Origin of the sequence: Luteibacter mycovicinus (assembly GCF_000745235.1) — a bacterium.
In the GTDB taxonomy this organism is placed as follows: Bacteria; Pseudomonadota; Gammaproteobacteria; order Xanthomonadales; family Rhodanobacteraceae; genus Luteibacter; species Luteibacter mycovicinus.
In genome coordinates this window covers 4168453-4283795 of record NZ_JQNL01000001.1, presented here as the reverse complement: position 1 = coordinate 4283795, position 115343 = coordinate 4168453, and the positions used below count along the sequence as shown (strand labels likewise).

Genomic DNA, 115343 nt, shown 5'->3' with positions numbered 1-115343 from the left:
CTCGCCCGGAACTCACCCGGCGCATCGGCCGCGATGGCGTGAACTGGCTCGATCGCATCCGCGGGCAAGCCACCCACCCCCTGGCCGCCTGGCAGCCACCCGCCAACTTCCAGCAGAGGATCGAGTTCGACAGCGAACTGGATGGCAGTCAGCCCCTGCTCTTTCCATTGCGCCGCCTCACCCGTGCACTGGCCAATCTGCTCGCGGCACGGGATGGCGGCGTACAGCGTTTCACCCTGACGCTCGAGCATGCACGCGGTGCCACGACACGCGTCGTCGTCGCCATGGCCGCGCCGCAACGCGACGCCGAACGCCTGTTCGACCTGGCCCGCACGCGCCTCGAGCGCACCGTGTTACCCGCACCGGCGCGCGCCATCGAACTGGATGCCGAAGAACTGCCGGTATTCCGTCCACCGGTACGCGACCTGTTCGAACCGGTCCGCGGCGATGGTCTCGACTGGCCCACCCTCGACGAACGTTTGCGGGCACGACTGGGCGACGCCGCGCTTCGGCAGATCGCGCTCGTGGCCGACCATCGGCCCGAACGCGCCATGCGTTACGGCACACCGGACAGCACGGTTCCACTGCCACGCCGACGTCGTCCCTTATGGCTCCTGCCGCGCCCTCTGCCGATGCGCCCCGAGCCCACCGCCGTACTGGCCGGCCCCGAACGGATCGAAAGCGGCTGGTGGGACGGCGAAGACACGCGACGCGATTACTACATCGTGCGCACCGCAAACGGACAGCAAGCCTGGGCCTACCTGCCGCCCGGTACACTCGACGGCTGGATGCTGCACGGCTGGTTCGCGTAGGTCCCGCTGTGCTGCCTCTCGTACTTACACTGCCCGCCAACGATGGGGATGTCGACGTCCCGGCGTATGCGGAGTTGCATGCGCTGAGCGATTTCAGTTTCCAGCGCGGGGCATCGAGCGCACGCGAGCTCTTCGAGCGAGCCAGGGAAATCGGCTACACCGCACTGGCGATCACCGACGAATGCTCGCTCTCAGGCATCGTTCGAGGTCTCGAGGCCTCACTCGAAGTCGGTTTACCGATGATCGTCGGCAGCGAATTCCGACTCTCCGACGGCACCGTCATCGTTCTCCTCGTCGAAAACCAGGACGGCTATACCGAGCTGTGCCGGCTGATCACGCTGGGTCGGCGACGTGCGACCAAGGGCCATTACGAACTGCATCGTGCCGATCTGGAGAATCTCGCCGACGGACTGTGCCTGCTCTGGGCGCCCGGCCCGCTGGCGGCCACCGGCATGGCGACACACGAGAGCCGGGCGGCATGGGTGGCAACGCACTTCAAAAGCCGCGCGTGGCTGGCCGTCGAACTGCACCGGTCCCAGCACGACGAGGCCGAACTGGACGCGTTGCGCGACCTTGCCGCGCGCCACGCCCTGCCCTGTGTCGCGGCAGGCGATGTACACATGCACCTGCGTCGCCGGCGCGCCCTGCAGGACGTCATGACAGCGATCCGTCTCAACCGCACGGTGGCCGAGGCGGGCCACGATCTGTTTCCCAACGGAGAACGCCATCTGCGCCGGCGCGAGACGCTCGACCGCATCTACCCGCGCGACATGCTGGACGAGACCGCCGTCGTCGCCGCGCGCTGCATCGGTTTCGACATTCGCAAGATCAACTATGTCTACCCCAGGGAACTGGTTCCCGAAGGCAAGGACCCCGCCGCCTGGCTGCGCCAGCTCACCTACGAAGGCGCGGCGTTGCGCTGGCCCGATGGCGTCGCATCCGCGCTGGTCGAGCGCATCGAGAAGGAACTGGACCTCATCGCCCGACAGCGCTACGAGGCCTTCTTCCTGACCGTGCAGGACATCGTGCGCTTTGCGCGTTCACGCGGAATCCTCTGCCAGGGACGCGGTTCGGCGGCGAACTCGGTGGTCTGTTTCTGCCTGCACATCACCGAAGTGAATCCCGACCAGATCACCACCCTGTTCGAACGATTCATCTCCCTGGAACGCGACGAGCCGCCGGATATCGACGTCGATTTCGAACACGAGCGTCGCGAAGAAGTCCTGCAGTACGTGTTCGACAAGTACAGCCGTGAGCGCGCCGCCCTTGCCGCCACGGTGATCAGCTACCAGCCCAAGAGCGCCGCACGCGATGTGGGTCGTGCGCTCGGTCTTTCGGAAGACCAGCTCGACCAGCTCAGTCATGCGTATTCCCATGCGCATGGCGAGGTCTCCATCATCCAGCGCCTGCAGGAGCGTGGCTTCGATATCGCCAGTCGCACCATCCGGCAGCTGGTGGTACTGGTGCAGGAACTCAGCGGCATGCCACGTCACCTGTCGCAGCACGTGGGCGGTTTCGTTATCTCCGATACGCCGTTGCATTACCTCGTGCCTGTCGAGAACGCGGCGATGGATAACCGCACCATCATCCAGTGGGACAAGGACGACCTGGAGACGATGAAGCTGCTCAAGGTGGATTGCCTGGCGCTGGGCATGCTCACCTGCATGCGCAAGGCGATCGACATGCTGCGTACGCATCGCGGTATCGACTACCGGCGCCTGGCCGACATCCCCATGGACGACGGTCCGACCTACGCGATGATCCAGCGGGCCGATACCGTCGGCGTGTTCCAGATCGAATCGCGCGCGCAGATGTCGATGCTGCCGCGTCTGAAGCCGGCCTGCTATTACGATCTGGTGATCCAGGTGGCGATCGTTCGCCCGGGTCCGATCCAGGGTGGCATGGTGCATCCGTACCTGCAGCGGCGACAGATGCCGTCCGGGGAGATCCACTACGAACACGGCGTACGGCCGGTGCTGGAGCGTACGCTGGGCGTACCGATTTTTCAGGAACAGGTGATGGCGATCCTGCAGGTGGTGGCGGATTTCTCGCCTGGCGAATCCGACGACCTGCGCCGTTCGATGGCCGCCTGGAAACGACGCGGGGGGCTGCAGAAATTCGAGCCGAAGATCCGCCGGAACATGGCGAAGAACAACTACACGCCGGAGTTCACCCAGCAGATCATCGACCAGATCCAGGGCTTCGGCAGCTATGGCTTTCCCGAATCGCACGCGGCCGGCTTCGCCCTGATCGCTTACGCCTCGTCCTACCTGAAATGTCACCATCCGGAGATCTTCTGCTGCGCCCTGCTCAACAGCCAGCCGATGGGGTTCTACGCGCCCGCGCAACTCGTCGCGGACCTGCGCCGCCACGGGTTTGAAGTACGGCCGCCCGATGTGACCACCAGCCACTGGGACTGCACGCTCGAGCCATGGAAGGACGATCGCTTCGCCCTGCGCCTGGGCCTGCGCCAGATCGCCGGCCTGTCGGCCGATCTGGGCGCGCGCATCGTCAGTGCACGCGAGGTCTCGCCGCTGCGCGATCTCGCGGATCTGGCCCGCCGTGCGGGTCTCAACCGTTTCGAACGCGAACGCCTCGCCGATGCCGGCGCACTCCGTGTGCTCAGTGGTCACAGACACCGCGCCCGCTGGGAAAGCTCAGGCATCGAACGGACATTGCCCTTGCTGGATACGGTTGCCGAGGAACATGCCACGCTGCGCCCTCCAACGACTGCCGAAAATGTTTTCGCCGATTACGCCACGGTCGGCCTTTCACTCACCGCTCATCCGTTAGGGTTGATTCGCAAGAACTTGCAGGCGCGTCGGGTCCGGCGGGCGCGCGACCTCGAAGGCGAACGCAACGGCATCTGGCTGCGACACGCCGGTCTCGTCACCGTGCGTCAGCGCCCCCAGACGGCCAGTGGCATCACCTTCGTCACGCTCGAGGACGAGACCGGACAGGTGAATGTGATCGTGCGGCCCAGGGTGGCCGAAGCCTGCCGTCAGGCCTTGCTGGACGCGGTATTGCTGGCGGTCGACGGCCAGTGGCAGTCGATCGAGGGCGTGCGCCATCTCGTTGCCAGCCGCCTGCATGACTTCAGCGACCTGCTTCCGCAACTGGGCTCCGTCTCCCGCGATTTTCACTGACACCCCCCTCACGCCCTACGACCCTTGCCGTCACTTAATGCACGCTAATTTTCGGCTGAACGGTTCCCCGAGAAATTGCTGCTTTGCAGGAGCAACGTTCAGTGAAAACGCGATAGCGTTTGCTAACCCCATCAGGTCCGGTCTACCGGTGAGCGATGCGCATGCGCCGCGCGTCGCAATGTTTCCCCAAGGCGCCATAAGTTCCAGGAGATTTCGTCATGCGCAACACGAAACTGATCGTCGCGATGCTGGCTGGCTGTATGGCTTTCGGCGGTACCGCCATGGCTCAGGACGCCGCTTCGAAGCCCGCGCCCACGCCGGCCTCCACCGCCGGGTCGCAGACGCATACCAGCAACGATTCCATGAAAATGGACAGCAACAGCTCGATGAGCGGCGACTCCAAGGCTGCCGATTCCAGTGGTGCGATGAAGTCGACCCACAAGAAGCACAAGAAGGCCACCACCACGACCGGCACCGAGCCGGCCAAGTCGTCCAGCTCGGGCATGTAATTCGCTTGCTGGAACGCAAAAACCCGGGGCCTCACGGCCCCGGGTTTTTTCATGCATGCGACAAAAACGTCAGTCGATTTCGGGCAGGACGCTGATCTCGTCACTGCCGATCGTCACCACCTGCCCGGCACGCACCTTGTAGGTCTTGCGCATCTCCGTCACCCCGTCCACGGCAACCAGACCGTCGGCGACCCGATGCTTGCCCTCGCCACCGCTGGCGACGATGCCGGTGAGCTTGAGTAGCAGGTTGAGTTCGACATAGTCGCCTTCGAGGCGGAATTCATGGAACGGCATGACGGTGGCTTCGCTTCAGTATCGGTGCGCCATTAGAACACTCCCGGCCACCCGGAAACGCAATCGCCCGATCTCCCAGGTCAATCCCGCGGCACGACCCTGTCGAGGAAACGGCGGATCTCCGCACCGATCTCCGCGCCATGTGTCTCCAGCGCGAAGTGGCCCGTGTCGTAGAACCTGACCTCGGCCCGGGGCAGATCGCGCTTGAACGCCTCCGCACCCGGCGGCAGGAAGAAGGGATCGTTCTTTCCCCACACGGCAAGCAGAGGCGGCTGGTATTTCCGGAAATAGGCCTGGAACGACGGATACTTCGCCACGTTGTTCCTGTAGTCCAGAAACAGGTCGAGCTGGATATCCGCATTGCCCCTGCGGGATACCTGCGAGAAATCCAGCGCATAGGTTTCCGGCGCGACCAGCGTCGGATCGGCGACGCCATGGGTGTACTGCCACTTGATGGCATCCAGCGTCAGGAACTCGCGCAAGGCCTGTCGGTGAGCGTCCGTCGGCTCCTTCCAGTAGGTCTGGATCGGATTCCAGCCGGTGCTAAGGCCCTCCTCGTAGGCATTGCCGTTCTGCGTAACGATCGCCGTGATTCGCTCGGGATGAGCGGCCGCGAGGCGCCAGCCCACCGGTGCGCCGTAGTCGAAGACCTCGATGGCATAGCGCTTCAGGCCCAGCGTCTGGGTGAAAGCATCCACGGTGGTGGCGAGACGATCGAACGTATACGTGTAACGCGCACCGTCGGGCACCTCGGTCAGTCCGAAGCCCGGCAGATCGGGCGCGATCACATGGTAGCGATCGGCGAGGAGAGGGATCAGATTGCGGTACATGAATGACGAGGTGGGAAAGCCGTGAAGCAGCAGGACCGTGGGAGCCCTCGGGTCGCCGGCTTCGCGGTAGAAGACCCTGACCCCGTCCGCCTCGGCGAAACGGTAGTGAACGGTGGTATCGACCGTCGACGGTGACGGCGCCGCGGTCGCCCCGCCGACGGCGGCGACGGACAGGATGCTGCTGGCTAGCAGGGATCTGAAGTGCATGGGAATTCTCCGGGCAGGCGGTCGTGAGGCAAGGATGTAACTGGTTAGTTGCGTTTTTGAAGGTTACTCAGCTATGAGTAACTGGTCAATAGATACTTTACAAGTTACACTGCATACCACGCCACGCGGACTCATTCATGAAGACCCCGACCGACCACAACTCGCCCGCGCCTCACTTCGTCGGCGACGACCTGGCACTGGATTTCATCAACAGCAGCTATGGCGTCGGGGAAGCGCGGCACGACCATTTTCAAACCGTGCAGGGTTTGTACGACTGGCTCTCCGCCGCCGGATTGCCGACATCACCCCTTACAGGGGAAGAGCCGGATACGCTGCTGGCGTCCGCCCGCGTCCTTCGTGACAACGCCCGCGATCTGGTCGCTCTGCGCAAACGCGGAGAGCATGGCAATGCCGAGCCGCTGAACGCGGTTCTCGCGCAGAGCAGTGCCTATCGTCAGCTCGACTGGTCGACCGGCGAAGCGCCCGCGCTTATCGATCGCCAGCGCGCGGACGGCCCCGTGGCCGCCCTGTTGCCCGTTGCCGAGGCGATCGCGTCCCTCCTGGTGAAGGCCGATTTCAACCTGGTCCGCCAGTGCGAGAGCGACGATTGCACGCTGTGGTTTCACGACCGCACGAAGTCACACCACCGCCGCTGGTGCAGTCAGGCAATGTGCGGCAATCGGATGAAAGTCGCCGCTTTCCGCGCCCGCAAACGCGGCTGAGCCCCGTCTCGCGACGGAGCTCAGAGCGAAAACTCAGAGCGACGTGCGTCCGCCGATCGGCAGCAGCATGAAGTCGTCCGCGGACAGGCCCGACTGCGTCAGCGCCTCGCCGAGCAATCGCGGCGGCTCGTCCAGCGGATCGTCCGCCAGTTCGAAAACGCCCCAGTGAATGGCGATGGAGCGCCGCACCCCGATCTCGCGATGTAACTGCACGGCCTGGGCCGGATCCACGTGCTGGCCACGCATGAACCATCGCGGTGCGTAGGCTCCGATGGGAATGGCCGCCAGATCGATCGGCCCGGCGCGACGGCCGATCTCGGCCAGCTTGTCCGAGTAGCCCGTGTCGCCGGCGAACCAGAAACGAAAGCCCTCATGAGCCATCACCCAGCCACCCCATAGTGAGCGGTTGCGATCCCACAAGGTTCTCGCGCTCCAGTGCCGCGCGGGGACGAAGGTAAACGTTGCGCCACGCACGTCGGTGGTCGCCCACCAGTCCAGTTCCCGTACGTTGCCGATACGCTGACGATCGAACCAGCGCTTGAGGCCGAGCGGCACCAGGAAGACGGCATCGGGAAAGCGCCGCGAGAGCGCGTGCACGGTCGCCTTGTCGAGATGGTCGTAGTGATTGTGAGAGATCACCACCACATCGATCGCCGGCAGCGATGCGACATCCACCGGGGCCAAGGTGCGGCGCGCTGGCCCGAGAAACGACAGCGGCGACGCGCGGCGGCTGAGCACCGGATCGGTCAGGACCGTAAGCCCCGCCTTGCGCACGAGGACCGTGGCATGACCCAGCCACCACGCCGCATCGGCGTCACCTGACACATCCGCAGCCTGCCACCAGCGGCGTGAGAACGACTCGTAACCGCCCTCGGGCGGCTTGGGCAGGCCTTGCTCCTTGCGTTCCCTTCGCCAACGCCTGAGGCCATCCGGTGGACGCGTTTCCGGTTCGAGGTTACGGAATCCCTCCGCGGTGTGATGAGGCTTCGAGGGATCGTGAAACGGATTGGTCCATGCCATGCGTGGCGTGCTCGGAAACGGGTCGCAGAAAGACCTGCGGCCCGTTTCGCCTCGTTCAAGGCCTAGTCCACCTCGACGCGCCGGACCTGGGCGAGCCAGTCCTCGAGGTTGTAGTAGTTGCTCACGCGGGTGATCCGGCCGTTCGCGACATCGAAGAAGGCACCACCCGGCAGAACGTAAGACTGGCCCTGAGCAAAGGGCAACCCTTCGTCGGTCGCCTTGTACTCACCGTGGACGATGTACTCGGCGGCCGCACGCGTACCCTCCGCGTTCGCCATCACGACGATGTTCTTCAGCTGCTCGCTGTAGCTCACGTTCATGCGCTCCAGGAAAGCCGCGAAGCGGGCGCGGCCGGATTCCCGGCCGCCCTGATTGATATCGTGTGCCACATGCTCGTCGAGCAGATCGAGCATCGCGGTCCAGTCGGCACGATTGAAGGCGTCGTAATAGCGGCGGATCAGGTCGAGAGTTTCGTTCATCGGCTTTTTTCAGAAAAGAATGACGGAGCGGATGGCCTTGCCCTCATGCATGAGGTCGAAGGCACGGTTGATGTCTTCCAGCCCCATCGTATACGTGATCATCGGATCGATCTTGATCTCGCCACCCATGTAACGGTCTACATAGCCGGGCAACTGACTACGCCCCTTCACGCCGCCGAACGCGGAACCACGCCACACACGACCCGTCACCAGCTGGAAAGGCCGGGTTCGGATCTCCTGACCGGCACCGGCGACGCCGATGATGATCGACTCGCCCCAGCCCTTATGGCAGCACTCGAGCGCGGCGCGCATGACATCGACGCTGCCGATGCATTCGAACGAATAGTCCACGCCACCGTCGGTCAGGTCCACGATCACCTGCTGGATCGGCGTATCCGGGTAGTCGCGCGGATTGATGCAGTCGGTCGCGCCCAGCATCTTCGCCATCTCGAACTTCGAGGGGTTCGTATCGACCACGACGATCCGGCTGGCCTTCGCCATGACCGCGCCCTGCACCACCGAGAGACCGATGCCGCCCATGCCGAAGACCGCGACGGTCGAACCCGGCTCCACCCTGGCGGTGTTCAGCACAGCGCCGATGCCGGTGGTGATGCCGCAGCCGAGCAGGCAGACCTTGTCCAGCGGCGCATCCTTGTTGATCTTCGCCAGCGAGATCTCCGGCAGGACCGTGTATTCGCTGAAGGTGCTGGTGCCCATGTAGTGCAGCAGCTGCTTACCACCCAGCGAGAAACGTGAGGTGCCGTCCGGCATCAGCCCTTTGCCCTGCGTCACGCGAATCTTTTGGCAGAGGTTGGTCTTGCCCGACAGACAGAACTTGCACTCGCCACATTCCGGCGTGTACAGCGGGATCACGTGATCGCCGGGCTTCAGCGAGGTAACGCCCTCGCCGACCTCTTCCACGATGCCGCCACCTTCGTGCCCGAGAATCACCGGGAAGGCGCCTTCCGGGTCGTCGCCTGACAACGTGTAGGCATCCGTATGGCACACGCCCGTGGCGACGATGCGGACCAGCACCTCGCCCGCCTTCGGGCCCTGGACGTCGATTTCTTCGATGGACAGCGGCTTTCCTGCTTCCCAGGCAACGGCGGCACGAGACTTCATGGTCGGATCTTCCTCTTACAATGACGATGGACCCGGCGCCAGCGCCGGTGAATCGGGGATTTTAGTCATGCCGCGCCCGATCGATTAGCCATCCGGCACGTGAAGCATTTTTACCTGAGAGCAAAGATCAATGCGCGCATGGGATGGGATGGACGCCTTTGTCGAGGTCGTGCGGCTGGGCAGCTTCTCGGCTGCCGCCCGCAGCCTCGACCTCTCGACGGCTTTCATCAGCCGGGCGGTCAGCGCGCTGGAGCAGCGGCTGGGCACCCAGTTGCTGCACCGGACCACCCGCAAACTCCGCCTCACCGACGCCGGCCGTCTTTACTACGAGCACGCCCGACACCTCCTCGAAGGGTTCGATGCCGCCGATCAGGCGATTGTCGACTTTCAGGACGGGTTGCGCGGCAACCTCCGGATCAGCCTGGCGACCACCTACGGCGAACGCTACGTTGCCCCGCTGGTCAATGAATTCCTTGCCGCACACCCGCAGCTGGGCGTGGACATGGATTTCTCGAACCGGACGGTCGACCTGATCGAGGAGGGCTACGACCTGACGGTACGCACCGGGTTGCTGCCCGACTCGAACCTGGTGGCGCGCCGTCTTGGCGAGCGTCGGCTCTTCGTGGTCGCCTCGCCCGCGTATCTCGCCAGCCATCCCGCACCGGCAACCCCTGATGATCTGACGAGTCATATCTTGCTGCTCGGGTCGGCAAGCCACTGGATCTTCGCCGAGCACGGACAGCCCCGACAGCGGCCTGTGCGTGGCCGATATCACGCCAGTTCCGGGCAGGCCCTGCTCGACGCCGTCCGTCGCGGACTTGGGATCGCGCAGCTGCCCGACTTCTACGTCGAGCAAGCCCTGACGGACGGCTCACTGGTGTCCGTGCTCGACAGCTGGCGCTATGACCATGGCTCCGTCTGGCTGGTTTATCCCCAGAGCCGCCACCTGTCGCCCAAGGTGCGCCAGCTTGCCGACTTCCTTGTTGAACGGCTGGCAACACCCCCGTGGCGTCAAACACCCGTTTGAGTTAAACTAGGGTTAACGGATACGGCTGAAACGGCGAACGAAAGCCGCAGGTAAGGGTTCGAAAGAGGTCCTCGGTCGGCTCGACCGGAAAATCGTTTGAACCTTTTCCTTACAAGCGCTGTCCAACGATTCGATGCCTGAGACCCCTTGTAATGTCCCAGGGCGCCCATAGAAAGGGCGTGTACTAAACTCGTTAGTTCAGAAATTAAGCCGATATGGCGATGACGAAAGACTAACGAACCGATTGTTCACCAAACGAAACGGACCAGCGATATCAGCGGGTCCACACCGCGCCAAAGACCGGCGGCGCAGGTGCCCACGCTTTCGATATCCGGTCACTGACGACTGGGAGAAACGACTATGAACGAACTTCGCAACGATTACGGCATCACCACTTTCGAATACTCGACGGGCTTCCAGGCCGGCGACAGCAGCACCGGTCTCGACCTCTTCGGCGGTGAAATGGACGGCTACGACTGGCTCGGCGAAGTCGCCAGCCGTCTGAGCGGCGACTCGGTCTAAGGCGCCTGCGCCACCTGGCCGGTCGGGCATAAGCAGAAGGCCTGCCACGCGGCGGGCCTTCTTGCGTCAGGGCGTCTTACGCGCCCGTGTCTTCGCTGCTTTCTTCGCGGCGGTTTTCCTTCCCGTAGCACCTTTGGTGCGAGCGGCTTTCTTCGCGGCGGTCGAGCGGCTTGTGGCCGTCCGCTTCGACGCACTTTTTCTCGCCTGCACTGACAGCGCCCGCTCAGACGCAGCGGACTTACCCTCGCGCTTGAGCGCCTTGCTGCTTGCCCGGGAACGGGCGGCGGAGGTCTCTTTCACGACTGAAGTCTTCTTCGGCGCCGCTTTCCGGGCAGCCGGGAGTTTCGCCGGCGCCTTCGTTGTGGCGGATTTTTTAGCGGACGCCCTGGTGTCCTGCGCAGCCTTCTTCTTCGTCGCCTTACTCGCCGTCCTGGCGGGTTTCGCTTTGATACCAGCGCGCCGCGCCTTGGACAGCCCGATCGCAATGGCTTGCTTTGCCGACCGGGCGCCGTGCCTGCCCTCGCGAATGTGCTCTATTTCCTCGTGAACGAATTCGCCCGCCTGGGTCGACGCGGACTTACCTTCGCGCTTGTCCTTTTTTGCCCTGGCGAGTGTTTTTTTCTCAGGCATGGCGTGTCTCCTCCGGCAGTCGCTTCAGGGAATTCGGATCGCCAACGCTTCCGGCGCCTCAGGCGGCGGGGCATCGCCCTCGGGGTCATCTGGATGGGGCGGCGTTTCCGGCGTTTCCTGCGGTCGATCCGAGCCGGGGTTGCCGCCGGGCATTTCCGGTCGAGGAGTCACCGGAGCCTCTTCAGGTATCACTGGCGAGCGACCAGGGGTTTCGGGAATGTAAGGGCTTTGCATGGTGGCGTGTCCATCGGCGGCGGCGTCCAGCGAGACTGCCCCGCCCCGCGTGATCCGATCGTCATTCCCACGTCATGCACGCGGGAACGACGCTCGTTACACGGACGCCTGCCCAACGTTCCTGGACCTGTCCACGGAGCACGCGCATGACACTGAAAGCCCTCGGCCTGAACTGCACGCTCAGTGCCTCGCCCAAGCCATCATCAAGTCAGAAGCTGCTGGATCAGTTGCTCGACGGCCTGAAAAAGTACGACGTTGAGACCGAAAGCGTACGGGTCGTCGATCTGAACATCAAACCCGGTGTCAGCCACGATGAGGGCGAGGGTGATGAGTGGCCGGCGCTGCGCCAGCGCATCATGGCGGCGGATATTCTTGTCATCGCCACACCGATCTGGATGGGTCAGCCTTCGAGCGTCAGCAAACGCGTGCTCGAACGCATGGATGCAATCCTCGGCGATATCGGTGATGACGGACGGTATCCCACGTTCGGGAAGGTCGGTCTGGTCGGTGTCGTCGGTAACGAGGACGGCGCGCACCACGTGACCGCGGAGATCTACCAGGCGCTCGCCGATGTCGGCTTCACGATTCCCGCAGGTAGCTCGGCCTACTGGGTAGGCGAAGCGATGTCCGACACCAATTACATCGATCTGAAGAAGACCCCGGAAAAGGTGGCCAAAACGATCGCAACGCTGACGACCAACGCCGCGCATCTCGCCACGCTTCTCAAGGCGTCGAACTATCCTGCACCCTGAACACGGTGAATTCGACGAAACGCACGCTTCACAGGTCACTCATGGGGAGAGGGCGTAAACAGGTCACGCTGCGAATGACGCAGAGCCTGAAGAGGAATGCACCATGGATAAGAATCGCACCGAAGGCATGAAGCACGAGATCAAGGGCGCCGTGAAGGAAGGCGTCGGCAAGGTTACGGGCAATCACGCGAAAGAAGCGGCGGGCAACATCGAAAAGAATGCCGGCAAGGTCCAGAAAGAAGTAGGCAAGGCTGCGGACCAGGTACGCGACGAAAGCCGCAAGCACTGAGTGCTTTGCGTCGGGGGATCCGCTCAGGATCCCCCGCGCCTTTCAGCCGGCGTCAGCGCCGGTACTACCTGGCCGCACCACGCAGTCTCGTAGCCATCGGTTCAGATCTCGTAACTCGCCCGCCCGGCAGCCGACCCCTTCCGGACCGTGCACGGCCCGATTCCGGCGAGGCAAGCATGAGGGCGGTCGCCGCGCGGATCAGTATCCGCATGTGGCTGTAGCGCAGCGCATGCCCCCCCCCGAGAAAATCATCACTTCCAGCGGCATCAAACCTATGACCGTGAGAGACGGACGAACTCTCCATCACGGCGCGGCAAGAGGAAACCTCCGCGGAACGCGATGATGGGAGACCACTAGCAGGATGCTGGTGCCGCGCAGCATGTCAATGCCGGGGCTACGTGGGAGGATCGAACGGGACATGCCGGCTTCCAAGGCGAAGCCGAGAGCATGTGGTCTTGCGGAAACGTCGAAACGTAGGACAGGGTCGAGGTAGGACAGCGGTAGCGCACCGTTTGAGGGCACGCTACCGCATGGCGTCGATCAGGTGCAGCCGCGTACCAGGAAGATCAGCAGCAGCACGGGGATCGGCACGCCCAGCAACCACAGCAGAATGTAGCCGATGCCACCCTTCTGCTTTTCCGGAACCACACTCTTTTCCTCATCCATCGAACGTCCCTCCGCATTGTGTCAGGGCGCAAGCGTCTATCGGGGCGCGTGCAACGGGTGTGATTTCGTCGCCACCGCCGTTTTCGCAACGACACCGTCTTCGCACGTCGTGCATTATTCGTGACGGGTACCCGCCTCAAGGATTTACGATGAATCTGCTCCGTCCCACCCTGCTCGCTCTTGCTCTGGTCGCCGCGTGCCCTGCCGCCGGTGCGGCCACGGTGATCCGGGGCGCGCGTCTCCTCGACGGCACCGGCGGCCCCGCGCGGGAGGATGTCACGATGGTCATCGACGGCGACCGGATCACGATGCTGGGCGCCGGTCTCCGGGTGAAGATGCCGAAGGACACCACGGTCGTCGACTACACTGGCAAGACGATCATACCGGGACTGATTTCCGACCACGGTCACATCGGCTCGGTCGACGGGACTCGCAGTGGTACGCCGGATCTGTACACGCGCGACAACGCCTTGCGCCAGCTGAAGCAGTGGCGTGCCTACGGCGTCACCACGGTCACCTCGCTCGGGGTCAACAACCCCGACGTGTTCTACCCGCTGCGTGCCGACCTGCATGCGGGTAAAGCGGACGGCGCCGATCTCTTCGGTGCGGATCGCGGGATCGGCGTGCCCAACGGTGCGCCGCCGGCAAAGATGATGCAGGTCGGCCCGAATCAGCTGGACCGCCCCTCCACCCCCGACGAGGCACGCGCCGCCGTCGACGCCGCAGCGGAACGCGGCACCGACATCGTCAAGATCTGGGTGGACGACTTCAACGGCAGCCTGCCCGTCAAGATGAAACCGGAGATCTGGCACGCGGTCATCGATGAGGCGCACGCCAGACATCTGCGCGTCGCGGCGCACGTCTATTACCTCGACGATGCACGCCAGCTGGTGGATGCGGGCGTCGACATACTCGCTCACGGTGTACGCGACCGACCGGTGGACAGCGCCTTCGTCCAGGCGATGAAGCAGCACGGGACCTGGTATATCGCCACGCTCGATCTCAACGAGGCCGCTTATATCTATGCCCGTCATCCGGCGTGGATGGACCAGCCCTTCTTCACCCACGCAGTGCAGCCCGCCCTGGCCAGGCAGTTCGCCGATACCGCGTGGCGCGATCGCGTGCAGAACGACGGCTCCACCAGGACCAACGAAGAAGCGCTGCAAACCAATCTGAAGAACCTGAAGACGCTTTACGACGCAGGTGTGAGGATCGGCTTCGGCACCGATGCCGGTGCGATGCCGCTGCGCATTCCCGGTTTTGCCGAGCACCGTGAGCTCGCCCTCATGGTCGATGCGGGCCTCACGCCGATGCAGGCGATTCAGATCGCAACCCAGCGTGCCGCCGAACTGCTGGGTCTTGACGACCGCGGCGTCCTGGCCAGGGGCAAGCGGGCCGACTTCATCGTTCTCGACGCCGATCCGTCGGGCGATATCGAAGCGACCACGAAAATTTCCGCGGTGTGGCAGCGCGGCCGCCAGGTCAGCGGTAAGGTCGACGCGTTCACGCCCTGATGCCCAACCCACCCACATCGAGCCCGTCGAGTGTCACGGTGCGGCCAGCGTGTGCTGCTCGTCGAAGACAAAGCCATGCTCCGCTCGCTGGCCCCCATTTGCTGGGGCCGACGGCGCCTTAGCGTCAGGCCGTTTCAGGTTCCGCAGGTCGCTCGGCATCGTGCGCCTGCGCCGCGCGCTGCATGGCCACCAGAAAATCGGTGCCGTAGCGCATCACGAAAGGTGCCACCGTTCCCGGGACGAACCCGTCGGGCAAAGAAGCGATGTCGGTATCGATGTCGGGCAAAAGCGTGGATCGACGTGCCATGGCCTTGAAGGCCCCCTTTTCTGGTATTCCCCCATCGCTCTTACTAAGGCAAAAACCGGGCCACGTCAATCCTTGAGCCGAAAAAATCTGCGACAAAAAGGCGCACCCGACTGATTTTCGCGGAGGACATCCCGGCGGAGGCCTAAAATCCACTCACGCGCCGCTTCCGGCGCGCGGGAGGTCCCATCGTGTACCAGGCCCAGGCCGTCGCCAGTCAGTCCGTCGCCCGCCGTCCGTCGGTGTACTGCAATGCGTCGTGTCGTTACGCCGCCGTCTGCGAAGCAACACGTGGCGGCGATCCCGAGCTGCTCGACATGCGTGACGTCGTCGAACGCGTCGGTCCGTTTTCCGAAGGCGACCGGCTCGTGCAGCCCGATGCCCCGCATCGCGCGGCCTTCGCCGTCGTCAGTGGCATGGCCAAGACGGTCGGCGACGGCCGGGTGGTCGCGTTCCATCTGCCGGGCGAACTCTTCGCGCTGGACGTCGCCAGAACCGGCGCACACAACGCGTCCGTCGTGGCCGTCGGCAAGACGTGGTTCTGCCGCTTTCCGCGCGCCGCGACCGACGAACTCTGCGAGCACAATGACGCGCTGACCCGACACCTGCGCTCGCTGCGCCGGCGTGAACGAGTCAGTGCGGCCCACGCGGCGGACGGGCTGGCCGCGTCACGCGTTCGCTCTTTCCTGGTCGACCTGCTCGACCGGCGGCGTCGTTTCGAAGGGGCCAGCCCTTTCGTTCCCCTGCCCATGTCCCGCGACGATATCGGCTCCTACCTCCGGATGAGCTCGGCCACCGTTACGCGCATGCTGGGGAAGCTCCGCGCCGAGGGTGCCATCGCCATCCTTCCAAATGGTATCGAGGTCACCGACGAGGCCGCTCTGCGCGGCTAGCGATCGATCCGCCCGCGTCATGCACGGGGCGGCCCGGACCTCAGGGGATCGAGCAGGCGACGCAGACCGTTATGGTCGAGCTCCAGCATGATCGCCAGCAGGCGTCCGAGTTCGCCGGGAGGAAAGCCCTCCCGGGCAAACCACGCGAGATAGTTGCCCGGCAGATCGGCGATCGCCCTTCCCTTGAACTTACCGAAGGGCATGATCGCGGTGGCGAGCTTGGCGAGGTCCTGACGAAAAGCGTCGTTCGGATCGGTCATGCCGAAATTCCAGCCCTACTCGTCGCCGGGATCGAAGCCTTCGCGTTCCTTCATCAACGTGCGCGCCGCCGCGACACCAAGGGTCATGCCCTCCGCGCACGCGTCTTCTTCATTCTCGTGGAGGGTAACGCAGAGCTTCTCGGCGATCTCGTCGCCGTCCTCGCTGATGACGTATTTACCGCGCCAGCGGCCGGGCTTGGCAACGTAGCACGTGCCTTCCACGTCGAAGTAACCAATCTTTCGATGCGTCATGGGTGGGATGTTCCTCCTTCTTCCCTCCATCGTATGCATCGCGGATCAACGTGACGTGCAGCCGTGCTATTGCAGACCGGCGACGGGCCGCTTGGCGTTGGATTCGAATTCCCGCCAGATACCGTCCGCGCCTTCCACGGAGACGAGCACCTGCAGGCCGCTTTGCACGCCGAGCAGCTTGGACTGCTGCACGGCGTACGCTATCGCGGCGACGCGAGTTTCGAAGTTTTCCATCGGCACGCCATTCATCTGGACGTGCCACAAGCCCGCGAGGTCGGGGCTGAACGGAATGTCGTAGATCACCAGGGCCATGAAGAAATGCGTAACCTCGTGCATTCCGCAGACGCCTTCGCGTATCGCGAGAAAGGTCGGCTGCGGAGATGGATGCGCAAGGTTATCCGTTCGCACGTGTCCCCACAATGGAAGAAATGCCCGAAAATCCTTCACATAGCGGTCACGACGCAACTCACTTCGGCGCGTCGTAGGTGCCCGGACTCTCCGACGTCGCCCGCCATTCGGGACGCCGCTCGCGCGTCGCATCGAGCAGAGCCTGCCGCACCCCTTCGAGGTCGAGGTCGGTGCCATAAACCGGACTGGCCGGCTGCTGCCGCCAGGACTCCGCGAGCGTGCCCGCATCCACTCCATCGAAACCCAGCTCGTCGACGAGCTTCAGGATCGCGGCCTTGGCGTTGGAATCGTCCCCAGCCACCGGAAGGGCGATGCGCTTATCCGCCGTGGAGGGCTTGCCGTGAGTGCGCAGATGTTCGGCGTAAATATTGTTGAACGCCTTTATCACGGGCCTGCCGAGCTGATCGGCTACCCACTGGCTTTCCGGGACACCCTCCTCGATGGGTGCGATACGACCGTCCCGCTCGCGGGGGTAGTAGTTGCCGGTGTCGACGACCACGGTCTCCGGCGAGACGCCGGCAAAGAGGTCCGAGGGGAGGCCGGGAATGCGCGATTCCGGGATCGTGACGATAACGACCTCGCCACCGCGCGCCGCCTCGTGGGCCGTGACGGCTACCGCACCCGTCTCTTTCGCCAGGCCGGAAAGCGTTTCCGGGCCGCGCGAATTTGCGATCAGCACCTCGTGACCGATTTCGCGAAACCGCCGGGTCAGAGCCTGCCCGATATTGCCAGCGCCGATAATGCCGATTTTCATAGCGAAGGAACTCCAGTCCGGGGAAGACGTCCATGTTCGTGATCCGCCGTGAATGGCGGGCGAGCACCTGGTGATTGCCCAGCTGTGCCGACCGACACTCGTCCGTTCATCGTCTTCCCTTTAGCCTTCTCGCCCATGACCCCGACCCGCACCCTCGCCCTGCTCGGCTCCCTCCTCCTGGCGATGGCGCCCGCCCTCGCCCAGACGACCCTGCCGGCGCCTGCCTCGTCCGTGCCCACGCTGGAGGCGGTGACCGTCAGTGGCGTGCAGCCGGGCCCGGGACTCTGGAAGGTGACGCGAGGGGAGCACACGTTGCTGATTCTCGGCACGCTGACCCCGTTGCCAAAGAACATGAGCTGGCAGACCGCCGAGATCGACGATGCTCTGAGCCATACCGATGCCCTGATCCTCCCGCCGAAAGTCGAGATCAAGCCGAACACCGGATTCTTCGGCCGCCTGGCCCTGCTGCCGTCCCTGATCGGCGTACGCAATTCGCCCGACGGCAAGACGCTGCAGGAATCCGTTCCCCCGGACGTCTACGCGCGGTGGCTGACCGTCAAGGCGAAGTACATCGGCGACGACCGCAAGGTCGAGCGTTACCGGCCCATTTTTGCCGTGCTGGAACTGTACAAGTCGGCTGTGCGCCAGAGCGGACTGGCGAGGTCAGGGGGCGTCACCCGCACGGTCATGGACCTGGCGACCAAACATGGCGTAAAGCAGGTGCCGGTCGAATACACCCTGCTGGTCGACGACCCCCGTGCGGCGGTGAAGTCGTTCAAGAAATCGACCCTGGACGATGTCTCCTGCTTCGCCCAGAGCATCGACAACATCGATGCTCAGCTGGCCGACATGACCGCACGCGCCAACGCCTGGGCCACGGGCGACATCGCCGCGCTCCAGGACGACCGCACGGCGAAGCAGCGGATCACCTGCATGAACGCGGCCACCGACAGCGGCGTAGCGCAGCAGATCGGCCTGACCGACGTACCCAGGGCCGTGCGCGAACGCTGGCTCGCCGCCGTGGATGCCGCGATGGCGAGCAATACGCAGACCATCGCCATCGTGGCGCTCGACGACCTGCTCGGCGGCAATGGCTACCTCAGCGCACTGAAGGCGAAGGGTTACAGCGTGCTCGCACCCGATGAGGGCGACTGAGCGGGTGGTACGCCAACCCGGATCGCGGCGGAGAAATCATCCCCCTGCTCCGTCGCTCGCGCACGGTCGGTGATGCGCCCGAGCCGACGCCACTCTTCCACGCTCAGACGCCGGTCGAGCGTACCGTTGTCCATCAGATATTCCGGCAGATAGCCGGTAAGCAACAGTCGGGGATCGAGCGGCAGACCACGGTCGATGCGCCGCGCCATCCGGTACACGATGGTCGTGCAGTTGGACGTCACGGTGTTGTAGAACCGGGGCTGCCTGACCAGCTGATTCGCTGCCTCCACGTAGGAAACGAATAACGAACGCATCGCCTCGCGCGGCATGCGCAGCGGGAAGATGTAATCGTCCTCGCCACGCACATTGGTGCGGACGCGCACGATGTCCCGCTCGTCGGCCGCCAGCAGGATCAGTTCGAACTGCTTGAAGAAGCCGCCGATTTCGGAAAAGGCCTCTCCGCGCTCACGCCGGATCTCGACCGAGAACACCACGTGGCGGCCATCGTCGAATCCGAACGACAGCATGGCGTGCGCGATGGCTTCGCTGGACCAGTAAGACAGGATCGCGTCGGCATCGGTCAGGTGGTCGAGGTCGTACTCGCGGGTTTCCCAGTGCTGGTCGTAGTCGGTCTCGGTACGCCAGCTGAAATCACGCACGTTGTGTAACGTGACCCGTGACCCGCTCACCTCACCTGACAGCAACCGGTTCACATCGTCGGCCCAGACACGGTCATGAGTGGGCCGGACCGTCGTCCACCATCCCAGCAGAGCGATCAAGGCGACCAGCATGGCCAGCGGCGCCCACCACACACGCCAGCCGAACAGCGCGGCGGCCAGCCCCAGCCACAGGACACTCCACACGCAGGCGCCCGCGATCCTTGCGGCCTGCGGCCCCGGCAACTGGTAAACCAGGGCGATGGCACCCCAGGCACCGGAAAGAAACAGCAGCAGCCCCGCGAACGCGCCGGCCAGGCCACGGGCAAACATCCGGCGTCTTCTCATGGAGGCTCATGGACTCGAAGGACAGATCGCATAAGCGTCGCCCGCCACGACCGCGAACGCAAACACCACGACATCGTTTGCCCGTTCGGTCTATGGCATCGCATCGAAAACCGCGTTATTTTCGTGACGTTACCGGGCGTCGCGCCCGGTCCGGCCGATTTCGGGGGTGGCATGGTCCGTTTTCCGGCGATACCGCAGGCGATCGTCTTCGATCTGGACGGCGTCCTGTTCGATACCGAGGCGCTCTACCGCGATGCCCTTCTCGCAGCGGCCGAGGAGGCAGGCATCCATCTGCCCCTGTCACTTTGCCAGCGCATGGTCGGACTGCACGGCCACGCGGCGCGCATGCTGTTGCGCGAGCACGTCGGCGACGAACTCGACCTCGATACCGTCTGGCACAGTGCCTCGCGGCGCTACCACGCCATGATGGACACCGACCTGCGTCTGAAACCCGGTGTCACCGCGCTGCTCGATACACTCGATGAGCTCAGCCTGCCCCGCGCCATCGCTACATCGTCCCCGCACCGGACCGCGATTCATCACCTCGAAGCGTTCGGCCTGCGTGACCGCTTCGACGCGCTCGTCGCGGCCGGCGACTGCGAGCGGTGCAAACCCTTCCCCGATCCCTACCTCCGTGCGGCCCGCATCCTCAACAAGGCCGCCGGCGTCTGCCTCGCGCTGGAGGACTCCCAGGCCGGCGTACGTTCCGCGGTCGCCGCGGGCATGCCAACCATCATGGTGCCCGACCTGCAGCAGCCCTCGGCCGAGCTGCGGCGGCTGTGCGCGACCGTGGTCACCGGTCTCGACGACGTCAATCTTTGGCTGCGCGAGGTCTGTGGCGCGAGTCCCAGCGAGGCACCGGCCCACTGATCGTCCTCGCACGCCGCGATCACGCCCCCATACGGTGGCGTCCCGTGCAGGCTTCATGCACCGCGTCCTCCAGTTCCCTGAGGCTATAGGGCTTGGATACCAGCGGTGCGCGGTATCTCCCGGGGATATCCACCGGCAGGGTACCGGTGGCGAGCACGTAGGGAATACCGCGGCGCTTCAGCTCGTCGAGCGCGGGATACGCCATCACGCCTTGCAGGTCGAGGTCGACCACCGCCACATCGCAGTGTTCGACATGGGCGAGCCGGATGGCCTCTTCGATGCACGATGCCGATGCGGCGACCGCGTAGCCCAGCCGCTCCTCGAGCAGGTCGGCGAGGGCAGCCGCCAGACCGGGGTGATCTTCGAAGACAAGCGCCCGCCCTGTGACGTGAGTACGACTCATGGTCCCCTCGAGCTCAAGCGAAAAAACTCGCGGTCCGACGCTACTCCGCTTTGACTCAGCCGGCCATACATCGTTCGACCGGCTTCGTGCCGCGCGCCGCTACGGGGACGCCGTCGCGTCGGACGATTCGACGATAAACGGTGGCGCGCCGCCGTCGCCCTTGCCCTGTGAGCCGAGGTCATCGCCCACCCTGGCCAGCCGCTGCGCGATGTGGCCGCTATCGCGGCGCAACGGGTCACCCGGCCTTCCCGCCTGCGCGCTGGCGATCATCGCGGCCTGCGCCTGCTTCAGCCGGACGACGCCCATGTTGTACAGCGCACGCGCGTGATCCGGCTTGATCTGGATCGCCCTCCCGTAGGCGGCGACGGCGTCATCGGGCCGTTGCAGCCGAAAACGCGCATTTCCCAGTCGGAACCAGGCATCGGCATCATCAGGCAGCACCTGCACGATCGCCTCGTACAGATCGGCCGCATGCTGGATGTCGCCCTGCGCATACGCCCGGTCGGCCTCGAGCTTCCGCTGCTGCACATCCGGCATGCGGGGCGGTTCGGGGAGGGTTCCGTGCGCGGCGCAACCCGCCAGCGCGAGCAGGCCCGCCATGAGGGGAACCCGCATTGTCGAAATCACCATCGCCTGCTCCTGTCACATCACCGTGCCGGACAGCTTGTCGCCTATGACGCGACCGCGTCAAATCAACGGGCGAGCCACTGTGCCGCCAGGGCGAGCCCGGCGGGCAAGGCCTGCACGTACAGAATGCGGCGGCTGGCGGTAAAGCCGCCCCAGAGGCCCGCGACCACGACGCAGCCCAGACCGTAAAACACGAACGCCGATGCGAACGGTTCGGGCAGGAGCACGCCAAGCAGCAGCGCGGCCACCAGGAACCCGTTATAAAGCCCCTGATTGGACGCCAGGGTCGCGCTCTGGTCGGCAAACTGCGGGGTGATCCCGAAAACGCGCGGACCGCGCGATCGCCACAGCACCATCTCCAGTATGACGATGTAGATATGTATCAGGATCACCAGGACGGTGAGTACGATGGCGACGAGGTGCATGGACGATCCTTCCCGATGCGGAGGGCGGCAAGGATAGCCGCAAAGACCTCCATTCCGCACCGGATGGTTTCGTTGCCCCGCAAGGATCGTCGCCGCACCGGACGGCGTCTACCGAAAAACTACTGCAAGGCGAAAAACGCCCGAAACGTCGTGGAATCCCGTGCATCCGATAGGCCGGAAGTCAGATTGCACGAAGGCCGGCATGACGGTTTCATTAGCGTCATGCGGAACGTCATGGCAGCGCAGGAGATCTCCCTGGAAGCTCTCGGGCTGCTTCAGGCACTACTGCATCGTGATTACGACGAGGCGCAGTTCAGGGCCAGCCATGTCGCCCGACATGCCCTTCGCCACGAACACCTCTCCGTGGCCGACGCGGCCGAGCGGATCGAAGCACTCCTGCAACACGGCTGCCCTGACAGCGTCGCCCTACGCCGCGCTCTGCGTTTGCTGACCGCCTCGGTCGATCACATGCAGGTCGTCGCACTGAACCGGGCCGGCCGCATCCTCTGAGTCCGGCCCGGCGGCCAGCGACAAATGACGGCACGCGCGTCCTCCGCCGCGCCCTTCCACCTGGGTTAGGATCGGACGGACCTGCACGGAATATCTATCCATGAGTCCCACCGACGGCATCGACCCCACGGCAAAACCCAGCGGCGCCGGATGCGCTGAATGCATCGCCAACGACACCTGGTGGTTCCACCTTCGTCGCTGCGCGCAGTGCGGACACATCGGCTGCTGCGACGATTCACTGCACAAGCACGCCTCGAAACACGCGCACGCCACCGGACATCCGATCATCCAGAGCTTCGAGCCCGGCGAAGACTGGTTCTACGACTACCGCACGGACTCGGAAGTCGACGGGCCGTCGCTCGCGCCGCCTCATAGCCATCCGTCGGACCAGCCGACGCCGGGGCCGGCGGGCAAGGTGCCGCGCAACTGGCAGCGTGTTCTGAGCGAGGGCTGATCCGATCCATGAAACACGTGCTTTTCGACATGGACGGCGTGCTCGTCGATTACGAACCCGGCATCCGCGTCGCCCACCTGGCGGCGGCGCTCGACCGCTCACCTGACTCCGTACACGCGGCCATTTACGATTCGGGCATCGAGGACGACTCGGATGCCGGGCGCATCGATGCCGATGAATACCTTCGTCGCCTCGGTGCGGCGCTCGACACCTCGGTCTCCTGCGCTCAGTGGACAGCAGCGCGCAGGGAAGCGACCCGGGTACGTCCCTGGGCCATCGCGCTGGCTTCTTCACTCCCGCCTCGCGCCGACGCAGCGATTCTGACGAACAACGGTGAGATACTCGCCCGGCAACTGCCCACCATCGCTCCGGCACTGGCCGCATGGTTCGGCGCTCGCGCGCTTGTGGCCGGCCAGTTCGGCGCGGCCAAGCCGGACCCCGCCGTTTTCGAGTCGGCCGCGCGGCATCTCGGCTGGCGACCGGCCGATACGTTATTCATCGACGACACCGCCGGTCACGTCGAAGGCGCGAAGCGGGTCGGCATGCACGGGCACCACTTCCGGTCGGAAGCCCTGCTCCGCGATGAGATCCAGCGATTCCTAACCAGGTAACCTTCATGAAAGCCATCACCTTCGATCAGTTCGGCGACGCGGACGTCCTGCACCTCACCGACGTCGATCAGCCCGTGGCTCGCGACGACGACCTGCTGGTGCGTGTACACGCCGCGGGCGTCAATCGTGCGGACATCATCCAGCGCAATGGCGGCTACAAGGGCGAAAGCTACGGCGACTCCGAGATCATGGGCCTGGAGATCGCCGGCGAGATCATCGCGATCGGCCGCAACGTGCACGGCCATGCGGTCGGCGACCGCGTCATGGGAATCGTCGGCGGCGGGGCTTACGCGGAGGTCGCGCGCATCGACCATCGCATGGCGATGACCATTCCCGACCGCCTCGGCTACGTGGAAGCCGCCGCCATCCCCGAAGCCTTCGTCACCGCGCACGAGGCGGCCTTCCATCTCGGCCGCGTCGAATCGATGGACAGCATCCTCATCCATGCCGGTGCCAGCGGCGTTGGCTCGGCCGCCATCCAGCTCGCCCGTGCGGCGGGTGCCAGGGTGTTCGCCACCGCGAGCGGTGGCAAGCTCGACCGCGTGCGTGGTTTTGGCGCCGGGATCGCCATCGACTACCGCAGCGACGATTTCGCCGAGGTGGTCGCACGGGAAACGGACAAGCGAGGGGTCGATGTCATCGTCGACTTCATCGGCGCGCCGTATTTCGAGCGCAACCTTGCCTCACTCAATCACGGCGGCCGGCTCGTGCAGGTTGGCCTGCTCGGTGGCAGCAATGGAGCGACGCTGCCCCTCGACCAGTTGTTGTACCGGCACCTGCAGATCATCGGCACCGTCATGAAATCGCGCCCCGCCGCGGTGAAGCAGGCCATGACACGACGCTTCCGCGAGCGCTGGCTGCACCGCTTCGCCGACGGCACGCTCAGCCCGGTGGTCGACAGCGAATACCCGCTCAGCCAGGCCGCCGAGGCGCACCGGCACATGGAATCGGGCCAGAGCACGGGCAAAATCATTCTGACGATGTGACCCGGGGTAACCCCATCCGGTGACTGTCGGCGACTACGTAGACAGACCCACAGGATCGGGACCATGTACGCCATCGCTCCGGAACATCACCTCAACGCGCTTGTGCTCGCGCTGACAGCCGGCTTCAAGGATCCGACGCCCTCGGTGCCGGATGACGACACTACGCTCATGCACCGCTACCGGCATGGCGATGTCGATGCGTTCCGCGAACTGTACGGGCGCTATCACAAGCGACTTCATCGTTATTTGTTACGACTTGCCAACCGCGCCGCGGATGCCGAAGAAGTATTCCAGGACGTCTGGGCCGCCGTCATTCGCGGCCGCAGCGACTTTCGCGCCCAGACATCATTTGCCAGCTGGCTCTTCGCGATCGCCCATCGACGCGCGGCAGACCGGTTTCGCCTGCTGGACCGCCATGCGCCCGAATGGCGTAGCGATAGCGAAGATGAGGCTGGCATCGACGACCTGGTGGCCACCGATGCCATCGCTCCGGAGCGCGTCGCTCACAGCGAAGCGCTAGGAGTTGCTTTGCTCGAGGCGATCGCGGCGCTGCCGCCGCTTCAACGCGAGGCCTTCTTGTTGAAAGCGGAAGGCGAACTAACGCTCGACCAGATTGCCTCTATCACCGGGACATCGCGCGAGACGGTCAAAAGCCGACTTCGTTATGCCCAGGTCCGACTTCGTAAAGCGCTCGAGGCCTGGCAGTGAACGACCTCGACCAGCTCGCGTTTCTTTATCGACGGCACGCGCACGAAGCGCCGGCAAAGCGGACGAATGACGCCATGCTGGCACTCGCCGCTCGTTCGGCCGCGAGGCAGCGTTCGCGGCAAGCGGGGGGCTGGCTTGCGCTCGCATTGGCCGCTTCGGCAGCCCTCTGGCTCGGCATGCATGGCACCTCCCCGCCGCCTCAGAATGTGCCAACCGGCATGGCATCCGCCCTGCCCGCAGGTTACGAGGAAGGACGCACCAACGCGTTCCTGCGCAGCATGGATATCGATCCGCCGCCATCCGCTGCCACTCGCACCCTGCGCGACCCGACGCGTACCCCGTAGAACCCGTCTTATCCCTTCGAAGGACATTGCCCGTGAAAATGCGCCTGCTCGCTTCCCTCGCCGCACTGGCCCTTACATCCGTCGCGAACGCGGCGACACTCCCTAACGGCTGGCACGTGGCGGGCTCCTCGCCCAGGGACTACGACATGGGCACAGCGCAGGCACCCAACCTCCGCGACGGCTGGCAGGCGTTCATCCACGCCAGGCCCGGTGCGAATGGTTTCGGTACCCTCATGCAGACCATCGATGCCACCGCCTATCGCGGCAAGCGGGTACGCCTGACCGGCGCGCTACGCACTCAGAACGCCGACAAGGCGCAGATGTGGATGCGCATCGATGGCACATCGAGCAAGCTGCTGGGCTTCGACAACATGGACCGCCACCCCTTGCGGGGTACCTCGGACTGGACGCCGTGCAGCATCGTGCTCGACGTGCCGGATGCGGCGACGGCAATCGCGTTCGGATTCCTGCTGGACGGCAAGGGCGGCGTGGACGCCCGTCCGTTCAAGCTGGACGTCGTCGGCAACGACGTGCCCACGACAGGCATGGACCACCCCAACCTTCCACCAGCACCGGTCAATCTGGGCTTTGAGCCTTGAAGAACTGCGGCTGCACCTCGACGGCAAGCAGTTCGTGCAGATGCACGGCCGTTTCGCCCGCGGAGCGAATCTCGTAAGGGATGTAGATGAAGCGGGCGAAACCGTCGCCCTCGATATGCACGCGGATGCCCTTCTCCACCTGAGCGTCAAGGTTTTCAGGAATGTCGACCTGGGCAACCAGAGCGACGCCTTCGACGCCACCCGCGGCGCCGATACGCACCAGCTGAGCCGAAATCGACTCATATACGTCGCGCGGTTGCGGATTTTCTTCTCCACCGACATCGCCACTCACCGCGGCGATCTTTCCATCCGCCGAGATCGTGGCACCGAACGGATAGAAATCACCACTTTCGGACAGCATCTCCTGCGCGAACCGGGCGGTGAACCTGAAGAGGTTTTCAATCTGGTCGTCGGTCTGGGCCATCGGTCGTTCCCCGCATGTCGTGAAACGGCATCCTAATGCACAGCGGGCGGCGTTGCGACTTTACGCCACCGCCCGGTTCGCCCGCGACAACTGATCGGCTGCGACGGGCACACCCAGCAGGTAGCCCTGCAGCGCGTTGCAACCCAGTCGCGTCAGCAGTTCCTGTTGCTCGACGGTCTCCACGCCCTCGGCCACGATCTTCAGACCCAGCGTCTTGCCCAGCGCGATGATCGCCGAAACGATCGCCTCGTCGTCATTGCCCTGGGTCAGTTCGGTGATGAAACCACGGTCGATCTTCAGCTCATCGGCCGGCAGCTGCTTGAGGTAAAGCAGGCTCGAATAGCCGGTGCCGAAGTCGTCGATGGATATGCCTACGCCCAGCGCGGCCAGCTGATTGAGAATCGCGAGGCTAGCCTCCGCATCGCGCATCGCGGTCGACTCGGTGACCTCGAGCACGAGATGGCGCGGCTCGATACCGTGACGTTCGAGGGCATCCCTGAGCACGTCGACCAGACCGACATGGGTCAGCTGCACGGTCGACAGATTGACCGCGACCGTCCAGTCGTCGTGCCCCTCATCCTGCCAGGCGCGCATCTGCCGGCAAGCCTCGTCGATCACCCAGTTGCCGATCGGCACGATCAGCCCCGTGCGCTCGGCGACCGAGAGGAACTCATCGGGTGGCACGAGTCCCACATCGGGCTTCTGCCACCGCAGCAATGCTTCGACGCCGACCATCGGGCCATTCGGCGAGACGAGCTTTGGCTGGTAGTGCAGCAGGAACTCACCCCGATCCACCGCCCGGCGCAGATCCTGCTGGAGCTGCAGTTGCTGGTGAACGTTGGCGTTCATCGCACTTTCGAAGAAGCAGTAACCGTTGCGGCCCTGTTCTTTCGCGTGGTACATCGCCGCATCGGCGTTGACCATGAGCTCGTGCGTGGTCCGGCCATTCTCGGGATAGATCGCGATACCGATGCTCGCCGCGACGTGCACGGTGTTGTCGTCGATGCTGTACACCGCACCCAGCTGGTCGACCACCGTTTGAGCGAGCACGGCGGCATCTTCGGGCGTACCGATGTCCAGCACCACTACGAATTCGTCGCCGCCCAGGCGCGCTACCGTGTCCTGCTCGCGCTTGATCGCGAGGATACGGTGCGACACCGCCTTGAGCAGAAGATCGCCGACGTGATGTCCGAACACGTCATTGACCGCTTTGAACCCATCGAGATCGATGAACAACACCGCCAGTTGCCGCTTTTCGCGCGCTGCCGTGTGAATCGCCTGCTCCATGCGATCGCCAAGCAGGACGCGGTTGGGCAGCCTGGTCAGGTTGTCATGGAGCGCCAGCTGCACGAGTTCGCTGTTCGCCCGGTCGAGCGAGGTGGCCAACGCATCGGCGCGCACGTCGAGCATCGCGATGATCAGGGCGATGGCGAAGACCATCAGGCTGATCAGAATCACGACGACCGCGAGCCATTTCGCATCGAGGCCGGAGTTGGCCGCACCACACCAGCTGCCCAGCGGGAACTGAGAGGCGGCCATGCCGGTGTAGTGCATCCCGACGATCGCGCAACCCATCACCAGCGATGCACCTACGCGCGGAAGCACGACACGCTCGGCGTCGCGACGAAGTCGGAAAGCGATCCAGAGCGCCGCACCCGAAGCGAGCACCGCGATGGCGATCGACGCGGCGAACAGCCAGGGCTCATAGATCACCCCCGGCTCCATCTTCATGGCGGCCATGCCGGTGTAATGCATCGCGGCGATGCCTGCACCGAGGAGCAGCGCACCAGCACAAAGGCGGCGCCCCGGTAGTTCTTCGAGACAGACCAGCCATAGCGCGAACGCCGACGAGCCCACCGCGATCGCCAGCGACAGCGTCGTCAGACCCAGGTCGTAACCGATGGCGATCGGCAGACGGAAGGCCAGCATGCCTATGAAATGCATGGACCAGATGCCGAAACCCATGGCCACCGAGCCGCCGATCAGCCATAACCTGGATGCGAGCCCACGCGTGCTCGCGACGCGGCCAGCCATGTTGAGCGCCGTGTAAGACGCCAGGACCGCGACGATCAGCGAGAAGAAAACGAGGATGCCGCTGTAACTGCTTGCGAGCATGAGGGAATCTGCCAAGCCTGCTATGGCCATCGAACACGGCCGTCGAGGATGTGTCGGCAAATTTACCGAATTCTTGAGCGGGGGATGATGCGGAAACTCTGCATCTGCTCAGAACTGCTGCCGCCGCTGATCGGGATCGAATCGCAGACACAAAAAAACCCGCTTCCGCGGGTTTGATTGCGATCCGGTTGAGGTACTCCGGATCTTGCGTTGGTGCCCAAGGGGGGACTCGAACCCCCACAGCCTAAGCCGCTACCACCTCAAGGTAGTGCGTCTACCAATTCCGCCACCTGGGCATAACTTTTACAGCGTGTTGCGTGTGTCGCTGATTACTTCTTGGCCGGTTCGGCGGGAGCCTGGGTGGCTTCCTGCTTCGCAGCCGGAACATCGTTGGTCGCTGCCGGCGCCGTGGCGGCCGGGGTGTCACCGTTGGCGGCGGGTGCCTGCGGCACATCCGACGCGACCGGCTTCACCGGAGCGTTGTTGGCGGGAGCGGCCGGCGTGGTAACGCCAGACATCACACCAAGATCCGCGGCCGGCTGGGGAGCACCCGTGCGGCCGAGGTAGATACCCATACCCAGGCTAAGCACGAAGAACAGTGCCGCCAGGATCGCGGTAGCTCGCGTCATGAAGCTCGACGAACCACGCGCACCGAACACGGTTGCGGACGCGCCGCCACCGAAACCCGAACCTGCATCCGCACCGGCGCCGCGCTGCATGAGGATCAGCACGATCATCGCCGCGGCGATCAGGATATAGAAAACGCTGAAGAGGATGAACATATCTTCTTGTTTGCCGTGTCGCGATTATCGCGCCGCGGCGCATATATCCAGGAAATCGGACGCTACGAGAGCCGCACCGCCGATGAGTCCCCCGTCTACATCAGGCTGGGCGAAAAGTTCGGCCGCATTGGCCGGCTTGACGCTTCCACCGTAAAGCACCCGGGTCAGGAGCGAGATATTAACATCCTTTTTTGCCAGTTGGCTACGGATGAAGGCATGAATTTTTTGCACCTTGTCCGGAGTGGCCGTCAGACCCGTCCCGATAGCCCAGACAGGCTCGTACGCGATGACCGCCTGACGGAACGGTTCGATGCCCACGTGTACCAACACGGCCTCTAGCTGGCGACCGATTACGGCCTCGGCCTGCCCGGCCTCGTGCTCCTCACGGGTCTCACCGACACAAAGGATGGGAGTCAGCCCCGCGCCGAGGGCGGCCTCGACTTTTCCGGCCACGACCGCGTCGGACTCGTGCTGATACTGACGACGTTCCGAATGGCCGACCAGCACCCACGTCGCGCCCACGTCCCGCAGCATGCTGCCCGACACCTCACCGGTGAAAGCACCCGACGCCGAGTGCTCACTCAGGTCCTGGGCACCGAAGCGCAGCCCCCGCTCGCGGTACTTGTGCGTCAGCTCCTGCAGGAACACATCGGGCGGGAAGACCACGAGGTCGGGACCGTCCGGCCGGTTCTCCACCAACTCGCGAACGAGGTCGTCCGCCATCTTGCGGGAGCCATGCATCTTCCAGTTGCCGGCGACGAGCTTCGTGCGCATGGGTCAGGATTCCGTGCGGGGTAAAGGGGCGGCAGGATAGCGGCGGGCCGCCCGGCGGCAAAGCTGCATTGCCGCACGGAGGGCGCGCACGCGCCATTCACCGAGGGTAATGCATGAATCGGGCATTTGCCTTGATCCGGCCTGTCTTATGATCCCCGTATGCGCACCCTGAGAATTCTCTTTATCGCCCTGCTCGTCTTCACGAGCGGCCTGGCCTTTGCCCAGACCGACGACGCCACGACCACACCGGCGCAGCAGATCGACGATCTGCGCGGCCAGCTCGACCAGGTCGAGAAGTCCATGAAGGACGAGCAGATCACCGACGGCAAGATCGACGACCTGCGCGGCAAGGCGACGGACATCGTCTCCAACGCACAGAAGGTGTCGAGCGCCCTGCAGTCCAGCCGGGACGCGGCCAAGGCCCGCCTCGACCAGATGGGCCCCGCGCCCGCCAACGGGACGAAAGAAGCACCGGAGCTCGCTGCGTCCCGCAAGGACGCCACCAAGGCGTTCAACGCGGTCGATGCTCAGATCAAGCAGGCGGACGGCATCGCGCTCGAGGCGCAGCAGACCTCCGGACAGCTGGCGGATCTGCGGCGCATCCGCTTCCAGCAGACCATCTCCCAGCGGACCAACTCCCCCGTGTCCCGCGCGTTCTGGTCCGATCCGGCGGACGCCTTTCCCCGTGACCTGGCCAATCTTCGCGATTTCGGAAACCAGGCCAGAACCGACCTTGCCGCCAGCTGGACCCAGGGCAACCGGGTCGCGCTGATCGTCTGCGTGTTCTTCGGCCTGCTTCTGATGACGGGCGTTCGCTTCTATATCGAACATCGCGTGCGCCACCTCACGGCCAACCGCATGCCGCCAGGCCGCCTTCGCCGCTCGGCACTGATCCTGGGCATCGCGCTGACCTCGACACTCACCACCGGGCTTGGCACCCAGCTCCTTTATCTCGGCATCAACTGGAACGACACGCTCAGCCACGACACCGACGAGATCGCGAAGCACATCGTCGGACTGGTGTTCTTCGGTGCGTTCGTCGCCGGACTGGGCCGCGCACTGATCTCCGCCAAGAAGCCCTCGTGGCGACTGCCCGCACTCTCGGACGAGACCGCCCTCCAGCTGCGGCGTTTTCCGATGCTGTTCTCGCTGGCGATCGTGCTGTTCCGCTTTCTCGACCTGCTGAACCGGACGATCGGCACGAGCCTCGCGGCAACGGTCATGACCAGCAGCGTGCAAGCGGTGGCACTGACCATCCTCGCCGCCCTCGCCCTGATCCGCCTCAGCCGTACACACAAGACGGAGGCAGACGCCGACAGCGACGATGCCGGGCAAGCCACGGCCGCCCGTCCGATCTGGGCCAGCCTGCTGATCGCGGCGGCGTGGATCGCCATCATCGCTTCCTGGGTCGGTCTGCTTCTGGGCTATGTATCGTTCGCCGCCTTCATGGCCGGACGCGTGGTCTGGATCACCATCGTGATCGCCGCGACATATCTTGCGATGCGTCTGGTCGACGACCTCTTCGAGACGCTGCTGTCGGAAAAGGGGCCGATGAGCGCCCGGGCGCAGGCGGTCTTCGGCACGCATCCCAAGATGCTGGACCAGGCGGGCGTATTGCTCTCCGGCGTCGTGCGGCTGGGTCTGTTCCTGCTCGGTCTCTCCGCCGCGGCAGCCGGTGCCGGTGGCAGTGTTCCGGACCTGCTGGAACTCGGCGGCAAACTGCAGTCGCTGAAAATCTACAACGTCGAGCTGAAACCCGACCAGATCCTCACGGCGATCGGCCTGTTCTTCGTCGGCCTGATGGCGGTGCGCGTAGCGAAGAACTGGCTGTCCGACCAGTACCTGCCGCGAACCAGCCTCGACCCGGGCATGCGCAGTTCGCTGACCACACTGCTCGGCTACGTCGGCGTCGTCATCGTCGTCGCCATCGCGCTGCTGGCGATGGGTCTCTCGGTACAGAACGTGGCGTGGGTCGCCTCGGCGCTGTCGGTGGGTATCGGTTTCGGCCTGCAGGCGATCGTGCAGAACTTCATTTCAGGCCTCATCCTGCTGGCCGAGCGACCGGTCAAGGTCGGCGACTGGGTCGTGCTGGACGATGCCGAGGGTGACATCCGCCGGATCAATGTCCGTGCCACCGAAATCCAGGTAGGCGACCGCTCGACCATCATCGTGCCGAACTCGTCGTTCATCACCAAACCGGTGCGGAACATGACGATGGCCAATCCGCAGGGGCGCGTGCAGATCAAGCTGCCGATGCCGCTGGACAGCGACCCGGTGCACGTGCGCGATCACATGCTGGAAGCGATGACCGCGCATAGCGCCGTGCAGGATACGCCCGCGCCGTCTGTGACGCTGGACAGCATCGACCGCACCGCGATGATGTTCGTGGCGACGTGCTATGTGGGTAGCCCGCGCGACGTCGGCGGGGTCAAGAGCGATCTGTTGTTCGACATCATCGCCCGGTTGCGCGGGGCGGATATTCCGCTGCTCCGACCGCAGGATCTGGTGTTGCGCTCGGGAGGGAATACGCCGGAGATGCCAGGGCCGACGGGTGCGGCTGCGCCGAAGGCGTCCACGGACGATCCTTCGTCGTAGGAGCGCGCCCTGCGCGCGATGCTCTTCACATCGCGCGCAAGGCGCTCCTGTAAGTCTTATTTCTCGACCGGCACCAGGCGCAGATCCTGGAAGTCGAAGCTGAAGTCGGTCAACGGTGAGACGGGCTCCATCCGCACTTCGCGGACCTTGCCATCCGGATCCAGCGAGAAGTTGACGAATGCATCGCCGTTGAGCGACCGATCCGTCCAGTGAGCGATGAAGGTATCGTGCTGCCACGGCTCCAGCGTGCCGCTGAGCTGCGCGGTCTTGCTGAAGGTCATGGACAGCTTGCCGCCCTGCTTCGACACCTTGACGTCGCCGTACCACGGATCGCGATACGTACCCACATAACCATCGAGCGGCAGCGACGGCTTCGCACCCTTCATGCGCGCCGCCTCATGCTTCTTCATGCTGTCGTCGGCGTTGCCTTCCGCTTTTTTGACGCCGGCGGCGTATGCGGCGATCCAGTCGGTCTTCGGCGCATCGGTGAATGCGTCCAGCGCACGCATGGTCACCGCCTGGAACGCGGCGCCGCTCTCCTGATTGGTCAGCACCACGATACCCAGCTTGAGGTCGGGAACCATCGTGACGCGCGAGACCATGCCGGGCCAGCCGCCGGTGTGCCAGACCAGCTTGTGACCGCGATAGTCGGAGACGAACCAGCCTTCGCCGTAGCCGGAGAAGTTCGGTCTGGCCGATTTGAGTTCGGGCACGGTGGGCTCAGGGATACGGATCGGCGTGATCAACGACCACATCTCGGCCTGACGCTTCTCGCTGAAAAGACGTTGCTCTTTGCCGCTGCCGTCCTTGTACGTGCCGCCATCGAGCTGCATGGTCAGCCACTTCGACAGGTCGTGCACGCTCGAGTAGATGCCGCCCGCAGAAGGATTGTTGTTCCACGACATCGGCGCGACCGGCTTCAGGTCCTTGAAGTCGAATTTGGCGTGACCGGTAGCGATGTCGTCGTTCGGGCCGATGCTTTCCGGCGCATGCGTCTGCGACTCGGTCATGCCCAGCGGAACGAAGATGCGATCGTGCACGAAGTCGGCCCAGGGCTTGCCCGAGACCTGCTCGATCACCAGGCCCGCCACCGCGAAGAGAATGTTGTCGTATGCATACTCCGCACGGAAGCTGTTGGTCACCGGCACGTAGCGCAGACGCTGCACCACTTCCTTCGTGGTGTACGTCGTCGCGGGCCAGTACAACAGGTCGCCCGCGCCAAGGCTCAGGCCGCTGCGATGCGCAAGCAGATCGCGCACGCGCATCTCGCGGGTCACGTAGGGATCCGACATCTGGAACCAGGGCAGCCGGTCGACCACCCGGTCGTTCATGTCCAGCTTGTTCTCGTCGGAGAGGATGGCCAGCGACGCCGCGGTAAACGCCTTGGTGTTCGACGCGATGGCGAACTGCGTATGCGCGTCGACCTTCGCCGGCTCGCCTAGCTTGCGCACGCCCGAGCCCATCTCGAGGACGATCTTGCCGTCCTTGACGATCGCCACGGCGATACCTGGCACGTCGAACTGCTTGCGCGTCGCATCGACATAGGCGTCGAAGTCGGCCAGCGCCGCCGGGCGGGATGCCGTGGCGGCGGACGGGGACGGCGGCCCCGCGTCCTGCCCCTGCGCGGCGAGCGCGAACGCGAAGCTGGTGACGCCGAAGGCGAGGAGATAACGAAGACGCGACATGGAAAGCCCCTGCAGGCAAAACGGTGTGGGGACTATTCCACGCATCGCCGTCCGGCGAAAGACTTCTCTCAGGCCTTGCTTTTCTGGCTGAAAAGCACGCTGCCGAGAATGATCGCGCCGGCGAGCGCCATGGTCGGTGTCAGCGCCTCGCCGAGGAACATCCAGGCCCAGGCCACGCCGAACAGGGGCACCAGATAGGTCGCCGTGGCGGCGCGCGGCGCACCGATACGCTGGATGAGGCGAAAGTAGAACGCGTAGGCCAGACCGGTGGAAAGCACACCCAGCGCCGTGACGGCGACCCACGACCTCACGGGAATGGGCGCGTCGGGCCAGGTCAGCACGGCCAGCGGCGCGGTCAGAAGGGTCGCACCGAGCAGGCACCCGGCCGCTACTGCCGTGGGCGCGATATCGGACAGGTAGCGCTTGATCAGATTGCCGGCAAGTCCGTAGCAGAATGACGCCGCGGCGCCCGCCAGGGCGGCCGGTGCCACGTTGTCACCCGCGGTGCGACCGCTGGCGAGAATCACCACGCCGATAAAGCCGGCGACCAGGGCGATGGCCTTGCGCGTGCCGATCTTGTCACCGAAGCCGACGAAGGCGACGAGGGCCGCGAAGAGGACCGTCATGCTGTTGGCGATGGCGCCAATGCCAGCCGGCGCGCGTTCCGCGCCCCAGGCAAACAGGGTGAACGGGACGGCCGCGCTCAATGCGCCGAGCACCAGCATCTTCCACAGATGCGAAAAGCGCAGGGTGCCGCGGGCGCGCCACAACAGCGGCAGCAGGATCACCGAACCGAACAGCAGGCGCGTCGCCACCATCGGGAACGGGCCGAAGTCTTTCGCGGCCACGCGCATGAAGAGAAACGAGCCGCCCCAGATGGCGCCCAGGGCCACCAGCTCGACCGGTGTACGCCAGTCCCGCGTGGCGGTCGGCGTGATCGAATCGACGGGGGCATCGGTGGCAGCGGACATACGAACCTCACTTGTGTCTGGCCCTCATTGTCGCCGGAACCACGGGGCCGACAAGCGCGTTCTTTGCAACGCTGCCTATCGCCCGATTCATGCCTGCCATGCGCCCCTCCCCGTCCCTTGCGTTCACTGAGCGGGCGGAGCGGGAAACCCTGGAGCCTGGGAGGCCGCCCTACTCCACCCCGACGAAGCCACCGGTCTGATGCGCCCACAAGCGCGCATAAAGGCCGCCACGCGCAATCAGCTCCGAATGCGTGCCGGTCTCCACGATGGCCCCGTGCTCCATCACGACGAGACGATCCATCTTCGCGATGGTCGACAGGCGGTGGGCGATCGCGATAACGGTCTTGCCGCGCATCAGCGTCTCGAGGCTCTCCTGGATCGCTGCCTCCGCTTCGGAATCCAGCGCCGAGGTGGCTTCGTCCAGAACCAGAATGGGCGCATCTTTCAGCAGGACGCGCGCAATGGCGATACGCTGCCGCTGGCCACCCGATAGCTTCACGCCACGCTCGCCGGCGTGGGCGTCGTAACCCGTGCGACCTTCGCCATCCGACAGCAGCGGGATGAACTCATCCGCACGAGCTTGCCGGACGGCCTCGGCCATCTCCGCGTCGGTCGCATCCGGACGCCCGTAAAGCAGGTTGTCCCGGATCGATCGATGCAGCAGCGAAGTATCCTGCGTCACCACGCCGATCTTCGAGCGCAGCGATTCCTGGGTGACCTTCGCGACATCCTGCCCATCGATGTAAATGTGCCCGTCCTCGAGGTCGTAGAGACGCAGCAGCACGTTCACCATCGTGGACTTGCCGGCACCCGACGGCCCGACCAGTCCGATCTTCTCACCCGCACGCACGACCAGATCGAGGCCGCCGATGATGCCGCCGGCCTTGCCGTAATGGAAATGAATATCGTCGAAGCGGACCTCGCCCTTCGACACCACCAGCGGCACGGCGTCGGCCCGATCGACCACCGTACGTTCCTGCGAGAGCGTGGTGATGCCATCCTGGACGGTACCGACATCCTCGAAGATGCCGTTGACCACCCACATGATCCAGCCGGACATGTTGTTGATACGGATGACCAGGCCCACGGCGAGCGCCACCTGACCCGTCGTCACCGTGCCACGCGACCAAAGCCACAACGCCAGTGCGCTGGTGAAGCCGATCAGCAGGCCGTTGAGCGTCGTGATGGAGACATCCATCGTCGTGACCATGCGGCTCGACGACCGCACCTTCTCGGTCTGCTCGACGATGGCTTCACGCGCATAGGCTTCCTCGCGATTCGTATGGGCGAAGAGTTTCAGCGTCATCACGTTGCTGTAGCCGTCGACGATGCGCCCCATCAGCTTCGAGCGGGCCTCCGACGCCTTCCACGAACGCTCCTTCACCCGCGGCACGAAGAACACGAGCATGCCGATATAGCCAGCGATCCAGCAGATCAGCGGAACGGCCAGCCAGATGTCCGCTTTGGCGAACAGGTAGATCGAGGTACCGGCATAGACGGTGACGTACCAGAGGGCGTCAACCACCTGCACGGCCGACTGCCGCAGCGAGGGCGCCGTCTGCATGATGCGATTGGCGATGCGCCCGGCGAAGTCGTTCTGGAAAAAGGACAGGCTCTGCTTGAGCACATAGCGATGATGCTGCCAGCGCATCATGCTGGTCATGCCGGGATTGAGTGTCTGGTTGACCAGGAGATCGTGAATCCCGATCGAGAGGGGACGCAGGACGACCACGACGAACGCCATCCACGCGAGCGTGCCGGCGTGCGTCTGGAAGAAAGTCGCCGCCGGCGTCTTCTGCGCCATGTCGACCAGGCGCCCCAGAAAGTCGAACATGGCGACTTCGATCAGGGCGACGGCCAGCCCCACCACGAGGGCTGCGACGAAGATCTTCCATACCTGACGCAGGTAATGGGCATAGAAGCGGACGACACTCTTCGGCGGGGTCCGATCAGGGACCTCGCGGAAAATGTCGATCAGGGATTCGAACCATCGGAATATCATGCCGGCATTGTAGACCGGTATCGAGTCACGCCGACGTCGTAGGGCACCGGGGGATACGTGGTCCACGTATCCCCCGGCCAGGGCTCCGATCAGGAGAGCGTTTCACGCTCCCAGTGCCGTCCCGCGGCCAGCGCCTGCACGAAGCCCCTCGCGAACCCATCGCTGGCCTTTCCGCCTGTGACGACCACGCCGTGCTCGCTGCGGACGTCCTTTTTTTCGCCGACGGCGACACCGCCGGGCAGACCGACGAGAAGCTCGGCGCCTTCACCGCTGGCAGCGATGGCCTTGCAATGGCGCCAGCTGTCCTTGATGAAGTCCGCGACATCCGGCACGCGCTTCAGCAGATCGACGCTACCCCGGCCGCCCGGCACGTAGATCGCATCGAACAGCACCGAATTGCTCGTGAGGAAGCTGAAGTCGGCCTCGACGGCATCGCCGTTCGAGCGAATCGAACCAAGCTGAGGTGCGACGAACTTGACCTGTACCCCACTCTGCTCGAGGGCCTTGCGTACCGCAGCGACGTCATCAGCCGCGAAGCCATCGGCCAGCAGCACCGCTACCTTGCGCGTCGCCAGGGTGTCGCCTGGCCGGTGGCGCATGCTGAGCGCCGGGGAGACCGGCACGTCACGCGCCGGCGTCGGTTGATAACTCTTCGGATCCGCGTCGGCTGGCACGCTTCGGTTGAGCGGCCCGTCGCTCTTCTTCGGGACGGGAATGCCGAGCGCCTGCGCCACGCTCGCCGCAAGGTCCGTGTCGACCTGAGCCAGCATGAACAGCATGCGTTGCCGTACCGTCGGCTCCTGTACCTTGCCCAGCTCGAAGCGCAGCGCGCTGACGATATGGTTGTACTCGGCCTCGGACTGGCTGTGCAGGAACATGCGCGCCTGCGTGAAGTGATCGAGGAACGTTTCACTACGCGCACGTACCTTCCGCGCGTCGATGCGCTCGTTCACCGACGTGAATCCGCCATCCTTCCAGGAGGCCTGGAACGGACACCCGCCGCCCAGCGAGTTGGGCTCATACGCGACGCGCCCCTTGTCGATCGTGTGCCGCATGTGGGCATCGCGCTGGTGATTGCGGACCGGAACCACGGCACGATTGATCGGCAGCTCGTGGAAGTTAGGGCTGCCCAGGCGCGAGAGCTGCGTGTCCGTATACGAGAACAGGCGTCCCTGCAGCAGGGGATCGTTGCTGAAATCGATACCCGGCACGACGTGTCCGGGATGGAACGCGACCTGTTCGGTCTCGGCAAAATAATTATCCGGGTTGCGGTCCAGCACCATGCGGCCGATGAGGCGCACGGGCACTACCTCTTCCGGAATCAGCTTGGTCGGATCGAGCAGATCGAAATCGAACTTGTGCTCGTCTTCCTCGTCGACCAGCTGTACACCGAGCTCCCACTCCGGGAAATCGCCCGCCGTGATGGCATCGGCCAGATCGCGCCGATGGAAGTCGGGGTCGTTGCCGGAGATCTTCAGCGCTTCGTCCCAGGCCACGCTGTGCAGACCGAGCTTCGGCTTCCAGTGGAATTTGACGAAGGTCGACTTGCCCGCCGCATTGACGAAACGGAACGTGTGGACGCCGAACCCTTCCATCATCCGGTAGCTGCGCGGAATCGCACGGTCCGACATCGCCCACATGATCATGTGCATCGACTCGGGCATCAGGGAGATGAAATCCCAGAAGGTGTCGTGTGCGCTGGCGGCCTGCGGAATCTCGTTATGCGGCTCGGGTTTCACCGCATGGATCAGATCGGGAAACTTGATCGCGTCCTGAATGAAGAACACCGGGATGTTATTGCCGACGAGATCGTAATTGCCTTCTTCGGTGTAGAACTTCACCGAGAACCCACGCACGTCGCGGGCGAGATCCGTAGAGCCACGCGATCCCGCTACGGTGGAGAAGCGGACGAAAACGGGCGTCCGCTTGCCTTTCTGTGAAAGAAAGGACGCGCGCGTGACCGATGCCAGCGAATCGTAGGCCTCGAAATAGCCATGCGCCGCGGCACCGCGCGCATGGACGATACGTTCCGGGATGCGCTCGTGATCGAAATGGGTGATCTTTTCGCGGAGGATGAAATCCTCCAGCAGCGTCGCGCCGCGCTCGCCGGCCTTCAGCGAGTTCTGGTCGTCAGCGATGCGCGTTCCCTGATCCGTGGTCATCGTCGCGCCGGTGGCATCGACGGTGTCCCTCGCCAGATCGGCGCGCTTGGGATCGTCGTGGACGGCGGAGGAGTGCTTGCGTGAATCGTCGGCTGGGGCTTTGGGCGCCTTGCTCATGATGTACCTCGCGTGTTCTCAACGGGAGGTATATGGCAGCGGCCCCGTGAATCGCGGGTCAAGCCAGTGCAAAGGCCACACTTCTACGTAGGTATCAGGCGTGGCGCGCCAGCGCCTTGTCGAGGGCGACGAGCGCGAGGCCCAGACCGAGAAACAGAGCCCCCACGAGAAGGCTGTTGAGCAGCACCGCGACGTAACCCAGGTGAGCCACGTCCATGAACGGATAGGGATACTCATGCACCACGGCGCCCCGACCCAGCGTCCATACCAGGAAAGCCAGCGGAAACACCATCCAGCGCAACGCGTCACCCCAAACCAGTGCGCCATGCGGGAGCAACGCAAGCCACCACACGACGAACAGAAACGGCACGACGTAATGCAGCGAACGATCGGCGACCAGCTGCGGCCCCATCGGGTGCCAGAGCGACTGCAGGAGCACCGCGTAAATCAGACAGGTCACCGAAATGGACAAGGCCGCCAGCCCGCGCACGCGCGGGCCACGCCATATCCGCAGGGGCGCCCATTCACCACCCGTCGCCGACGAGGTGGCGACCAGCGCGACCAGAAGGTTCGACAGGATCGTGAAGAAGCTGAAGAAACGCAGCGTCACTTCCAGTACCGGCCCCGACCAGAGCATCAGCCAGTACTGGAGCATCAGCGTCGGCCAGGCGACCGCTGCGACGATAATCGCGAAAAGATTTGAGACAGCGGCAACCCGGGGCGACATGGTCAGTGCGGCCAGACGTTGTTCGAGCGGTCGCGATCGGGAAGCGCGTGATCCGGATCGATCACGGCGCCCACGATCTTCTTCTGGCCCGGGACGGTCACGTCGAAGGCCGTGTGCTGCTGCCAGGTCTCCACCGGGATGCGGATATCGCGCGTGGTCTTGTCCTCGAAGGTCACCCGCAGGGTCGCAGGCATCACCAGCCGATCCAGATTGGCGATGGTCACCTTCGCACCATCCACTTTCGTCACCGCAAGGTCCAGCTGCCAGTTGTTGGCATACCAGCCGCGCCAGAACCAGCCGAGGTCCTCGCCGGTTTCGCTCTCCATCAGGCGAAAGAAGTCCGACGGTGTCGGATGCTTATAGGCCCAGGTGGCGATGTATTTGCGGAACGCCGGATCGAAACGCTCGGGACCGACGATCTGCTCGCGCAACAGCACCAGGCCGAGGGCCGCCTTGAAGTACGTCGCCGGGTGCCGGTATTTCTCTTTGACCATGTCGGCACCGATCAGCAGATTCGGCGCTTCCGGGTCTGCCAGCAGCGGCAGGATTTCGTCGACCGGATTGCCACCTTTGGGCGAGTACTCACTGTCGCGCTTCGGCGCGAATTCGCCCCGGTTGAACGCGTCCGCCTCATACACGTCGATGAAGGTGTTGAAGCCCTCGTCCATCCAGGCGTTACGACGCTCGTCGGAGCCGACGATCATCGGAAACCAGGTGTGACCGATCTCGTGCGCGGTCACCATGTGGAGATCCTTCGGCGACGCCTTCATCGGATCGAAGACGATACCCGGGTATTCCATACCACTGGCCGCATCGCCGGCTTCGTTGATCGCAACGGGGTACGGGTACGGGTACCACTTTGTCGAGAAGTGCTCGACAGAAGCCTTCAGGTATTCCGTCGAACGACCCCACTGCGCGTCACCGACGCTCTCCACCGGGTACACCGACATGGCCAGGGCTTTCTTGCCTTCGGGCAGATTGATCCGCGCCGCGTCCCACACGTAGCTGGTCGACGCGCCGAACGCGACGTCACGCGTGTTCTTCATCTGGAATTTCCAGGTGAGCGTGCCGCCCTTCTTCGGCCGGCTGGCCGGATCGGTCACTTCCGCGGGCGTGCGGATCATCACCGTCTTGTCGCTCTCGCGTGCTTTGGCCAGCCTGTCTCGCTGCGCGGCCGTGAGCACGTCGTCCGGGTTGACCAGTTCACCGGAGCCGGCGACGATCATGTCCGAGGGTACGGTGATCGCGTAGTTGAAATCGCCGTACTCGAGGTAGAACTCGCTGTTGAGATAGGGCGCGGTGTCCCAGCCACGTTGATCGTCGTACACGCACATGCGCGGGTACCACTGCGCCATCTCGTAGATGTTCCCGTTCTTCGACGGTGCGAATCCCGTCCGACCGCCGAAATCGCCAGGCAGATCGTAAGAATATTCGATCGTCACCGAGACCTTGCCGCCTTTCGCGGAAACCGCCTCGGGCAGGCGGATCTGCATCCGTGTATCGCTGACCACGTAAGCCGCCCGCGCCGTCCTGCCACCCTGCTCGACGCTGACACTCGCGATACGGTAACCATCGGTGTGCTGCTTGTCCGCAGGCTGCCGTCCGCCGGTGAAATTGCCGCGGGCCTCGCGGGTGAAACGGTTCTCGTCCATCTGCAGCCAGAGCACGTCGAGCGCATCGGGACTGTTATTGGTGTAGTGAATCGTGGTCTTGCCGACCAGCGTATTCCTCACCGGGTCGAGCGTGGCGGACAGGTCGTAGTCCGCCCGGTTCTGCCAGAACAACGGGCCGGGCGTACCGCTGCCGGAGCGATAAGCCGTTGCCGGCTGGGGATAATCGAACGGAGCGAACGCTTCGCGCGGATCGAAGGTCGCGGCCGCGGCGCCGAGCGAACCCGCAAGGGCGACACTGGCGAGCGACAGACGGGCAACGTTTTTCATCGGGGACACCCTGGGAACGACCCCTGAGCGTAACCGGCAAACGAAGCCCGCCTCTACCGTGCCAGAAGTCAGGTCAACGGACGTCGATCTTGCGATTCTCGCCAAGGTCGGGCGTCTTTCCCGAGAGGCGCGCCTTCAGATAGTCGAACGCGACGACCATCTTCGACGAGGGCGCATCCCAGTATTCGGCGGTGTCGACGTCGACACGGATCAGCGCGATGTCCGGGTCGTCCTTGCCATTCGGGAACCAGGTTTTGATCCACTCGTTCCAGTGGGCATCGATGGAAGCGCGGTCGTCGACCACGACAGCGGCGCCCGACAGCGAAACATAGCTGTTGTCGGAGGAACTGGCATAGGCGACGTTGACCTGGCGATGCGCCTCCACCTCGGCCACCTTCGGCGAACTCTTGCGGGTGAAAAACCAGAGGCTGCCATCGAAGGCCTTCTGCGAGGCGACCATGGGGCGGCTGTAGAGCCGGCCGTCGCGCTCGCTGGTCAGCATGGCGACGCGGGCGTCCTTGATCAGCGACCAGATCTTCTCGTTGTCCTGCTGGCGTGCGTCGGTCATGAGAGGCTCCTTTGAAGGTAATGGAAAGCCGCACCCTCCCACTGAGCCACTGAAGAACCCGTCAAGCATCTCCCCCGAGGGACAGACATCGCCCTCACATGACGGAATTTTCTCTCCCCCTGCGCTATCAAGGCGTTTTACCACCGAGGATGACGCCCATGGGGCTGCTCGTCGAAGGCACCTGGACCACCGCGGGATACGACACCGGCAAGAGTGGGGGCCGCTTCGAGCGCGAGCCGACGCGTTTCCGGAACTGGATTACCCCGGATGGCTCGGCGGGTCCGACCGGCGAAGGCGGCTTTACCGCCGAAGCCGGGCGCTACCACCTGTATATCGCACGGGCGTGCCCATGGGCACACCGCACGGCAATTTTCCGGGCCATCAAAGGCCTCGACGAGATGATCGGCCTCTCCGTGACACATTGGCTCATGGGCGACGAGGGCTGGACCTTCGAGCCCGCCGAAGGCGTCGTGCCCGATGACGTCAACGGGGTACGCCGGGTCTTCGAGCTGTACAAACTGGCCGATCCAGCAGTCTCGGGCCGGGCCTCCGTCCCCGTGCTGTGGGACAAACAGAGGCGCACCATCGTCAGCAACGAGTCGGCCGACATCATCCGCATGTTCAACGACGCCTTCGATGGCGTCGGCGCCCGACGCGGCGACTATTATCCGCAAGACCTGCGCGCGGAGATCGACGGGTACAATGCGCGGATCTACGACACGTTGAATAATGGTGTGTACAAGGCCGGCTTTGCCGGCAGCCAGGACGCTTACGAGGAAGCCATCGTCCCGCTGTTCGACACGCTGGACTGGCTGGAGATGCACCTCTCGGACCGTCGCTACCTGTGTGGCGACCGCCTGACCGAAGCCGACTGGCGACTGTTCACCACCCTGCTCCGCTTCGACCCGGTGTACCACGGACATTTCAAATGCAACCTGCGCCGCCTGATCGACTATCCCGCGCTTTGGGCGTATACGCGCGCGCTGTATCAGGAGCCGGGCATTCGCGAAACGGTCGACTTCGGGCACATCAAAAAGCACTATTACCTGAGCCACCCCTGGCTGGACCCGACCGGGATCGTTCCCGCCGGACCGGATATCGACTTCGAGGCACCGCTTTGAGTGCCTGACACGTTGATATGCCTTGCATCCTGACCGGGTAGCCACATATTCCCCCGATAAACACACGAGGACCCCACGCATGAAAATCGGTTTGATCGGTCTGGGCAAGATGGGCGGCAACATCGCCCGTCGCCTGATGAGGGACGGTCACCAGACCGTTGTCTATGACAACAACGCCGACGCGCGTGCCACGCTGGCGAAGGACGGCGGCGAAGCCGTCGAGTCGCTCGAGGCCCTGGTCCAGGCCCTGCCCTCGCCCAAGGTCGTCTGGGTCATGCTGCCGGCAGGCGAGATCACCGAGACCACGATCGCCAAGATCAGTGGCCTGCTGGGCAAGGACGACATCATCATCGACGGTGGCAACACCTTCTACAAGGACGATGCCCGCCGTGCCGAAGAGCTCGCCGCCAAGGGTCAGCACTACGTCGACGTCGGTACCTCCGGCGGTGTGTGGGGCCTGGATCGCGGTTACTGCATGATGATCGGCGGCGACAAGCCCACCGTCGACTTCCTCGACCCGATCTTCAAGACCCTCGCGCCGGGCGCCGGCGACATCCCGCGCACCGAGAGCCGTGAAGGCCGTGACCCGCGCGTCGAGAACGGCTACATGCACGCCGGTCCCGCCGGTGCCGGCCACTTCGTCAAGATGATCCACAACGGCATCGAGTACGGCATGATGCAGGCCTTCGCGGAAGGCTTCGACATCCTGAAGAACCGTAACGGCACGCAGCTGCCCGAGCGCGAGCGCTACAACCTCGACATGGCCGACATCGCCGAAGTCTGGCGCCGCGGCAGCGTCGTGTCCTCGTGGCTGCTCGATCTCACGGCCAGCGCGCTGGCCAAGGGTCCGGAGCTGGACAACTACTCCGGCTACGTCGACGACTCCGGCGAAGGCCGCTGGACGGTGAACGCCGCGATCGAAGAAGCCGTCCCTGCCGAAGTACTCACCTCCGCCCTGTTCGCCCGTTTCCGCTCGCGTCAGGACCACACCTATGCGGAGCGCCTGCTGTCGGCGATGCGCATGGGCTTCGGTGGTCACATCGAAGGTCGCGGGAAGCCGCCGAAAGAAGGCGATCATTCCTGAAAGGCATGAAAAATCCCGCTTCGGCGGGATTTTTTTTGGTCGCGCGATCTGTGTCGGGTCGTGCGATTTTCTGTAGGAGCCCGCCCTGCGGGCGATGGGCGCCAGTAGCACCCTCCAAATCGCGCGCAAGGCGCGCTCCTACCTGCCGTCCAGCTCGTTCAGGCGTTCCCGCCACCGTTCGGGCGTCTGCGGCTTGATGAACAACGCCACGATCGGCAGCTTCGCCTCTTTCGTCCGCCGCTCGATCTCGCGCACGCATTCCTCGATCTGCACCGTCGTCAACGCATCGTCGAACGCCGCGGATAGCGCCACCAGCACGTGGTCGGGGCCGACCTGCACCGTCAGCACGCCATTGACCGCCTCGATGCCGGGTACCTCGCCCGCGATATTGCACACCTGCGCCAGAAGCTTCGGCTGCGCGGGCTCACCGATCAACAGCTCCTTGCTCTCGCGAGCCAGCGCGATCGCCGCCAGCGCCAGCACGACCGAAATACCCACCGAGGCCCAGCCATCGATGCGCGGATCGTTGAACGCGTGCGACAGATAGATACCGATGGCCGCGATGCCCAGACCGAGCAACGCCGCGGTGTCTTCGAACAGCACCGAGTAAGTGGTCGGGTCCTTGCTTCGACGGAACGCCTCGAAGTACCCGAGCCGGCCCTTCTTCCGCTGCACACTCTTGAGCGACAGCCACCACGATGAGCCTTCGAACAGCACGCTCACGGCGAGGACGATGTAAGCGGTCTTCGGATCCTCGAGCGGCTCCGGCGTCAGGATGTGGTTGACGCCCTCGTACAAGGAGAAGCCGGCACCGAGCGACAGCACCAGCAGCGCGACGATGAAACTCCAGAAGTAGAGTTCACGACCGAAACCCAGCGGGTGCTGGCGGTCCGGACGTCGCTGGGAGCGCTTGAGCCCATAGAGCAGCAGGATCTCGTTGATGCTGTCGACGAGGGAGTGCACGCCCTCGGACAGCATCGCGGAGCTGCCGGTGATCGCCGCGGCGACGAACTTGGCGACAGCGATCGCGACATTGGACGCGAGCGCGACGTATACGACGAGTTTTGAACCTTCGGCCATGGGGTCATCGTCGCGGACAGGGTGTGTTCCGCAAGTAAAGCATGAGCAAGCCTCGCCCGCAGGGCAGCTCACCCGTAGGAGCCCGCCCTGCGGGCGAAAAGCCAACGATGCGCGGACGCGGAAACTCCACCCATGCGACGAGGTAAAACATAAAAAAAGCCGCCCCAACCGGAGCGGCTCTTTCCCAAACGCAAAACCCGTCGCGAATTACTTCGCGAACAGATGCTCCACGCCAGCGCGCTCTTCGCGCAGTTCCTTTTCGGTCGCGTCGATACGCGCCTGCGAGAACGCGTTGATCTCCAGACCCTGGACGATGGCGTACTTGCCGTCCTTGACCGTCACCGGATAACCGAAGATCACGCCCGGCTCCACACCGTACGAGCCATCCGACGGGATACCCATCGAGACCCAGTCACCCTCGGCCGTACCGAGCGTCCAGTCACGCATATGATCGACGGCGGCCGAAGCGGCCGAGGCGGCCGACGATGCGCCACGCGCCTTGATGATCGCCGCGCCGCGCTGCTGCACGGTCGGGATGAACTCGCCCTCGTACCAGGCCTGGTCGACCTGATCGAGCGCCGGCTTGCCCTTGACGGTGGTCGTGTGCAGGTCCGGATACTGGGTCGAGCTGTGGTTGCCCCAGATCGTCAGCTTCTTGATGTCGGTGGAGTGCGTACCGGTCTTCTCGGCCAGCTGCGACAGCGCGCGGTTGTGGTCGAGACGAACCATCGCGGTGAAGCACTTCGGATCGAGATCCGGAGCGTTCTGCTGCGCGATCAGCGCATTGGTGTTGGCCGGATTGCCGACGACCAGCACGCGCACGTCGCGCTTGGCGTGGTCGTTCAGCGCCTTGCCCTGCGGGCCGAAGATGGCGCCGTTGGCTTCCAGAAGGTCCTTGCGCTCCATGCCGGGGCCACGCGGACGCGCGCCGACCAGCAGTGCGTAATCGACGTCCTTGAAGGCGACGTTGAGGTCATCGGTGGCGACAACGCCCGCGAGAGTCGGGAAGGCGCAATCGTTGAGCTCCATCACCACGCCCTGCAGCGTGGGCAGCGCCGGGGTGATTTCGAGCAGGTGCAGGATCACCGGCTGGTCGGGACCGAGCATGTCGCCGGCGGCGATACGGAACAGGAGGGCATAACCGATCTGGCCGGCTGCGCCGGTGACGGCAACGCGAACGGGTGCTTTCATCTTTCGACTCCTCAGGGATATCGCGGGGGACTGACGATCAGCTCAGCTCGGCGAAGAACTCGACGATGCGGGCCATGCCCTTGTCGAGTGCCTCGTCCGGGCACGAATAGGAAATACGCAGGGCGCGCGGCTCGCCGAAGGCCGAACCCGGCACGCAGGCCACGCCCTTGGCATCGAGCAGCACGGCGCAGAAGTCGACGTCGGAGGTGATCTCCACGCCGTTGTGCTTCTTGCCAAAGGCCACGGAGATGTCCGGGAACGCGTAGAACGCGCCCTGCGGACGTGGGCAGACCACGCCCGGAATGGACACCAGCGCGTTGTAGACGCGGTCGCGCTTCCCGGCGAACTCGACGCACTTCTGCGCGGGGACGTCCTGCGGACCGGCCAGCGCGGCGACGGCGGCGGCGGTGACCACTTCCGGCAGGCTGGTGATGTGATTGGAGTTGAGCGTGGTGACCGCCTTGGCGACGGTTTCCGGCGCGGCGATGAAGCCCACGCGCCAGCCGGGCATGCCGTAGGTCTTCGACAGCGAATCGACGAAGATCGTGCGGTCTTTCAGCTCCGGACGGACGTGCACGAAGTTGTGGTAACCCACGCCGTCGAACACCATCGTGTTGTAGATGTCGTCGGTGATGATCCAGGTATCCGGATACTTCGCGATGACGTCGGCCAGCGCGGCGATTTCATCGCGCGTATAGACCATGCCCGTCGGGTTGGAGGGGTTGTTGAACAGGAACACACGCGGCTTGCGCGCCAGCGCTTCGTCCAGTTGCGCGGGCGTGAGCTTGTAGTGCTGCTCGGGCGGGCACGGCAGGATGTTGATCTTTGCCCCGACGATCTCGGCGATGTCGAGGTAGCTGGTCCAGTACGGGGCCGGGAAAGCGATTTCGTCGCCTTCGTCCAGCAGCGCTTCGGCCAGGTTGTAGAGGATCTGTTTGGCACCGACGCCGGTGGAGACGTTTTCGCGCTTGTAGCCGGTGAGACCCAGAGCGTCGATGTGGACCAGGAAGGCATCGACCAGCGCATCGGCGCCACGGTTGCTGCCGTACTGGCCGGAGTCCTTCGACAACGCCTCGCGGGCGGCGGCATAGACGTGCTCACCGGGAAGGAAGTTGGGGACACCGATCGAGAAGCTGACGATGTCGCGGCCTTCAGCCTTGAGGCGCTTGGCTTTCTCGGCAATGACCATGATCGCACTGGGTTTGGCGCGACCCATTCGCGTGGCGAGCTGCGGCATCGTTTCCTCGTCGGGGGTGGGGCAAAGTGCGGCATTTTAACACGCCCCAAAAAGAAAACGCCGCCCGGGGGCGGCGTTTCAAACGCTTTGACGCCGGACGGGCGCTCAGCGGTTGTCGAGCACCTCGTTCCACTTCGCGACCTGGGCGGCCTGCTTTTCGAGCAGCGCGTCCACGTCGCCTTCGACGGTCACCGTCTCGATGGTGTCGTCGCCGACGATCTTGTTGACCACGGCCTGGTCGTCCGGGCCGACCACTTCGCCGAAGACGCTGTGCTTGCCGTCGAGCCAGGGGGTGGCGCCGTGGGTGATGAAGAACTGCGAGCCATTGGTGCCCGGGCCGGCGTTGGCCATGGACAGGATGCCCGGCTTGTCGTGCTTGAGGCTGGCGTCGAACTCGTCACCGAACTTGTAGCCCGGACCGCCACGGCCCGAACCCTCGGGGCAACCGCCCTGGATCATGAAGTCGGGGATGACGCGGTGGAACGTCTTGCCATCGTAGTAGCCACGCTTGGCCAGGTTGACGAAGTTGGCCACGGTAACCGGGGTCTTGTCGTCGTGCAGGCGGAGGTGGATATCGCCCTTGTTGGTCTTCATGGTGACGGTAATGGTCATCGCAATTCCTGTAACTCGTTGAAAATCGGACTATCCACTGCGAGCGGCCGGTCCGGTGGGCTGCAAAGGCTAACGAAGATGGCGCCACCTGCCCAACAGTTCAAGCGGTAAAGCGTGATGGTGCGTTCAGGTCCGCGGCAGGGCCAGCGCTTCGGCGGTCAGGGAACCTGCCCCGCGAGGGCGGGCATCGCGCACGGCGGCATCCTCAGGCAGCGCCCTGCCCTCCTTGAGGTGCGCCCAGGCCCGATCCAGCGCCGCGTAGCCGTAAGGCAGCAGCGGCACGTGGCCGTCTCCGAAGTCCGGGAAGGCCAGGAAGGAATCGAAGTGCTGGGCGTACGGCACCTTCCAGAACACGGGCGATCGGCCGGAAGCGCGCAGCCACTTTACGTAGGGCTCCGAGGTGAAGGCCACGGGGATCAGACCGTCCTGCGCCCCGTGCACGATGAGGATCGGGAGCGCGGCGCGTGGCAGCGTCGCCGCTGTGGCCGCTACACCAGCGCGCAGGCCGACACCGTCCTCGCCCTGCCCTGTCCACAAGTCACGCAGACTCAGATGGCCAGGCAGGGTCGGGTCGAGCGAGAAGTCGGTGCCGCAGGCAAGGATGACCCCGGCGCCCGGGGGTACCCCGGAACCCTCAGCCCACCAGGCGGCCCGGATGATCGCCTCCGCCGGACCGGCCAGGCCGCCGGCATGCTGCGCGCGATAAGAAAACCCGCATGGCATCGAGCCCGCCGGGCGTCGCAGGTAGGCGGAGGCATAGGCCGCGGTAACCGCGCGCCAGAGATCCAGCGAGGTCGACGACGCGCCCACCTTGAGGGCGTCGTCGTCCCAGCCTGACGCCCGCAGCATGGCCAGCGCTTCGTCGGCCTGCGGGCCCGGCATGAAAGCCTTCAGCCGTCCATGCGCACGAAGCGCGGCACCTCGCAAAGCCCAGGCCGGGGGCGAGACCGCACCGACCCGCGCGAATGGCACGCCGTCGAACTCACGCGCCGCCAGGGCGGCAGGCAACAGCAGGGCCGCCTCGGTCGCATAGTCGTAGAACGGCCGCCCATGCCCTTCGACGTGGATGTTGGGCTCAAGGGCGACGACCGCCGCGAGGATGCCCTCAGCGTCATCGCCGGCGGCACGCAGCACGGCGCCGCCGCCGTTCGAGAGACCGGTAGCGATGATGCACGTGTTCTCTGGTGTGAACGGCGCCTCGTCCGGAAACGCACGATCGAGCATGGCGAGGCCGAAACGCGCCGCCTGCAAAACGTGTCGACCCCAGTCCGCTTCCGGGTTGTCGCCCGAGTGCGCGTGCTTCACCGCGATACCCGCGTCGTGCGGCGCGTCCTGAGCTTCGAATTCGAGTGACGCCTCCCCCGCCTTCGCCCGGGTTCCGTCGAGCGCCACACCCGTTCTATCGGCGGTATCGAAATACCCCGCGCCCGCGCCTTTGTCCGTGTACGCCACCGCGCAGCCTCGCGACAGACCCCAGCCTCCGGCGAGGGCGATCGCACCATAGATGCCACGCGATCCCGACGAGGCGGTGACGACCAGGCAGCGCTGCGCGTGATCGAAATCATCGGGGATCTGCGCCAGCACACGATGTGACGCACGTGCACCGGACAGCGTGGCGAACGCGGTGTACTCGCGCCCTGGTACATCCGGCACCTGTCCGTAAAGCGTGCCGAAGCCGCCGAGCGGACCCAGATCGGCTATGCCTTTCCAACTGCTCTGGATAGCCCGTCGGCGGAGCTCCGCAGGCGTCGGCGACGTTGGCTGCGCGAACGCCGTGGACGTGCCCGTCAGTCCGCGCAAGCCGAGACCGGCACTGAGCAGATCGTCGCCATCCCGATGGGTGGTGACGCGGACATCGCCGAAGGTGTCGGGTGCTGACATGACGCGCTATCTCGTGGGGAACGCCGGGATGCCGAGCATACCGGTCAGCGGCGCTGGCTGAGCTTGCCGATGCGACGGGCGTTCCAGCGTAACCGCCTCTCGGTCGCCAGCCAGACGATCCCCCGCCCGCACTTCTCCACCATCTGGCTACTACCTGTCGTGCCCTGCCAGGCCTGCCTGACGCCGGAGCCGCTCATCCACGATGCGCTGTTCGATCTCACCAATGATGTTCAACTCGTCCGGGCTGAACTCGTCTCGCCACATGTCAGCGACGCTCTGTCCGGCCTTGCATACCGCATTCAGATTGATCGCGCACAGCCACGCCGTACGAGGACCATCGGGGCCACATTCTCCCGTTTCGCCACATCGGAGGTCTTCCAGCGCGATGTGCTGGTACACGTGCGCCTTCTTCTCGTATGCCGTTCCCTCGACAAGATCCATGGCGAATGGCCAGGGCTCCGCATCCGCTTCCAACAAGCCCGATATCAGATCGGCGTCTTCGAGGTTGGGCGAGTCGAGCACGATCTCATAAGGAACGGCGTGATCCTCGTCGAAAGTGCTCCAGTCCGGATGACGCGCGATCATGCCGGCCAGGCGACTCGCCTCATAAACACCGCGTTCGACCGTCGTCACACGCCCCTGGCAGAAGCGCTCTTTCCAGTCGAGGAATATCCTGGCTCTCGGATCTGACGACACGCGCCCACGCCACCCCGGCAGCGGCGCTTGCGCACACGCTGCTGCGGCATCGTAGAGCACGAGAAGCGCCGAACTGTCCGTGGCGGCACGCGGCGCGAGCCGGGCAACGACGGTCTCGTAAGTGTCGCCTGGCAGTACGTATGCCCCTGCCGCTACAGGAACGGAAGCGCCCCTGGTCGCTGGCCCGGCGCCGGTTCGACGAGGGCCCGAAAAAGTGCGCTGGACCGCCTCGCCGGGATCTGGACCCGCAGCGACAGCGCTTATACCGCTGCCCTCGGCACCTTCGGCCGAAAGGTTGCGAAACAACACGCCCGTCGCGACCAGCGAGGCCGTCATCAGCCAGATCAATAAACGCGGGCCGCGCTTCTCGTTCCTGTCCATGGATCTCCCCGATCGCCAGTAGCGACAGCCCGAAGTCTGAGGGAATCTCCGCCTGCCGCCAATAGCTGCGAACATCGTCTCCACAGGACGCCACCCCACCAGCCGAAACGGACAAGTCATAGCGAGCACGTTTCTTTGGAGGCAACAGCACGTCGATTATGCGCAAGTTCTCGCGAAATATCGCAGCGCGCCAAGGTATGCTCCGGATCCCGGCAGGAGCCGGAAGAACCCAAGGGGATACTGAGCAATGACTGCCCGTCGTAACGTCCTGCTGTCCGCCGCGATCGTCGCGGGTCTGGGACTGGCTGCCTGCCACAAGAAAGACGAAGCACCCGCCGCCGATCCGAAGGCCGTTGCCGCCGCGCAGGCCGTCATCGCTTCGCCCGCATGGTTACGTCAGCACCTGCCCGCCCAGACCGTCGCGTATCTGCGAATTCCTTCGCCGTGGGGCATGCTCGGCGCGGTCCCGGCAGGACGCCCGCTGGATGCCGCCCTGTCGACGAAGGCGCACCTGGATGCGATCGCGAAGATCCGCGAAAGCATCGGCAAGGACAAACTGCTCGCCGACCTGAAAATCGCGCCGGTTGCGAATCTCCTGCTCGGCGACCTGCGGTCGCCGATCGAGGGCATCATCGTCGATCCCCTCGGCATCCCCTCTTTCACGTCGCGCGTGGTCGTCACAGCCGTGCTCGACTTCCCGTCGGTCGATGCGTTTAACGCGCGCCTCAAGAGCCTCGGCGGCGAAACCCCGCTACTCAAGGCGCCGCTCGACGCGCAAGGCAACGGACAACTCGCGTCCGACGGCGGAGCGTTGCATTACGACGTCACCACGCGCCGTCTTTGGGTGACTGGACACATGAAAGGGCTCGCCGCCGAGCAGCCCGGCATCGACGGAACCGCCCTGACCACGCTCATCGCCGACGTCGACAAGGCCACGGCCGCTGCGGCACCGGCCAGCCTCTCGGCGCTCGAGCCACGCATCGACACCTCGGGCGAGGGCTTCTTCGGCTGGATCAGCATGCGCGGCATCGGCGCCGTTGCCGCGGCGCAGGCCGGCGATTCCCCGCTGGGCCGGTTGCCGGCCGACTTCGCTTCCAAGGCGGACGCCGTGGCCTTCGGCGCAGGCACCGTCAATGGTCGCGGGCAGCTTCAGCTGCTGGTGCACGCGCCTCAGGCCCGCCTGCTGCAGTACCTGTCGCCGACGTCCTTTGCGCCGACGGTAAAGAGCGTCGGCGCGCCCCATTGGGCCGTCACCCTGAATACGCCGACCGCCGAGACGTGGAAAGCCTTCGAAGGCAATCTCAATCTCGACTTCGGAGCGGAAGGCGCGAAGGCATTCCACGAAAGCGTCGACCGCCTCTCGAAGCGCTACCACTTCGATCCTGAGCGATACACGGCCTGGTTCGGCCCGGAGACGGTCGTCTTCGCCGACGATGCTGGCCTTTACTACGCTACACGCGTCCGCGACTGGAAGGGCTGGCACGAGCTGATTGACCAGAACAAGGGCAACGGCTGGAAGACCGGCACGGCGAAGGTCGACGGCGCCGAGGTGCACTGGCTGTCGATCCCAGGACAGGCTGCCACGAACCTGCCGCCGGACAGCGACCCGTCCATGCGTGCGTTCATGCAGATGGTCGATCGCTTCGGCGGCCGTACATGGTGGACGGAAGAAGGCGACTGGGCTGTCTTTGCCAAAGTCCCTCAGGCCCTGTCCGATCGCGCGGCCGCCGGACCCGACACTTCGCTGGATGACTGGTTCAAGGCAAGGTCTTACCCGGGCCAGCGCACGGTGGCGGGCTTCACCGCGACCACCCATGGAGCCCAGCGCGACGCCTACTATCTGTATCTGTCGCTCCTGCAGTTCGTCGCGGGGGCCACCGGTTCCGATGCCGACATCAGCACCCTGCCATCGGCTCACACACTTGGCCTTCCGGACCAGGGCGTTCTGGGCGCGGCGCTCGAAGCCGACAAGGACACTCTGGGCTTCTCGCTCACCTACGAGCACTCCCCCGTCGAGCTCGTCGGTGAAGGTGGCGGCGCCACGGTCATCGCCGGCACCGCCATCCTCGCCGCCATCGCCGTCCCCCAGTATCAGGAGTACACGCTGCGCAGCCAGGTGGCCGGCGCCCTTTCCGCCGCCGACCCGGTCAAGACAGCTGTGGCCGAGCACCGCCTGACCACGGGGAAGTTTCCCGCCAGCAACAAGGCGGCTGGCCTGGACGATGGGGAAGCCCTCGGTAACGACTACGTCAGCTCGGTCGAGGTCGGACAGGGTGGCGAAATCACCGTCAACCTCGACGGCGAAGCCCCGCACAAGGCCGATCCCAAGCTCGACGGTGGCCAGTTGATCCTGCTGCCCAGGGTCGAGGGCGGTAAGGTCGGCTGGACCTGCTCGGGCGAAGGCATCGACGAGAAATACCTGCCGGCAAGCTGCCGGGACGCGTTGCCCGGGCTCTGAAACCGGTCTGCCGGGCGGGGTTCCTGAACGGAGCCTCGCCCGTCATGCGAAAGTCGTCAATTTCCTTTATAATCGGCGGCTTCCCAAACCAAAGAGGCGATCCGGCTTTACGCCGGCGCATAACGCATGTCGATCGAATTCCTGCGCAACATCGCCATCGTCGCTCACGTCGACCATGGCAAGACCACCCTCGTCGACCAGCTTCTGAAGCAGTCGGGCACGCTCAACGAGCGTACCGTGCTCGCCGAGCGCGTCATGGATTCGAACGACCAGGAAAAGGAACGTGGCATCACGATCCTGGCCAAGAACACGGCCATCACCTGGGAAGACAAGAAGACGGGCGTCAAGAACCGCATCAACATCGTCGACACCCCGGGGCATGCCGACTTCGGTGGCGAAGTCGAGCGCGTGCTGTCGATGGTCGACACCGTGCTGATCCTGGTCGACGCGATGGACGGCCCGATGCCGCAGACGCGCTTCGTCACCCAGAAGGCCTTCGCGATGGGCTTCAAGCCCATCGTCGTCGTCAACAAGGTCGACCGCCCCGCCGCCCGTACGGAATGGGTCGTCGAGCAGGTCTGGGACCTGTTCGCCAAGCTCGGCGCCACCGATGAGCAGATGGACTTCCCGATCGTTTACGCATCGGCGCTCAACGGTTATGCCTCGCTCGACGAGAACGCCCGCGAAGGTGACATGACCCCGCTGTACGAAGCGATCATGCAGCACGCGCCGCGGCCGGACGTCGATCCGGAAGGCCCCTTCCAGATGCGCATCAGCCAGCTGGACTACAACAACTTCGTCGGCGTGATCGGCATCGGTCGCGTGCAGCGCGGCACCCTGAAGAAGGGCATGCAGGTCGCCGTCATCGATCGCGAAGGCAAGAAGCGTCAGGGCAAGATCGTCCAGGTGCTGGGCTTCCTGGGCCTCGAGCGTATCGAGCAGGACAGTGCCGAAGCCGGCGACATCGTCGCCATCTCGGGCATTCCCGACCTGACCATTTCCGACACGCTGACCGCGCCGGATACGCCGGAAGCGCTGCCCGCGCTGAGCGTCGACGAGCCGATGATCAGCATGACCTTCCAGGTCAACAACTCGCCGTTCGTCGGCAACAAGGACCTGTCGGGCGGCAAGTTCCTGACCAGCCGTCAGCTGCGTGAGCGCCTGGATCGCGAGAAGGTGCACAACGTCGCCCTCCGCGTCGAAGACGGCTCCGACGCCGACAAGTTCCTGGTCTCGGGCCGCGGTGAACTGCACCTCTCGGTGCTGATCGAAAACATGCGTCGCGAAGGCTACGAGCTGGCCGTGTCGCGTCCGGAAGTCATCCTCAAGGAAATCGACGGCCAGAAGATGGAGCCGATCGAAGAACTGGTGATCGACATCGAAGAGATCCACCAGGGCGGCGTGATGGAGCGCCTGGGCATCCGCAAGGGTGAACTGAAGAACATGGTGTCGGACGGTAACGGTCGCGTGCGTCTCGAGTACGAGATTCCCGCCCGTGGCCTGATCGGCTTCCAGAACCAGTTCAAGACCCTGACCCAGGGTTCGGGCCTGCTGTTCCATGTGTTCAAGCACTACGGTCCGTACACCCCGGCTCCCATCGCCAAGCGCCAGAACGGTGTGATGATCGCCAATGCCGGCGGCAACACCCCGGCCTACTCGCTTGGGCCCCTCCAGGAGCGTGGCAAGCTGTTCGCCGCCGAAGGTGACGCGGTGTACGAAGGCCAGCTCATCGGTATCCATGCCAAGGACAACGACCTCACCGTTAACGCGATCAAGCCGAAGCCGCTGACCAACATGCGCGCCTCCGGTAAGGACGATGCGATTCAGCTGACCCCGGCGACCAAGTTCACGCTGGAGCAGGCCCTGGACTTCATCGACGACGACGAGCTGGTCGAAGTCACCCCGAAGGAAATCCGCATGCGGAAGAAGTTCCTGACGGAAGGCGATCGTAAGAAGGCGTCGCGCGGTTAATTGCGGCGACATCGCGATGTGAAAAAAGCCCGGCCATTGCCGGGCTTTTTTTCGTTTACTCGTCTCGCTCGCGGACCAGCTTAAGCAGCAGGTCGATCTGCTCCTGCTGTTTCATCAGCATGCGCTCGAGCTGATCGGTACGCATCTGGTCGATCTTTTCGTGCAGGCCCATGATCTCGATCTCGGCCTTGAGGTTGACCTTGTAATCGTTGGCGGCGTCGAGACGGTCTTTCTCGGCCTGGCGGTTCTGACTCATCATGATCACGGGCGCCTGGATGGCGGCGAGCATCGAGAGCAGCAGGTTGAGGAAAATGTACGGATAGGGATCGAATGGCGCGTGCAGGATCCACGAATTGAAGCCGGTCCAGGATGCCAGGATCACGGCGAACACGATGATGAAGGTCCACGAACCGCCGAACCGCGACACCTTGTCGGCGAGGCGCTCGCCGAAGGTCATGTCCGAGCCGAAGACGTCGTTGACGTTCTCGGCGACGAGCTTGCGCTGCATGAGTCGGTCGATCAGGCGGCGTTCGGCGTGGCCCAGGTCGTTCAGGCCCTTGGCGAACCAGTGCTGAGCGGCGTGTTCGTGAGGGTGTTCGTTAGCTGCCATCGGGGGCTCCTGGCGTGATGCGTTGACGGCACGGGGTTCTTGCCGGGAAAGCTATCACGGTGGGGGCTTAGGCGATGGGGGTCGCGACCAAGGCCGCTCCGACACAACCGTCGATCGCTAGCGGCGTACGTTCGCCAGCTTGCTGGCGAAGGGGGGCGATGCGGCGTCGACACCGCGGAGCTCGCTCTCGAGTTCGCCGCGCAGGCGCGGCAGATACTCCGGGAATTCACGCCTGACGAAGGCGATCAGTCCCTCACGAACCTTGCAGCGCAGGTCGAACGACTTGCCCGAATTCGACGAACTGACCAATGCACGCAGTTGCATCGCTTTGTCACTGGCGTCGACCACCTGCAGGACGATGACACGACCGTCCCATTCGTCGGCGTCCTTGCAGATGCGCTGCAACTCGTCGCGAAGCGGGTCCAGCGGAATACCGTAATCGAACCAGAGCATGACCGAACCCAGGATCTGCGAGCTGGTCCTCGTCCAGTTCTGGAACGGGTTTTCGATGAAATACTGCAGCGGCACGATCATCCGCCGCTCGTCCCAGATGGCCACCACGACATACGTGCTCGTAATTTCTTCGATCCTTCCCCACTCCCCTTCGACGATCACTACATCGTCGATGCGGATCGGCTGGGTCAGCGCGATCTGAATGCCGGCGATCAGGTTGCCGAGCACCGGCTTGGCAGCGAGACCGACCGCCAGCCCGGCCAGACCCGCCGATGCCAGGAGGCTGGCCCCGAACTGGCGCACGACCGGGAACGTCATCAGGGCAACGCCGAGGCCGAGGACGATAACGACGACCATGCCGGTACGGGACAGCACGCGCACCTGCGTCTGCACGCGACGAGCGCGGAGGTTGTCCTCGAGATCGATAGGGTTGAAGCGCGATACGGTGGCTTCCAGCGCGCCGATGCAGCGGACCAGAAACCACGTGCAGGCCCCGATGAGCACGACCGCGATGACATGCTCCATGCCGTCGATCAGGCGCGCGGGCTCGTCGGGCGCCCCGCGGAAGGCCAGCAGCAGCATCGCCAGCGGCACGATCACATCCATAGGCGCCTTGGCGCGGGCGATGATGCTCGCCCCACGCGGATGGCGGAGGGCGAAGCGACGCAGCACCATGTCGACGGCGCGGCGAAGGAGACCCGCGACCGCCAGCGCGACCACGACGGTCAGCGCGAAACGTGTCCACGGATGCGAGAGATCGGGCATCCAGTCGGAGAAGTTCATGGGAGCCCAGCCTAAGCCCCCGGATGTCCACGTTTTGTTGTGACGCAGCAATGTAAAGGTAAAGTAACGAAATGACCGCCGCCGACAACCCTGCTTTCGTGCTCCCCGATGTCCTGGAACCGGGGCTCGCTCTGGTGTTCTGTGGCACCGCCGCGGGTACGCGGTCGGCACGGGAGCATGCCTATTACGCGCATCCGGGCAACATGTTCTGGCGCACGGTGCACGCGGTCGGTCTGACGCCGCGCCTGCTCGCACCGTCCGAATATCCGTCGATGCCGGGCTTCGGTATCGGCCTGACCGACCTGTCGAAATTTCACTTCGGCAACGACAACGAGCTGCCGCGGGAGGCTTTCGATATCGACGCGCTGCGTGCCAAGGTACTTCGCTTCGCTCCCCGCGTACTTGCCTTTACCAGCAAGCATGCCGGACGCCATGCACTCGGCAGGCAGGCGACCTACGGGCGACAGCCAACGAACATCGGCGACACCATGGTGTTCGTCTTGCCTTCGCCCTCCGGACAGGCCCGCCGCTCCTGGGACATCAGTCTGTGGCAGGAGCTGGCGGACGTCGTGCGTGCTCAGCCGCCCGGCGTCGACTTGTAAGCGCGCACGTCATTCGGCGACACCGACGCCGCTTTGTTCGACCAGGCCTGGCGGATATAGGTCACCACCGCGGCGGCGTCATCGTCGCTGAGCTTCTGCGAGAATGGTGGCATCGAATACGGGCGTGGATTGTCGCGCGTCGCCGGAGCGAATCCACCGCTCAGCACCATGCGGATCGCATTGATACCCGTAGGTTCGGTCACCGAAGCGTTAAGGTCGAGCGGCGGGTACGCATCGCCCTTGCCATGACCGTCGACGCCATGACAGTCCGCGCATTGTTCGACGTAGACCTTCTGACCGGTGCGTGCGAGATCGCGAGCGTTGGCGGCCGACTCGCGTTGCGCGGGAGGATCGCGTTCCGGCAATGACCTGAGGTACGTCGCCATCGCGGCGAGGTCGTCGTCGGTCAGGTGCTGCGTACTCTGCAAAACCACCTCCGCCATGGGCCCGAACGCCGTACCTTTCGCCGAGCGTCCGGTCTTCAGCAGCGCGACCACATCGGCTTCGCTCCATCCCGCCAGCCCGCCGTTGGGGCCCATCGACAGATCCGGCGCGTACCAGTTCTGTACCGGAATGATGCCTCCGGCAAGATACGGCTCCGACACCATCGCGCCGAACGCGTTGCGGTTCGCGTGACACTCGTTGCAATGGCCAAGGCCCTGCACCAGATAAGCGCCGCGGTTCCACGCGGCGGACCGCTTCGGGTCATGGACGAACTCGCCTTCGTCGAAATACAGCAGCCGCCACGAAGCGATCAGCGACCGCATGCTGTAAGGCCAGCGCAATATCGGCTCGATGGAAGCGCGCTTCACCGGCGGCAGCGATTTCAGGTAAGCGAAGATGGCATCGGTGTCGGCACGCGTGACCTTCGTATACGACGTAAAGGGAAAGACGGGATACAACGAGCGGTCGTCGTGCCCTTTCCCGTTGTGCATCGCACGGTAGAAATCGTCCGCGCTCCACGCACCGAGGCCGGTGTCCCGGTCGGGCGTGAGGTTAGGTGCGGGGATCGCACCGAACGGCGTACCGATCACCCGTCCGCCTGAAAACGGCGCCCCGCCGCGCGTCGTGTGGCAAGAGGCGCAGTCACCGGCCAGGGTAAGGTAACGACCTCGTTCGATGATGTCGCTGGCCGGGGCGACGCCAGTCGCGAGGGCCAGGGCAAGAAAAGCGATGAGTCGGATCGTCAGCGTCATCGACTCAGCCTCCGAGCACGCCGCAGCGCATGGGTGGGGTCACACTTCCCGCCACCTCGGCATGCGCGTCCGCAGGGACCGGCCGGGTCGCCAGCCATGCCGACACCGCGCTGATATCGGCATCGCTGAGGCGACTGACGATCGTCGCCATGCAGTCGGGCGCGATGGTGTTGCGGGTATTCGTACGCCAGGAACCCAGCTGCGCGCTGATGTAGTCGTACGGCAGATTTACCAGCCCGGGAATATCGGGTTGCACGCCCGTGAGGTTGGCGCCGTGACACGCCATGCAGGCAGGCACGCCGCGCGCCGGGTCACCGCGCGTCACCAGCTCCTCCCCGCGTGCGGTCGCCTGGGGCGACATCGCGGGGGCCGGCTGCTTCGTATAAGGCACCTGCTGCGCGGCGAAGTAGTCGGCGATCTCGCGCATGTATTCGTCGCTCAGCGGAGCGACGGTGTACTCCATGATCGGGTAGTGACGCAGACCCTTCTGAAAATCCTGCATCTGCCGGTGCAGGTAGCCCGCCGGCTTGCCGGCGAGTCGTGGGTTGAAGCCGTTGTCGCCACCCTCCCCGTGCACTCCGTGGCAGCTCGTGCATGCCGCGATGCGTTGCAGCAGCGTGTCGGGTACGGTCGGCGCGTCCTCCGCCCCGACGGATATGGCGAAACAGGCGATAGCGGCAGCGGCGAACCGGCTGAGGAGACGACGCATGGGCACTCCCTGGCTGACGAGGCATCGGGCCAGTATAGCCACGCGCGACTTGGGGTAGATTGGCCTCAGCCATCACCGCGTCGCCAGGGGGAAAAGACATATGCAGCATGTAGGGATCAGGCCGGCCGCGCTCGCCGCGGCGCTCGTACTCAGTTCGAGCTGCGGTGCAGCCAAAGCGCGCGACGCCGGTGACGATGACGCCTTCGCCTCCATCGCGACCCTGCGGCAAGCCTATGCCACGGGTGCGTTGACGCCGGCGGGCATGACCCGACTCTTCCTCCATCGTATCGAGACGCTCGACAAGGCCGGGCCGTCGATCAACGCCGTGCTCGAAGTCAATCCGGACGCACTGTCCATCGCCGGCAAGGCGCCGCGCAAAGGCTCGCTGGCGGGCATCCCGATCCTGCTGAAGGACAACATCGACACCGGCGACCGCATGCTCACCACGGCTGGCTCGCTGGCCCTGGCGACGAAGCCCGCGCCTCACGATTCCGCCGTGGCGGCGAAGCTGCGCAAGGCCGGTGCCATGATCCTCGGCAAGACCAACCTCAGCGAATGGGCCAACATGCGCTCCAACCATGCGACCAGCGGATGGACCGGGCGCGGCGGCCTCACCCTCAACCCCTACGTCCTGGACCGCAACGCCTGCGGTTCCAGCGCGGGCTCAGGCGCCGCCGTCGCGGCAGGCCTCGCTACCGTGGCGATCGGCAGTGAGACCGACGGCTCGATCATCTGCCCTGCGTCGATGACGGGACTGGTCGGCATCAAGCCCACGGTAGGCCTCGTCAGCCGCACCGGCATCATCCCCATCTCCAGCAGCCAGGACACCGCGGGGCCGATGGCACGCAGCGTGGCCGACGCGGCGGCGGTGCTCGGCGCCATCGCCGGCAGTGACCCGCGCGACCCCGCCACAAAGGATGCGGACAAGCACGCCACCGACTACACGAAGTTCCTCGATCCGAATGCGCTGCGTGGCAAGCGCATCGGCGTGGTGCGTCAGCTGGCGGGTATCGAGCCGAACGCGGATCGCGCGCTGGAACACACCATCGCGCTACTCAAAGCACAAGGCGCGACGGTGGTCGACAACGTCGAGATCCCTCACCTGAAGGAACTGAGCGAACACGAGATCGACGTACTGCTTTATGAGTTCAAACACGGGATCGACGCATATCTCGCCAGCCGGCCTGATCAGCCGATGAAGAACCTCACCGACCTCATCGCGTTCAACAATCGCGAAGCCGCGAAGGAGATGCCGTGGTTCGGGCAGGAACTGTTCCTGCAGGCGCAGGACAAGGGCGACACCACCGATCCGAAGTACATCGAGATGCGCGATCGCAACCAGCGTCTCGCGGGTCCGGAAGGCATCGATGCGGCATTGGCAAAAGACCATCTCGACGCCCTGCTCGCGCCGAGCTGGGGCCCGGCGTTCGTCAACGATCTGGTGCTTGGCGACCATGTGGTCAGCGGCGATCCTACCGTTGGCGGGGTTTCCGCTCCCGCGGCCATCGCCGGGTATCCGTCGATCACCCTGCCGGTGGAGTTCGCGCACGAGCTACCCGTGGGGGTTGTCTTCTTCGGCACGAAATGGAGCGAGCCGACGTTGATCGGCATTGCTTACGGCGTCGAGCAAAAAGCCCAGGCCTACCAGCGCCCGAAGTTCCTGCCGACGCTACCGGTCAAGTAAGCCAGCAACCCTGCCGATGCCATGGCTCTGGAGGGAGCCAACCTTGTCGGCGATGGGCCCTGTCGCAAGCACCCATCGCCAGCAGGGCTGGATCCTGCCGGGAGCGGCAGACGTCCGTCGTCAGAGACGCATGCCCTCGAACGGGCTCCAGTTGTCCTGACCCTTCACCCGCTTCAGGTAGTAGGCGTAGTTGGCGACCAGCATGTAGAACACGTTGAAACCCGTGCCGACGCCGCGGTAGAAACCATCGGGTGCATTGAAGATCATCAGCGCGATGATGATGGCGACTTCGAGACCGAGGATCACCAGGGCCTTCTTCCAGAGACCCAGAATGAAGAAGTAGATCGGCCCGAAGAAGAACGCGAAGAAGTTACCGTTGACGATGAGCTTCTGTCTGAAGGGAAGCTTCTTCAGCTCCGCCTTGTACTGCGGAGAACTGGGACCGCCGAAACGCTCGAAGAAAGCGAAGCGCGTATTCCACTTCGCGTTGAGGCTCGGGTCGCTGACAAATTCGGCTTCCGCCATGATTTAACTCCTGATGGGATGCCGCGCGGGATGCGCGATCGCGGGATGTTACGCACGTAACGGCGTTACGTAACGATGCAATCGCGGTTCCGGTGCGCACAAAAAAGAAAGCCCGCACAGGAGTGCGGGCTTGTGTGCGGGTACCGACGTCGCCTTACGGCTTGTTGGCAAACTCGCGGACGATCGGGGCGAGCTTCGGATCTTCCATCGCCATGGCCAGCGTCGCGCGCACGAGGCCCGCCTTGTTACCGCAGTCGTAGCGATCGCCGAAGAAACGATAGGCGAGCACCTTGCCTTCGTCCTTGAGGTAATTGGCGATGGCGTCGGTCAGCTGGACTTCGTTACCTGCGCCCGGGCGCGTGTTCTTCAGGTAATCGAAGATCTGCGGCGGCAGCACGTAACGGCCGACCACGCCCAGCGTCGACGGAGCGTCTTCCGGCTTCGGCTTTTCGACCATCGTCTTGATGATGGTGGTGCGGTCGTTGACCTTCTCCAGCGCATCCACGATGCCGTACTTGTCGGTGTCGGTGGCAGGAACGTCTTCCACCGCGATGACGCCGGCCTTGTGTTCGAAAGCCGCCTCGGCCATCTGGCGAAGCGCACCCTTGCCACGCGACCAGATCAGATCGTCCGGCAGCACCACGCCGAAGTACTCGTCACCGACGACAGCCTGGGCACGCGCGACGGCGTCGCCCAGACCCAGAGCTTCGGGCTGGGTCACGAAGACGCAGCGCACGTGACGCGGAAGAATGCCGCGAAGGATTTCCAGCAGCTCATCCTTGTGCTTTTCGGCCAGCTTCTCTTCCAGCTCGTAAGCCTTGTCGAAGTAGTCCGCGATGGCGTGCTTGTAACGGTTGGTGACGAACACCAGCGTGTCGGCACCGGCGTCCACGGCCTCGTCCACGGCGTACTGGATCAACGGCCGATCGAGCACCGGCAGCATTTCCTTCGCCACCACCTTGGTCGCCGGGAGGAAGCGCGTACCGAGGCCAGCGACGGGAAATACGACCTTGCGCAGGGGTTGGGTCATGCGATGTCTCCACTTTCGTTGCGGCGTAGCGGCAGCACGTTGTCGCTCTGCGGCTCGCTCCAGCGGAACGAAGGCAACAGCTGCGACACGCACCGACGCAGGGTTTCTTCATCGAACGCCGCCACGGCCTCCTCGGCCCTGGCCAGCTGAACCTGAAGCATTTCCCACGAGACCTGGCGATGCTGCGCCTGAAAAATCTTCGCGTGGGTCGTGCTCGTATAATTCTCCAACGGGTGAAACAATTCTTCGAACAGCTTCTCACCCGAGCGAAGACCCGTATAAACAATCTGTATGTCAGAGCCGGGACGCTTGCCTGCCAGACGGATCATCTGTTCAGCCAGATCGCGGATCTTCACCGGGTCACCCATGTCGAGCGCGAAGATCTCGCCACCCTTGCCGAGGGTCGCCGCCTGAAGAATCAGCTGGCAGGCCTCGGGAATGGTCATGAAGTAGCGCGAGATCTCCGGGTGGGTGATCGTCACCGGACCGCCCTGGCGAATCTGCCGGCGGAACAATGGGACCACCGAACCGGCGGAATCCAGAACATTACCGAAGCGAACCGTAATGAAACGTGTAGAGGTATGCGCCGCGAGGTTCTGGCACCAGATTTCCGCCATGCGTTTGCAGGCGCCCATCACCGACGTCGGATTGACCGCCTTGTCGGTGGAGATCAGCACGAACGATGCGGCACCACAGCGCACGGCGGCGTCGGCTACCACGCGGGTGCCGAGCACGTTGTTGCGGAACGCCTCGCGCAGCTGACCCTGCAACATGGGCACGTGCTTGTAGGCGGACGCGTGGAAGACGATCTGCGGCTGTGTCTCCTGGAACAGGCGATTGATCGCCGTGGCATCGCGGGCATCGGCCAGCACGCCGTTGAAGATCAGTTCCGGGTAGGCCGAGGTCAGCTCCTGACCAATCCGATAAAGATTGTATTCGGACATCTCGACCACGGTCAGTGAGGCGGCGCCCAGGCGCGCGACCTGACGGCAAAGCTCCGAACCGATCGATCCGCCACCGCCGGTGACCAGCACACGACCGCCGCTGATGTTCTCGCGGATGGCCGTCCAGTCGAGTTCCACGGCGTCGCGGCCGAGAAGATCCTCGATGGCGACTTCCTTGATCTCGTTGAACTGGGCACGACCGGCGACGACGTCCTCGAGGCGGGGCACCGTACGGAATGGCAGGCCCGTGCTTTCGCAGAAGGCGACGATGCGACGCATCTGCGCGGTCGTGGCGCCCGGTACCGCGATCAGCAGCATCTGGACCGCGACGGCCTTCGACAATTCGGCCAGCTGGTCGACGGTGCCCAGCACGGGGATGCCGCCGATCTGCGCGCCGCGCAGGGCCAGGTTGTCGTCGACGAAGCCGATGACGCTGTAGCGGCTGTCGCGACGCAGGTCGCGAGACAGCGCCTCACCCGCACGATCGGCACCGACGATAAGCACACGCTTGGTCGGCGCCGACTGGAACAGGTCGATACGGCTGTCCTTCCAGAAGCGGTAGCTGAGGCGTGGGACGCCAAGCAGCACCACCAGCACGACCGGATAGACGAGCAGGACCGAGCGTGGCACGCCGTCGAGGCGCGCGTACATGACCATGGCCAGGCCGATGATCAGGGCGCCGATGACGGTCGCGCGGATGATGTTCCAGAGATCGGGCAGACTGGCGAAGCGCCAGACACCTTTATAAAGGCCTGTCCAGTTGAACACCGCACCCTGTACCAGCAACACGATGGGGAATTCCATCGGCAGGTACGAGACCGGTGCCAGATCCGGCATCAGCGCATAGCGCAGCGTTTTTGCAATCCACCAGGCGAGCGCCGCCATGGCCAGGTCGTGCGCGACGACCGCCGTACGTGGATGAATGATGCCGATGAACTTACGCAGAAACATGTCGCTCCCTTCGACGCAAGCCGTAACGCTTGCCAGTACGCCAGACCGCTGCCCCCAACACGTATGTCGCCCCGAAACACACGGGCGCCACCGCCGGGTAGCGGAACGCGATCCATGCGACGGGAACGCAGACGAGAACGTTCCATGCGAGGTAGCCCAGGGCTACCCTTCGATGTGACGAACCCCGCCTCACGAACCACTGGTAGAGGTGTTCGCGGTGCGGAGTGTACCAGCGCGCACCGCGCAGCATTCGCACGAGCAGCGTCAAAGTCGCGTCGATGACGAACGCCGACGAGAAGATCAGCGCCGGCCAGAGTAGGTTCGTGCGCCAGGCCCAGAGCATGGCCGACAGGGCAAAGACCATGAGGCCGAGGGTGGCGCTGCCGACGTCCCCCATGAAAATACGGGCCGGCGACCGGTTGAACCACCAGAAACCCAGCGATGCCGCGGCCATGGCCAACCCCGCACCGGCAATGGCCGGGCTACCGGCCGACCAGGCAAGGGCGGCGGAGGCGGCACCGAAGAAGACGGCCTGCTGCGCGGCCAGACCGTCGATACCGTCCATGAAATTGTGCAGGTTGACGCACCAGACGCCCGCCAGCAGCAGGGGAAGCGCCCACCACAGGCTTGCCGTGGACGATGCCACGGCCACGCACAGCAGCAGGGTCGCCGCCAGCTGAATCAACAGGCGCGGCTTGATCGGCAGTGAACCGTGATCGTCCAGCCAGCCAATGCCGGCGATGGCGATCGTCGCCACGGAAAAGGCGCCAACCGTCGCAGCCCCTGGCGAGACAGGCAACAAAAGCAGTCCTGCCGGCATGCCCGCCAGAGCGCCGAGCACGATGCCGATGCCGCCCCCGCGAGGGGTCGGGATGCTGTGCGAGCGCCGGCGCCCCGGCTCGTCGAGCATGCCGCGTCGATGGGCATAGGCAATCGTGGCGCGGACCGAAGCGAAGGAGACGACGAACGCGGCCAGGACACAGGCGACGAGAGTCGGACCGATACTGATGACGGGCGTCATTCGTTGGCGACGCCATGGATGGGCCGGACCGTACCCCAGCTCTTGCAGCTCGGGCACTGCCAGTGATGGGCCTTGGCGCCGAAGCCGCAGCGGCTGCAGCGATACATCGCCTGCCCCTCGAGCAGCTTGCGGGTGAGGTCGCGCAGGATAAGATAGTTCTCGCGGGCCTCGCCGGAGACCTTGTCCATGGTCGCGTCGATCAGCGCCATCAGGCCACGCACCGACGGACGCTTGCGCAGCTGCCCGGTCAGGAAGTCGATGGCCGTCCGTTCGCCGTCCCTTCCCTCGTACAAACGGGTGAGAGCCAGCACCGGTGAGATACCGTGATAGCGCTCCATGATCTCGCGCAGAAAGGTCTCGGCGCGGTCCATCTGCTGGGAACGCGCGTAGCAGTTGAGCAGCGGCGGCAGAATCTCGGGAACGAACGCGATGTCGGCGGCGATGGCGGCCTCGTAGGAGCCGATGGCACCCGGAAGATCGTCGTCTTCCGACGAAAGACGACCCGCGATCATGTGTGCCCGTACGCAGTCTTGCTGGCAGGCGAACGCTTCGCGGATGTACTCGCGGGCTTCGGTACGGGCGCCATGCTGTCGCGACTGTTCGGCCAGCTCGCAGTAGAACTGCGCGATCATCGCCGACTCATCTTCGCTCGTCATGGTTTCGAGCCGACGCGCGTGGTCGATGGCCTTATGCCATTCGCGCTCGTGCTGATAGATCGCGATCAGATGCCGGAGGGCCGAGGGTGCCAGCGCATCCATCGCGACCAGATCGGAAAACAGGGTCTCAGCGCGATCCAGCAAGCCCGCCCGCATGTAGTCCTCACCCAGCTCGAGCAAGGCCACCGTCTTCATTTCGTCCGAAAGACCCTGCCGGGATACCAGGTGCTGGTGGAGACGAATCGCCCGATCCACCTCGCCGCGCTTGCGGAACAGGTTACCCAGCGCGAGGTGGGTCTCGACCGTGTCCCGGTTGTACTCCGCCAGACGCAGGAACACTTCCAGCGCCTTGTCCTGCTCCTCGTTGAGAAGGTAGTTCAGGCCCCGGAAGTAATCGGAGGAAAGCTCATTGACTCGCTCGCCGGAGCGTCGCGTATGAGTACGCCGGGCAAACCACCAGCCGCTGGCGAAGGCCAGGGGCGGAACGAGCGCCAGCAACCAGATCGGATTCATGCGGTCGTCGCGCTGCCTACCTTGCGTTCCTTGCGCTCGCGACGGCGCAGGCGCCGATGGGCGAACGACGTGCCGAGCCAGGCGGTAAGTCCGCCCAGAATCCAGCCCACGAGCACGGCGGCGAGGATCGTGCCGCCCTTGGGCAGGGAGGCTCTGGCGAAGCCGAAATCGAAGGTCACGAGATCGGCGTTCAGCGCACCGAACACGACGCCCACGGCGACGAAAAGCAATAGGAAAAGTATGACAAGAAGGCGCATTCCCGGACTGTACCCGAATCGTGAACGCGATGGTGCGGCGCAGTTGGCCTTTCATACAGGTTGGCCGGACGGGAATGTCGTCCCCGATGGATGCCACGCGGCACGACGAAGGCCGCCCTTCCCCGCGACCAAAAAAAACGCCGCGTCAGAGCGCGGCGTTGGTTTCCTCGACGAGGTTTACGCGTTCGCGCAATTCCTTGCCAGGCTTGAAATGTGGCACGTGCTTACCCGGTAGGGCAACCGCTTCGCCGGTCTTGGGGTTACGCCCCATGCGCGGCGGACGGAAGTGCAGCGCGAAGCTGCCGAAGCCGCGGATCTCGATGCGCTCACCCGTGGACAGGGCATGGCTCATCTGTTCGAGCACGCTCTTGACGGCGAGTTCCACGTCGCTGAACGCAAGGTGGGTCTGGCGCCGCGCCAGCGCCTCGATCAGTTCCGACTTTGTCATGGGTCCCCTGGTTCCTGTCAAGCAAACAGCGAGGGGCGGCGAACCGCCCCTCGCCCGACGGTTAGTCGGCCTTGTTCATCTGCTCTTTGAGGAGAGCGCCGAGCTTGGTCGTACCACCGGCAGCCGAAGCGTAATCGGCCATGGCGTCAGCCACGTCCTCTTCGTCCTTCGCGCGGATCGACAGCTGGAGCTGACGGCCCTTGCGATCCATACCGGTGAACTTCGCCTCGACGGCATCGCCGACCTTCAGGTGCGTCGTGGCATCTTCCACGCGCTCCTTGGCGATGTCGTTGGCGCGGATGTAGCCTTCGACGCCTTCACCGAGGTCGATGACCGCACCCTTCGCGTCCACTTCCTTCACGGTGCCATTCAGAATGGTGCCGCGCGGATTCGTGGCCATGAACTGACCGAACGGATCCTGCTCCATCTGCTTGATGCCGAGGGAGATGCGCTCACGTTCCGGATCGACCGCCAGAACCACGGCTTCGACTTCGTCGCCCTTCTTGAAGTTGCGAACGAGGTCTTCACCCGAAGCCTGCCACGAGATGTCGGACAGGTGGACGAGACCGTCGATGCCGCCTTCCAGACCGATGAAGATACCGAAATCGGTGATCGACTTGATCTGACCGGAAACCTTGTCGCCCTTCTTGTGCATGGCGGCGAAGGCTTCCCACGGGTTCGAGCGGGTCTGCTTGATACCGAGGGAGATACGACGACGCTCTTCATCCACGTCGAGGACCATGACTTCCGTCTCGTCACCGACCTGCACGACCTTGGCCGGGTTGACGTTCTTGTTGGTCCAGTCCATTTCGGAGACGTGCACCAGGCCTTCGACGCCCGGCTCGATCTCGACGAAGCAGCCGTAATCGGTGACGTTGGAGACCTTGCCGAACAGACGGCTGCCGACCGGGTAACGGCGGGCGATGGCGACCCACGGATCGTCGCCGAGCTGCTTGAGGCCGAGCGAAACGCGGTTGCGCTCGCGGTCGTACTTGAGGACGCGGACGTCCAGCTCGTCGCCGACGTTGACCACTTCCGACGGGTGACGCACGCGCTTCCACGCCATATCGGTGATGTGGAGCAGGCCATCGATGCCGCCGAGGTCGACGAATGCGCCGTAATCGGTGAGGTTCTTGACCACACCCTTGACGACGGCACCTTCGGTCAGACGCTCGAGGAGCTTCTCGCGCTCTTCCGAGAACTCGGTCTCGACAACCGCGCGGCGGCTGACGACGACGTTGTTACGCTTGCGGTCGAGCTTGATGATCTTGAACTCGAGATCCTTGCCCTCGAGGTAAACCGGGTCACGGACCGGACGCACATCGACCAGCGAGCCCGGCAGGAATGCGCGGACGTCCTTGATGTCGACCGTGAAGCCGCCCTTGACCTTGCCGGAGATCTTGCCGGTGATGGTCTCTTCCTTGTCGAACGCCTGCTCGAGGTCGTCCCACACCATCGAACGCTTGGCCTTCTCACGGGAGAGCTTGGTCTCGCCGAAGCCGTCCTCGAGCGCATCGAGCGCGACCTTGACTTCGTCGCCCACTTCCACTTCGAGCGCGCCGTTCTCGTCCTTGAACTGCTCGATGGGGACGATGCCTTCGCTCTTCAGGCCGGCGTTGATCACCACCACGTCGTTGCGGATTTCCACGACGATACCCGTGACGATGGAGCCGGGCTTCAGCTTCGAAATGGCCTGCTGGCTCTGTTCAAACAGTTCGGCAAAACTTTCAGTCATGTTGATTCCAGGGTTATGAAAGGTCGTACCCGGCGCCTGCGTAACATCAATGAACGCGTGCGGACAGGGGACCCACCGGTTGTGGGCGCAATAAGAGGGCCGTTATGGGGCCGCTCCGCGCCGTTGCCAATATCCCGCGCACACTGCGCGGGGGTCGTGCCGGATGCGCCCTTACGGACGCACCACGGCGAATACTCTTTCCACCACCACCTCGATCGGCATGCCGGTGGTATCGATCACCACGGCGCCCTCGGCGGGCTTCAACGGGGCCACGAGCCGCGACGCGTCACGCTCGTCGCGAGCCTCGATCTCTCGTTGAAGGACGGCAAGTGTAACGCTCAGCCCCTTATCCTTCAACTGCTTATAGCGCCTTTTCGCGCGCTCGGCGGCACTGGCCGTGAGGAAGAACTTATGCGCCGCATCCGGGAAAATCACCGTCCCCATATCCCGGCCGTCGGCGACCAGCCCCGGGGCCTTGCGGAAGCCGTGCTGCATGTCCACCAGGGCCTGGCGGACGCTGGGGATCACCGCGATGGCCGAGGCCGCGGCCCCGGCCGTCTCGGTCCGCAGCTCGTCCGTGGCGTTGTGGCCGTTGACCAGAATGTAGGTCTCATCGCCACTGGGACTGGGTTTGAAGCGGATCTTCACGGTCTGAGCGCAGCGCGTCACCGCGTCGACATCGGACAGATCGATGCCCTCCTCGCCCGCCGCGTAGCCCACCGCCCGGTAGAGGGCGCCGGAGTCCAGCAGGTGCCAGCCGAGTTTCTCCGCCACCAGGCGACTGATGGTGCCCTTGCCCGAGCCCGAGGGCCCGTCGATGGTCAGGACAGGAGCAGCAGCCGATGGGGCCATGGGGAAACCTCGTTCGCGAAACGGGCATGATATCGCGTCGACGCCCGGCAGTCGGCGCATGGACGCGACCGCCCTTGCGTGCTACAAGCGCCCGAACGATCGACCAGGCCGCCTTTCCATGTCCGACGACCTCCAGAGCCAGTTCGAGCAGGCTTACCTGGACATCACCCGTCTGGGGCGCCGACCGGACAATGACACGCTGCTGCGGATCTATGCCCTCTACAAACAGGGCTCCGAGGGTGACGCCGTCGGGCCGAAGCCGGGTTTCTTCGATTTTGTGGGCACAGCCAAGTACGAGGCATGGGTGAAGCTGACGGGGATGCCACAGGCGCAGGCGCAAGAGGAATACGTCGCGCTGGTCAGGTCGTTAGGGGCCGAGGGGACGGGCTGATGGCGGTCTCAGGGGGCCCCGGGCCGCCCTGACGAGGGAAGTTCCCACCGAACCGGCGTTCACCGGATAGCGCGGTTCGGCGGGGCACGCCGGTGACTGCTATGAAGCGCGCTGCGCAAGCCACGCCGCAACCGGCAATTCGCCGAACAGACTGGCTACCTCGATCGCCCCGCCGTCGACCCGCCCTTCTCCGAAAACACTCATCCAGCGCCCATCAGGAAGCGTCAGCGACGTCCCCTCCCAGTGATTGGCGCCGATCGCTGGCGCGTCGCTGCCGGCAATCCACTCCGCCGTGTGCCGGGCGACGGCGATGAACAGCCGCTGCCCGCGATGCTCCCGGACGAACGCAAGGACATGCTCCGAGGCAGGGCCTTCCGCCGCCAGAGCGCGATAGCTGCCCCGGGCAAACAGCTCCGGGTGCTCGCGGCGCGTCGCCAGGAGGCGGGCGATTACCGTCTGCTTGATCGCGCCGTCGCGCCAGTGCGTCAACGCCTCGAAGGGAGTCTCCGCCAGTTCGAGGGATGAGGCGCGCGCGAGGAAATCGACCGGTCGCCGGTTGTCGGGATCGACCAGACTGAAGTCCCAGTAATCCGTACCCTGGTAAAGGTCGGGTACGCCGGGCGTCGTCAGTCGCAGGACGGTCTGGGCCAAACCATTCGCCGCGCCAGGCGTGGCGATGTAATTGGCGAAAGCCGCGAACTCCGCCGCGACATCGCTGGACAAGATCGCCCGCAGGAAGTCTTCGCAGGCATCTTCGTAAGGCTCGTTGGGCGACGTCCAGCGCGTCCAGCGCTTGGCCTCACGCAGTGCCTTGCGCTGCCAGGCGGCGATACGCGAGGCGAACCGTTCGACGCCGTCGGTATCGTCGGGCGACAGGTGCAGAGGCCAGGCGCCGACCAGCATCTGGTAAAGCATCAGCTCATCGCCCGCCGAAGGCGCCATGCGCCCATCCGCCCGTTGCCGGAAGTCCGCGTGGCGAACACGCCAGCGCTCCGCGGTGACGACCCAGCGTTCGCTTACCTCCGACAGTACCGCCAGCCGGGCGCGCAGGTCTTCGCCACGCTTGTGGTCGTGCGTCGCCGTCGCCAGCAGGTTGTGCGGCAAGGTATCGGCACGCATGGCACAGCGCGCATGGAAGTCTTCGATCGACATGGCCATACGCCCGGCGTCGACACCCACCTCGTTACGCGAGAGTAGCCGACCGTACCGATAGCCGGCGGTGTCTTCGACGGCCTTGGCGGCCACCGGCGATGTCGCCTGCTGGAAAACCGCGATGGCGCGCTCACGTGCGCGACGTACAGGACCCGGTGGCAGCGATCGGGGCGCTTCGCCGCCAAGCCACGACGACACCAGTTGCAGCAGGTCGCTGTCTTCGAGCCGCAGGGTCCGTGAAGCGCCTTCAACCGCTCGGGCGAAGAAGACCTCGTCGATGGCGTCCCGCCCCGCGCCACCCGCATACGTGCGGTAGACGGGGAAGTGCACCAGCAGCTCGACGATCACCCGGCGTACCGCGGCCAGCGACACGTCGCGCGTGGCGACGTTGGCGCGGGCGGCCGTGAACAGCGCTCGTGCGGTGCGATCGAGCTCGGATTCGAAGCTGTCGACCAGAATCTGCCGGCGTGCCCGCACCGCCTGTGTGCCGAAGTCCGCCGACTCACCGGTGAGCTTGCGCCACAGTTCGGTCAGTGGCGCTTCGCCGCGCTGGCAGTGCAGGACGGCCGAGACCTGGTCCATGAACTCGTAGCCCGTGGTGCCGTCGGTGCGCCAGTCCAGCCGGAGATCTTCGTCTTCGGCCAGGATCTTCTCGACGACGAGATAAGCGGCGTCATGCGGCGCGGAGGGCGGCCGTTGCGTACGCAGCGTTTCCAGCCGATGGCGCAACTGCCGGCAGTAGCGACGCGGATCGGCGAGGCCATCCACATGGTCGCAGCGCACGCCATCGATCAGCCCTTCGGCGTAAAGCCGGAAAATCGTTTTATGCGTATCCTCGAACACCGCCGTTCGCTCGATGCGAAGACCCGCCAGTTCGTTGATGTCGAAGAAACGACGGTAGTTGACCATGTCGCTGGCCAGCTTCCAGAACGCAAGCCGGTAATGCTGCTTTTCGATCAGAGCATGCAGCTTCGCCCTGCCCGTCTCCGTCGATGGGTCGTGCTCGTCGACCGCGTCATCGCCCAGTCCGGCAACGGAGGCTGGCGACAGCGGAAGACGATCGTCGTAGATGCCCAACATCCAGGTATCGCCGCGACGGCGCAGGCGCAGATGCCCCGACTGCAAGGTTTCCTCGTAACCGGCACCGAGGATCGGCAAGAGCACGCGACCGCGAATCAGCGGATCCGGGGCGGTCCATTCGATATCGAAGTAACCCGCGTAACGGCTCTCACGCCCGTTCCGCAGCACGTCCATCCACCAGGCGTTCTCGGTGCCGACGCCCATGTGGTTCGGCACGATGTCGACCACGAGACCCATGCCGTGCTCGCGCAGAGCGACGACCAGGCGGCGCAACGCGTCCTCACCGCCGATCTCCGGGTTGACCTCGTGGCAGTCGACCACGTCATAGCCATGCGTCGAACCCGCACGTGCCTTAAGGATCGGCGACGCGTAGAGGTGACTCGCACCCAGCCGGGCGTAATAGCCGACGACGCCGACCGCGTCGTCCAGAGTGAAGCCCGCATGGAACTGCAGGCGAGCCAGCGCGCGCGGCGGGCTCATGTCCGGTTCCGGGTTTTGTCGATCGCCGCGCAGACCGCGTTGGCAATCGGGCCATCGAACAGGCGGGTGGACGAGTCGGGCATGCGCCGCCGCCAGTTCGGATGAATGGCATCGGTGGGGCCCGGAAGATTCGGCTGCTCATGCAGGCCGAGGATATCCTCCACGGGGAAGATCGCCAGCGGTGCGGGCGCCTGAGACACGTGGCGCGCCGCCGCGACCACAACAGGAGAAATATCGTCCGTCGCGGGTGGCGCGTCCTCGTTCCAGGCCGAGCCCGACGCGCACATCGCACGCCACAGCGCCCCGCGTTCCTTCTCACGCTGCGCCGCTTCGTCGACAGCGGGATCGTCCAGGCCGGTGCGCTTACGCCATTCGACATCGCGCCCGCTCCACCATCCCGCCACGGTCGAGACATCGTGGGTGCTCGTCGTCGCCATGGCATTGTCCGACCATTCGCGTGGCGACACGAAACCGCCGTCCGATGCACGCTCGAACCACAGCACGCGAATACCGAGCACGCCCTTATCGGCGATGGCATGGCGGAAGTCGGCGGGTACGGTGCCCAGATCCTCGCCGATGACGATGGCGCGGTGCAGATGCGACTCGAGTGCGATCAGCCGCAGCATGTCGGTGAGCGGATAGCGCAGATAGGCCCCCTCGGTGGCGCCGGCGCCGTGCGGGACCAGCCACAGGCGTTTCAGGCCGAGCACGTGATCGATGCGGACACCGCCCGAGTGCGCGAGCGCCGCACGCAACATGCCGATGAAGCCACGGAAACCGGTTTCGCGCAAGCCACGCGGGGAGAACGTCGTCAGACCCCAGTCCTGTCCCAGCCGGTTCAGCGCGTCCGGTGGTGCCCCCACCGACAGGCCGCGCAGCATCTCCGCCTGGTGCGCCCACGCATGGCTGCCACCCGAGTCCGCTCCCACGGCGAGGTCGGCGACGAGGCCGATCGCCATGCCTGCGTCACGCGCCGCTTTCTGCGCACCTTCGAGCCCTTGCGCGGCCAGCCACTGCAGCCAGGCGTGAAAGGCCACTTCGCGACCATGCTCGCGCACGAACGAAGCGACCTCGTTGCCGGCCGGGTCGTGGAATTCCGTGGGCCAGCCCTGCCAGCCACCGGGCCGGCCATGTGCGGTGAAATGCCCATGCAGCGCCTCGAAACGTGCGTGCCGCTCGAGCGGCTCGCCCTGCTCCCGCCTGAAAGCGCTGAAACGCTCCGAGTGGGCAAGATCCACCGACGCCCATTCGAACAACGACCGCAGAATGGTCATACGCGCACGGGCCGCGCGCGGCCAGTCGATCAGCTCGAGCCATTCGAGTTCGGCCAGTTCCTGACGCAGGTTGTGCGTGTCGATCACCGCGCGAACGGTCTGCTCACCACTGGTTTTCACCGGGTCGACATACAGACCGTTGAGAAACAGGCGGCTCGACGGCGCGTAGGGGCTGTAACGCTCGGGAGCGGCGGCGAACAATGCATGCAACGGGCTGATCGCGAGCGCATCCGCGCCTTTTTCCGCCGCGGCGCGCGCACAAAGCTCAAGCGCCGTGAAATCGCCGAAGCCGCCATCGCCGGGGCGACGGAGCGCGGACATCTGCACGGCCATGCCCCAGGGTCGGCGCGTACCGGCGACGTCGCCGACGCCAAAGGTTCGCGGCGGTGCGATCGCCAGCGTCACCTCGTCGTCGTCGAGCATCAACGTGTAATAGCCGGGTGTCGAGGGCGCCGCAATACCAGCCTCGCCCGACGGCAACGCGCCCTCGGCCACCTGGCCGCCTTCGCTGTCCAGCAGCTTCCACACGCGACCGCGCGGTACGGGCGGAATGGCTACCTGTGCGCCCGCATCGGCGGTAATCATGCGCGGCGGTCGTCGGCCGCTGCGCTCCTGCTCGAGCAGATGCAGGCTCGAGGAAACATCATCGGCGTTGTCCGCAGGCAGGCCGATCGCGCGAAGCACGGCACGAAGCGTGCTGGCCGGCGTGGTCTGCGGGCGGTCCAGCGCGTCGCGCCAGTCGACATCGATGCCAGCCTGTTCGGCAAGCAAAGCGAGACGATCGTCGAGGGGGGCGTTCACGGCTCAGGACTCCAGGCAGGCGACGGTACGGCGAGCGGGAAGCAGGCCGCGCGAAACGGAAGCGATATCCGCGGCATCGCCATGGAGCCATGCCGCGGACGCCGATGGTGGCCGCTGGATCGTGACGTCGGCGTCGCCGAGGTTGACGTACAAGGTAAGCGTCGCCGGTCCCAGTTTCCATGCGGCGGTAAAGGCGCGGTCGCCGACTGCCTCCGCTCCCGCCGCCCTGGCATCGCCTATGTGCGGAGCGACGTGCTTGTGCCGCTGGGCGATCAGTTCGCGAACCAGTTGTCGGCGCGCTTCACCCGCTCCTTCCTCACGGCTGGGAATGGACGCGGTGAACGTGTCGTAGTCATTCGGATCGGGAATCTCCTCGCCGCCGAAGCTCGTGAATGCCTCGAACTCGCGACGCCGACCGTCGCGCACCGCCTTGCGAAGGTCCTCATCCTGGAAATCGGTGAAGAAGAGAAACGGCGTGCGGCTGGCCCACTCCTCTCCCATGAACAGCATAGGGACGAAAGGCGCAAGCAGCAGGAGGGCCAGCGCGGCCTCCATCGTCTCGGCGTCAATCAGCGTCGTCAGGCGGTCGCCGAACGCACGGTTGCCCACCTGGTCGTGATTCTGCAGGAAGTTGACGAAGCGCGACGGCGGCAGATGAGCGCTCGATTCGCCGCGACGCTTGCCGCCCATCGGCTCGCCCTGAAAAACGAAACCCTCCTGCAGGCTGCGCAGAAGCTTGGGCATCGGCGCTTCGTAGTGCGCGTAGTAACCCTCGGCCTCACCCGTCAGCAGCACGTGCAGGGCATTGTGAAAGTCGTCGTTCCATTGCGCATCGAAGCGTCCCCTGCCGAGAAGGCTGGCCTGGTTCGCCTCGTTCTCCAGAATCAGGTGCACATGACGGTCCGGTCCCATGGCGCCGTGCACGCGCGCCGCGAGCGAGCCCAGCCAACCGGGATTGCCTATCGCGTGCACCGCGTCGAAGCGCAAGCCGTCGAAGCGGAATTCCTCGAGCCAGTAAAGCGCATTGTGCACGAAGAAGTCGCCGACCTGCGGCGTGGATACGCCGATCGCCGCGCCCCAGGGAGTATGTACGGAGCCATCGAAAAACGGTGATGCGTAGGCGCCCAGATAATTGCCGTCGGGACCGAAATGGTTGTAGACGACATCGAGAAACACCATCAGGCCGAGGCCGTGCGCTGTGTCGATCAGCGACTTGAGGTCTTCGGGTGAGCCGAACGCGTCCGTCGGGGCATACGGGAGGACGCCGTCGTATCCCCAGTTCCGCTCACCGGGGAATTCGGCGATCGGCATGAGCTCCACGGCGGTGATGCCCAGCGAGGCGAGATGCGGCAGCACCATTTCCACACCGTGATAGCCGCCCAGCGCACCGACATGCAATTCGTAGATCACGGTGTCCTGCCAGGGACGCCCCTGCCAGGCGCCGTTCCGCCACTCGAAGGCCTGCGGATCGGTCACTACACTGAAGCCGTGCACATCGCCGCCTCGCTGCCGGCGCGACGCGGGGTCGGGTACCGCTGTGCCATCCGGCAGACGAAAGCGGTAGCCCGATCCAATCTCCGCGGGGCAGATGCATTCGAACCAGCCATCGTCCAGCGCACGCATCGTCGACGTGTGCCCGGTATCGCACTCGATCGACACGCTGTCGACATCGGGTGCCCACAGACGGAAGCGCGCCTTGCCCTCGCCCAACGGCTTCACGCCATAAGGCATGGCATGTACGTAACGCGCGCTCACGCGGGTTCGGTCCGCACTGTCGCTGCCAGCAACAGGACGCTCCGTCCCTCCACTTCGATCGTCGGCTCGGTCCACGGTAGCTCCGGCGCCAGGGGCGCGGCAGTGTTGCAACGCAGGCGCCAGTTGGCGGCGGGCTGCGGAAGGTGGAAGACATGCGTCTCAGGCGTGGCATTGATCAGAATCAGCGTCACGTCGGCTCGTTTCTCTCCGTACGCCTGGGCGCGCCGCAGGGCCAGCAGGCGCCCTTCGGTATAACCCCAGGTCTCCAGTGTCATTTCGGCACCGCTCTCGTCGAACCACACCACCTCGCGCATGCCGGGCGCGACCTCCTTGTCGCCCCGCAGGAAGTGCGCGGCCCGCAAGGTGGGGTGTTGTTCGCGCAGGCGTATCAGGCGGGAAACGAATTCGGACAACTCGCGACCCGGATCCGAGCTGGCCAGCTTCCAGTCGTACCAGGACAACTCGTTGTCCTGGCAATAGGCATTGTTGTTGCCGCTCTGCGTGCGACCGAACTCGTCGCCACCGAGCAGCATCGGCGTGCCGTGCGAGAAGAACATCGTCGCCAGCATCGCGCGCTTTTGCCGGTCGCGCTGGGCGCGGATGGCGGGATCGTCGCTCGGCCCTTCGACACCGTGGTTGTAGCTTTCGTTGTCGTTGCCACCGTCACGGTTTTCTTCGCCGTTGGCATCGTTGTGCTTGTCGTTGTAACTGACCAGGTCTTCCAGCGTGAAACCGTCGTGCGCCGTGATGAAATTGACCGATGCCCACGGCTTGCGCTTCTGGTGGTCGAAGAGCTCGCCGGACGCCTGAAGCCGACCCGCAAGCGCACCGCGCATGTTCGAGTCGCCTTTCCAGAACTTCCGGATATCGTCACGGAACTTGCCGTTCCACTCGGCAAATCCCGGCGGATGATTGCCCAGCTGGTAACCGCCTGGACCGATGTCCCACGGCTCTGAAATAAGTTTGACGTTGGCCAGCACCGGATCCTGCCGCATGGCATCGAACAGGCCGCAACAGGGGTCGAACCCATGCTCTTCGCGTCCGAGACTGACGCCGAGATCGAAGCGGAAGCCGTCCACATGAAAGGTCTGGACCCAGTAGCGCAGTGAATCCATCACCATCTGCAGCACGCGCGGGTGTGCCGTATTGACCGTATTGCCGGTACCGGTGTCGTTGATGCAGTAACGCGGGTTGTCCGCCATCAGCCGGTAGTAGCTCTTGTTGTCCAGGCCCCGGAAGGACATGGTGGTGCCCAGTTCGCTGCCCTCGCAGGTGTGGTTGTAGACCACATCCAGGATCACTTCGATGCCCGCCGCATGCAACGCCTGCACCGCGGCACGGATCTCGTTGAGCGCACCTTCAGCAAGATACGCCGGTTCCGGAGCGAAGAACGACAGCGTGTTGTAGCCCCAGTAATTGCGCAGTTTCATCTCGGCGAGGCGCCGGTCCTGGAGAAACGCATGCACGGGCAGCAGTTCGACGGCCGTGATCCCCAGCTTGACCAGATAGTCGATGACGTAAGGATCGGCCAGCGCGATGAAGGTGCCTCGCTCGTGCGGCCGGATACGCTTGAGCGTTCGCGTTATCCCCTTGAGATGGGTCTCGTAAATGACCGTCTCATTCCAGGGGGTATGCGGACGGTTGTTCTGCGTCCAGTGCATCGGTTCGTCGACCACGACCGCCTTGGGCATCGCCGCGGCGCTGTCGCGACGATCGAACGAAAGGTCCGCACGTGGCGAGGACACACGGTAGCCGTGAAGCGCATCGGACCAGCGAACCTGTCCGTGGAGCAGACGGGCGTAAGGATCCAGCAATAGCTTGTTCGGATTGAACCGGTGTCCCTCTTCCGGCTCGTACGGCCCATAAGCCCGGAAACCGTAAAGCGTCCCGCCACGTACACGTGGCAGGTAGCCATGAAACACCTCATCGGTGCATTCGGGGAGGTCGTATCGCGCGATCTCGCGTTTACCGGACGGATCGAAGAGACACAGTTCGATGCGCTCCGCATGGGCGGAGAACACCGCGAAATTCGTTCCCATGCCGTCGCAGGTGGCGCCAAGGGGATGCGGCGTACCGGACTGCATGCGCTCGGGAAGTGCGGGCATCGGATTCCTCGTCAGTCGGCCACGAAGATGACCGTGGAAAGGGGTGGCAGGCTCAGCACCAGCGAACGATCGAAGCCATGCGATGGCACATCCTGCGCATGCCGCTCGCCTTCGTTGCCGACGCCGGAGCCGCCGTAATCGGAAGCATCCGAGTTGAACGCTTCCTTCCAGCGGCCGCCGTCGGGCACGCCTAGGCGGAAGCCGTGACGCGGCGTGGGCGTCATGTTGCTGACGACCAGGGCCGGCCGTCCATTCTCCGCGAAGCGAAGCCAGGCAAAGATGCTCTGCGACGCATCGTCCCCGATCACCCAGCGGAAGCCGCGCGGATCGGTATCCCATGCGTGCAGGGCCGGCGTCGACGCATAGAGCCGGTTGAGGTCGCGCACGGTCTTCTGCACACCGAGGTGCAGCGGGTTGTCCAGCAACTCCCAGGCGATCTGCGCATCGTGGTTCCACTCGTGTGGCTGCGCGATTTCGCCACCCGTGAACAGCAGTTTCTTGCCCGGATGACCCCACATGAAACCGTAGTAGGCACGCAGGTTGGCAAAACGCTGCCACTCATCGCCGGGCATGCGTCCCAGCAACGACCGTTTGCCGTGCACGACTTCGTCGTGTGACAGCGGCAGCACGAACTTCTCGGAATAGGCATAGACCATGCTGAAGGTCATTTCGCCATGATGAAACTGGCGGTACAACGGATCGCGCGACATGTACTCGAGCGAATCGTGCATCCAGCCCATGTTCCACTTGAAGTCGAAGCCGAGGCCGCCCTGCTCCACCGGCTGGGTCACGCCCGGCCACGCCGTCGATTCCTCGGCGATGGTCATGCAGTCCGGATGCCGTTCCGCGACGAGCTGGTTTACCCGGCGCAGGAAGGCGATCGACTCGAGGTTTTCGCGGCCGCCGTACTGGTTCGGCACCCACTCGCCGTGCTTGCGCGAGTAGTCGCGATACAACATCGACGCCACGGCGTCCACACGCAGGCCGTCGACGTGGAAGCGCTCGAGCCAGGCCAGCGCGCTGGCGACCAGGAACGCGGATACCTCGTTCCGGCCGAGATTGAAGATCAGCGTGTTCCAGTCCTGATGGAAACCCTCGCGCGGATCGGCATGTTCGTAGAGCGGCGTGCCGTCGAAGTGCGCCAGACCGTGGATGTCCGTGGGGAAATGCGCGGGCACCCAGTCGACAATGACGCCGACGCCCGCCTCGTGGCAGCGGTCGACGAAGCGCGCGAATGCCTCGGGCGTACCGAACCGCGACGTCGGGGCGAACTGGCCCAGTGGCTGATAACCCCAGGATCCGCCGAAGGGGTGCTCCGACACCGGCAGCAGTTCGATATGGCTGAAACCCATTCCGGCCACATACGGGATCAGGCGTTCGCCCAGTTCATCCCAGTGCAGCTCGCGCCCATCGGGACCGCGCAGCCACGACCCGGCATGCAGCTCATAAATCGACAGCGGGGAGCCCGCGTGATGCAACGAACCGCGGTGACGCATCCATTCGTCGTCCGTCCAGCGGAACGCGGTCGGGTCGGCCACGATCGACGCCGTTGACGGCGGCAGCTCGGCCGCGAGGGCGACCGGATCGGCGCGCTGGGTCAGCGATCCGTCGGCACCCCAGATCTCGTACTTATAGCGTGCGCCGGGCAGCAAGCCGGGCACGAAGAGTTCCCAGACACCCGCCGGCACGCGTTTGCGCATGGGCAAGCGACGACCGTCCCAGCTGTTGAAGTCGCCCACGACGCTGACCCGCTGCGCATTCGGCGCCCAGACGGCAAAGCGTACGCCGTTCACGCTGTCGACCGTGACCGGATGCGCGCCAAGGCAGAGAAACAGCTCCGTATGCGTTCCCGCGGATAGGCGTTGCAGGTCGTCGTCAGTGAGGAGGTTACCGAAACGATACGGATCGTGCGTGTCGTGGGCGGCCGCAGGCCAGTGAACACGCAAGCGGTAGTCGTCGTCGGACTCCGGGAAACCGGCGAACAAGCCGCCGTCGTGTACCCGCTTCAGCTCGCCCAGCGACCGGCCGGTCGCATCGATCAATTCCACACCCTGTGCGCCCGGCTGCAGACTGCGCACGACCCGCCTCCCCTCGACAAGATGCGGGCCGAGCAGAGCAAAGGGATCGCCGTGCCGTCCGTCGACAAGTGCGTCGACGGCAGCGGCATCGGTCAGGCCATAGGTACGGGGATCGGTCACGTCTCTTCCTTCAATTCTCGGGATGTCTCGCCGCGCGAGGCGTGCAGCAGCCCGCGCACCGGCACATCGACCCAGCCGGGCCGGTTCGCCGCTTCATAGTTCACTTCGTACGCCGCCTTCTCGATGACGAACAGCTCCAGGATGGGTGCCAGCGTCTCGCCATCGACCCAGCGTACCGGTGCCGCGTCCAGGACGGCGCGATAGGCCGCCAGGAAGACGCGCGACGAACGCTCGCGGAATCGGGACAGGTAATCGCCGAAGCCTTCGTCCTCGATCGGAGCAAGGCCGTCTTCACCCCGGCGCGCCATGGCGGCCGCATAGTCGAGCGAACGCAGGAAACCGGCGACATCTCGCAACGGGGAGCCCTTCGCCCGGCGCTCGTCCAGCGAACGAGCGGGTTCGCCTTCGAAGTCGATGATGTACGCGTCGTCCTGGACCACAAGGATCTGGCCGAGGTGGAAGTCGCCATGCACCCGGGTTTTGAGGGCGGATACGCCCGCCTTCGCCAGCTTGCCCACGCGCTCGTCCAGCGTGCCCACGAGACCTTTGAGCGCCTCGACGTCGGCAGCCACTGTCTCCGACAGATCGGCAAGCTGGTCGATCGACTTCAGCGCACGGCCGATCTGCGCACGAACGCTGTCGCGTACCGCGTCGACGTCGGCGGCGCTCGCCTTTTCGGGCGAGAACGCGGGAATCTCGGACGGCTGCGCAAGCAAGGCGTGCAACTCGCCCAGACGCGTGCCCACGGCGGTCGCGAACGCGTCGTACCCCGCCTCGATCTCCGCCTTGCGCTCTTCCTCGTCGGAATGACTGTATTCGTCGTAGCTGCGACGAAGGAAGTCCAGCGTCCACCGCCAGGCATCGCCCTGATTGCGCAGAAAGCCCTGCAACACGGCCAGCGTGGTGCGTTCGCCATTTTCGCCCATGCGGACCACCTCACCGAGCAACGGCGAGGTGTTGGCGTAGCCGTGTTCGGTGAGGAAGCGACCCATCTCGACTTCCGGATTGATGCCGACGGAGGTGCGTCGGAACAGCTTCACCACACCGGCGTCGTGCATGATCATCGAGCTGTTGGATTGCTCAGCGGTCAGCCACCGGCTTTCGATGGCCGGGTCGAAGGTGACGCCGGCGAACGCATCGGTCGTCTCGAAACGCACGACGCCATGGTTCACCGGCAACTCGGTTCCCTGACGCAGCCCGATCAGGAGGCCGGAGGCAAAGGCGTCCAGCGCGAATCCGTCGGTGAGCAAGCCGATGCGACGACCGCGACGCACGCGTGCCAACGCAAGTTGCTGGGCACGCGCTGTCGGGCTTTCGTCTTCCCAGACGATGCCGACGGGCAGGCTGTAGCGCTCGGTACCGCCGTCGGCAAGCGTCGCTTCGACCTCGGTGAAGACGAGATCGTCGCCGTGGTCCGGCCACGGCACGGCATAGAGAATCTTCGAGCTCTCGATGCCACGATCCTTCGAGGCGAACCAGCGACGCACTCCGAGGTAGCCGGGCAGAACCTGCTTCTCGATCACGCCACGGTGATGCGCCATGACCGGCCCTTCGACCAGCGCGCCGCGTAGCACCAGCGTCTCGTAATCGGGCAGCGGTTCGGCGGGCACTTCGTGCCACTCCGGCATCTGCGCGTTGGGGCAGATCTGGAAGGCGTAGAAACCGTATGCGGGCAGCGTCAGCAGATAGGGGAGCTGACCGATCGGCGGAAATGACGAGCCGCCCATGATCTCGATGGGAACCTGCCCGTCGAACGCGGCCACGTCGAGCTCGACCGCCTGCAGCGAACGGGACATGTTCGCGACGCAGAGCAGGTGTTCACCCTCGAACTCGCGCAGATACGCCAGCACCTTGCGGTTACCCGGATAGAGAAACTTCAGCGTGCCGCGACCGAAGGCCTTGTAACGCTTTCGCACAGCCAGCATGCGGCGCGTCCAGTTGAGCAGCGAGTGCGGATCGCGCCCCTGCGCCTCGACGTTGATGGCCTGAAAGCCATAAAGAGGATCCATGATCGGCGGCAGCACCAGGCTGGCCGGATCGGCCCGCGAGAATCCGCCGTTGCGGTCGACGGACCATTGCATAGGCGTGCGTACGCCGTCACGATCGCCCAGGTGGATGTTGTCGCCCATGCCGATCTCATCGCCGTAATACAGCACCGGCGTGCCCGGCATCGATAGCAGCAAGGCATTCATCAGTTCGATGCGACGACGGTCGCGCTCGAGCAAGGGGGCGAGACGCCGACGAATACCCAGGTTGATACGGGCGCGGCGGTCTGCCGCGTAGGTCTGCCACAGGTAGTCGCGTTCGTTGTCGGTCACCATCTCGAGCGTGAGCTCGTCGTGGTTACGCAGGAAGATCGCCCACTGGCAGTTCTCGGGGATCGCCGGCGTCTGCCGCATGATGTCGGTGATCGGGAAACGGTCTTCGCGTGCGATCGCCATGTACATGCGCGGCATCAGCGGAAAATGGAACGCCATGTGGCATTCGTCGCCGTTGCCGAAGTAGTCCTGCGTATCCTCCGGCCACTGGTTCGCTTCCGCGAGCAGCATGCGATCCGGGTAATGCTGGTCGATCTCCGCACGCATCAGCTTGAGGATGTCGTGCGTCTCGGGAAGGTTCTCGTTGTTGGTGCCTTCGCGCTCGATCAGATAGGGCACGGCGTCCAGTCGCAGGCCGTCGACGCCAAGGTCGAGCCAGAAGCGCATGACTTCGAGCACCGCTTTGATCACCGCGGGGTTATCGAAGTTCAGATCCGGCTGATGCGAGAAGAACCGGTGCCAGAAGTACTGCCCGGCGACCGGATCCCAGGTCCAGTTGGACTTTTCGGTGTCGAGAAAGATGATGCGGGTGCCATCGTAGGCCTGGTCGGTATCGGACCAGACGTAGAAGTTGCGCGCTGCGGAACCTTTCTTCGCCTCTCTCGCCCGCTGAAACCACGGGTGCTGGTCGGAGGTGTGGTTGATGACCAGCTCGGTGATCACGCGCAGGCCGCGCTTGTGGGCCTCCGCGATGAACCGTTTCGCATCGGCGAGCTTGCCGTAGTCGGGATGTACCGACTTGTATTCGGCGATGTCGTAGCCATCGTCGCGCCGCGGACTCGGATAGAACGGCAGTAACCACAACGTGTTGACGCCCAGCTCGGCGATGTAGTCAAGCTTCTGGATCAGGCCTTCGAAATCACCCACGCCGTCGTCATTGGCGTCGAAGTACGACTTCAGATGGACCTGATAAATGATCGCATCCTTGTACCAGAGCGGATCGCTCGAAAAATCGGGAGCGATCGTGTGTTTCTTTCCCTTACCGCGTGTTGCCATGGATCAGACTCCAGGGAGACGGACGTGCCAGATCGCGTAGGGCTGGCCGAGGCCGAGCCATACGTTCTGACGGGCACCGCGCCAGGCGATGGGTTGGGTATGCAGAAGGTCGTGTACGTCGATCGCGGCGTCGTCGCTCAGGCCCCAGTCGCCGAGCGGCAGCGTGAGGTCCGCGGACTGGGCGTTGTGCGGGTCCATGCTTATCGCGACAAGCACGAGATCGTCACCGGAACGCTTCTCGAAGAAAAGGACCTGATCGTTGCTGGCCGGCAGGAAGCGCAGTCCGAGGTGGGACTGCAGCGCCGGGTGCGCGCGCCGGATGTGGTTGAGCTGTGTGATTTCCGCAACGATGTTTCCGGGGGCGTTGAAATCGCGGATGCGGATCTCGTACTTCTCGGAATCGAGGTACTCCTCCTTGCCGGGCATCGGCGCGGACTCGCAGATCTCGAAGCCCGAGTACATACCCCAGAGGCCGGACAGCGTCGTCGCCAGCGCGGCGCGGATCAGGAAACCCGGGCGCCCCGAGGTCTGCAGGAAGTACGGGTTGATGTCCGGTGTATTGACGAAAAAGTTGGGCCGGAAGAAGTCTTTCGGTGCCGTCGTCGTCAACTCGGTCAGGTAGTCGATGAACTCCTGCTTCGAGTTGCGCCAGGTGAAATACGTGTACGACTGGCTGAAGCCGACCTTGGCCAGGCGATACATCGGCTTGGGTCGGGTGAATGCCTCCGAAAGGAACAGCGTATCCGGGTACTTTGCCCGCACGCGGGCGATCATCCATTCCCAGAACGGGAAAGGCTTGGTATGGGGGTTATCGACACGGAAGGTGCGCACGCCTTCCGCGGCCCAGAACAGGACGGAGTCGCACAACGCCTGCCAGAGCGAGGGGATCGCGCCGTCGGCATAGAAATCGACATTGACGATGTCCTGGTATTTCTTGGGCGGGTTCTCGGCGTATTTGATGCTGCCGTCCGGACGCCAGTCGAACCACTCCGGATGTTCCTTCAGCCAGGGGTGGTCCTGCGAGCACTGGATGGCGAAGTCCAGTGCCAGCTCGAGCCCGTGTTCGTGCGCGGCATCACGCAGCGCGCGGAAGTCCTCGAGGGTGCCCAGTTGCGGATGGATGGCGTTATGGCCGCCGTCCGGCGAGCCGATCGCATACGGACTGCCCGGGTCATCGGGACCGGGCGTCAGCGTGTTGTTGGGACCTTTGCGGAACGCGGTGCCGATCGGGTGAATCGGCGGGAAGTAGAGCACGTCGAAACCCATGTCGCGGATCGCCGGCAGCCGCGCGATGGTATTGCGGAAGGTCCCGTGCCTGGCTTTGTCATCGGTCATCGAACGCGGAAACAGTTCGTACCAGCTGGCGAAGACCGCTTCGCGACGATCCACCTCGAGCAGATACGTGTCGGTGACGCTGGAGCGGATCCGGGGATCGGTCGCCGCCATGAGCGCCACCGTCGTCTCATCGAGCAGCAACTCGAGTCGCTGTGCGTCATCGGCCTTGCCGAGTGCCGCCGCCAGGTTACGCAAGGCCTTCGCCCTGGGACCAGCGGCATCTTTGGCCCGGGCTTCGACGAGCAGGCGTCCCTCTTCCAGTTCCAGCGCAAGGGAGACACCGGCGGCGTGCTTCACCTCGATCTCGTGGTGATAGCTGGCGAAGCGGTCATGCCAGGCTTCGACCTGGAACTCATAGCGGCCGACACGCGTCGGTACGAAGCTCGCCGAATGAATGTCGTTGTTCACCGGTTCCATGACGACTTCGCGCCATGTCCGCTCGTCCTGTGCGCGGTAACGCAGGCGTGCGGCCAGCACCTCGTGGCCGTCCATGAAGATGTCCGCCGTCACCTCCACCGATTGACCGACGACGCGTTTGGCCGGAAAGCGGCCCGCGTCCACCGTTGGCTGCACGGCTTCGATCATGACGCGAGGCGCACGCGAGGCCGCCTGTAGAAATTCCTTCTGCACACTCGCTCCCATCTTTCGTTTAGCTGGCGTGGACGGCACACCGGTGAGGGTCAGGACGGCGCCGGGTGCCAGAAGCATCCCGTCGCCCTGGTCGAACACCTTGCGTCCGTCCGGCGTGACCCAGGGAGCGAAGTGCGCGGCCGCGCCCGCCAGCGCCTGCGCGGCACCGACCGGTGCGTCACGGTCCAGCGACGCGTTGACCAGGGTCAGGGTGGCACTGGAGGCCTTTCGCGCGTCGGGTCCATCGACCGTCAGGAACACGGCGACGTCGCGGCCCGTCGTGATCAGGGGGGCCGCCGGCACATCGTCACCCACGGCCGCGTTGGCGGCACGGATCGTCGCCGTCAGGTCGAGGGCGGCATTTGTGGCGAGCGCGGCGGGCGTCACCGCAAGGCCACGTCGCGGATCCAGCGCATCGTGCTGGGCAAACTCGAAACCGACCGGCATCATCCAGCCCCCGGGCGATGTCGCCGCGAACGCGATCGCCCGCTGATAGGCGTGCTCGAGCTGGTTCTCCTCGCCCAGTTCATCGCCGAGCCGCTTCGCGAAGGGCTCCTCCACGCAAGCCAGCGCCGGCGCGACGGTGGCGAGACGCGCGGCTTCTTCAGCGAACCACGGCGCACGAAAGTCCCACCAGTTGGCCGACGAAACGACCGCGTCAAATCCGGCACCTTTCAGGTTGGCGAGATCGTCAGCGGAAAGCCCGGGCGTCCAGGCGAGGAACGCGGCCTGCGACGCATCGGCGTGCGTGTTGCGCACCGCATCGATCAGGCTCTTCCAGCGCGACGCGCGCAGCCGCTGCGGGTGCACGACGCGAAAGCCTTCGACGCCCGCGGCGGTCCAGCGATGCAGACGATCGACCCACCATTGCGTGGCCGCTTCGGCAACCTCGGGGTCGTTGAGGCGCCAGCGGACGCTGTCGCTCTCCGCGGGGGTCCAGCGTGGATCTGGCGTGCCGTGCTGCGCGGCAACCGCGCGAAACCATTCCGGATGCTCCTGGCGAACCGGCGCATCCGAGGCGACCTCGTCCAGAGAAAGGTCCAGCCACAGCTCCATGCGGTGATTGCGGCAGGCCTTCGCGATCTGCGCCAGGCGGGTGACCGCATCGCCGTCCTCCGCCACCGCTCTGTTCAGCCGGTCGAAATCGCGCGTAACGAAAACGTCACCGGTACCCGAAGCATCGAAAGGGGGTGCCACCAGCAGCTGCCGGAAACCCAGCGATGCCGCGTGTTCGATCCACGCATTCCAGGCGGTCATCGGCCCGGCGAGCAGCGGATGCAGATAGTAGATTCTGAAAGGCGCTCGCGTGCTTTCCGACATGTGAATCGCATTCCTCTGGGGGAAGGACACAAGCATGCCGGGCAGGATGTATGCATCGTGCCAATACCCGGACACGCGAAGGCTTCACAGTGACGCAGAGGGGTGTTGCGGCAGCGTGAATATGGTGCCGTTAATTCACACGTTTCGAGCGGCGAGCATCGCCGCCGCGATGGCCTGTTCGTTGTCACCGGGGCGCTCGGCAAGCAGCGTCGCCGCTCCTGTGCGATCGGCGTCCGTACGATTCTGGCCCAGCTTCCACTTGCCCTCGATGCGGTCGATGGCGATGCGGATACCGACGATGCCGCGGTACATGGCGGCCAGATACTCGGCCGGGGCATCGCCTACCTGCCACGGCAAGGGCTGCGCAGCATCCTTTTCGGACTGGGCGGTCAGACGCTCCAGCAAGGCACGGAGCAAGGTCGGCTCCGTGAACGTCTCCGGGTGCCCATAGACGTGCACCGCGATGTAGTTCCAGGTCGGGACTTCGCGGTGGTGTTCAGCCTTGCCGGGATACCCGTTGGGTGAGATGTAGGCGTGCGGACCCGCGAAGATCGACAGCGCCTCCCCGACGTGACGTGTCACATGGTCGTTGCCGCGCGCCACATGGCAGTAGAGCGTGCCGTAGGGCCCCTCGTCCGGCGCCAGCACGAAAGGAACGTGACTCGCTTCGATGCCGCCCTCGCCGGCCGTCACCAACGTGCCGAACGGATGGCGCCGGATCGCCTCGTGCAGGACGGGCAGACGATCTTCGGCGAAGGCTCGGGGCGTGTACACGTTACTGGCCGAACTTGATCTCTTCGCCTTCGTGCCCGCGGTCCCAGCCACGCAGCTCGTCGCGGATGTGTGCGATGCGCTGGCGGCCGAGCGCGTTGCGCTCCTCGTCCAGGACCAGGCCGTCGAGCAACTCGCCCAGGCGCTGCGCGGTGGGCAGCATCGCGTCCCAGGCGTCCAGCGCGGGCACGGGACCCGGCAGCGCCATGAAGAACGACAGACCCGAGGTCTGCAAGGTGGCGATGCGCGCCATGTCGAAGTTGCCGGGCTTGGTCAGGTTGGCGACGCTGAAAATCGGGCCCTGTTCCGGATGGCCGTCGACGAGCCGGTGGTAAATCCCCATGTCGCCGAACTCCAGGCCGGCCTTTTCAGCGGCCACGACGAGATCGGAACCGTTGAACCGGGTGCCTTCGCGGGCGACGACGTACAGACTGACGATACGCTCGACCGGCGCGTGCGGCGGGCGGCGGCCGAGATCCGAGCGCGGAGGGGTCTTCGCCACCGGTGCGGGAGCTTGCGCAGGGGGGCGCACCGGCACCGGCGCGGGGGCCGGGACCGGCGCAGGCGCGGCAACGCGCGGCTCGTCGTCGAGATTGAACGGCAGGTCCAGATCGAAACGTGGCTCGGTGCGCTGGGCGGGACGCGTCACGGGCGCGGATGCCGCCGGCGCCGGTGCCGCCGGCGTCACGGGCGCGGCGGACGCCGTCCGCTCACCGGCCAGCGACGCGCCGAGGCGCTCCAGCTCCGCCCTCAGGTCCACATCGAGCTCGGCCTGTTTCGGCCGCGGATTGAACAGCGGGTCGTTGGCGTCGTCCTCGCGCAGCTCGTCGCGGGCACTGAAGGACACGTTGTCCCGCTCGTCGTATGCCTCGCGCGCATCGACGCCACCGTCCTCGTCGCTGAAGACCGGTTCGCGGCGCTCGCGGGCACGCTCGGGCTGCTCCGGCACCGGCTTGCGGCGACCCTGCTCCTTGCGCGGCTGACCGAACAGCCAGAGCAGCACCATCACGACGATGCCGACGAAGAGCATCGGGATGCCCACTGCGGGATTCCAGGCGAGGCCGATGGCGGGATTCATGGTTCGATTTCCTTCAAGAACGGTACTTAGGCGGCGCCGACGAGCTTGGACGCTTCGGCCAGATCGACCTGGACGAGGCGCGACACGCCCGGCTCGCGCATGGTAACGCCGCAGAGCTGATGGGCGGCCTCCATCGTGGCCTTGTTATGGCTGACGAAGATGAACTGCACCTTCTCACTCATCTCGCGGACCATGGCCGAGAAACGGCCCACGTTGGCTTCGTCCAGCGGTGCGTCCACCTCGTCGAGCAGGCAGAACGGCGCCGGGTTGAGGCCAAATATCGCGAAGACGAGTGAGACTGCCGTGAGCGCCTTCTCACCGCCGGACAGCAGCGTGATGTTGGAGACGCGCTTGCCGGGTGGCCGGGCCATGATCGACACACCGGTGTCGAGGAGGTCTTCGCCGGTGAGCTCGAGGTAGGCGTGGCCGCCGCCGAACAGCCGTGGGAACAACTCCTGCACACCCGCATTGACGCGGTCGAAGGTCTCCTTGAAACGCTGACGGGTCTCGCGATCGATCTTCTTGATCGCGCCCTCCAGCGTTTCCATCGCGCTCGTCAGGTCGAGCAGCTGCGCATCGAGGTATTCCTTGCGCTGCGACTGCTCGGCGTGCTCCTGGATAGCGGCCAGGTTGACCGGCTCCAGACGGGCGATCTTGCCGGAAAGGTCGACCAGCTGCTGCTGCCAGCGCTCCGGCTCGGCGTCTTCGGGCAGTTCGGTGAGCAATGCTTCGAGTTCGAGACCCGACGCCACGATGGCCTGGGCCAGCTGTTCGGCACGCAGCTGCAAGGCCTGCGCGGCGAGACGCTTTTCGGACACGTTTTCACGCACCTGATTGAGCACGTGCTCGACGCGCTGGCGCTCCTGCTCGAGCCGGCGGAACTCGGCGTCGCAGTCTTCGAGCGCACGACGTGCGTCGACCAGCTGCTTGTCGACCAGCAGACGCTGGTCGAGGTAGGTCTGCCGCTCGGCTTCGAGTTCCGCAATGGGATCGGAACCGGCAGCCAGCTGCTGATCGATCTCATCGCGGCGAGCGGTCACCTGGCGCAGCTGGGTATCCAGACGCGCAAGAGCCTGTTCGAGCGACCCCAGCGCCGAGCGCTTGGACTCCATGCTCAGTGCGAGCTGGTGCGACTGGTCAGCCGCTTCGCGCGCATTGATACGGGCTTCTTCGCGCGCTTCGAGCAACTCGCGACGCTCGTTTTCGAGACCACGGCGCTCGTCCTCGCGATCGCCCATGTGGCCGACGGCCTCATCGAGGCGCGCGCGGGCATCACGGGTCTGGCCCTGCAGTTCGTCGAGCTGATCGACGATGACGGAGATTTCGCCGCCGACCTTCTCGGCTCGGGCGCGCGCCGTCTCCATCTTGCCGCGATGGCTCTGCAACTGACCGGCGAGCTCGGACAGACGGCGATGCGCGGCGTAGAGATCGCGCTGGGCGTCGTCACGCTGACGCTCGGTCTCGAACTTGCTGGTACGCAGGGCTTCCAGCTGTTCGGTACGTTCTTCGAGAGTGGCTTCGAGGGTTTCGATCTGCCCGGCGAGCTGGCGGATCTCGCGTTCGCGGGCGAGCACGCCGACCTGATTGCCCTGCGCCCGCAGCACACGGGCCCAGCCCGGACCCATCCATGCGCCATCGCGCGTGATGACGGACTGGTGCGGCTGCAGTGAAGCGAGACGTGCGGCGGCGGCTTCCACCGACTCCGCGACAAAGACGTTGCTCAGCAGCGCGACGGCGGCCACCGGTCCACGCACGTGCTCGGCGAGGGTACCGGGGGCGCCGGGGCCGCCCTGCTCCCTGGCGAACAGCGCGACATCGGCCTGACCGAGCGCTTCGAATTCGGGCAGCAAGGCGTCGATCGAATCGACCAGCACCCCGTCGAGGACGCCGGCGAGCACGGTTTCCACCGGCGACTCGTAGCCGGCGTCGACCTGCAGCGATTCGCCCAGGCGACGCGAGCGGTCGAGTCCAAGGCGCGACAGCCAGCCACTGGCCGCGGTTTCTTCCTGGCCCAGCGCGGCACTCTGCAGGGCTTCGAGCGAGGCCTGGCGGCCGCGCGCGGTCTGCAACTGCTGACGCCCGTCGTTCAGTGCGGTCTGCACCTGGCGCTCTTCGTCGAGCACGCGCTCGTACGCGACCTTGTGCTGGTCGAGCACGCCGCCCAGCTGCTCCACCTTCTCGCGCTGGGTATCGTGCTCGACATCGAGTTGTTCGGAGGCGGCGTCGAGCGCGGCGATGTCGGTCGCCTTCTGTTCGGCATCCAACGCCTCTTTGCGACGCGACAGGTCGACCGTCTGGCGGTCGAGATAGGCCAGCTTTGTCCGCTCGACCTCGGCCGCGCGGCTGGACTCCGACGCACCCCGGGTATGGGTATCCCAGCGCTGCTGCCAGTCGGCCAGCTTCGACTCGGTGGCACGGACCACGTCGCCCGTCTCGTCCTGGATCTGCTGCAGGGCTTCGAGCCTGGGCTCGCCCTCGGCCAGCGCCATGCGCAGGGTCTCCACCTGCTCGCGGTCGGCGCCGATGTGACCCTGCAGTTCTTCGAATTCGCGCTCGGCTTCGCCACGCGCGCGCGTCAGTCGCTCGCTGAGGTCGCGGCTATGCCGCACCTGCTGCTCGACACGGGCGATCTCGGAGCCGACCTTGTAAACCTCGGCCTGAACCTGATTGAGGTGCTCGCTGGCGCCCTGGTGGCGCTCGCGCACGCTTTCCATCTGCGCCTCGACCTGGCGCTGGCCGGCGAGGTGTTTCTCGATCTCGAGTTCCGCCTCGCGCAGACCGGAGCCTTCGCCTTCGTGGCGGCGATGCAGCGTACGGTACTCCAGCGCGCGGAGCTCGGCTTCGCGGCGGGTGTGCTCTTCCTTGAAGGCCTTCCAGCGCTCGGCGGCACGGGCCTGGCGATTCAGGTGGTCCAGCTGTTTGTCGACCTCGTCGCGCACGTCACGCACGCGGTCGAGGTTCTCGCGGGTGGCCTTGATGCGGCTCTCGGTTTCCTTGCGGCGCTCCTTGTACTTGGAGATGCCAGCGGCTTCTTCGAGATGGGTGCGCAGTTCTTCCGGCGCCGCCTCGATGATCTGGCTGATCATGCCCTGCTCGATGATCGAGTAGGAACGCGGGCCCAGGCCGGTCCCAAGGAACAGGTCGGTGATGTCACGGCGACGGCAACGCGCGCCGTTGAGGTGATACGAGGACTGGCCGTCACGACTGACGATGCGCTTGACCGAGATCTCGGCGAAGCTGGCGTACTCGCCCTGGATGGTGCCGTCGCTGTTGTCGAAGATCAGTTCGACCGTGGCCTGGCCCACCGGCTTGCGCGCGCTGGAGCCGGAGAAGATGACGTCAGTGAGGGAGTCGCCGCGAAGACGGCTGGCCGCGGATTCACCCATGACCCAACGGATGGCGTCGATGATGTTCGACTTGCCGCAGCCGTTCGGACCGACGACGCCGGTCATATTGGTGGGCAGGTGCAGCGTGGTGGGGTCGACGAACGACTTGAATCCCGCCAGCTTGATCGTGGTCAGACGCATGTTTTCTTTATTCCCCGGGGGCCTTGGCCTCGATCGCCAGCGCGTGGATGCCGTCCGGCATCATCTCGGCCAGCGCAGCATAGACCATGCGATGCCGCTGGATCGGGTTCTTGCCGGCAAAGGCCGGACTGACGATACGGGCGAAGAAATGCCCCCTGCCCTCGCCCGAATGCCCGGCGTGCTTGTGGCCCTCGTCGATCACGTCCAGCTCGACCGGGGCCAGGGCCCCGGTCAGCAGGACCCGGATGCGCTCGACTTTCTCGGCCGTCACGGCAGCACGGCGCGGAACGGCCGGACCGTCACGTCGCGGTACACGCCGGCTTCGACATAAGGATCCGCGCCAGCCCAGGCTTCGGCGGCCGCCAGGTCGCTGAACTCGGCCACGATCATGCTGCCGGTGAATCCGGCCTCACCCGGGTCGTTCGAATCGATGGCCGGGAACGGGCCGGCCAGCTTCAGGCGGCCCTCGTCTTTCAGGGCGTTGAGGCGCGCCAGATGCGCCGGGCGCGCGGCAAGGCGCTTTTCCAGCGAATTCGGGTGATCCAGTGCGACGATGGCGTAGAACATCGATGTCTCCGGTAGCGAGGCCGGTCAGGCCTCGGGGCGCATGGTCGGGAACAGCAGCACGTCGCGGATGGACGACGAACCGGTCAGCAGCATGACGAGGCGGTCCATGCCGACGCCGAGTCCACCGGTCGGCGGCAGGCCCACTTCGAGCGCACGGATGTAATCGGCGTCGTAGTGCATGGCTTCGTCGTCGCCGGCATCCTTGGCGTCCACCTGGGCCTGGAAACGCGCGGCCTGGTCTTCGGAATCGTTGAGCTCCGAGAAGCCGTTGGCGATTTCCTTGCCGTTGATGAACAGCTCGAAGCGGTCGGTGATGCCCTTGTCGGTATCGCTCTCGCGCGCCAGCGGCGAGACTTCCACCGGGTGATCGGTGATGAAGGTCGGCTGGATCAGCGTGTGCTCCACCGTCGCCTCGAAGATCTCCAGCAGCAGCTTGCCCCAGCCGTACGACGGCTTGACCTGGATCTTCAGCCGCGCGGCGTGCGCGGCCATGACGTCACGGTTGCGCAGGTCGGCCGGCTTGATCTCGGGATTGAGTTCGAGCACGGCGTCTTCCATGCGCCAGCGACGGAACGCCGGAGCCAGGTCGACGGTCGCGCCGTCCCACTCGATGGACGTCTGGCCGATGACCGCCTCGGCCGAGGAGCGAATCATGCCCTCGGTGATGTCCATGATCTCGTGGTAGGTAGCGTACGCCTGGTACAGCTCGAGCATGGTGAACTCGGGATTGTGTCGCGTGGACACGCCCTCGTTACGGAAGTTGCGATTGATTTCGTAGACGCGATCGAAGCCGCCCACGACCAGGCGCTTGAGATACAACTCCGGCGCCACGCGCAGGAACAGCGGGATATCGAGCGCATTGTGATGCGTGGTGAACGGACGCGCGGTGGCGCCGCCCGGGATCACGTGCATCATCGGCGTTTCCACTTCCATGAAGCGGCGCGGCTCGGCTTCGAGCCAGCGACGGACGTGGCTGATGATCTTCGAACGGAGCGCGAAGGTGCGGCGCGACTCCTCGGTGACGATCAGGTCGACGTAGCGCTGGCGGTAGCGCTGTTCGACGTCGGCCAGGCCGTGGTGCTTGTCCGGCAGGCCGCGCAGGGACTTGGTCAGCAGACGGATGGCGTCGACCTTGATCGACAGCTCGCCGGTCTTCGTGCGCATCAACAGGCCTTCGGCACCCACGATATCGCCGAGGTCCCAGCGCCTGAAGGCATCGTAGGACGCTTCGCCCAGCGTGCCCTGGTGAACGAACAGCTGGATGCGGCCGGTACCGTCCTGCATCTGCACGAAGCTGACCTTGCCCTGCCCGCGCATCAGGATGATGCGGCCGGCCACGGTCACGCGCCGCGGCGCACCCTCGATGGCCTCGGCCGTCCAGGTGTCCTTGTCCGCAAACTCGTCCTGCAGGTCGCCCGCAAAACTGTCGACCTTGAAGTCGTTGGGATAGGCGATGCCCTGCGCGCGCAGCGCTTTCAGTTTCTCGCGACGCTCGGCGATGAGGCGGTTCTCGTCGGCGGCGGTGGCGGGCGTGGCATCGCGGGTATCGTCAGTCATGGAAAGGGCAACATGTTTGATGGATGAAAGTAGGAGCGCGCCCTGTGCGCGATGCTCTCCAATCGCGCACAGGGCGCGCTCCTACCGCTGTCACGCGTCGACGCGCTTGGAACCGGCTTCGAGGCCGGACTTCAGGCTGGCCTCGACGAATTCGTCGAGATCGCCGTCGAGCACTTTCTGCGTATCGGAGCGTTCGAGGCCCGTGCGCAGATCCTTGATGCGGGACTGGTCGAGCACGTAGTTGCGGATCTGGCTGCCCCAGCCGATGTCCGACTTGGTCGCCTCGAGGGCGTCCTTCTCGGCATTGCGCTTCTGGACTTCCAGCTCGTACAGCTTCGCTTTCAGCATCTTCATCGCGCGGTCGCGGTTGGCATGCTGGCTGCGCTCGGTCTGGCAGGCCACGACCGTGTTGGTGGGCACGTGGGTGATACGCACCGCCGATTCGGTCTTGTTGACGTGCTGACCGCCGGCGCCGGACGAACGGTAGACGTCCGTACGCAGGTCGGCCGGATTGATGTCGATCTCGATGTTGTCGTCGACTTCCGGCGAAACGAACACCGAGGTAAAGCTGGTGTGCCGGCGGTTGTCGGAGTCGAACGGGCTCTTGCGGACCAGGCGGTGCACGCCGATCTCGGTCTTGAGCCAGCCGTAGGCGTAGTCGCCTTCGACGCGGAACGTGGCGGACTTGATGCCCGCGACTTCGCCCGCGCTGACTTCCATCATTTCCGTCTTCCAGCCGCGCGACTCCGCCCAGCGCAGATACATGCGCAGGAGGATTTCCGCCCAGTCCTGAGCCTCGGTACCGCCGGCACCTGCCTGGACGTCGACGAAGGCCGCCGCCGAGTCGAGCTCGCCGGAGAACATGCGCTGGAATTCGAGCTTGCCGACGCGGGCGTCGACCTTTTCCAGGTCGTCGACGATGGACTGAACGGTGGCGTCGTCGCCGTCGGCGGCGGCCATCTCGAGCAGTTCACCGGAGTCGTCGAGCGTGCCGGACATCTCGTCGATGCCGGTGACGATGCCGTCGAGCTGGGCGCGTTCGCGGCCGAGCTCCTGTGCGCGCTTGGGGTCATCCCATACGGTGGGACTTTCCAGCTCGCGATTGACTTCTTCTAGGCGTTCTTTCTTGACGGCGTAGTCAAAGATACCCCCTAAGCGACTCGACGCGGCCCTTGAGGTCCGCAATCTGCGCAAGGATCGGATTGGTCTCGATCATGGTGTGTCTGGCCTGATGACGCGGCGCGGAAGGCGCCGACTCAAGCGGCCGATCTTAACAAATCCTGGGGTTGGCCGCATGGCGGGTGGAGGCCGCTCCTGTAGGAGCCCGCCCTGCGGGCGATGGGACTGCGGCAAGACCCCATCGCCCGCAGGGCGGGCTCCTACAGACGAGCGGCTGCCCTCACGCCGGCAGCGCCTCTTGGTGAACCCCTCGCACCGCCCGGCCCGACGGGTCGGCGGCGGCCGCGAAGGCCGGGTCCCACGCCAGCGCCGCCGGGGACGAGCAGGCGATGGACTTGCCGCCGGGCACCGTGGCCGCACAGGCCTCTCCCGGGAAATGGGTCTCGAAGACGGTACGGTAGAAGTATGCCTCCTTGGTCGCCGGGGTGTTCACCGGGAAGCGGGCCGCGGCGGCCGCGAACTCACGATCGGAAACCATCGTCTCGGCATGCGCCTTCAGGCCGTCGATCCAGCCATAACCCACGCCATCGCTGAACTGCTCCTTCTGGCGCCAGAGAATCGAATCCGGTAGGGCGCCTTCGAAGGCCTCGCGCAGCAGGCCCTTCTCGATACCCTTGCGGGCGACCATCTTGGCCTCGGCGTCGATCGACATGGCCGTTTCGAGAAATTCCGTATCGAGGAAGGGCACGCGGGCTTCGACACCCCAGGCCGACATCGACTTGTTGGCACGCAGGCAGTCGTAATAATGCAGCGCGTCCAGCTTGCGCACGGTTTCCTCGTGGAAAGCGCGGGCCGACGGCGCCTTGTGGAAGTACAGGTAACCACCGAAGACCTCGTCGGAACCCTCGCCCGAGAGCACCATCTTCACGCCCATCGCCTTGATCCGTCGCGCCAGCAGGAACATCGGCGTGGATGCGCGGATGGTGGTGACGTCGTAGGTCTCGATGTGGCGGATGACTTCGGGCAGCGCGTCGAGGCCTTCCTCGAAGGTGTAGCGGAAGCCGTGATGGACGGTACCCAGCGCCTCGGCGGCGATCTCGGCGGCTTTCAGGTCGGGCGACCCTTCGAGGCCGATGGCGAATGAATGAAGGCGCGGCCACCAGGCTTCGCCACGGTCGTCTTCTTCGATACGGCGGCGCGCATACCCCGCGGCGACCGCGGCGACCAGCGACGAATCCAGGCCGCCCGACAGGAGCACGCCATACGGCACATCCGTCATCATCTGGCGATGCACGGCGGCTTCGAACGCGGTACGGAGATCTTTCGGGTCGATGGTCTTGCCGACGGTCGCATCGTAGTCGCGCCACTCAGGCGTCCAGTAACGCACGGCCTCACCGGTCTGGCTGTCGTAGACATGGCCCGGCGGGAAGGGCGCCACGTCCGCGCAGACACCGACCAGCGACTTCATTTCCGACGCGACGCAGAGGCGGCCTTCGCGATCGTGGCCCCAGTACAGCGGGCAGACGCCGACCGGATCGCGGGCGATGATGTAACGCTGGCGGCCCGCGTCCCAGAGCGCGAAAGCGAAGATACCGTTGAGCTGACCGAGGAAATCCGCCCCGTGCTCGCGGTACAGCGCGTTGATCACCTCGCAGTCGGAGCCCGTGGTGAACGGATAGCTGCTGGCGGCGCGAATCTCACGGTGGTTGTAGATCTCGCCGTTGACGGCCAGGGCCAGGTCGCCTTCTGGGGAACGCAGCGGCTGGGCGCCACTGGCGGGGTCGACGATGGCGAGGCGTTCGTGGACGAGGATCGCGCCGTCGTCGACGTAGACACCGCTCCAGTCCGGCCCGCGATGGCGCTGCCGCTGCGAAAGCGACATCGCCTCACGGCGCAATGCGACCAGGTCATCACCGGCCGCGAGGCCGAACATCCCGAAGATCGAACACATGGTCTTGCTCCTGGCTATCAATGGGGAAACGCGCAAAGAAAAAGGCCCGCCTGGTGAGGGCGGGCCTTTGGTGTCTGGTGGTTTGTCTCGCAACCGCCTACACGCCGACCCTCCCGAGGTTACGGGCATTATTGGTATTGGCGTTATTGGCGGCGAGGCGGGTCATGAGTCGAATAGAGCATGAAGATCGCTGCAATGCAACACCCTCCCCCGCGATTGCTACTCTGTAGGAGCGCACCCTGTGCGCGATGTCACGTTGCGGGGGCGGCACTCCGCAAAAAAAGCATCGCGAGTGGGGCTCGCTCCTACACGACTTCCGGAACCGAGGCATCCCATGACTCCCCTCCTCGCGCTCGCTCTTCTCTCCACGGCCCAGACCGCGCCGGCATGGATCGCCGGCGACTGGGATCCTTACAGCAACGCCTTCACCGGTCTGCGCATCCTCACCGTCGGCAAGGACTCGCTCACCTGGCACGGCTGCCAGAACGCGCACTTCGATGTCGTCGACGCGAAGGACAACACGCTCACGATCCGTCTTGCAAAGAACACTGCCTGCAGGCTCGACGATGAGCGGCCGACCCGCATCGACACCGTGCGCTTCACGCTGCGCGACAACCGGTGCGACCTCGCCGTATCTATCTACGCGTCGCCCGATGCGCTGGCCAGGAACGAGCCCGCCGCGGAAGGCCTCTACGGCAAGTCGAAATGCCCGTCGGGCCCGGCGGCTCAGGCGGCGACCAACCTTTCGACCACACCGCGATAAGCCTCGGCGGCACGCGTTTCGGCGGCGTGCGCGAAATCGCGCACACGCCACGTGCCGCCCACCATCACGTCACGCACCAGCGGCGTGTTGCCGGCGAACAGGAAGCTGTCGATCACGTCCGCTTCGCCGCGCGCCGCCAGCAACGGCGAGCGATCGTCGAGGACGAGCATGTCCGCCCGTGAGCCGGGCGCAAGACGTGCCACGTTGACGCCGGCCGACTGCGCGCCGCCGTCCAGCGCGCGCTGCCACAGGACCGTACCCACGCTTTCTTCCGGCCGACGCGCCGCCACATTGCGATGCCGGGTCAGCAGGCGCTGGCCGTATTCGAGCCAGCGCAACTCCTCCACCGGCGACACCGAAATGTGCGAATCGGAGCCGATACCGAGCTTGCCGCCCGCGTCGATATAGGCCGCCAGCGGGAACAGGCCGTCCCCCAGGTTCGCTTCCGTCGTCGGACATAGCCCGGCGACGGCACCGGTCTTCGCGAGCCGGTCGGTTTCGTGCGGCGTCAGGTGGGTGGCATGGACCAGCGTCCAGCGCGCGTCGACGTCCGCGTGGTCGAGCAACCATTCCACCGGACGCGCGCCACGCGCGGCGAGGCAATCCTGCACTTCGCCGATCTGCTCGGCGATATGAATGTGGATCGGCAGGTCACGGCAGACGCCCGTGGCGAGCAGCGCACGCATCGCCTCCTCGGGAACGGCGCGCAGCGAATGCAGGGCCACACCCAGACGCAGCATGTCGTTCTGCAGGGGCGCCAGGCGCTCCAGCAACGCGACATACTGGCCCACGTCGTTGCGGAACCGCTGCTGGCGCTCGTTCAGTGCCCGGCCGTCGAATCCGCCCGTCATGTACAGGACGGGGAGCAGCGTGAGGCCGATCCCGGCTTCCCTGGCCGCCTCGATCAGCGCCAGCGACATCGCGGCCGGATCGGCGTAGGGTACGCCCCGGGGACCGTGGTGCAGGTAGTGGAACTCGCAGACCTGTGTGTAGCCGGCCTTGACCATCTCGATGTAGAGCTGGGTCGCGATGGCCTTCATGTCGTCGGGGTCGATCGCCTCCGCGAAGGCGTACATCGTCTCGCGCCAGGTCCAGAAACTGTCCTCGCCCGGACCGCGACGCTCGGCCATGCCGGCCATGGCGCGCTGGAACGCATGCGAGTGGAGGTTGGGCATGCCCGGCAGCACGAAGCGGCCGATGCGCTCTTCCCGGGCCGGTGAGGCATCGGCGAAGCGACCGGCGGCCACCGCGATACCACCCTCCCCCGAGCGCCATCCGCGGTCGTGCCAGAGATAGTCGGCGGCGAGCTTCTGATGTGACATGGGAGATGTCCTTGGGGGTATCTCGACATGGTATCGCGTGCGGGGCCCGCTCCTGCATGGGGACGGCAGGCTATCGCGGATCTGTCGGCGATTTCACCGCGCGGGCGCATAATGGGGGGATGACCGAGATCAACTCCGCTCAGGCGCCGAAGCTCACCCTTCGGCTTGCACGCCTCGCCGACGTGCCCGAACTCGTCGCCCTCACCGCCCGTGTCTACACGGCCGAGTGGGGTCATTCCGCCGAGATGCTGCAAGGCCAGCAGACCCACTTCCCCGAAGGCCAGTTCGTGGTCGAGTACGAGGGGAAGATCGTGGGTTTCTGCGCCACCTTCCGGATCAACGAGGCGCTGGCCCTGGCGCCGCATACGTGGATGCAGATCACCGGCGGCGGTTTCGCCTCGCGCCACGATCCCAAAGGCGACTGGCTCTACGGCATGGAAGTCGTGGTGCACCCCGACTACCGCGGCATGCGCATCGGCCAGCGGCTGTACATGGCCCGCAAACGTCTGTGCACCGAGCTCAAGCTGCGCGGCATCGTATTCGGCGGTCGCCTGCCGGGCCTCTCCAAAGCCATCGGCCGCTATGGCAGCGCCGAGGCTTACGTCCAGGCCATCGTCGACGGCAGCCGCCGCGACGCGACGCTGAGCTTTCAGTTGCGTAACGGCTTCGAGGTCATCGGGCTGCTGCGCGAGTACGTGCCGTCCGACCACGAATCGCTCGGCTATGCGGCGCATCTGGTCTGGCGCAACCCGCAGTTGCTCAACCATCCGGACACGCCGAAGGTGTCGCAGTCGCATCGACTGCCCGACTCGGTGCGCGTGGCATCCGTGCAGTACCAGCAGCGGCGCATCGCTTCGTTCGCCGAGTTCGCCACCCAGGTGGAATACTTCGTCGACATCGCCGCCGATTACGACGCCGACTTCGTCGTCTTCCCCGAGCTGATCACGCTGCAGCTGTTGTCGATCGAAAACGCCGAGCTGTCGCCGGTGGATTCGATCCGTCGCCTCTCCGAGTACACCGACGAGGTCAAGGCGTTGTTCCATCGCCTGGCCGTGCACTACAACATCAACATCATCGGTGGCTCGCACCCGACCCGGCAGCCCAACGGCGACATCCACAATGTCTGCTACGTCTGCCTGCGCGACGGCTCGATCCACGAGCGCGAGAAGCTGCATCCGACGCCCAGCGAGAAAAACGTCTGGAACATCACCGGCGGCGACAGCGCGGCGACGATCCAGACCGACTGCGGTCCGATCGGTGTGATGATCTGCTACGACTCCGAGTTCCCCGAGGTGGCCCGTCACCTCACCGACCAGGGGGCGCTGATTCTGTTCGTCCCGTTCTGCACCGACGTGCGCGAGGGCTACCTGCGTGTGCGTTACTGCTCGCAGGCACGCGCCATCGAAAACCAGTGCTACGTGGTGCTTTCTGGCAACGTGGGCAACCTGCCCGGCGTGAACAACTTCGATATCCAGTACGGCCAGAGCTGCATCCTGACGCCGAGCGATTTCCCGTTCGCGCGCGACGGTATCGCCGCGGATTCCACCCCGAATATCGAGACGGTGCTGTTCGCCGATCTGCGGCTGGAAAGCATTGCGCGCGCACGCAATGCCGGCGCCGTGCAGAACCTTAAGGACCGTCGTTTCGACCTCTACCAGGTACGCTGGGCACGACATCTGGAGGGCAAATGAACGAACTCCCTCCCGACATCGACCCGACGCCGGGCGCCGAACCCGCACCGGGGCATCCATCGCGCATGGCCCGCCTGCGTGAGTTGCGCCGGCACGAATGGTTGTCGCCCAGGCAGTGGCGTCGACGCATCCTGTTCTGGACGGGCGCCATCGTCGTCGGCCTGTCCGCCGTCTTCTTCGCCAAGGCCGCGGATTACGCCTTCGAGCTGTTTCACAGCGTGGCGTCGCATGGCTGGTGGGTACCGTTGTTCATCACTCCGCCGATGTTCGCGCTGCTCTGCTGGCTGACACAGGGGGCGCTGAAAGCGACGCGGGGCTCGGGTATTCCGCAGGGCATCGCGGCACTGAAGGTCGAGGACGAGGGTTTTCGTTCCCGCCTGCTGGCGCTGAAGGTTGCGCTCGGCAAGATGGCTCTGACCCTTGCCGCGCTGCTCGGCGGCGCCTCGGTCGGCCGCGAAGGCCCCACCGTGCACGTCGGTGCGGGGCTGCTGTATTCGATGGGCCGGCGCTTCGGCTTCGACGACCCTGCCGCGGCGGGCCGTTTCATTCTTGCCGGTTCGGCGGCCGGTCTGGCGGCGGCGTTCAATACCCCGCTGGCGGGCATCGTGTTCGCCATCGAGGAAATGTCCGGCACTTTCGAGCACCGCATGAGCGGCACACTGCTCACCGCCGTGTTCGTCGCCGGCGTGGTCTCCCTGGGCATCGTCGGCAACTACGCCTACTTCGGCGACATCACCGCCACCCTGCCCCTCGGTCGCGCGTGGATCGCCGTGCTGCTCACCGGGCTCGTCGGCGGTCTGGCCGGCGGCCTGTTCGCCCGGCTGATCATTCCGTCCACGCTGGGACTGCGCGGTGCGATGGGCCGTCTGCGCGCGCGTCAGCCGATCGTCTTCGCCGCGGCCTGCGGTCTGGCCCTGGTGCTGCTCAGCCTGCTCAGCGCCAACGGTCTGTATGGCACCGGTTATGCGCAGGCACAGGACATCCTGCAGGGACATAGCGACACCGGCCCCCTGTTCGGCGTGCTCAAGTTTCTGGGCAACATCGCGTCGGCGTGGGCAGGTATTCCCGGTGGCATTTTCTCGCCCGCACTGGCGGTGGGCGCGGGCCTCGGTGGCAACATCGCTCAGCTCCTGCCCGGCGCGGACACCTCCGCCGTGGTGCTGCTGGGCATGGCGGCGTATCTGTCCGGCGTCACCCAGGCACCACTCACCGCCACGGTGATCTCGCTGGAACTGACGGCCAACCACATGATGGCCCTGCCGATCATGGCCGCCTGCCTGCTCGCGCGCGGCGCGTCGGCTCTGGTCTGCCGCGTTCCGGTGTACAAGGCTCTGGCCGACGTACTGATCGTGCAGTACGAGGCCGAACGCGCGCGTCGCGAAACGCCTCCCACTCCCGAGCCGAGCCCCTCGCCATGACCGCCGATACCCGCTGGGACCACCTCCTCCTCGATGTCGGGCTGGCCACGCTGACCGACAACGGCAAGGCTTACGGTGCGATCGAGCAAGGCGCCATCGGCTGGCGGGACGGCGTCATTGCCTTTGTCGGACCTCGCGCCGAGCTGCCCAGCGATCCGCACGCGCTCGCCCATCGTGTCGAGTCGCTGCCGGGTTGCTGGATCACCCCAGGTCTGGTCGACTGCCACACGCATCTGGTCTTTGGCGGCGATCGCGCGCAGGAGTTCGAGCAAAGACTGGAAGGCGCCACGTACGAGGAGATCGCCCGCGCCGGTGGCGGCATCGTATCCAGCGTGCGCGCCACGCGGGCAGCCAGCGAGGACGAACTGCTGCGCCAGTCACTGCCCCGTGCGCGGGCCCTGCTCGCGGATGGCGTCACCACGCTGGAGATCAAATCCGGCTACGGCCTGGAGCCGGATGCCGAGCGGCGCATGCTGCGCGTCGCACGACGCATCGGGGAAACGCTGGGCGTCGATGTACGCACCACGTTTCTCGGCATGCATGCCCTGCCTCCTGAATATGCCGGACGGCGCGAGGAGTACGTCACGCTGGTCTGCGACACCATGCTCCCGTCGCTCGCGGACGAAGGTCTGGTCGACGCGGTGGACGCCTTCTGCGAAGGCATCGGCTTTACGCATGCGGAGACGGACCGGCTGTTCGCGAAAGCGACCGCACTTGGCCTGCCGGTGAAGCTGCACGCCGAACAACTCTCCGACCTCGGCGGCGCGGCACTCGTCGCGCAGTATGGAGGCCTGTCCGCCGACCATCTCGAATGGACCAGCGAGGAAGGCGTCCGGGCCATGGCGGCGGCCGGCACGGTCGCGGTGCTGCTTCCGGGCGCGTACTACGCGCTGCGCGACACGCGGCCGCCGCCCATCGATCGCTTCCGCGAACACGGCGTGGCCATGGCGGTCGCCACCGATCTGAACCCCGGCACCTCGCCCCTGCTTTCGCTACGCCTGGCGATGAGCATGGCCTGCACGCTGTTCCGCCTGACGCCGGAAGAAGCGCTTCGCGGGGCCACGGTTAACAGCGCGCGTGCACTCGGGCTGGTCGACCGTGGCACGCTGGAGGTTGGCAAGCGTGCCGATCTGGCGGCGTGGAGCGTGCGGCATTTGCCGGAGCTTTGTTACTGGATTGGCGGTGACCTGCTGCGTGCGAGCTGGATCGGTGGGGAGCACGCCGCTGGCTGAACGATTCATGCACAGATCTCTGTTAGCCGGGAGTTCGAGCGTAATGACGTGATGACGGACGTGGGCGAGCTTCAGCCCATTCGAGGTCCAGACATAGCCGGACCAGACTGCGACTGTGTCTGAGTCTGTGCCTGCTGTTGGGCCTGCGCTTCGATCTCTTGCTGCTCGGAATGAAACTGGGCCCACTGCTGCGTTTGCTGCCCTGCATAAGCATTGGCATGCGCGACCGTCTGCTCGACGGTGGGCGGCGGCGTAGCGATATCGACAACAGCACGGTCACCCGGGTGACGTCCGTGCACAAGCAACGTCGAATTGTTCTGCAACGAAACACCCTGAATGTCGCCGCCCCGTATGTCGGCCTGCCGCGCGGCAAGCGTCACCTGGGCAAGTCGATCCGGCGAGGTACCCTCCGGCAGCCTCGCTCGGAGGTCATCGTAAAGGGCCGGATCCACAAAGCGCGCAAGGACGGTCGAGTCAACCGACGGCGACTTTGGAGCGGTCGTGTCGGCAACCGTATGCGGGCTCTGCGCAATTTCGCGATACGGGTCATCCGGGTGTACCTTTGCCGCCATGTGCTGACGCTCAAGTCGAACCTCACGCGCATCATTGAGGTCTCGAATCAAGGCCGGATCGGTGACGCGCTCAGAAGGGCTGCGATAGCCGAACTCCGCAACATCGGTATTGACATAGGACGTCCAGCCTTTTGAGCGAGCGTCGTATTCGTAGTGGTTGATGTCACGATTGATGTGATTAGGATCGACATACGAGGAGGAAAATGCCGCCGTGCGCTCCGCTCGGATGAGAGCACCCATGTATTCACCTTTATCGGCGACGTAATCCCCGTATTTTCCAAGGACACCATAAGTGGTATCGCCGAGGCGAGGTACACCGATGAAACGGCTATCGAGCATGGTGTGCCAGACCTTCTCTACAGCTGGCTCACCTCCGCCAGCGCGCGCCGCGTTGAGAAGTATATTCGGTGTCCAGGCATCAGCCCCGATCGACGCCTTTCCGAATGACTGAGCATGGGCATCTTGAATGTCCGCTACCGGAAGATTCAATGCCAACTGCGGCTCATTCTGGGCCATGTGAAGAGCGCGTCGCTGGAAATCGTTACGGACAAGATCCCTGCCAAAAGCCTCCCAGCCGCGTTCGTCGAGAACCACATGGTCGTGGTCTTTCGCATACGACTGCGCGTAGCTGTTTGCGACAGCGCCTGGCATGTTGTCGTTCCTTACAACACCCAGCGCGAGAAGGCCGTAACCGTCTGCGCCCGCATGATTGGCGAGATAGTTCCAGTAGCGCTCACGATTCCCCGCCTCTGCATAGGCCTGAAGAATCTCCATATCCTTGTTGTTAAGGCCATTCATCGTCCGGCTCCGTTTGCCGCACTTTGCAGGGCTTGGTCGAATAGCGACCTGATCCTCGTCTCGATACGTTTCCAGTCCTTCATGTAAGCGCGAAGATAGGTGACATCCACCGCAATCTGGAACTCTTCAATCACGAACTCCTGATTACACGTACCGCGATCGATACCCGCCGCAGTATCCTCTAACCGTTCGTTGACTAAATTTGCGCCACGAATTTCTCGCGGGCTGCAAGATATGAATGTAAGCGGCTTACCACCCGCTGAGTATGAAACAAACCAATCTTTGCCTAGTCCTGTGAGGTTTTCATCATCAACAGGCGCGCCTCTTCTCAAGAGGTATGCCTTCAGTTTCGTCATATCGATGTAATACGGCACAAGACCATCGACAGCCCCTCCCTTAGTCCGAAGCGAGAGGTGATAAATCGGGTCGTCCGGTTGGTTCCATGGGTGCGGCGAAATAGAGATTCTTACGACGTCCTCGATCGGCACCTTATCCACATATCTCGGACGAACGTTTATTGCCTCGTCAAGATAGGCGCCTGCATATGCACGGTCTCGGACAGCACCTGCCGGAAATGCCTCGAGCGTAGGCCACCGCAGCGTGAGCCCTACCGACCCTTGGAAATCCGGTCCCGTCTGATGCTCATAAAGATTCATCGGAAACAAGAAAGTGTTTGGCCCCAGCTTCGTCGGCACCAGCTTCTCGCTGTACCCCTCCCATTTGTAATTGGGATCACGCTTCCCAACCGCCTCCTGGAGGAAGCGCTCCTGGTCGACCGTCAGACCGTCCTTCTTCGCCTGCGCGGCGACAGCCTGCTCGGACGATGCCGGCTTGTCCTGCGAGCACGCCGTGGCTGCAAGAGCCAGGGCGGCTGTGGCGCCAATCGCGCGAAGGGTTCGTGGGGGCATGCAGGGGTCTCCGGGATCCAGGGGATCGACCGTAACAGGAGGAAGGAGGCGTGGGGCGAGATGCCGGTCGCGCAGCGGCGAACGCGTGGTGCAGATAACAGGGCCAGCGAGGCTCTCGGCCACCACTATCTGCTGGCCCGGCACTAGCCGGGCAAGATCGCGACGTAATTGAGTGGCCCGCGATGGGTCGAAGTGAAGCGGACGCTGTCGGCCGACCTCGTTAGCGAAGCCCAACACATCCATGAAGTCGTTCTCATCCGCGCGGCGTGACGGTGCCTGGACGACCCGGCAAGCCATCGCGCTCATCGCCTCGACCTCGGCACGGGAACCATAGACCTCGCGCCAACGGGCGGGCTGAGCGGTACGAAGTACAAACCGTGGTCCGTCCTGAGCCGTTTCATGAAGGACACGAGACAGATTCTCGACCAGTCCAACCCGCTCGATGCCATTGATCAGACAGGTGAACTCCGCGGCGCCGGAGCGGCGCCCGAGTCCCAGTCGGATCAGGTCCCAGAGCAGAATCGCAGCCACCCGGCGCTGGTCCGGGGACAGATCGTCGCCAACCGACAGGTAAATCGAGACGGCAGCCCCATGCTGTATCGCTGCGCAGGTATCCGGGCCGGACATGACACTGCCCGCGAATGCCGTACTAAAGGCCGGCAGTGGACCCTCGACCGACGCAAGGCGCTCCCTGAGCACGCGGTTCGGCAGGCGAAGCAACGAATCAAGCCCAGCACGGGTGTCGCCGGCGACGAAACCCTTGCCGAGCATTTTCTTTATCGCCGACTTGCCGTCGGCACGTGCCCGGGACACGACCTGATGGATCATCCTGAACGTAGCCGATGCATCGCTCTCCGATCCGCCAAGAGCTCGTCGGGCCACCGCGTCATCGTAAACGTATCCGGCGAAAGCGGTGAAGGCATCCTTCGCTTCACGCATCGGCCTTGCGCCATAGCTGCGCTCGTCGTACAGCATGCTGGCGATCGCCGACAGCTCCTCGCGGCGCCGATCAGCTTCCGGGGAAAGGCGGCCCAATGGGTTCCAGTGAGTCGAGATGCCGTCGGACGCGAACGGACGGATGAGCCTAACGGTCCCCAGTGTCGCTCGATAGCCTGAGGTTGCGCGCCACAAGCGGCTCTCGCAATCCAGGACGACAACGCTGCCGGGCGTATCCAGCAGAGATGACACCAACTGAGCTTCCGCCCGGGCTTCGTCCGGAACGCACAACGCGAGATGCCCTGGCCCTGCCCAGCGAAGTGCCCGACCGCCCCGCATACCGACAGCCACACCGTGATGGGCATCGAGCATACCCGCGTCACGCAGCTCGGAGCGCGTCGCGAAACGCGTGGGAAATGCCACACGACGCGCCGCCAGCCACCGAACGTAAAGCCAAAGAGCCGTTCCCCATGCCACGAGCGGCGGCAAAAAACCCGCGGCACCGGACAGCCATATCCGCCAGACGTAAGGCGCGACGTCAGGAAGCATGCGCGCAGTCCAGTACTGTCCGTACGTATCGCCGCTGAGTGCAACGCGCTCCCTCAGACCGAGCCAGGCAAGCAACACCGCGCCCGACAAGCGAAGAGCAACCAACCACACGACAACCAATAAGGCCGACAGGGCGACCCATCCCACGGTTTTCCAACGCATCGTCACTTCATCCTTGCCGACTCGTCCCGAGTCGCGCGTGCACCATCGCTTCGTCGACTATTCTTGTCAAGGCACGACCAGCGCGACGCAAATCCGACCGAAAACTCAGAATAATTCCATCGATTTCGACCGGCATCGCCACCTAAGATCGCAGTCCCCTCGCCCATCCGGGCGTCGGCGACCACGGATGTCGAATTCGCGATGCTGCTCATTCCCACACTTCCCCGCCTTTCGCCGGGCGTGCTTTCCCTGCTCGCCTGCGTGCTCGTGGCCTGCACGGAAACCGACGACCGCGATGAGCTGCGCGCGCGGCGCGCACGCCAGATGCGCGACGTCTCGCGCATGCTCGATGCGATGGAGACGCAGGAAAACGCGAGGCGACCTGTCGACGCCACCCGCACGCCGGCACCGGGCGCACCGGCCTCGCGTCCCTCAGCAGAGACAAGCGGGCGAACCGACGCTCCCGCTTCGTGGATCGTCTCATGCCTTGCCACGTTCGGTTCCGGCGTCGCCGCGATCGCGATCCGACGATGGCGACGCAAGCGACGCCTCCGTCCACTGTCACAACCGCTGTCCATCTCCGCGCATTTCAGCGACAGCCCCATCGTGCGCAGGACCGACGCACAGGGCATCCCCTCGCATCCGACGTGGGTCTACCGCACATCCCCTTTCGAAACGCCGCTGCTGTACATGGTGCCGGAATCGGTCGACCTGTTGCCGCTGCCGTCGCCTGACATCGCCATCTCGTTCGCCATACGCAGCGCACTCGGCGACGTCGAATGCCTGACCGGCGCGAGGCGTCTCTTCGCCGTACGTGAGCTCGTCGCGCGGTACTCGGGCGAGAACGAACCTCGTGACCGAGCTGGCATCCATGCCCTGATCGATGTGCACCTCGCCTGGGCGTCCTGGGTACGCGGCGACGCCGTTAACGCCCGCCTGGCCGAGGTCGAGCGGTTGTGCGCCGCCCTGTACTCGCTCGGGCCCGACGCAAAGACTGCCTTACTTATCGCGCGAGCGACCCTCGCACGCGCACGCCTGCTATCGGGCGAGGATGCCAGGGACGCCTGTTCCGCAGCACTGTTGCACGCCTTCGTCGCGGAGCAGGAGCCTTCGCTCGCCGAGCAGGCCGCCGCGTGCAGGCACGAGATCACGGCGCTCTACGAGCGTCTTTCCCAAGCCACTTTGCCACCGCCTGCCGAGCCTTCTTCATGAGCGCTACAACTTACCCTCAGGATCCTTCGCTGCCTTACTGGACCACGCGCTACGGCATCGCCGCGGCCGTCACCACGGACAACATCATCGCTCGATCACTGCAAACCTACGGGGAATGGGCCGAACAGGAGACAGACCTGCTCAGCTCGCTCGTCGACGAAAGGCATGTCGTGCTCGAGTTCGGCGCTGAATACGCCGCGCATGCGTTGTGGATGGCACGTGCGGTCGGCGCCCAGGGACAGCTACACCTAGTCGAGCCGCGGCGCCTCCGGTTCCAGCAATCGTGCGCGACCATCGCTCTCAACGGCCTGAATAACGTGTTCGCCCATGCGGTGTGGCTTGGGCGCTCCTCCGGCCCACGTATCCTCGTTACCGACGACGGGCCGGGCGAGAGCGTCCGCAGCACGACGCTGGACAGTCTCGAGCTCGACGCACTTGATCTTCTCAAGATCAACGAGCCCAACGCCATCGTCGATCTACTCGCGGGCGGCGCTGAGACGGTGAAGGCGCATCGCCCGCTGATCTACGCGCGTTTGTCAGGCGTCGATCAAGCGCAACCTGAAGTCGAAGCGATCAAGATGTTGGGCTATCGCGTCTGGTCACACACGCCCTATCTGTTCAATCGCGCGAACCATGCGGGCGATGCCGTTAACCTTTTCCCGGGAATGGTTCATCAGAACATCATCGCCGTGCCCGTTGAAGGGAAGCTCGATTTTCCCGAAAGGCAGGAGCTCTAGCTAAGCTGGGGCGGGCCGCTGCTTCAGACTAACAGTTTGACGCACGATCGCTATGCACGAAGCGACCAGGCGCCCGCCTGTCACCGACCTTGTTCCGTTGATGCTGGAAGGGTGTCGTTCAAGTACGTTTTTACGGCCCCGCTCAAGTACAAGTAAGTCGCGAAGGCAATAATTGACACTGCACTAAGCACTCCGTAGACGATGACATTGCTGCGAGACAACGGAACATCATTGACCGCAGGAATCCAGATAGCCGCAATATCGACGGCAACCCACCCCACGATGTAGAGAGGTCTTGCATGGGCGGCCCGACGAAGGAGTAGAAATCCCGATGTGATCAGAGGTATTGATGCGAACAAAAGGATGAAACCGCTCTTATTTGCCCACCATTCGGCCGTGGTCACTATTTTCCCGTGAACATTGACAGTGCCCGGCACGATAGAGGCGCCGATGAAAAACAGATACAGGAGCGACATCCCCGTGAGGAATCTGAGTGCTACTGGCATTTCAAAGAAGTTAACGGTCAACGTCCGTGCATGATTGATAAACGACAACTTCAATCCCCTGTTGAATATACGCGTCAAAAAAAAACGAACTCCGCGCTCCTCACCTTCGTCACCCATAGATAAAGCATCGACAAAAACACAACACCGCAAACCAACCCCGGTAGCAAACCAAAATTTCGTTAGACACTCGAGTAGGCAATGAGGCCGGTCGTGTTGACAAAGAGCAACGCTCCCTTCATCAACACGCATATGCAGCGGCGCTTCATCATCGATCCTATAAGAAAAAAGTCTGACCGAAGGTTCGACTCGTCGCCTAGTCATTTATCGCTACCGCAAGCGCTCGCAGTTTGACCACCAAAATCGCCAACCAAAGCCCCTCCTTTTTAGGCTCACGAGATTTGCAACGCCACGCCTTCGGGAATGTTCGAAATGACAAAGTCAGTGGCATCCTGAGGCCTGTCGAACATCATAGGCAGGATGCTCCAGCGGCCGCTGTCGTCCCAAATGGTGAATCCACCTCGAGCAAACTCTGCGCGAACGATGCCTTTCCAAGAAAGCGGCTTACGCACCATCCATGCGCCCTTCAGATACAGGAACATCCCCGAGATTCCTTCATCCTGCAAAACGATGGTTGACGCATTGAAGACACGAGGAACCACGATCACCATCATCGATATCCAACCCACAATGCACGCGCATAGCACAAGTTCGGCGCCAATATCCTTGACGGGCGGAGCGGCAGTCATGATCAAACACAGCGTCAGAAATGCTATCAGCGCTAAGAAAAAGTAGCGATGAAAGGCGTAAACACGGGGATTCTTATCCTTGATTTGGTTCACTTCAACTGACCTTTCATGCCCAACCAGTGAGGAGCTGTCGTTGCACCTTCGGTCACTCGGGAGAAATGAACGTTGTACCTTTCAGCACGGCATACCCGTCGGGGATCCAGAACACTTCACCCTGCTCAGCATCCGTGCTCGAATGCAATCCAATCGTCCCCACCGCCCGACCCCTAAAATCAGCATTTTCCTCCAAGAATGCATCAAGGCTTGTGCTCAACGCCGTGCATGACTTGCTCAGGAACCTCGCGTACTCAAGCCTACCAGGCAGCAATTCGTCGCGTTTAATATCTACGAAGACCATATCTCCGCCGATAAGGATATACATCCCGAAGAGCGCTTCGTCATCGGGCCCATCCACATGGTAGTTACCGGCCGTTCCCGACGTCCCCCCGCCTTCAGTAGCGGTCCGATTTTGAGTCCGGGATTAATGTAACTGTTTCGCGTAAGCAGCGGGAGTCAACCCGCCGAGCGCCTTCTTCGGTCGTTCTTCGTTGTATTCCCGTCGCCAGCTTTCGATTTCGGCCCGGGCATGCAGCAGGCTGGGGAACCAGTGCTCGTTGAGGCATTCATCGCGAAGCCTTCCGTTGAACGATTCGATGTAGGCGTTCTGGTTCGGCTTGCCAGGCTCGATCAGGCGCAGCTGCACGCCGCGTTCGTGTGCCCACGCGACCATGGCCTTGCCGCAAAACTCCTTTCCGTTATCGCTGCGAATGATCTTCGGCAGGCCCCGTGTGACGGCCAGGCGGTCCATGACGCGCGTTACGCCGATACCTGAGATCGCCCGCTCGATCTCGATGGCGACTGCCTCATGCGTGGCGTCATCGACGATCGTCAGGCACTTCAGGACGCGCCCTTCGGCGGTGCGGTCGAAGACGAAGTCGATGGACCAAACCTCGTTCGCCGCTGCGGGCCGGAGCAGTGGCTGCCTTTCGGCCGGGGGCACCTTTTTCCTTTTGCGTCGGCGCACCTGAAGGTTCGCCTCCTGGTACAGGCGCTCAACTCGCTTGTAGTTGACCATCTGACCGGCCTGGCGGAGTTTGAGGTAGATCATGCCGACGCCGTAGCGCTTATGGCGATTCGCCAGCGCGCAGATCATCTCGCGCAGCTCGACGTTAGCGTCGGGCCGCGGTTGGTATCGGTAAGCGCTTGCGCTTATGCCGGCGATCGCCAATGACCGGCGCTCACTCAGTTCTCGGCCGATCAGATAGCGCACCAGCTCGCGCCGGTCCGGTGCGCTCACCATTTTTTTCGCAGCGCTTCCTTGATGACCTCGTTTTCCAGGAGCTGCTCGGCCAGCAGCTTCTTAAGTCGGCCGTTCTCCGACTCCAGATCCTTCAGCCGCTTGGCCTCGGGCACGCTCATGCCGCCGAACTTGCTTCGCCAAAGGTAGTACGACGCCTCGCTG

101 protein-coding genes and 1 tRNA gene (2 of these 102 only partly in view) are annotated in these 115343 nt (G+C 64.5%); 33 read left to right on the top strand and 69 right to left on the bottom strand.

The genetic code is table 11. The features are described from left to right. The 3 genes from FA85_RS22490 to FA85_RS19130 form a co-directional block, all read left to right on the top strand. A protein-coding gene (locus tag FA85_RS22490; RefSeq protein WP_036113846.1) for a Y-family DNA polymerase crosses the window boundary here: on the top strand, positions 1–812 show its 3' portion. The gene continues 598 nt to the left of window position 1, outside the view; 812 of the gene's 1410 nt are visible here — the last part of the coding sequence; the start codon falls outside the window, past its left edge; it ends in the stop codon at positions 810–812. Between the two features lie 8 nt (positions 813–820). After that, on the top strand, positions 821–3958 hold the full coding sequence (locus FA85_RS19135; RefSeq protein WP_239739820.1) for an error-prone DNA polymerase: 3138 nt from the start codon (positions 821–823) through the stop codon (positions 3956–3958). Positions 3959–4176: 218 nt separating this feature from the next. Beyond that, positions 4177–4467 (top strand): hypothetical protein, encoded by a 291-nt coding sequence (locus FA85_RS19130; protein ID WP_036113849.1) that lies wholly within the window; start codon positions 4177–4179, stop codon positions 4465–4467. 69 nt (positions 4468–4536) lie between these two features. On the opposite strand, the gene FA85_RS19125 is transcribed toward FA85_RS19130, so the two are convergent. Both FA85_RS19125 and FA85_RS19120 read right to left on the bottom strand, forming a co-directional pair. Then, complete coding sequence (locus FA85_RS19125; protein ID WP_036113850.1) at positions 4537–4761, bottom strand: RNA-binding S4 domain-containing protein; 225 nt, start codon at positions 4759–4761, stop codon at positions 4537–4539. A gap of 80 nt (positions 4762–4841) precedes the next feature. Next, on the bottom strand, positions 4842–5798 hold the full coding sequence (locus tag FA85_RS19120) for an alpha/beta fold hydrolase (RefSeq protein WP_036113853.1): 957 nt from the start codon (positions 5796–5798) through the stop codon (positions 4842–4844). Between the two features lie 137 nt (positions 5799–5935). Between FA85_RS19120 and FA85_RS19115 the strand changes: the two genes are divergently transcribed. Next, positions 5936–6520: a CGNR zinc finger domain-containing protein gene (locus FA85_RS19115; protein ID WP_036113855.1), complete on the top strand. Its 585-nt coding sequence runs from the start codon at positions 5936–5938 to the stop codon at positions 6518–6520. A gap of 33 nt (positions 6521–6553) precedes the next feature. Here FA85_RS19115 and FA85_RS19110 read toward each other — a convergent pair whose 3' ends face one another. From FA85_RS19110 to FA85_RS19100, 3 genes are all read right to left on the bottom strand, one after another. Beyond that, entirely contained in the window at positions 6554–7540 is a 987-nt protein-coding gene (locus tag FA85_RS19110) for an MBL fold metallo-hydrolase (protein WP_036113858.1), read from the bottom strand. 62 nt (positions 7541–7602) lie between these two features. Continuing rightward, positions 7603–8019, bottom strand: coding sequence for a ketosteroid isomerase-related protein (locus tag FA85_RS19105; RefSeq protein WP_036113861.1), 417 nt, complete (start codon positions 8017–8019; stop codon positions 7603–7605). Between the two features lie 9 nt (positions 8020–8028). Next, positions 8029–9141, bottom strand: coding sequence for an S-(hydroxymethyl)glutathione dehydrogenase/class III alcohol dehydrogenase (locus tag FA85_RS19100; protein ID WP_036113864.1), 1113 nt, complete (start codon positions 9139–9141; stop codon positions 8029–8031). Positions 9142–9289: 148 nt separating this feature from the next. On the opposite strand from FA85_RS19100, the gene FA85_RS19095 reads away from it, so the two are divergent. Beyond that, positions 9290–10168: a LysR family transcriptional regulator gene (locus FA85_RS19095; RefSeq protein ID WP_197056604.1), complete on the top strand. Its 879-nt coding sequence runs from the start codon at positions 9290–9292 to the stop codon at positions 10166–10168. Between the two features lie 360 nt (positions 10169–10528). Continuing rightward, entirely contained in the window at positions 10529–10690 is a 162-nt protein-coding gene (locus FA85_RS22015; protein ID WP_156108748.1) for a hypothetical protein, read from the top strand. Between the two features lie 66 nt (positions 10691–10756). On the opposite strand, the gene FA85_RS21640 is transcribed toward FA85_RS22015, so the two are convergent. Continuing rightward, on the bottom strand, positions 10757–11320 hold the full coding sequence (locus FA85_RS21640) for a hypothetical protein (protein ID WP_081907507.1): 564 nt from the start codon (positions 11318–11320) through the stop codon (positions 10757–10759). Between the two features lie 380 nt (positions 11321–11700). Here FA85_RS21640 and FA85_RS19085 point away from each other — a divergent pair, with 380 nt between their 5' ends. Together FA85_RS19085 and FA85_RS19080 are read left to right on the top strand one after the other, a co-directional pair. Continuing rightward, positions 11701–12306: a flavodoxin family protein gene (locus FA85_RS19085; RefSeq protein ID WP_036113869.1), complete on the top strand. Its 606-nt coding sequence runs from the start codon at positions 11701–11703 to the stop codon at positions 12304–12306. A gap of 103 nt (positions 12307–12409) precedes the next feature. After that, entirely contained in the window at positions 12410–12595 is a 186-nt protein-coding gene (locus tag FA85_RS19080) for a CsbD family protein (RefSeq protein WP_036113872.1), read from the top strand. Positions 12596–13135: 540 nt separating this feature from the next. Here the strand turns inward: FA85_RS19080 and FA85_RS22590 are convergent. Next, positions 13136–13261 carry a hypothetical protein gene (locus FA85_RS22590; protein ID WP_255349736.1) on the bottom strand — a complete coding sequence of 42 codons (126 nt, stop codon included), beginning with the start codon at positions 13259–13261 and terminating at the stop codon, positions 13136–13138. Positions 13262–13410: 149 nt separating this feature from the next. On the opposite strand from FA85_RS22590, the gene FA85_RS19075 reads away from it, so the two are divergent. Then, a complete protein-coding gene (locus tag FA85_RS19075; RefSeq protein WP_036113874.1) occupies positions 13411–14775 on the top strand; it encodes an amidohydrolase family protein in 1365 nt (454 codons plus the stop codon). Positions 14776–14899: 124 nt separating this feature from the next. Here FA85_RS19075 and FA85_RS19070 read toward each other — a convergent pair whose 3' ends face one another. Continuing rightward, the gene (locus FA85_RS19070; protein WP_156108749.1) at positions 14900–15178 is read right to left on the bottom strand and encodes a hypothetical protein; all 279 of its coding nucleotides are present in this window, start codon (positions 15176–15178) and stop codon (positions 14900–14902) included. 92 nt (positions 15179–15270) lie between these two features. Here FA85_RS19070 and FA85_RS19065 point away from each other — a divergent pair, with 92 nt between their 5' ends. Continuing rightward, positions 15271–15972: a Crp/Fnr family transcriptional regulator gene (locus FA85_RS19065; RefSeq protein WP_036113879.1), complete on the top strand. Its 702-nt coding sequence runs from the start codon at positions 15271–15273 to the stop codon at positions 15970–15972. A gap of 17 nt (positions 15973–15989) precedes the next feature. On the opposite strand, the gene FA85_RS19060 is transcribed toward FA85_RS19065, so the two are convergent. From FA85_RS19060 to FA85_RS19045, 4 genes are all read right to left on the bottom strand, one after another. Continuing rightward, complete coding sequence (locus FA85_RS19060; protein WP_036113881.1) at positions 15990–16232, bottom strand: DUF3820 family protein; 243 nt, start codon at positions 16230–16232, stop codon at positions 15990–15992. Between the two features lie 15 nt (positions 16233–16247). After that, positions 16248–16484 carry a hypothetical protein gene (locus FA85_RS19055; protein ID WP_036113884.1) on the bottom strand — a complete coding sequence of 79 codons (237 nt, stop codon included), beginning with the start codon at positions 16482–16484 and terminating at the stop codon, positions 16248–16250. Between the two features lie 66 nt (positions 16485–16550). After that, the gene (locus tag FA85_RS19050) at positions 16551–16820 is read right to left on the bottom strand and encodes a hypothetical protein (protein WP_036113887.1); all 270 of its coding nucleotides are present in this window, start codon (positions 16818–16820) and stop codon (positions 16551–16553) included. A 130-nt stretch (positions 16821–16950) separates the two neighbouring features. Next, positions 16951–17646 (bottom strand): NADPH-dependent F420 reductase, encoded by a 696-nt coding sequence (locus tag FA85_RS19045; RefSeq protein ID WP_036113890.1) that lies wholly within the window; start codon positions 17644–17646, stop codon positions 16951–16953. Between the two features lie 135 nt (positions 17647–17781). Between FA85_RS19045 and FA85_RS19040 the strand changes: the two genes are divergently transcribed. Further along, positions 17782–18801, top strand: coding sequence for a TraB/GumN family protein (locus tag FA85_RS19040; protein WP_036117769.1), 1020 nt, complete (start codon positions 17782–17784; stop codon positions 18799–18801). Here FA85_RS19040 and FA85_RS19035 read toward each other — a convergent pair. Continuing rightward, entirely contained in the window at positions 18768–19790 is a 1023-nt protein-coding gene (locus FA85_RS19035) for an Lnb N-terminal periplasmic domain-containing protein (protein ID WP_036113892.1), read from the bottom strand. The two genes, FA85_RS19040 and FA85_RS19035, sit on opposite strands and share 34 nt — an antisense overlap. A gap of 186 nt (positions 19791–19976) precedes the next feature. On the opposite strand from FA85_RS19035, the gene FA85_RS19030 reads away from it, so the two are divergent. Beyond that, complete coding sequence (locus FA85_RS19030; RefSeq protein WP_051944255.1) at positions 19977–20675, top strand: HAD family hydrolase; 699 nt, start codon at positions 19977–19979, stop codon at positions 20673–20675. A 19-nt stretch (positions 20676–20694) separates the two neighbouring features. Here FA85_RS19030 and FA85_RS19025 read toward each other — a convergent pair whose 3' ends face one another. From FA85_RS19025 to FA85_RS19015, 3 genes are all read right to left on the bottom strand, one after another. Further along, on the bottom strand, positions 20695–21078 hold the full coding sequence (locus FA85_RS19025; RefSeq protein ID WP_051943727.1) for a response regulator: 384 nt from the start codon (positions 21076–21078) through the stop codon (positions 20695–20697). Between the two features lie 99 nt (positions 21079–21177). Further along, positions 21178–21708, bottom strand: a complete 531-nt coding sequence (locus FA85_RS21225) for a tetratricopeptide repeat protein (RefSeq protein ID WP_051943728.1) — start codon at positions 21706–21708, stop codon at positions 21178–21180. A gap of 62 nt (positions 21709–21770) precedes the next feature. Then, positions 21771–22130: a DUF1304 domain-containing protein gene (locus tag FA85_RS19015; protein ID WP_036113896.1), complete on the bottom strand. Its 360-nt coding sequence runs from the start codon at positions 22128–22130 to the stop codon at positions 21771–21773. A gap of 234 nt (positions 22131–22364) precedes the next feature. Between FA85_RS19015 and FA85_RS19010 the strand changes: the two genes are divergently transcribed. The 7 genes from FA85_RS19010 (at position 22365) to FA85_RS18980 (ending at position 26342) form a co-directional block, all read left to right on the top strand. Further along, positions 22365–22640, top strand: a complete 276-nt coding sequence (locus FA85_RS19010) for a hypothetical protein (protein WP_156108750.1) — start codon at positions 22365–22367, stop codon at positions 22638–22640. Positions 22641–22740: 100 nt separating this feature from the next. After that, positions 22741–23094, top strand: a complete 354-nt coding sequence (locus FA85_RS19005; protein WP_036113901.1) for a UBP-type zinc finger domain-containing protein — start codon at positions 22741–22743, stop codon at positions 23092–23094. A gap of 8 nt (positions 23095–23102) precedes the next feature. Next, positions 23103–23705, top strand: coding sequence for an HAD family hydrolase (locus FA85_RS19000; RefSeq protein ID WP_036113902.1), 603 nt, complete (start codon positions 23103–23105; stop codon positions 23703–23705). A gap of 5 nt (positions 23706–23710) precedes the next feature. Continuing rightward, entirely contained in the window at positions 23711–24691 is a 981-nt protein-coding gene (locus FA85_RS18995) for an NAD(P)H-quinone oxidoreductase (protein ID WP_036113903.1), read from the top strand. A 63-nt stretch (positions 24692–24754) separates the two neighbouring features. Then, a complete protein-coding gene (locus FA85_RS18990; protein ID WP_051943730.1) occupies positions 24755–25399 on the top strand; it encodes a sigma-70 family RNA polymerase sigma factor in 645 nt (214 codons plus the stop codon). Next, the gene (locus FA85_RS18985; RefSeq protein ID WP_036113906.1) at positions 25396–25743 is read left to right on the top strand and encodes a hypothetical protein; all 348 of its coding nucleotides are present in this window, start codon (positions 25396–25398) and stop codon (positions 25741–25743) included. Before FA85_RS18990 ends, FA85_RS18985 begins: the two co-directional genes overlap by 4 nt. A gap of 32 nt (positions 25744–25775) precedes the next feature. After that, positions 25776–26342 (top strand): hypothetical protein, encoded by a 567-nt coding sequence (locus FA85_RS18980; RefSeq protein ID WP_156108751.1) that lies wholly within the window; start codon positions 25776–25778, stop codon positions 26340–26342. Here FA85_RS18980 and FA85_RS18975 read toward each other — a convergent pair. From FA85_RS18975 to tpiA, 5 genes are all read right to left on the bottom strand, one after another. Beyond that, positions 26320–26766 carry a hypothetical protein gene (locus tag FA85_RS18975; RefSeq protein ID WP_036113909.1) on the bottom strand — a complete coding sequence of 149 codons (447 nt, stop codon included), beginning with the start codon at positions 26764–26766 and terminating at the stop codon, positions 26320–26322. The two genes, FA85_RS18980 and FA85_RS18975, sit on opposite strands and share 23 nt — an antisense overlap. Before the next feature lie 60 nt (positions 26767–26826). After that, entirely contained in the window at positions 26827–28881 is a 2055-nt protein-coding gene (locus FA85_RS18970; protein WP_036113911.1) for a putative bifunctional diguanylate cyclase/phosphodiesterase, read from the bottom strand. Positions 28882–29092: 211 nt separating this feature from the next. Continuing rightward, positions 29093–29177 (bottom strand) — tRNA-Leu (locus tag FA85_RS18965). A gap of 33 nt (positions 29178–29210) precedes the next feature. Further along, positions 29211–29663 (bottom strand): preprotein translocase subunit SecG, encoded by a 453-nt coding sequence (gene secG, locus FA85_RS18960; RefSeq protein ID WP_036113913.1) that lies wholly within the window; start codon positions 29661–29663, stop codon positions 29211–29213. A gap of 24 nt (positions 29664–29687) precedes the next feature. Next, complete coding sequence (gene tpiA, locus FA85_RS18955) at positions 29688–30437, bottom strand: triose-phosphate isomerase (protein ID WP_036113915.1); 750 nt, start codon at positions 30435–30437, stop codon at positions 29688–29690. Positions 30438–30596: 159 nt separating this feature from the next. Between tpiA and FA85_RS18950 the strand changes: the two genes are divergently transcribed. Continuing rightward, complete coding sequence (locus FA85_RS18950) at positions 30597–33032, top strand: DUF3772 domain-containing protein (protein ID WP_051943732.1); 2436 nt, start codon at positions 30597–30599, stop codon at positions 33030–33032. Between the two features lie 56 nt (positions 33033–33088). Here the strand turns inward: FA85_RS18950 and FA85_RS18945 are convergent, their stop codons facing one another. The 7 genes from FA85_RS18945 to FA85_RS18915 all read right to left on the bottom strand — a co-directional run bounded on the left by FA85_RS18945 (position 33089) and on the right by FA85_RS18915 (position 43204). Further along, complete coding sequence (locus tag FA85_RS18945) at positions 33089–34717, bottom strand: serine hydrolase (RefSeq protein ID WP_036113916.1); 1629 nt, start codon at positions 34715–34717, stop codon at positions 33089–33091. A gap of 68 nt (positions 34718–34785) precedes the next feature. After that, on the bottom strand, positions 34786–35688 hold the full coding sequence (locus FA85_RS18940) for a DMT family transporter (RefSeq protein ID WP_036113917.1): 903 nt from the start codon (positions 35686–35688) through the stop codon (positions 34786–34788). A 169-nt stretch (positions 35689–35857) separates the two neighbouring features. Then, positions 35858–37690 carry an ABC transporter ATP-binding protein gene (locus FA85_RS18935; protein WP_036113918.1) on the bottom strand — a complete coding sequence of 611 codons (1833 nt, stop codon included), beginning with the start codon at positions 37688–37690 and terminating at the stop codon, positions 35858–35860. An 89-nt stretch (positions 37691–37779) separates the two neighbouring features. Further along, positions 37780–39969 (bottom strand): catalase, encoded by a 2190-nt coding sequence (locus FA85_RS18930; protein WP_036113920.1) that lies wholly within the window; start codon positions 39967–39969, stop codon positions 37780–37782. Between the two features lie 94 nt (positions 39970–40063). After that, complete coding sequence (locus FA85_RS18925; protein ID WP_036113922.1) at positions 40064–40696, bottom strand: Pr6Pr family membrane protein; 633 nt, start codon at positions 40694–40696, stop codon at positions 40064–40066. A 2-nt stretch (positions 40697–40698) separates the two neighbouring features. After that, a complete protein-coding gene (locus tag FA85_RS18920; RefSeq protein WP_036113924.1) occupies positions 40699–42636 on the bottom strand; it encodes a M1 family metallopeptidase in 1938 nt (645 codons plus the stop codon). A gap of 73 nt (positions 42637–42709) precedes the next feature. Next, positions 42710–43204, bottom strand: a complete 495-nt coding sequence (locus tag FA85_RS18915) for a pyridoxamine 5'-phosphate oxidase family protein (RefSeq protein ID WP_036113926.1) — start codon at positions 43202–43204, stop codon at positions 42710–42712. A 158-nt stretch (positions 43205–43362) separates the two neighbouring features. On the opposite strand from FA85_RS18915, the gene FA85_RS18910 reads away from it, so the two are divergent. Next, positions 43363–44325 carry a glutathione S-transferase family protein gene (locus FA85_RS18910; protein WP_036113928.1) on the top strand — a complete coding sequence of 321 codons (963 nt, stop codon included), beginning with the start codon at positions 43363–43365 and terminating at the stop codon, positions 44323–44325. A 79-nt stretch (positions 44326–44404) separates the two neighbouring features. Beyond that, the gene (gnd, locus tag FA85_RS18905) at positions 44405–45409 is read left to right on the top strand and encodes a phosphogluconate dehydrogenase (NAD(+)-dependent, decarboxylating) (RefSeq protein ID WP_036113931.1); all 1005 of its coding nucleotides are present in this window, start codon (positions 44405–44407) and stop codon (positions 45407–45409) included. 138 nt (positions 45410–45547) lie between these two features. Here the strand turns inward: gnd and FA85_RS18900 are convergent, their stop codons facing one another. From FA85_RS18900 to FA85_RS18875, 6 genes are all read right to left on the bottom strand, one after another. Beyond that, positions 45548–46489 (bottom strand): cation diffusion facilitator family transporter, encoded by a 942-nt coding sequence (locus FA85_RS18900; RefSeq protein WP_036113934.1) that lies wholly within the window; start codon positions 46487–46489, stop codon positions 45548–45550. 207 nt (positions 46490–46696) lie between these two features. Continuing rightward, on the bottom strand, positions 46697–47680 hold the full coding sequence (locus FA85_RS18895) for a malate dehydrogenase (protein ID WP_036113936.1): 984 nt from the start codon (positions 47678–47680) through the stop codon (positions 46697–46699). Positions 47681–47717: 37 nt separating this feature from the next. Continuing rightward, positions 47718–48917: an aminotransferase class I/II-fold pyridoxal phosphate-dependent enzyme gene (locus FA85_RS18890; RefSeq protein ID WP_036113937.1), complete on the bottom strand. Its 1200-nt coding sequence runs from the start codon at positions 48915–48917 to the stop codon at positions 47718–47720. A gap of 105 nt (positions 48918–49022) precedes the next feature. Beyond that, the gene (locus FA85_RS18885) at positions 49023–49529 is read right to left on the bottom strand and encodes a peptidylprolyl isomerase (RefSeq protein ID WP_036113939.1); all 507 of its coding nucleotides are present in this window, start codon (positions 49527–49529) and stop codon (positions 49023–49025) included. Positions 49530–49655: 126 nt separating this feature from the next. Continuing rightward, positions 49656–51410: a 3-hydroxybutyrate oligomer hydrolase family protein gene (locus tag FA85_RS18880; RefSeq protein WP_036113942.1), complete on the bottom strand. Its 1755-nt coding sequence runs from the start codon at positions 51408–51410 to the stop codon at positions 49656–49658. A 150-nt stretch (positions 51411–51560) separates the two neighbouring features. Continuing rightward, positions 51561–52166 carry a hypothetical protein gene (locus FA85_RS18875; RefSeq protein ID WP_156108752.1) on the bottom strand — a complete coding sequence of 202 codons (606 nt, stop codon included), beginning with the start codon at positions 52164–52166 and terminating at the stop codon, positions 51561–51563. Between the two features lie 568 nt (positions 52167–52734). Between FA85_RS18875 and FA85_RS22585 the strand changes: the two genes are divergently transcribed. Then, positions 52735–54945, top strand: a complete 2211-nt coding sequence (locus FA85_RS22585; RefSeq protein ID WP_255349735.1) for a pilin — start codon at positions 52735–52737, stop codon at positions 54943–54945. A gap of 126 nt (positions 54946–55071) precedes the next feature. Beyond that, positions 55072–56916, top strand: coding sequence for a translational GTPase TypA (gene typA, locus FA85_RS18865; protein ID WP_036113947.1), 1845 nt, complete (start codon positions 55072–55074; stop codon positions 56914–56916). A gap of 55 nt (positions 56917–56971) precedes the next feature. Here the strand turns inward: typA and FA85_RS18860 are convergent, their stop codons facing one another. Both FA85_RS18860 and FA85_RS18855 read right to left on the bottom strand, forming a co-directional pair. After that, a complete protein-coding gene (locus FA85_RS18860) occupies positions 56972–57526 on the bottom strand; it encodes a DUF1003 domain-containing protein (protein ID WP_036113949.1) in 555 nt (184 codons plus the stop codon). Between the two features lie 117 nt (positions 57527–57643). Continuing rightward, the gene (locus FA85_RS18855) at positions 57644–58762 is read right to left on the bottom strand and encodes a mechanosensitive ion channel family protein (RefSeq protein WP_051943733.1); all 1119 of its coding nucleotides are present in this window, start codon (positions 58760–58762) and stop codon (positions 57644–57646) included. 71 nt (positions 58763–58833) lie between these two features. Between FA85_RS18855 and FA85_RS18850 the strand changes: the two genes are divergently transcribed. Continuing rightward, positions 58834–59364 carry a mismatch-specific DNA-glycosylase gene (locus tag FA85_RS18850; RefSeq protein ID WP_036113951.1) on the top strand — a complete coding sequence of 177 codons (531 nt, stop codon included), beginning with the start codon at positions 58834–58836 and terminating at the stop codon, positions 59362–59364. Here the strand turns inward: FA85_RS18850 and FA85_RS18845 are convergent. Together FA85_RS18845 and FA85_RS18840 are read right to left on the bottom strand one after the other, a co-directional pair. After that, positions 59340–60560, bottom strand: a complete 1221-nt coding sequence (locus FA85_RS18845) for a cytochrome c (protein ID WP_051943735.1) — start codon at positions 60558–60560, stop codon at positions 59340–59342. The genes FA85_RS18850 and FA85_RS18845 overlap by 25 nt on opposite strands. Positions 60561–60564: 4 nt before the next feature. Then, the gene (locus FA85_RS18840) at positions 60565–61269 is read right to left on the bottom strand and encodes a c-type cytochrome (RefSeq protein ID WP_036113959.1); all 705 of its coding nucleotides are present in this window, start codon (positions 61267–61269) and stop codon (positions 60565–60567) included. Between the two features lie 100 nt (positions 61270–61369). Between FA85_RS18840 and FA85_RS18835 the strand changes: the two genes are divergently transcribed. Next, on the top strand, positions 61370–62953 hold the full coding sequence (locus tag FA85_RS18835) for an amidase (protein ID WP_036113962.1): 1584 nt from the start codon (positions 61370–61372) through the stop codon (positions 62951–62953). A gap of 120 nt (positions 62954–63073) precedes the next feature. On the opposite strand, the gene FA85_RS18830 is transcribed toward FA85_RS18835, so the two are convergent. The 9 genes from FA85_RS18830 to cmk form a co-directional block, all read right to left on the bottom strand. Continuing rightward, the gene (locus FA85_RS18830; RefSeq protein WP_036113966.1) at positions 63074–63478 is read right to left on the bottom strand and encodes a DUF2628 domain-containing protein; all 405 of its coding nucleotides are present in this window, start codon (positions 63476–63478) and stop codon (positions 63074–63076) included. 154 nt (positions 63479–63632) lie between these two features. Then, a complete protein-coding gene (locus FA85_RS18825; protein WP_036113970.1) occupies positions 63633–64508 on the bottom strand; it encodes a UTP--glucose-1-phosphate uridylyltransferase in 876 nt (291 codons plus the stop codon). Next, positions 64505–66403, bottom strand: coding sequence for a polysaccharide biosynthesis protein (locus tag FA85_RS18820; RefSeq protein ID WP_036113973.1), 1899 nt, complete (start codon positions 66401–66403; stop codon positions 64505–64507). Before FA85_RS18820 ends, FA85_RS18825 begins: the two co-directional genes overlap by 4 nt. Then, positions 66390–67424 carry an MraY family glycosyltransferase gene (locus FA85_RS18815; RefSeq protein ID WP_051943736.1) on the bottom strand — a complete coding sequence of 345 codons (1035 nt, stop codon included), beginning with the start codon at positions 67422–67424 and terminating at the stop codon, positions 66390–66392. The genes FA85_RS18820 and FA85_RS18815 overlap by 14 nt, the downstream gene beginning before the upstream one ends. Beyond that, entirely contained in the window at positions 67421–68593 is a 1173-nt protein-coding gene (lapB, locus tag FA85_RS18810) for a lipopolysaccharide assembly protein LapB (protein WP_036113976.1), read from the bottom strand. Before lapB ends, FA85_RS18815 begins: the two co-directional genes overlap by 4 nt. Then, positions 68590–68850: a lipopolysaccharide assembly protein LapA domain-containing protein gene (locus FA85_RS18805; RefSeq protein WP_036113978.1), complete on the bottom strand. Its 261-nt coding sequence runs from the start codon at positions 68848–68850 to the stop codon at positions 68590–68592. Before FA85_RS18805 ends, lapB begins: the two co-directional genes overlap by 4 nt. A 145-nt stretch (positions 68851–68995) precedes the next feature. Next, complete coding sequence (locus FA85_RS18800) at positions 68996–69298, bottom strand: integration host factor subunit beta (RefSeq protein ID WP_036113981.1); 303 nt, start codon at positions 69296–69298, stop codon at positions 68996–68998. A gap of 61 nt (positions 69299–69359) precedes the next feature. Then, the gene (gene rpsA / locus FA85_RS18795; protein WP_036113984.1) at positions 69360–71033 is read right to left on the bottom strand and encodes a 30S ribosomal protein S1; all 1674 of its coding nucleotides are present in this window, start codon (positions 71031–71033) and stop codon (positions 69360–69362) included. Positions 71034–71204: 171 nt separating this feature from the next. Beyond that, positions 71205–71885, bottom strand: coding sequence for a (d)CMP kinase (gene cmk, locus FA85_RS18790; protein ID WP_081907510.1), 681 nt, complete (start codon positions 71883–71885; stop codon positions 71205–71207). Between the two features lie 118 nt (positions 71886–72003). Here cmk and FA85_RS18785 point away from each other — a divergent pair, with 118 nt between their 5' ends. Then, on the top strand, positions 72004–72276 hold the full coding sequence (locus FA85_RS18785) for an acyl-CoA-binding protein (RefSeq protein WP_036117804.1): 273 nt from the start codon (positions 72004–72006) through the stop codon (positions 72274–72276). A 99-nt stretch (positions 72277–72375) separates the two neighbouring features. Here FA85_RS18785 and treY read toward each other — a convergent pair whose 3' ends face one another. The 15 genes from treY to asnB form a co-directional block, all read right to left on the bottom strand. Then, positions 72376–74988 carry a malto-oligosyltrehalose synthase gene (gene treY, locus FA85_RS18780; protein WP_036113987.1) on the bottom strand — a complete coding sequence of 871 codons (2613 nt, stop codon included), beginning with the start codon at positions 74986–74988 and terminating at the stop codon, positions 72376–72378. Beyond that, the gene (gene malQ / locus FA85_RS18775) at positions 74985–77063 is read right to left on the bottom strand and encodes a 4-alpha-glucanotransferase (protein WP_081907511.1); all 2079 of its coding nucleotides are present in this window, start codon (positions 77061–77063) and stop codon (positions 74985–74987) included. Before malQ ends, treY begins: the two co-directional genes overlap by 4 nt. Positions 77064–77066: 3 nt before the next feature. Next, on the bottom strand, positions 77067–78818 hold the full coding sequence (gene treZ, locus FA85_RS18770; protein ID WP_197056602.1) for a malto-oligosyltrehalose trehalohydrolase: 1752 nt from the start codon (positions 78816–78818) through the stop codon (positions 77067–77069). Then, positions 78815–80923: a glycogen debranching protein GlgX gene (gene glgX / locus FA85_RS18765; protein WP_036113989.1), complete on the bottom strand. Its 2109-nt coding sequence runs from the start codon at positions 80921–80923 to the stop codon at positions 78815–78817. The genes treZ and glgX overlap by 4 nt, the downstream gene beginning before the upstream one ends. Positions 80924–80934: 11 nt before the next feature. Further along, positions 80935–83121, bottom strand: coding sequence for a 1,4-alpha-glucan branching protein GlgB (gene glgB, locus FA85_RS18760; protein WP_036113990.1), 2187 nt, complete (start codon positions 83119–83121; stop codon positions 80935–80937). Beyond that, complete coding sequence (gene treS / locus FA85_RS18755) at positions 83118–86435, bottom strand: maltose alpha-D-glucosyltransferase (protein WP_051943737.1); 3318 nt, start codon at positions 86433–86435, stop codon at positions 83118–83120. The genes glgB and treS overlap by 4 nt, the downstream gene beginning before the upstream one ends. A 3-nt stretch (positions 86436–86438) precedes the next feature. Next, on the bottom strand, positions 86439–89720 hold the full coding sequence (locus FA85_RS18750) for a maltotransferase domain-containing protein (protein ID WP_036113991.1): 3282 nt from the start codon (positions 89718–89720) through the stop codon (positions 86439–86441). Positions 89721–89855: 135 nt separating this feature from the next. Continuing rightward, positions 89856–90494: an FMN-binding negative transcriptional regulator gene (locus tag FA85_RS18745; protein ID WP_036113993.1), complete on the bottom strand. Its 639-nt coding sequence runs from the start codon at positions 90492–90494 to the stop codon at positions 89856–89858. A 1-nt stretch (position 90495) separates the two neighbouring features. Further along, entirely contained in the window at positions 90496–91569 is a 1074-nt protein-coding gene (zipA, locus tag FA85_RS18740) for a cell division protein ZipA (protein ID WP_036129295.1), read from the bottom strand. A gap of 26 nt (positions 91570–91595) precedes the next feature. Next, positions 91596–95096: a chromosome segregation protein SMC gene (smc, locus tag FA85_RS18735; protein WP_036113998.1), complete on the bottom strand. Its 3501-nt coding sequence runs from the start codon at positions 95094–95096 to the stop codon at positions 91596–91598. A 7-nt stretch (positions 95097–95103) separates the two neighbouring features. Further along, the gene (locus FA85_RS18730; RefSeq protein ID WP_036114001.1) at positions 95104–95367 is read right to left on the bottom strand and encodes a BolA family protein; all 264 of its coding nucleotides are present in this window, start codon (positions 95365–95367) and stop codon (positions 95104–95106) included. Next, the gene (locus FA85_RS18725; protein WP_036114004.1) at positions 95364–95663 is read right to left on the bottom strand and encodes a YciI family protein; all 300 of its coding nucleotides are present in this window, start codon (positions 95661–95663) and stop codon (positions 95364–95366) included. Before FA85_RS18725 ends, FA85_RS18730 begins: the two co-directional genes overlap by 4 nt. Positions 95664–95687: 24 nt before the next feature. Continuing rightward, entirely contained in the window at positions 95688–97220 is a 1533-nt protein-coding gene (gene lysS, locus FA85_RS18720) for a lysine--tRNA ligase (protein WP_036114006.1), read from the bottom strand. A gap of 90 nt (positions 97221–97310) precedes the next feature. Then, positions 97311–98436, bottom strand: a protein-coding gene (gene prfB, locus FA85_RS18715; RefSeq protein ID WP_156108754.1) for a peptide chain release factor 2 whose coding sequence is annotated in 2 segments (ribosomal slippage) — positions 97311–98360 and positions 98362–98436 — 1125 coding nt in all. Because the reading frame shifts where the segments join, the coding sequence is not laid out codon by codon here. 183 nt (positions 98437–98619) lie between these two features. Further along, positions 98620–100290, bottom strand: coding sequence for an asparagine synthase B (asnB, locus tag FA85_RS18710; protein WP_036114009.1), 1671 nt, complete (start codon positions 100288–100290; stop codon positions 98620–98622). 334 nt (positions 100291–100624) lie between these two features. On the opposite strand from asnB, the gene FA85_RS18705 reads away from it, so the two are divergent. Continuing rightward, positions 100625–101053, top strand: a complete 429-nt coding sequence (locus FA85_RS18705) for a hypothetical protein (RefSeq protein ID WP_036114011.1) — start codon at positions 100625–100627, stop codon at positions 101051–101053. Here FA85_RS18705 and FA85_RS18700 read toward each other — a convergent pair. Then, positions 101017–102375: a formimidoylglutamate deiminase gene (locus FA85_RS18700; RefSeq protein WP_036114013.1), complete on the bottom strand. Its 1359-nt coding sequence runs from the start codon at positions 102373–102375 to the stop codon at positions 101017–101019. The two genes, FA85_RS18705 and FA85_RS18700, sit on opposite strands and share 37 nt — an antisense overlap. 119 nt (positions 102376–102494) lie before the next feature. Between FA85_RS18700 and FA85_RS18695 the strand changes: the two genes are divergently transcribed. Genes FA85_RS18695 through hutI form a run of 3 tightly spaced genes read left to right on the top strand, consistent with a single transcriptional unit; the run spans position 102495 to position 106716 of the window. Further along, positions 102495–104066, top strand: coding sequence for a bifunctional GNAT family N-acetyltransferase/carbon-nitrogen hydrolase family protein (locus FA85_RS18695; protein ID WP_036114014.1), 1572 nt, complete (start codon positions 102495–102497; stop codon positions 104064–104066). Further along, positions 104063–105484 carry a chloride channel protein gene (locus FA85_RS18690; RefSeq protein ID WP_081907513.1) on the top strand — a complete coding sequence of 474 codons (1422 nt, stop codon included), beginning with the start codon at positions 104063–104065 and terminating at the stop codon, positions 105482–105484. The genes FA85_RS18695 and FA85_RS18690 overlap by 4 nt, the downstream gene beginning before the upstream one ends. Further along, on the top strand, positions 105481–106716 hold the full coding sequence (gene hutI, locus FA85_RS18685) for an imidazolonepropionase (RefSeq protein WP_036114016.1): 1236 nt from the start codon (positions 105481–105483) through the stop codon (positions 106714–106716). The genes FA85_RS18690 and hutI overlap by 4 nt, the downstream gene beginning before the upstream one ends. Positions 106717–106787: 71 nt before the next feature. On the opposite strand, the gene FA85_RS18680 is transcribed toward hutI, so the two are convergent. Next, a complete protein-coding gene (locus FA85_RS18680; protein WP_051943739.1) occupies positions 106788–108086 on the bottom strand; it encodes a hypothetical protein in 1299 nt (432 codons plus the stop codon). Then, positions 108083–110641, bottom strand: coding sequence for a type IV secretory system conjugative DNA transfer family protein (locus tag FA85_RS18675; protein ID WP_036114018.1), 2559 nt, complete (start codon positions 110639–110641; stop codon positions 108083–108085). Before FA85_RS18675 ends, FA85_RS18680 begins: the two co-directional genes overlap by 4 nt. A gap of 201 nt (positions 110642–110842) precedes the next feature. Here FA85_RS18675 and FA85_RS18670 point away from each other — a divergent pair, with 201 nt between their 5' ends. Both FA85_RS18670 and FA85_RS18665 read left to right on the top strand, forming a co-directional pair. Then, on the top strand, positions 110843–111853 hold the full coding sequence (locus FA85_RS18670; RefSeq protein ID WP_036114021.1) for a hypothetical protein: 1011 nt from the start codon (positions 110843–110845) through the stop codon (positions 111851–111853). Continuing rightward, complete coding sequence (locus FA85_RS18665) at positions 111850–112590, top strand: class I SAM-dependent methyltransferase (RefSeq protein WP_036114023.1); 741 nt, start codon at positions 111850–111852, stop codon at positions 112588–112590. Before FA85_RS18670 ends, FA85_RS18665 begins: the two co-directional genes overlap by 4 nt. An 80-nt stretch (positions 112591–112670) precedes the next feature. Here the strand turns inward: FA85_RS18665 and FA85_RS18660 are convergent, their stop codons facing one another. The 4 genes from FA85_RS18660 to FA85_RS18645 all read right to left on the bottom strand — a co-directional run. Then, the gene (locus FA85_RS18660; RefSeq protein WP_036114025.1) at positions 112671–113213 is read right to left on the bottom strand and encodes a hypothetical protein; all 543 of its coding nucleotides are present in this window, start codon (positions 113211–113213) and stop codon (positions 112671–112673) included. A 272-nt stretch (positions 113214–113485) separates the two neighbouring features. After that, positions 113486–113935, bottom strand: a complete 450-nt coding sequence (locus tag FA85_RS18655; protein ID WP_036114028.1) for a hypothetical protein — start codon at positions 113933–113935, stop codon at positions 113486–113488. Positions 113936–113987: 52 nt separating this feature from the next. Next, complete coding sequence (locus FA85_RS18650) at positions 113988–114263, bottom strand: hypothetical protein (RefSeq protein ID WP_156108755.1); 276 nt, start codon at positions 114261–114263, stop codon at positions 113988–113990. A gap of 99 nt (positions 114264–114362) precedes the next feature. Further along, positions 114363–115343 (bottom strand): IS3 family transposase gene (locus tag FA85_RS18645; protein ID WP_428977066.1). Its coding sequence is split into 2 segments (ribosomal slippage): positions 114363–115180 and positions 115180–115343, totalling 1017 coding nucleotides (it continues 35 nt past the right edge of the window); the frame shifts between segments, so codons are not numbered across the junction.

What these genes read in the sequence shown, in the direction of transcription:
- FA85_RS19125 (WP_036113850.1), bottom strand. Translation starts at nt 4,761, where the DNA reads ATGCCGTTCCATGAATTCCGCCTCGAAGGCGACTATGTCGAACTCAAC.
- treY (WP_036113987.1), bottom strand. Translation starts at nt 74,988, where the DNA reads ATGAGCCCGCCGCGCGCGCTGGCTCGCCTGCAGTTCCATGCGGGCTTC.
- lysS (WP_036114006.1), bottom strand. Translation starts at nt 97,220, where the DNA reads ATGACTGACGATACCCGCGATGCCACGCCCGCCACCGCCGCCGACGAG.
- lapB (WP_036113976.1), bottom strand. Translation starts at nt 68,593, where the DNA reads ATGAATCCGATCTGGTTGCTGGCGCTCGTTCCGCCCCTGGCCTTCGCC.
- cmk (WP_081907510.1), bottom strand. Translation starts at nt 71,885, where the DNA reads ATGGCCCCATCGGCTGCTGCTCCTGTCCTGACCATCGACGGGCCCTCG.
- FA85_RS18800 (WP_036113981.1), bottom strand. Translation starts at nt 69,298, where the DNA reads ATGACAAAGTCGGAACTGATCGAGGCGCTGGCGCGGCGCCAGACCCAC.
- FA85_RS19000 (WP_036113902.1), top strand. Translation starts at nt 23,103, where the DNA reads ATGAAACACGTGCTTTTCGACATGGACGGCGTGCTCGTCGATTACGAA.
- FA85_RS19115 (WP_036113855.1), top strand. Translation starts at nt 5,936, where the DNA reads ATGAAGACCCCGACCGACCACAACTCGCCCGCGCCTCACTTCGTCGGC.
- FA85_RS19055 (WP_036113884.1), bottom strand. Translation starts at nt 16,484, where the DNA reads ATGACGCATCGAAAGATTGGTTACTTCGACGTGGAAGGCACGTGCTAC.
- zipA (WP_036129295.1), bottom strand. Translation starts at nt 91,569, where the DNA reads ATGAATCCCGCCATCGGCCTCGCCTGGAATCCCGCAGTGGGCATCCCG.
- FA85_RS18920 (WP_036113924.1), bottom strand. Translation starts at nt 42,636, where the DNA reads ATGAAAAACGTTGCCCGTCTGTCGCTCGCCAGTGTCGCCCTTGCGGGT.
- FA85_RS18805 (WP_036113978.1), bottom strand. Translation starts at nt 68,850, where the DNA reads ATGCGCCTTCTTGTCATACTTTTCCTATTGCTTTTCGTCGCCGTGGGC.
- FA85_RS18925 (WP_036113922.1), bottom strand. Translation starts at nt 40,696, where the DNA reads ATGTCGCCCCGGGTTGCCGCTGTCTCAAATCTTTTCGCGATTATCGTC.
- FA85_RS19060 (WP_036113881.1), bottom strand. Translation starts at nt 16,232, where the DNA reads ATGACCGATCCGAACGACGCTTTTCGTCAGGACCTCGCCAAGCTCGCC.
- FA85_RS18680 (WP_051943739.1), bottom strand. Translation starts at nt 108,086, where the DNA reads ATGAATGGCCTTAACAACAAGGATATGGAGATTCTTCAGGCCTATGCA.
- FA85_RS18650 (WP_156108755.1), bottom strand. Translation starts at nt 114,263, where the DNA reads ATGTATATCCTTATCGGCGGAGATATGGTCTTCGTAGATATTAAACGC.
- FA85_RS19010 (WP_156108750.1), top strand. Translation starts at nt 22,365, where the DNA reads ATGGCAGCGCAGGAGATCTCCCTGGAAGCTCTCGGGCTGCTTCAGGCA.
- FA85_RS19015 (WP_036113896.1), bottom strand. Translation starts at nt 22,130, where the DNA reads ATGCACCTCGTCGCCATCGTACTCACCGTCCTGGTGATCCTGATACAT.
- FA85_RS18820 (WP_036113973.1), bottom strand. Translation starts at nt 66,403, where the DNA reads ATGTTTCTGCGTAAGTTCATCGGCATCATTCATCCACGTACGGCGGTC.
- FA85_RS18940 (WP_036113917.1), bottom strand. Translation starts at nt 35,688, where the DNA reads ATGTCCGCTGCCACCGATGCCCCCGTCGATTCGATCACGCCGACCGCC.
- FA85_RS19050 (WP_036113887.1), bottom strand. Translation starts at nt 16,820, where the DNA reads ATGCACGAGGTTACGCATTTCTTCATGGCCCTGGTGATCTACGACATT.
- FA85_RS18970 (WP_036113911.1), bottom strand. Translation starts at nt 28,881, where the DNA reads ATGCTCGCAAGCAGTTACAGCGGCATCCTCGTTTTCTTCTCGCTGATC.
- FA85_RS19075 (WP_036113874.1), top strand. Translation starts at nt 13,411, where the DNA reads ATGAATCTGCTCCGTCCCACCCTGCTCGCTCTTGCTCTGGTCGCCGCG.
- FA85_RS18850 (WP_036113951.1), top strand. Translation starts at nt 58,834, where the DNA reads ATGACCGCCGCCGACAACCCTGCTTTCGTGCTCCCCGATGTCCTGGAA.
- FA85_RS18930 (WP_036113920.1), bottom strand. Translation starts at nt 39,969, where the DNA reads ATGAGCAAGGCGCCCAAAGCCCCAGCCGACGATTCACGCAAGCACTCC.
- FA85_RS19110 (WP_036113858.1), bottom strand. Translation starts at nt 7,540, where the DNA reads ATGGCATGGACCAATCCGTTTCACGATCCCTCGAAGCCTCATCACACC.
- FA85_RS18845 (WP_051943735.1), bottom strand. Translation starts at nt 60,560, where the DNA reads ATGACGCTGACGATCCGACTCATCGCTTTTCTTGCCCTGGCCCTCGCG.
- FA85_RS18990 (WP_051943730.1), top strand. Translation starts at nt 24,755, where the DNA reads ATGTACGCCATCGCTCCGGAACATCACCTCAACGCGCTTGTGCTCGCG.
- FA85_RS18725 (WP_036114004.1), bottom strand. Translation starts at nt 95,663, where the DNA reads ATGTTCTACGCCATCGTCGCACTGGATCACCCGAATTCGCTGGAAAAG.
- FA85_RS22590 (WP_255349736.1), bottom strand. Translation starts at nt 13,261, where the DNA reads ATGGATGAGGAAAAGAGTGTGGTTCCGGAAAAGCAGAAGGGTGGCATC.
- FA85_RS18895 (WP_036113936.1), bottom strand. Translation starts at nt 47,680, where the DNA reads ATGAAAGCACCCGTTCGCGTTGCCGTCACCGGCGCAGCCGGCCAGATC.
- FA85_RS18855 (WP_051943733.1), bottom strand. Translation starts at nt 58,762, where the DNA reads ATGAACTTCTCCGACTGGATGCCCGATCTCTCGCATCCGTGGACACGT.
- FA85_RS18945 (WP_036113916.1), bottom strand. Translation starts at nt 34,717, where the DNA reads ATGTCGCGTCTTCGTTATCTCCTCGCCTTCGGCGTCACCAGCTTCGCG.
- asnB (WP_036114009.1), bottom strand. Translation starts at nt 100,290, where the DNA reads ATGTGTTCGATCTTCGGGATGTTCGGCCTCGCGGCCGGTGATGACCTG.
- gnd (WP_036113931.1), top strand. Translation starts at nt 44,405, where the DNA reads ATGAAAATCGGTTTGATCGGTCTGGGCAAGATGGGCGGCAACATCGCC.
- smc (WP_036113998.1), bottom strand. Translation starts at nt 95,096, where the DNA reads ATGCGTCTGACCACGATCAAGCTGGCGGGATTCAAGTCGTTCGTCGAC.
- tpiA (WP_036113915.1), bottom strand. Translation starts at nt 30,437, where the DNA reads ATGCGCACGAAGCTCGTCGCCGGCAACTGGAAGATGCATGGCTCCCGC.
- secG (WP_036113913.1), bottom strand. Translation starts at nt 29,663, where the DNA reads ATGTTCATCCTCTTCAGCGTTTTCTATATCCTGATCGCCGCGGCGATG.
- FA85_RS19080 (WP_036113872.1), top strand. Translation starts at nt 12,410, where the DNA reads ATGGATAAGAATCGCACCGAAGGCATGAAGCACGAGATCAAGGGCGCC.
- FA85_RS18705 (WP_036114011.1), top strand. Translation starts at nt 100,625, where the DNA reads ATGACTCCCCTCCTCGCGCTCGCTCTTCTCTCCACGGCCCAGACCGCG.
- FA85_RS18835 (WP_036113962.1), top strand. Translation starts at nt 61,370, where the DNA reads ATGCAGCATGTAGGGATCAGGCCGGCCGCGCTCGCCGCGGCGCTCGTA.
- FA85_RS18900 (WP_036113934.1), bottom strand. Translation starts at nt 46,489, where the DNA reads ATGGCCGAAGGTTCAAAACTCGTCGTATACGTCGCGCTCGCGTCCAAT.
- FA85_RS18815 (WP_051943736.1), bottom strand. Translation starts at nt 67,424, where the DNA reads ATGACGCCCGTCATCAGTATCGGTCCGACTCTCGTCGCCTGTGTCCTG.
- rpsA (WP_036113984.1), bottom strand. Translation starts at nt 71,033, where the DNA reads ATGACTGAAAGTTTTGCCGAACTGTTTGAACAGAGCCAGCAGGCCATT.
- FA85_RS18950 (WP_051943732.1), top strand. Translation starts at nt 30,597, where the DNA reads ATGCGCACCCTGAGAATTCTCTTTATCGCCCTGCTCGTCTTCACGAGC.
- FA85_RS18670 (WP_036114021.1), top strand. Translation starts at nt 110,843, where the DNA reads ATGCTGCTCATTCCCACACTTCCCCGCCTTTCGCCGGGCGTGCTTTCC.
- FA85_RS18995 (WP_036113903.1), top strand. Translation starts at nt 23,711, where the DNA reads ATGAAAGCCATCACCTTCGATCAGTTCGGCGACGCGGACGTCCTGCAC.
- hutI (WP_036114016.1), top strand. Translation starts at nt 105,481, where the DNA reads ATGACCGCCGATACCCGCTGGGACCACCTCCTCCTCGATGTCGGGCTG.
- FA85_RS19100 (WP_036113864.1), bottom strand. Translation starts at nt 9,141, where the DNA reads ATGAAGTCTCGTGCCGCCGTTGCCTGGGAAGCAGGAAAGCCGCTGTCC.
- FA85_RS18750 (WP_036113991.1), bottom strand. Translation starts at nt 89,720, where the DNA reads ATGTCGGAAAGCACGCGAGCGCCTTTCAGAATCTACTATCTGCATCCG.
- FA85_RS18665 (WP_036114023.1), top strand. Translation starts at nt 111,850, where the DNA reads ATGAGCGCTACAACTTACCCTCAGGATCCTTCGCTGCCTTACTGGACC.
- FA85_RS19045 (WP_036113890.1), bottom strand. Translation starts at nt 17,646, where the DNA reads ATGAAAATCGGCATTATCGGCGCTGGCAATATCGGGCAGGCTCTGACC.
- FA85_RS18840 (WP_036113959.1), bottom strand. Translation starts at nt 61,269, where the DNA reads ATGCGTCGTCTCCTCAGCCGGTTCGCCGCTGCCGCTATCGCCTGTTTC.
- FA85_RS22585 (WP_255349735.1), top strand. Translation starts at nt 52,735, where the DNA reads ATGACTGCCCGTCGTAACGTCCTGCTGTCCGCCGCGATCGTCGCGGGT.
- FA85_RS18890 (WP_036113937.1), bottom strand. Translation starts at nt 48,917, where the DNA reads ATGCCGCAGCTCGCCACGCGAATGGGTCGCGCCAAACCCAGTGCGATC.
- FA85_RS19025 (WP_051943727.1), bottom strand. Translation starts at nt 21,078, where the DNA reads ATGAGTCGTACTCACGTCACAGGGCGGGCGCTTGTCTTCGAAGATCAC.
- FA85_RS19040 (WP_036117769.1), top strand. Translation starts at nt 17,782, where the DNA reads ATGACCCCGACCCGCACCCTCGCCCTGCTCGGCTCCCTCCTCCTGGCG.
- FA85_RS19105 (WP_036113861.1), bottom strand. Translation starts at nt 8,019, where the DNA reads ATGAACGAAACTCTCGACCTGATCCGCCGCTATTACGACGCCTTCAAT.
- FA85_RS18910 (WP_036113928.1), top strand. Translation starts at nt 43,363, where the DNA reads ATGGGGCTGCTCGTCGAAGGCACCTGGACCACCGCGGGATACGACACC.
- FA85_RS21640 (WP_081907507.1), bottom strand. Translation starts at nt 11,320, where the DNA reads ATGCCTGAGAAAAAAACACTCGCCAGGGCAAAAAAGGACAAGCGCGAA.
- FA85_RS18825 (WP_036113970.1), bottom strand. Translation starts at nt 64,508, where the DNA reads ATGACCCAACCCCTGCGCAAGGTCGTATTTCCCGTCGCTGGCCTCGGT.
- FA85_RS22015 (WP_156108748.1), top strand. Translation starts at nt 10,529, where the DNA reads ATGAACGAACTTCGCAACGATTACGGCATCACCACTTTCGAATACTCG.
- FA85_RS18690 (WP_081907513.1), top strand. Translation starts at nt 104,063, where the DNA reads ATGAACGAACTCCCTCCCGACATCGACCCGACGCCGGGCGCCGAACCC.
- FA85_RS19030 (WP_051944255.1), top strand. Translation starts at nt 19,977, where the DNA reads ATGGTCCGTTTTCCGGCGATACCGCAGGCGATCGTCTTCGATCTGGAC.
- FA85_RS18860 (WP_036113949.1), bottom strand. Translation starts at nt 57,526, where the DNA reads ATGGCAGCTAACGAACACCCTCACGAACACGCCGCTCAGCACTGGTTC.
- FA85_RS19095 (WP_197056604.1), top strand. Translation starts at nt 9,290, where the DNA reads ATGGACGCCTTTGTCGAGGTCGTGCGGCTGGGCAGCTTCTCGGCTGCC.
- FA85_RS18675 (WP_036114018.1), bottom strand. Translation starts at nt 110,641, where the DNA reads ATGCGTTGGAAAACCGTGGGATGGGTCGCCCTGTCGGCCTTATTGGTT.
- treS (WP_051943737.1), bottom strand. Translation starts at nt 86,435, where the DNA reads ATGGCAACACGCGGTAAGGGAAAGAAACACACGATCGCTCCCGATTTT.
- FA85_RS18660 (WP_036114025.1), bottom strand. Translation starts at nt 113,213, where the DNA reads ATGGGTGACGAAGGTGAGGAGCGCGGAGTTCGTTTTTTTTTGACGCGT.
- FA85_RS19035 (WP_036113892.1), bottom strand. Translation starts at nt 19,790, where the DNA reads ATGTTTGCCCGTGGCCTGGCCGGCGCGTTCGCGGGGCTGCTGCTGTTT.
- typA (WP_036113947.1), top strand. Translation starts at nt 55,072, where the DNA reads ATGTCGATCGAATTCCTGCGCAACATCGCCATCGTCGCTCACGTCGAC.
- FA85_RS18975 (WP_036113909.1), bottom strand. Translation starts at nt 26,766, where the DNA reads ATGGCCCAGACCGACGACCAGATTGAAAACCTCTTCAGGTTCACCGCC.
- FA85_RS18935 (WP_036113918.1), bottom strand. Translation starts at nt 37,690, where the DNA reads ATGATATTCCGATGGTTCGAATCCCTGATCGACATTTTCCGCGAGGTC.
- FA85_RS18785 (WP_036117804.1), top strand. Translation starts at nt 72,004, where the DNA reads ATGTCCGACGACCTCCAGAGCCAGTTCGAGCAGGCTTACCTGGACATC.
- FA85_RS18700 (WP_036114013.1), bottom strand. Translation starts at nt 102,375, where the DNA reads ATGTCACATCAGAAGCTCGCCGCCGACTATCTCTGGCACGACCGCGGA.
- FA85_RS18695 (WP_036114014.1), top strand. Translation starts at nt 102,495, where the DNA reads ATGACCGAGATCAACTCCGCTCAGGCGCCGAAGCTCACCCTTCGGCTT.
- FA85_RS21225 (WP_051943728.1), bottom strand. Translation starts at nt 21,708, where the DNA reads ATGGTGATTTCGACAATGCGGGTTCCCCTCATGGCGGGCCTGCTCGCG.
- FA85_RS18880 (WP_036113942.1), bottom strand. Translation starts at nt 51,410, where the DNA reads ATGTCAGCACCCGACACCTTCGGCGATGTCCGCGTCACCACCCATCGG.
- FA85_RS18830 (WP_036113966.1), bottom strand. Translation starts at nt 63,478, where the DNA reads ATGGCGGAAGCCGAATTTGTCAGCGACCCGAGCCTCAACGCGAAGTGG.
- FA85_RS18915 (WP_036113926.1), bottom strand. Translation starts at nt 43,204, where the DNA reads ATGACCGACGCACGCCAGCAGGACAACGAGAAGATCTGGTCGCTGATC.
- FA85_RS19130 (WP_036113849.1), top strand. Translation starts at nt 4,177, where the DNA reads ATGCGCAACACGAAACTGATCGTCGCGATGCTGGCTGGCTGTATGGCT.
- FA85_RS19005 (WP_036113901.1), top strand. Translation starts at nt 22,741, where the DNA reads ATGAGTCCCACCGACGGCATCGACCCCACGGCAAAACCCAGCGGCGCC.
- FA85_RS18885 (WP_036113939.1), bottom strand. Translation starts at nt 49,529, where the DNA reads ATGACCATTACCGTCACCATGAAGACCAACAAGGGCGATATCCACCTC.
- FA85_RS19120 (WP_036113853.1), bottom strand. Translation starts at nt 5,798, where the DNA reads ATGCACTTCAGATCCCTGCTAGCCAGCAGCATCCTGTCCGTCGCCGCC.
- glgX (WP_036113989.1), bottom strand. Translation starts at nt 80,923, where the DNA reads ATGCCCGCACTTCCCGAGCGCATGCAGTCCGGTACGCCGCATCCCCTT.
- FA85_RS19085 (WP_036113869.1), top strand. Translation starts at nt 11,701, where the DNA reads ATGACACTGAAAGCCCTCGGCCTGAACTGCACGCTCAGTGCCTCGCCC.